A 115,343-nucleotide genomic window follows, 5' to 3' on the forward strand; every position below is an offset into this window, starting at 1 on the left:
ATTATTGCGTAATTTAAACAAAGACTAATGTTCTGACGAGTTGACTCGTTCGTATCAATGGTCAATCAGAGGTCGAGACAGAAGTGTTTAACCTCTAGAAATAAGGCACCACCCACGAAAATTGTTCTTCAAATTTTTGTGGGTGGCGCCTTATTTTTAGAAGAGGTTACTTCTGTTCTCCCCGTTTATTCGGTTTAAGGTGGTACGAGAGGGCTAATCCCCCACTCTCATCTAAAAACCAAAGAGTCGGTGTGCTAAAGTAACATCTGACCACAACACAGGATAGGAAAGACGCCATGAGTTGTCCTGTACCCACTGAATAAGCGGCAAATTTTTGGATTTTATCTCCTATTTCTCGGAGTTACTCACTAACAACCAATCCTCTCAGTGCAGAACGTTTCTTTCACACCGACTGTTCGCCTACGCTCTTTTCAATTTATTAAATTGATCGTACTCTACTTCAATATCTGTTATAGATAAGCGATTTGTTCGTAACAAATACTGATAATCATAGTAACTGGGTAAATATTTTAGTTCCAACAAGTTTTTTACAAACGAATTCGCTGCGATTTCGCTTGTCCTGCGAATATGAGCTTTTCGAGAGTAGCCAAAGATTCTTGCACTTTCGATCGGTGGAAATTGATCATAGATATGGTTACTTCCTTTTTCTTCTAAATAATGAAAGTACTCATGTGTCAAAATAATCTGTTTCATCTCTTTCAGGCTCAATTTGTTTACTTCTGCTAACTGAGCAATTGATTTTTCATATAAATAAACCAGATGATTCCCCTTCCGATCTGATTCGAACTGAGCGCGCATTTGTACTTTATAAAAAACTCCATCATGTTTTTCTTCTATAATCTTGATATTATTTTCTGAATATAAGTCAAAAATATCTTTCGATTTTATTTTTAAAGCAAAATCTTTACCGATAGCCAAAGACTTTTCAAGGTAGCTCAAGATATCTATTACCGGTATCTTATGAAAAAACATATCTTGTTTTAATTCCAAATACGCTAAAAATTCGTCTGTAAAATAATCCATTGTTACTCCTTCTTATTTATAAGCTACTGCAATGATTTCTTCTTTTTTATCTAAATTCTCTGTCTCAACATCCATGATCGACGTTAATTGTTCTAGAGTTTGCATACCAGTCAAGTCTAACATTTTTTCTCTAAAGAACAAGAAGACCTTAGGAATGGTTGCATTAGCATCCGAATAAATCGTATGTTCATCAATAAACGAAAGAAATTCTTCATTCGATTGGTTCTTAGAAAATTTGAAATAATGCGCATTGCTATGCTTGAAACGCACAACACCTTCACGATCAACGACACATACATTTGTACGTTTGCTCTTGAAAAAGAATTTCTTTTTAATGACTGTTGCATCCAGTAAATTCCAGCGTCCAACTTGTGCAGTAAGCATGATACTATTTGTGTCTAGTCCTAACGCTTCAGAAGTAATTGTTTTTAACTGGTCTTCAGTGACATCTGACGCCCCTAAGCTCTTTTGGCGTAGTTCTGTAGCGCCAGTCGCTACCGCACGAACGATATTACGTTGTGTATCAATTTCAATATTTACTTCAACAGTTTCTTCATTAGCACCAGATTGAACGATTTTTTCAATCACTTCCGCACGAATTTTTTTAATATCATTTTCACTTGGATTTGTGATGGAACGTTCGATTTGTTCGCGAACCATGGCTAATGCTACACCAATCGTTGAAATATAAGGCGCATTTTTTGCTAACTTCCACTTATAGTCAAAATGCTCCGCTAAGGCAGGTACCACGATTGCACCTGATCCACCACCGCCAACGAGTGTGATAAAGTTACGATCCATTTCGTATTCATCGATCAGATCATCGATAACTGGTTCTAATTTTTCCATCGCTAGCTTCATCACTACTTTGGCAGCTTCTTCAGCAGAGGTTCCTAAATACGAGCCTAACGCATCCCAAGCTTTTTTATTTGCTTCCGCATTTCCTTGCGCGTAATCATCTTCCGGTACATAACCTAGCAAATTGGCTGCTCCAGCTAAAGTATAAGAATAAGTATTTGTTCCTGTACCTTGAACAACTACGTATTCATTCGGATCTCCTTCTCTTGGAGAAACAAATTCGATCGACGGATCAGCTAAATTTTCTACGTCAGTAAAGCATTCATACTCTAAGCCAGCAATATGGGCACTCCGTGGACCTACATCAACGATTTTTTTGTCTTTCACACGGATCATGCTTCCCCCAGCAACTCCCAAAGTACGAACATCTAATGAGCGAAGGTATGTTTTATGTCCTCCAACATGGGCATATTTGATCATTACTTTCCCATTTTTTATGACAGAGATATCGACACTCGTTCCTCCAACTTCAAAAAAGATCCCATCACTAACTTTTTCATACATCAAAGCACCCGCAACTCCAGCGGCTAATCCTGATAGCATCGTTAAAATCGGACGTTGCCGGACTTCATTGATACTCATTACACCACCATCGCAACGCATGATCATTAACCCAGATTGGATTTTAGTATCTAATACTGCAGATTCAGTCATGTTAGCTGTTTGCATCATTTTTGGGATTAACGAAGCATTTACTACTGCAGTTCTTGTACGCATTTTCAGTCCATAGAGCTGAGAAATCTCATGTCCACCCGTAGCATACAATTTTTCTTCTTGAGCTTTTTGGATCACACGCATTTCATTCTCAGGATCATCCACAGAGTAGGCTTCACTAGCTACGATGACTTGGCAATCTTTACTGACTAACTCGTGGATATTCTTTTCAATCTCTTGCTCGGTTAATTTAGAGGAATCAACAAAGACATGTTCAGAATGCAAATACTTGTTTGGAGCTAATTCAATATGTTCGATGGCAGTCTCTTTTCTCGCAGTACGCGCATCCATACCGGTACCCATACCTACGATCCCAACTTTTGCTACATCCCCCTCAAGCAACGCATTCGTTGCTTGAGTCGTACCGTGGGCAATAAAAATGACATCTTCTGGTGCGATATTATTTTCAGCCAAAAGTTTTTGGATTATTTTTACGATCCCTCTGGCTACTCCTTCTTCATGTGTAGTTGGGATTTTTAATTTTGCAATCACTTCATATGTCTCATTATCGATTGCTACTGCATCCGTAAAAGTGCCACCTACATCAATTCCGATTCTTACTTTTTTCCCCATTTTCTCTACCTTCAATCTTTAATTAATATAGGAAGAACGAGGCGACAACTAAACCAACGAAAGTTGAAATTGCTACCCAGCCAATTGTTTTCTTCATTACTTCATTGACATCTGTTTTAATGAAATCTGAAACCCAGACATTGTGTGAATTCGTTGGATCACAAACAGATTGTACATTACTGTCCAAACGCAATGCGACCATCGCAGCAATCGGATTCATACCCCCAGCAACTAGCAGTGAAATGATCCCACTTCCTAACCCCCAAACATTTAGTGGACCACGATAAATTGCTAATGGTGAAAGAAGTCCAAAAATCAAAATAAACATCAATTGATTTTTAGGGATCATGATAGAGATCGCTGGTTGTAAAATAGTCGATACTTCAGAAGACATCACAGCATTCAGCAACATGCCAATACCGATCATCAAACCTGCAGCTCCTGCTACTTCTTGGATTCCTTCAACAAATGCGCTACTCACTACATGAATTGGATTTTTAGGTGTACTCAAAATCAAGGTTGCGATAATCCCCACAATAATCGCTGCAACTAATGGAACTTGGAAAGCAAAAACTAACACAACAGGAATGATTGGTGAAATCAAAGCAATGCTACGAATCTGACCATTCTTACCTTGCTTAGCAGGCATCGCCCATGCTTTACGGCGTTTCCCACTGAATTGAACATAATAAACGACCATGATCACAGCAATAATGATCAACGGTAGACCAACCATCCATGAATAAGAAGTAACTTCACTTAATTTCAAACCTAGTACATCAATATAGACAGCTAGCGTTGAAACAGAGAACGTTACACCAATACCATTTGCTAAAAGTAAAATGATCCCACTAACCATTGGTGATAGACCAGCCGAGATCATGATCGGTACAATAATCGTCCCAACTAAAATCACCATGCCTAGCCCATTACTTGCCGCAAAAATGATGGAACAAACTGCTAGAAAGGATAACGCAATCGGTAACGCCTTATCTCCAGCCATCTCTGCTGCTTTTTTAATGATCGTTTCAGTAACACCAACTTTAGATAGCACTTTTCCGAATAGCGATCCAAAAATCAATCCTGAAATTGCGGTAGACATCCGCATAGAACCGGCTTCCAAAACATCTTTAACAATTGTGAATTGCTCAGGATCTTTGGAGATGATAGTAATTCCTGCAATCAAAGAGATTGCAATTGCCATGATTGGTAATGCCAGAATGGTTGGTACCTTTCTCGTCATCATCAACCCAACTAAAACGAAGAATACTAAGAGTATCCCTACTAATTGTACTGTTGCCATTGTTTTCCTCCTAAATTTCGATGAAGCTTTTTTGCTCGATCAGTTTATTTTGTAGTTCTTTAATGTTGATTTCTCCAACTGTTTGTTCTTCTTTTGCTGCTATATAAGCTGCTGTTCCGGCAGCTTGTCCTAAGGCAGTCATCGTCGGTGTTGTCCGTATTGCTGCTTGGGCTTCAAAGGAAGCAGATACACACCTTCCAGTGACGATCAAATTATTGATCTCATTCGTGATCATGATTTCATAAGGAATGCGATAATAACTATCAAACACCGACTTATCGAATTTCTCATGAGCAACTTCTTCTGTTTGATTCGCATGTACGGAAACAGTTCCTTCACCTTTTGGGTTGTGGATATCGATTGGATAACCAGAATGGGCGATTGTTGATGCAAAAGGTTTATTCTCTAATACATCTTGATTTGTTAAAGTATATTTCCCTTTGATCTGTCTTGTTCCTCGTACACCAACACTTGGTCCGCTGTACGCAATTTTAGCATTTTCAAAACCTGGTACTGACTCTACTAAAAAATGATATAGTTCTTCACATTGCTTACGGCCAATCATTTCCGCCTTGGTCAGACCTTCAGCAGATACCCCACTCTCATTAATGATTCGTGAAGTATTCATAATGAATTCTCCTGGTACATTTGTTTCAAAGAAGAGGATATCTTCCCTTGGAATATTGATCCTACCTTCTTCCTTCGCTTGTTTAAATTCAGCATCAAAACCAACAAAAGATAAAATCTCGGTATTTTTCATGACGTTTAAGTCTCTATTTAATCGCGGAAATTTTTCTGGATCATCTAACACTGCAGCACGGAGTTTTTGTGTGTCAACGCCGTACACTTTTAGATTCATTGTCATCGGTTGCATGGCATTATCCGTTTCTCGTCCTAATTGGAATGGCACCTCAGACATTACCGCTAAATCTCCATCACCTGTTGCATCAATGAATACTTTACTTGAGATTTTGCTGATGCCATCTTTATTGACAACAGAGACATTTTTGATCTCGCCAGCTTCTTTCTCCAAGCCAATCAAATAAGTATGGAATAAAATAGAGGCACCTGACTCGCTGACCATCTCATCTAAAATGATTTTCAATCCTTCAGCTGAGAATGGCGTTACATAAGAGATATAATTCGTTGAATCTAGAACGTGTCCTGGAGAATAACCTCTCTCTACTAACCGTTCAACCATTTCTTGTCCTAATCCTAAAATTACTTGCTTATCTCCGGCAAAATAAGTCATCATGGGCCCAACACCGTTGGCTGTTAACGTTCCGCCAAAATAACCGTTTTGATCAATGATCAAAGTTTTTGCACCATTTCTGGCAGCAGCAATTGCTGCAAATGCTCCAGACATGCCTCCACCAACTACAACCACATCATAATTTTCTTTTAAACTAGATGAATCCAAAAAAACAACCCCTTTCTGTTTGCGCTTACAAAAATAATAATACACTATTTCCAAAAAGTGTCAATACTTATGGAAATTTTTTTCACTCAAATAAATGTGTAATATATTATTGGGATTATCTGATAATAACTCTTTTAAATTAGTATTTTATATCTTAAACGAATGAATAAAATCAGCAATTTAAAATAGTTGTAAAAATGGTTTTTTAACTTATTTTCATAAAAAGTCAATATAATAGAAAACTGCTAAGATACTTAACAAAGCTAATTTTATTCAGTAGTGTATGTTTATGTTTACTTGCTGTATTGTTTCGTCTTTGGTTGCTAAAAAATTGAGACGATTTTATAAAGCTTCTGGATAAACACAAAAAAACTACGGACACTTTCGCGTCCGTAGTTTCGTTTGCTAAGATTAAGACTGCAATAGTTCTTTTACGATAGCATTCACTTGATTTCCATCTGCTTTTCCTTTGACTTTAGGCATGATGACTCCCATGACTTTACCAAATTCTTTTGCAGATGAAGCACCTGTTTGCGTGATCGCATCTTGAACAAGTTGTCGAATTTCTTCTTCAGAAAGTTGTTCTGGCATATACTTTTCGACTATCACAATTTCACTTTTCACTTTTTCAGCTAAATCGTCACGTCCAGCTTCCTCGAATTCATGCAAAGAATCACGGCGTTGTTTCATTTCGCGAGACAACACTGTTAGTTCTTCTTCTTCTGTCAAGTCGTGACCTTCTTTAATTTGCTCGTTTTGTATAGATGACTTGATCATACGAATCACCTGTAAAGATTCTTTATCTTTAGCTTTCATCGCTGTCTTCATGTCATCGTTCAATCTACTTAGTAGTGACACACTACCAACTCCAATTCATCAAAGAACTAGAATTTTTTGCGTTTTCTAGCTGCTTCAGATTTTTTCTTACGCTTTACACTTGGTTTTTCGTAGAATTCACGTTTACGAGATTCTTGTAAAGTACCCGCTTTTGACACGGAACGTTTGAAGCGACGAAGAGCATCGTCAAGTGATTCGTTTTTGCGAACGACTGTTTTTGACATATTAATTCCCTCCCTCCGAGCTTAAAAAGTAACCGTAATTGTTATTGAAATGTTAATCTCAAGAAACAAGACTGTTCTATAAACATTATAGCTAAAGCAGTTTTGACCGTCAAGAGAATCTTATGATTTTTTTAAATAATCACCTGTTATTTTATTGAAAATTATTATTGACAGCTCTCACAGCGACCAAATATCTCAAAGCGATGTCCTTCAATGGTACACCCACTAAGTTGTTCTTCAAAATAATTCATTGGACACATATGGATTTCTTTTGTCGTCCCACAAACGGTACAAATAAAGTGGTGATGGTGCCCAATCTCGCCTTGACAACAATGAAAACGGAATTTCATTTCTCCATTTAGATCCGTTTCTTCCAAAAGATCTAATTCTGAAAAGTCATGTAAATTACGATAGATCGTATCATAGCTGACTCCTTTGAATTCCTGACTCATATAGTCAAAGACTTCTTTCGCAGAGACGTAACGATTACGTTTTATTAAATATGCCAGTAAGGCTTCACGCTTTTTGGTGTATTTGAACCCGTTATTTTTCAATGTTTCTAAAGATTGTTCGATCAATGTTTGTTTATTCATCATTATCCCCCAAATCAAAATGATTACGAAGTATGTACACTCGAGTATGGTATAATAAACCTAAAAAAAAAGCAAGTGAGGTTTTTTATTTATGACTGCCGAATCAAATGAAGTCGTCACCTTTTTTGTCATTTCAGACTCCGCAGGTGAAACAGCAACAAAACTAGCTCAAGCGACAATGGCGCAATATCCTTCAATTGAATTTAGCTTATTTCGACGAACCTTTGTAACAGATCCAGAGACGTTGCAGCGCGCACTAAATGATGCATTGTCAGAACAAGCATTAGTGCTCCATACCTTGATCAATCAAGAACTGGTCGATTTAACGAATGATTTTTGTCAAAAAAACAAGTTATACAGCTTTGATGTATTGACCCCGCCGATTGCAGAAATCGAGCGCTTGACTGGCATCAAACCGACACGTCAACCGGGCGCACTTCACTTATTGAATGAAAATTATTTCAAACGGATCAAAGCAATGGAGTTTGCAGTGAAATATGACGATGGAAAAGATCCTCGAGGTTTTTTGGAAGCCGATGTCGTTTTACTTGGTGTTTCTCGAACTTCTAAAACACCTTTAAGTTTGTTTCTAGCCAATAAAAATTTAAAAGTAGCGAATCTTCCACTGATACCACAAGCACACATCCCTAAACAGTTATGGGAAATCGACCCGAAAAAAATTGTTGGATTAACAAATAACCCAGATATTTTAAATAACATTCGTAAAGAACGCATGCGTTCATATGGTCTGAATCCAGATACTGCCTACTCAGATATCGAAAAAATTCGTGCAGAATTGGAATTTGCCAATGAACTTTATGAGAAATTAGGCTGTGTGGTCATCAATGTTGCTTCTCTTTCCATTGAAGAAACAGCTTCATTGATCTTGAATGAGCTAGAGCTGGAAGACCATAGCTATTATGGTACGGAAACTTCGGAAGAAAAATAGTTCTCTTTTCAAACGATAAAAACAGGATCTGATCGGCGCATCCTCGCCTTTCACATCCTGTTTTTAGTTACATTCGTTAATTCTTTTGATGTTCAACATGCTTGATCGTTTGTTCTAAAATATCCAATACATGGAAGTCATCCAAACTGTAAAGGATCGTTTTCCCTTCACGTCGTGATTTCACCACGTGGTTTTCACGTAACAGACGTAATTGATGGGACACAGCCGATTGTTCCATTTGAACAGATTGACTGATCGACGTCACATTTTTTTCACCATCTTTTAAATAAAGTAAAATATTCAAACGTGTCGGATCACTTAATACCTTGAATAATTGACTCACTTTTTCTACTTTAATGTTTTGATTCCCCGACAAACGATACACCTCCAAAAAAAGACTGACTACTAAAGTGTACCACTTTTTTCGTCAGTCTCAACTTTTTATTCTTCTGTCATTGATTTGATACTAGCTTCAAGCGCAGTGATTTTTTCTTGTGCTGCTTCATTCGAATCACCTTTGACACCAATATAAAATTTGATTTTTGGTTCCGTTCCAGAAGGACGGATCGCGATCCAACCGTCTTCTTCCAGTGTGTATTTCAATACATCTGAAGGTGGAGTCGTTAGTTTTTCTACATTTCCTTGGGCATCTGTTTTTGTTAGTGCCTTGAAATCTTCTGTTTGTAAAACTTTTTCGCCGGCAAATTCAGTTGGTGCATCTTTTCTGAATTTCTCCATCAGTGCAGCAATTTTCGCTGAACCTTCTTGACCACTCATTGTGACTGAAATTGTTTTTTCTGCATAATAGCCATACGTTTCAAAAATCGATTGCAAGCCGTCATAAAGGGTCTTATCTTGTTTTTTATAAAATGCAGCAACTTCTGCTAATAATAATAGTGCTTGGATCGCATCTTTATCGCGAACGAATGGTTTAACTAAATAACCGTAGCTTTCTTCAAAACCAAACATGAATGTATTCGCCTTTGTTTCTTCAAATTGTTGAATCTTTTCAGCAATAAATTTGAAGCCAGTCAAGACGTTCATCATTTCTACACCATAATGTCTAGCGATTGCTGTTGGTAGTTCACTTGAAACGATTGATTTCAAGACTGCCGCATTTTCTGGCAGTGTTCCTTTTTCTTGGTGCGCTTCCAGGATATATTGGACAAGCAAAGCGCCAATTTGATTTCCTGTCAATACTTTGTATGAACCGTCTGGCAAGCGTACAGCTGCACCTAGACGATCGGCATCTGGATCCGTAGCGATCAATAGATCTGCGCCTTCTTTTTCGCCTAAACGGATTGCATATTCAAAAGCAGAGTGCTCTTCTGGATTTGGTGATTTGACTGTGGTGAAGTCTGGGTCAGCGACTGCTTGCTCAGGAACCAAGACAAATTGTTCAAATCCAGCTTGAGTCAACGCACGCTCGCCTAACATTTTGCCTGTTCCGTGTAACGGCGTGAAGACTAGCTTCAATTCTTTCCCTAATGTTTCTACTAATTCATGATTGATCGTCACTGCTTTGATTTCTTCCAAGTACGCTTGGTCGATTTCTTCGCCGATGATCGTGATCAAATCACTATTTTTCGCATGTTCTTCTGCTAAAACTTCTACTTTTAATGGATTGCTTATGTTTCGTACATATTTTGTCAATGCATCTGCATCAGCAGGCGGCATTTGTCCACCATCTTCGCCATAAACTTTATAGCCATTATATGCCGCTGGATTATGAGAAGCTGTAACCATGATCCCAGCGAATGCGTTAAGATGACGAACCGCAAATGAAAGCTCTGGAGTTGGACGTAAGCTTTCAAATACAAAAGACGGAATACCATGTTGCGCTAAAGTTTTCGCCGCTTCCATCGCAAATTCCGGGGATTGATGACGGGAATCATAAGCAATTGCCACACCACGTTTTTTAGTTTCTGCTCCTTGTTCATCCATAAATTGCGCAAGCCCTTCTGTTGCTTGACGTACAGTATAGATGTTCATTCGATTGATTCCAGGTCCTAAGATCCCGCGCATTCCTGCTGTACCAAATTCCAAAGGTGCGTAGAACGCATCTTCTAATTTTTCAGGATTTTCACTTAATTCTTTTAATTGTTTTTTTAAATTTTCTTCTAATGATTCTTCAGTTGCCCATTGCTCGTAAACTTGTTTCCAAGACATGAAGCCGACACCTCTTTCTAAAAATATGTTCCTTTCTAAGTATAGCATTCTCTTTTTAGATAGCAAAGCATAAGAAAAAGGACGATGACATTCATCATCGTCCTTCTCGCTTTCTACATCATTAGTTATCCTTGAGCGTTTGATGTTTCTTCTAAAGCTTCCAAGTATTTATACACTTGTTGTCCAGCAATCCCGCCATCGCCTACTGCTGTAGTGATTTGGCGCAGATCTTTTTCTCGTACATCGCCAATGGCAAATACGCCAGGCATGTTCGTACGCATATCTTGATCTGTTGGTATCCAGCCAGCATCATTCGTGAGTCCGGCTTTGCGGAAAGGTTCAGTCAATGGATCTAGTCCAACGTAGATGAACACACCATCAGCTGCTAATTCGATTTCTTCCCCTGTTTTTGCGTTGTGCCCTTTGACACCAGTGACGACCATATCGTTCCCGACGATCTCATCAGTGATCGTATCCCAAACAAACGAGATTTTTTCATTTGCAAATGCACGATCTTGGATGATCTTTTGCGCTCTCAATTCATCACGACGATGAACGACAACGACTTCTGAAGCGAATTGAGTCAAATACACGGCTTCTTCTACCGCAGAATCGCCACCACCGATCACGACTAAGCGTTTGTTACGGAAAAATGCACCGTCACAAACTGCACAGTAAGAAACACCACGGCCAGCATATTCTTCTTCGCCTGGCACCCCTAGTTTACGATGGATACAGCCAGTCGCAATGATGACTGTTTTCGCTTCGTAGCTTTTATCTTCACAGATCACTTCTTTATAGTTGCCATGATCTTTGATATCTTGGACGATACCATAGACATTTTCAGTTCCAAATCGTGAAACACCTTCATACATTTTATACGCAAGGTCTGGACCCATGATCGAATCAAATCCAGGATAATTTTCTACTTCTGCGGTATTGTTCATTTGCCCGCCAGGTGCCCCTTGTTCGATCATCGCTACTGATAAGTTTGATCTTGAAGCATATAAAGCAGCGGTCATGCCAGCAGGCCCTGCGCCAATTACGATTACATCATACATATGTAGATTCCTCCGTTTTAAAATCAAGTAAGCCTACTTTACAGCCAATCACACAAAAAGTCTATTGTTCTGCCTACGAGTTTCGAATAGATATATTATACTCGAAATCGATAGACAAAAACAATAGACATTCTTATTCTATCCTATTCATTTTCTAGGTTTTCACCATTCGAAGCAATCACTTGTTTGTACCAATCAAATGATTTTTTCTTCGTTCGTTTCAATGTACCATTGCCTTCATTGTCACGATCAACATAGATAAAACCATAGCGTTTCTTCATTTCACCTGTCCCAGCAGAAACTAGATCGATACATCCCCAAGTCGTATAACCTAAAAGATCAACACCATCTAATTCAACTGCATCTTTCATCGCTTGGATGTGGGAAGCAAGATATGAAATGCGATAGTCATCTTCCACATAGCCATTCTCATTCGGAGTATCTACCGCGCCCAAACCATTTTCAACAATAAACAATGGCTTTTGATACCGATCATAAATATCATTCAATGTCACCCGTAAACCTAATGGGTCAATTTGCCAACCCCATTCACTTGCTTCTAGATAAGGGTTTTTCGTTGATTCAAAGATATTTCCTGCTGTTTGTTCTAATAATTTTGGATCGGTTGTTGAAACACGAGAAGAATAATAAGAGAATGAAATAAAATCAACGGTATGTTGTTTCAATAATTCTAAGTCTCCTGGTTCCATGTTGATCTCGATCCCTTGGCGTTCCATTTCTTTTAGCGCATATGCTGGGTATTCTCCTCTTGACTGTACATCGATAAAGAAATAATTTTCACGGTCTGCTTGGCGTGAAGCCCAGACATCTTCTGGTTTACATGAATAAGGATAGTAAGCTCCCGCAGCTAACATACAGCCGACTTTATTCTCAGGGTCCACTTCATGGGCGATTTTCGTGGCAATCGCACTCGCTAGTAACTCATGGTGGGCTGCTTGATATTTGACTTGCTCTACATTGTCGCCTTCTTCAAAATACAAGCCAGCGCCCATGAACGGTGCATGTAAAATCATGTTGATTTCATTAAAGGTCAACCAGTATTTTACTAATCCTTTGTAGCGGTTAAAAATCACGTGACAAAGGTTTTCATAAAATCCGACTAATTCACGAGAACGCCATGCCCCATATTCTTTGACTAGATGCATCGGGCAGTCAAAATGAGTGATCGTTACTAAGGGTTCGATCCCATACTTTTGACATTCTTTAAAGACATCTTCATAGAATTTCAACCCTTCTTCGTTTGGCTCTTTCTCATCACCTAATGGAAAAATACGGCTCCAGGCAATCGATAGACGGTAGGTTTTAAAGCCCATTTCTGCAAATAAGGCAATATCTTCTTTATAGTGATGGTACATATCGATCGCTTCTTTTGCTGGATAAAAATGTTCGTCATCAAACTCAAACATTTTTTGTTGACCGGTAATCACTGGAAAACGATCTGGACCAATCGGCACGACATCTACGTTGGCTAAGCCGCGCCCTCCTTCGTCGTATCCACCTTCACATTGATTGGCAGCTGTTGCGCCACCCCATAAAAAGTCTTTTCTAAATCCCATCGTTGTTATACTCCTTCCACTACACGTTTTTCTGACAATTCTCTTGCTAATTCATCTTGCACTTCGATGCCTTCTGCTGTTAAGCGATCGATGGCTTCTTTAAATTGTGGTAAATACTCTTGATGAGCAATAAATAATTCATCCATCATACGTTTTGCTGTTTTACCAGAACGAACTAATGGGTTGATCGTAAATGCTTGTAACGCCGTCCCGTAATCACCTGTGACAGCTGCTTCGATCGTCAACAACTCCATATTTTTCATCACTTGTAACCAGCCACGTTCTGCTGTAGGTAATGAACCAAAAGCAACACTTCTTGCTCCTTGCGCGCCTACATACGCTGTTACTTCAACGACACAGTCTGCTGGTAGATCAGGCACTGCCCCATTGTTTTTCGTTGAGACAACGATTTGAGTTTCTTTATTGCCATAGATCGAAGCAATCGTTTCACACGCAGCATCCGAATAATAGGCACCGCCTCGTTGTTGTAATTGTTCTGGTTTATGATCGAGTTGCGGATCTTTGTATAGCTCAAACAATTCCGCTTCTGTTTGTTTGACTTGTTGTGCTCGCGTTCCGATCGTGTGGTATTCTTCCAACGCATGCTCCAACATTTCTTCTTCACGATAGTAATAGCGGTGATAGCCACAAGGAATCATTTTCATCTGATCGAGTTGTTCTCTAAAGAATGGCACATCGAATATGTTTTTTGGCAACCCGTTATCTTCCGCATAAAGTTGTTCGATCAAATCTTCTGTACGATCATTTCCTTTTGCATCCGCTACTTTGTGCCAATGGAAATGGTTCAGCCCAGCAAATTTATAAATCAACTCTTCTTTCTTTTCACTGATCATGACTGGCTCTGTCATCATTGCCATTACTGGTACATTGCACAATCCAATCACTTTGTCCCATTTCCCATAACGAACGACTGCTTCAGTCACCATACCGCTTGGATTCGCGAAATTGATCAACCAAGCGTTCGGACAGAGGCGTTTCATGTCTTCAACTACTGCTAAAATGACTGGGATCGTACGAAATGCTTTGAACATTCCCCCAGCTCCATTGGTTTCTTGGCCTAACATGCCGTAGTACGCTGGAATGCGTTCGTCTTTAACACGAGCATCCAATTGACCGACCCGAAATTGTGTAGTGACAAAGTCCGCATCTTTCAATGCTTCTTCGCGATCTAAGGTGGCATAGATTTTCACGTCATATGGAGAAGCATCCCACATCCGTTGGGCCATTTCACTGACGATCGCTAGTTTTTCACGCCCAGCTTCGATATCGACTAACCAGATTTCACGAATCGGCAATTCATCGTAACGTTTGATGAATCCTTCCATTAGTTCCGGTGTGTAACTACTTCCGCCACCAATTGTCGCGATCTTGATTCCTTGATTCATACACTCACTCCTTCGTCTTTTTTACAACTCTATTATCATTTTTGTAAATAAAAGTCACAATACTTTTTGATCAATTTGAATAACCATTTACAAAATGATCGATATTCTTGCATTTTTTTGTAAATTTATTGCGCATAACAAAAAGAAAAATAATGAGAAAGTCCAAATAAAACCTAATTTTTTAATCAAAATAAACGAGTAAAGGTATTACTTCTCTTTTTTTTGTTTCATTGACACACTAAATAATACCGTTTACAATTATTTTACATATTTTTAACTAAAAACGTAAAAAAGAGGAGCGAATTATGCTACTAAAGGAAAAGCTTAAACAAATCAACTTTTCACCTTCAGAAAGCGAAGTCATCCGTTTTCTCCAAGCCAATGAAACAACTCTGGCCGATCGAACGATTCAACAAATTGCTGAAACTTGCTATGTCCATCCTTCTACTTTGATTCGGATCGCCAAAAAAATGGGTTTTCACGGATGGGTGGATTTTAGAGATGCGTTCATTGCTGAAACAGAATATCTACAAGGAAACTTTCAAGAAGTGGACGCCAATCTCCCTTTTTCCGAAAATGAAGGCATCATGACGATCGCTAATCGGATTGCGGCACTTGAACGTATGACGATCCAAGATACGTTATCCTTGTTGATGCACGACGATCTCCAACAAGCAAAGCAACTTCTGCTGCGATCCAATAAAATCGTATTATTTTCGAGTGATACCAACACATTGATTGCTCAATCATTCAAATTGAAAATGAATCGGATCAAACAAGAAGTGACCATCGTGCCCACATCTGGCGAGTCCTATTACGATGCCTACAATTGTCAGCCTGAAAACTGTGCGATCTTGATCTCTTATACGGGAGAAAATCAGATGATGCTTCGGACTGCTGAAATTTTAAAAGAAAAAAATGTTCCGATTTTATCGTTGACGAGCATCGGTGAGTCCAGTTTGTCCACAGCGAGCGATGTGGTATTGCGCCTGACAACACGTGAACGATTGTACTCAAAAATCAGTAGTTTCACGATCAATACGTCGATCTCCTATTTGTTGGATGTGTTATATAGTTGTGTCTTTGCTGAACATTATCGTGAGAACCTCGATTATTTGATCGAAGTCGGGCAAAAAGTCGATACACGGCAGATCAGTTCATCCATTATGAAAGAAGAACTATTTACCGATTCAATCGAAGATGGCGATTAGTCTACTTTTATAGCGGGAACGATCAGAAAGATTCGTTCAGAACAAAGTTGCTCCTTGAAATTCATTCTCTAATTAAATAGCTGAACTTCTAAGAAAATAAGCCGTAACATCCAAAATATGAGAGGAAACCCTCGGATGTTACGACTTTTTTTGGAATCAGGTACTTAGAAACATTCTCCTGTGGAAAAATACTTTTTAACACTAAGCTAACTTTCTAAAACCTTGATCTAAAAGGCTTTGAACTCATCAAGTCAACGCTGTGATCAACTCATCCCCATTCGTCACGATCTTCGATTGATTCTCGACGATATCGAGGTAATCTGCTGAATTGGTAATAATGACAGGGGTTTCTACACTATAGCCTTCACTTTCGATCGCATTGATATCAAATCGCAATAAGACGTCTCCTTGTTTCACTTTATCCCCTTGTTTCACAAAAGACTCAAAATGTTTCCCTTCCAATTGTACAGTGTCTAACCCAACATGAATCAACAGTTCTAATCCACTTTCAGAAACTAAACCAATCGCATGTTTTGAAGGAAATAACGTCATCACTGTCCCATCGAATGGTGCAACGACTTCCCCTTTTTCTGGATAGATCAAGATTCCTCGTCCTAACGCGCCTTTAGCAAATGCTTGGTCTTTTGCTTCGCTTAAAGATGCAATACCACCTTGGATCGGTGTTTTGACGATTTCTTTGATTTTACTTTCTTTTTTCTCAGGTACTACTTCTTCGGTATCTTTCCAGAACAAGAAAGTCAAAGTAAAACCAATCGTTGCTGCAATTGCAATACCGATAAAGGCATTGTACATGCCACTTGCATCGCTACCACTAATGAAATTGACAACACCAAAGATTCCCAAGCCACCCATTGTATAACCTGTCGTACCACTCATCATCAAATAGATACCAGAGAGCGAGCCACCAATCATTGAATAAATGAACGGGGTCTTTTTAGGTAAAGTGATCCCATAGATGGCTGGTTCTGTTACGCCAAAGATTCCTGAGATAAAGGCAGGCATACATAATGCTTTCATTTTCTTGTCTTTAAACTTGAAGTACATTGCTAACACAACAGCAGTTTGTGCAAAACTTGCCCCAAAAACACCTACCAGCATTTGACTTGAGCCATTTTGTGCTAGTTGCATGATCGCCAAAGGAATGATACTCCAATGTAGACCGAAAATAACTAATACTTGCCAGAAGAAACCTAGGACCCCACCATATAATGCTGGTGAAAAATCCATCAATGCTTGGAAACCTGCACTCAACCACTCTGTTAACAAGCTAACGATTGGACCAATCACCAAAAAGCCGATCGGTAGAGCAATCAATAAAACCATAAAAGGAACAACAAATGTTTGGACAACGGTTGGTACGATCTTCTTCGCAAATTTTTGGACTTGTGCCGCAAAAGCAATAATGAAGATGACTGGAACAACACTTGATGTATAGGAAGCTCCTACCCAGGGAATACCCAAGAAACTTTCATACGCGGGCAATCCTAAAAGGCTAAGCGGCGCAGCTGCACCTTGATTTGCTGCTTCAAAGCCACTTTGTAATGCCGGTCCTTGCACGGTCGGATAGACAAGGGCTGCACCGATCACGATGCCGACCATTGGATTCAATTTGAATTTTTTAGCTGCTGTATACCCTAAAATAACTGGCATGAAATAAAAGATCGAATCACCGATCCCATTTAACATGATATAAGTTCCAGAAGTCTGTTCATAGAATCCTAAAAAGATAAATAACGCATTCAATCCTTTGACCATCCCGGCAGCGGCTAGAGCACCTAAGAAAGGTTGGAAACAACCACTCAAAATATCGATCAAACGATTAAAAATATTGCCTTTCGCAGGAGCTAATTCAGCATCCTCTGAGATTCCTGCTACACTCAAGACATCTGCATATACGTCTGGGACATGATTACCGATGACTACTTGGTATTGCCCACCGCTTTTCATGACGGTCACGACACCATCCATATTCTTCAGTGTCTCATCAGCTGCTTTACTTTCGTCTTTTAACCGAAACCGCAAACGAGTCACACAGTGCGTCAAACTACTGATATTTTCTTTTCCGCCAACATATTTCACGATTTCTTTTGCTAAATCTTGGTATTTTCCCATGTTCTTTTCCTCCAATTGTTTGATTGAAGGTTTAGCCAACTCAATGTCACTATCCTTTGGTACCCATTCGTTGAACCCACGGCCCTCCTTTTAATGATTTTTTAAATGATTATTATCTGCCAAACGAGCCAGATGGATCGTTAAGTAGACAATTTCATCGTCTGACATATGATAATTAAATGTTTCCTGTAAGAATAAAGCGATTTTGTCCACGCAGCCAGAGGCCGTTTGGTACTTTCGCTGGATCATCTGGATCAATTCTTCTTCAACCTCACCCTCATAGGTGATAGACGTATTCATCACACGGCTAAGAAAAAAACGAAGATGCGTAACAAATCGGAAAAAATAAATCGATTCTTCATCGAAGGGTGTTTGATAATAATAGCGAACGATATTCAAGATATCCTGAATGGTTTTCGTAAACTGATACATATTATTCATACTATCTTGTTCTGATTGTGCATTGACTAAATGAAGGGCAATAAATCCAGCTTCATTTTCGGATAAATCGAATCCATATTTATGATGGACTCTTTCAATCGTTTTTTTGCCTATTTGGTATTCTCTCGGAAATAATTGCTTGATATCATATAATAAAACATTCGGTAACCCCACGCCGGTTTTATAACGTTTGATCGCATTGTACAAATGATCGGTCAAGGAAATATAAATGGATTCATTCAATGTCACATCCAATTTTTCTTTCGTATACTCGATGATCTCGTAGGAGAGTTCGAGGTATTCCATCGGGATATCCTCCGCTAATTTTTGAAAATGTTTAGACAGTCGATCATCCGTCAAGTGAAATTCCTTATCTACACCCGCTTCTAAAATGGCATCACCGATCTTTTTTTTGAACGCCAATCCTTTTCCCATAACGATCATTTCTCGATTTAATTTGTCCCTTGTGACAACGACATTATTATTTAGAATTTTTTCAATCCGCATAATATCCCCTTTCTATGATTGTCACTCCTAAAAAAACAAAAAAACCCAAAAAGTCAGCCATGGAATCGATTCATGGTGACTGATTAGGTTTAGCTTGCGTGATGCAATCACTATCCAACAGTATGTTCTTTTCTTCATATTAGCGAAACAATTTTAAAATATCAACGCTTTCTTTTGTGTTATTTCTATATTTACCAAAAAAATTCTTACAAGCTGCAGGGAAACTACCACTTCACTAGAACAACAATTAAATTGACAGTCAAACAGTTGATCGACTTCTTTAATTTTGAATAAAGTCGCTATCAATCAAGTCATTTAAAAATAAGCCTTGATACCCAAAGTTGGAACGATTTTGGGTACAAGGCTTATTTCTCTAACCTGAACGATTCTATCACAGGCTAGTATAAATAGTGTTTAAAAAGTAATCCTCTATTATTCACTTTGTAGTCTGTACATATCTGCATATAGTCCTTCTTCGGCTAACAGTGTTTCATGATTGCCACGCTCTACGATATGTCCTTTGTCCAGTACGAGGATCAACTCTGCATCGCGGATCGTCGAAAGTCGATGGGCGATGGCAATCGTTGTCCGACCTTGACGCATCTTCGCAAGTCCTTCTTGGATCAAGACTTCTGTTTCTGTATCGATATTCGCCGTTGCTTCGTCCAGAACTAAGATTTTAGGGTCAGTAACAATCGTTCTGGCAAACGTGATCAATTGGCGTTGCCCACTTGAATAGCTTGCCCCTCTTTCAATTACTTTTGAATGATACCCTTTCGGCAATTCTTCGATGAATTGATTCGCTTGGACAAACTCGGCGGCTTCACGTATTTGCTCGTCTGTGATCTCTGGATTCATCATCCGGATGTTTCCAGCGATATCCCCATAAAATAAGAACGCATCCTGTAATACTAAGCCCATTTTATTGCGTAATTCAGCAATCGGATATTCACGAATGTCATGGTCATCGATCAAGATCTGTCCTTCATAAAACTCATAAAAACGCATCAATACATTGATGATCGAACTTTTCCCACTTCCTGTATGCCCGACTAATGCCACCGTTTCTCCTGGATTAGCAACAAATGAAATATTGTTCAACACGTTGTTTTTTCCATCATAGGAAAAGCTAACATTGCGAAACTCGATTTTCCCAGCAGTGATCGTCCGATCCGCTGCTTCCTTTTGCTGTGGTGCATATTCTTCCGTATCCATGATTTTCAAGATACGGCTCCCTGCAACTGTTCCATCAGTAAAGACACTTAAGAAGTCCATCATTTGTGACATCGGATTAAAGAATCCTTGAACATAGGTGGTAAATGCAAAGATCAAGCCGACTTCAACTGGTGAATGTAAGGCATCGAGTCCGAATAACGTCAAAGTCAAGGCAATCGCTAAAGCATATAAAAAACTGATGATTGGACTCAAAAGAATCGAATTTGTCTTGATCATAGCATAACGAGTTGCTAGATACTCTTCATTGACTTCCTCAAATTCTTTTGCCAAGCGCGATTCTTGACGAAATTGTTGGATGATCCGCATCCCAGAAATCGATTCATTTAGTTTTGTGTTCAATTGACTCAAGCGTTCACGCATATTTCGATAGATCCTTGAACTGAATTTTTGATAATACCAAATCACTACTCCTAAAATCGGTAAAAAGATCAGACACCATAACGCGATTTTTTGATTGATTTGAAACATCGCAATAAATGAAGAGATCACGGCAAAAATCCCTGTTAAAACCATCAGAAAGACATACCAAAATTCAAACAGTGTTTCTGTGTCATTGGTCACACGAGAAACCGTCGATCCAGCTGGCGTTTGATCAAAGTACCGCATTCCTAATGTATGCAGTTTTTCAAACAGCTTTACACGGATATGTTGGTAGGTCTTCAATGACGCCATCGAATATAAATACCATTGGAAAAACCAAATGATACTTTTGACAATGACCCCAAAAAGATAAAGCCCTGCAAAGAAAAGAATGACTTGTGTGGTTGCTGACTGCTTCGCTAAATGTTCATCCATGAATGTTTGGATGATTCTTGGCAATAGCACATTGATGACTGATAAGACTAAAGCAAATAAAATCGCAATGATGAATGTCGAGCGAAAGGGTTTAGCAAAATGCATCAACCGTTTAATGATCGAAGCTTGTTCTTTATAGGTCATAGATTTTGACCATTCCGACTGATATTGATCTTCCATTATTCGCCACCGCCTTCAATTTTTGCTTCTAATTGTTGTTTCTGCCACATTTGTTCGTACCAACCACCAAGAGCTAACAACTCGTGATGCGTGCCACGTTCAACGATCCGACCATGATCGATGACGATGATTTCATTGGCGTGCATGACACTACTTAAACGATGGGCAGCAATGATCGTTGTTTTGTTTTTCCGTTCTGCTTTAAGGTTACGTAAGATTGCTTCTTCTGTTTTTGCGTCGACAGCGGACAATGCGTCGTCTAAAATCAATAATTCAGGACTTTGGATCAATGCACGAGCAATCGACAACCGTTGCTTCTGTCCACCAGACAAGGAGACGCCACGCTCTCCGACCATCGTCTGGTATCCTTCCGGCAATCCTTTGATCTCTTTGTTGATATACGCCAATTCCGCTGCTTCTTCCACTTCTTCTGGTGATTTCTGTGAATTGGAAAAGCGGATATTGTCTAGGATCGTCATCGAAAACAAGAAATGATCTTGCGGCACGTAACCGATCGAGCGCAATAAGGCATCCAATGAGTATTCCTTGATCGTTCGTCCGCCAAACTTGATTTCTCCTTGGTAATGGTCATACTCACGCATCAATAATTTGATGATCGTGGTCTTACCGGCACCTGTTTTACCAACGATGCCTAACGTATCACCTTCATTGATCGCAAATTTGATGTGTTCTAATGCTGGCTGTTCATCGTCTGGATAGGTGAATTGTGTGATTGCCACATTCAACTCACCTTTTGCTGGTGTCATTTCTGCTCCTACTTTTTCGACGATATGTGTTTTCTCATGCAATAGTTCATTGACACGATCATACGAAGCGTTCCCTCTTTCTAGTACATTGAACAGACGTCCAATCGCAAACATTGGCCAGACAAGCATGCCGATATAACTGATAAAGGAAACCATCTGCCCAATTGAGATCGTACCATCTAAGACATAACGGCCACCTAAAATAATTGTCGCTACATAGGATAAGCCAATGATCAATGTGATGAAGGGATCAAAAAGGGCATCTAAAAAGTTTACTCGCTTATTTTTCTCGATCGCGTCATCAATCTTTTCTTGGAAATCTTCCAAGTCTTGTTTTTCTTGACCAAATGTTTTGATGACTTTGATGCCTGTGATACTTTCTTGCGTTTTATCGTTGATACTTGAAAAGGCTTCTTGTGAATCACGAAACGCATCGTGTAATTTTGAACCTAAGATCCTTGAAGTGACCGCTAATAATGGCAATGGGATCAATGCAATCAATGTCAAGCGCCAATCAATGAATAAAACCATCGCAATGATCGTCGTGCCTCCAGTGATCACTGAATCTGCAAATGTTAAAATTCCTGCACCAGCCACATTTTGGATGGCGTTCAAATCATTCGTTGCATGCGCCATCAAATCACCCGTCCGGTATTTTTGATAGAACAAGCTATCCATTCGCGTAAAATGAGCAAATAGACGCTGACGTAATTCTTTTTCGAGCCTAGCTGCACTGCCCCAAATGTTCATTCGCCAAATATAGCGAAAAAGATATTGCAAAAAAGCTGCAATGATCAATACACCTATCCACAATGCAATGATTTGCATCGAGATGTTTTGATCGGCGATTTCATCGATAATGATCCCGATGACTTTAGGTGGGATCAACTGCACTAATGCCACCGCGAATAAAGAAAATACGCCAATCAAATAGTGCTTTTTCTCTTGTTTAAAAAACCAACCCAATTTTCTGAAAATCGACATATATTTCCTCCTTCTAACTCCTAAAAAATTCCATTTATTTCCGAGGTTGAATTGCATCCTCAGATATCGTTGATCACAATCGAAAAAATATGATCGTCATACAATTTGTAAAAATAATCGTTGATCGGCATGAATGAATGCGCTTTTCTCAAATTGAGAAAAAGAAAAAAGCGAGCTGAAATCAATCAGCCCGCTTTTTGATGTTGTCGAATAAGAACCTACTTCTTCCCTTGGTTCTTCATCTGTTGCATCATCTGACGAATTTTCTTTTCAGATGGTTTTTGCCCCATAGACATCATCATTGATCTTAACATTTCCTCATTAACGGGAGGATTTTTTTCTAAGTAATCTTTCATATATTTACGCGCAAGAAAGAATCCACCGACTGCGCCGATTAACAATGCAATAACTGCAATAAGTACAACGATTCCGTTTGATACCATGTAAATCTCTCCTTTCCTTTTCCTAATTGCTCTCAATGATTCATTTTACTAAAACTTACAAAAAAAAGAAAGGCGTTTTCTTAAGAATATGTAAAAAAAGTCATTTTTATTTCATGATTATACAAAAGAGCCTATTTAGAAAGTAAGCCACATTTAATTTTTAGGTAAGCCGAATTTTTTTCTTTTATTTTTTCGTCTCTGGGTGTAGAATGAATTCGAAAAAGAAATAGAAGGGTGGTTTTCATTTGAATAATCACGAGAATAAACATAAATGGATTGAACACACGAATGGGTTATCCCTTTCAGAAGTAAACGGTACGGTCAAAGTACCAAAAGGAAAAAGTTTTTTCCGCACCTTACTTGCCTATTCCGGACCTGGTGCACTCGTAGCAGTCGGCTATATGGACCCAGGTAATTGGTCAACATCGATCACCGGTGGCCAAAATTTCCAATACTTATTGATGTCAGTTATTCTGATGTCCAGCTTAATTGCTATGTTACTACAATATATGGCTGCCAAACTTGGGATCGTCAGCCAAATGGATCTGGCACAGGCGATTCGTGCTCGTACGAGTAAAACGCTAGGGGTCATTCTTTGGATCTTGACCGAATTAGCGATCATGGCGACAGATATCGCTGAAGTCATTGGTGCAGCGATCGCTCTATATTTATTATTTGATATTCCTTTAGCAATTGCTGTCTTTATTACTGTCTTAGATGTATTTGTTTTACTTCTTTTGACAAAGATCGGTTTTCGTAAAATCGAAGCGTTAGTCGTCTGTTTGATTTTCGTTATCCTATTTGTCTTTGTCTACCAAGTGGCGCTTTCAAATCCTGACTGGAGCAGTCTATTCAAAGGCTTTATCCCTAATAGCCAAACATTTGCTGAAGAACCAAAAATCGGCGGAGAAACACCATTGACTGGAGCTTTAGGGATCATTGGTGCAACTGTGATGCCCCATAATCTCTATTTGCACTCTGCCGTTTCCCAAACCCGCGAGATCGATCGAAAAGATCCAGAAGATATTGCAAGAGCGGTTCGTTTCTCGACGTGGGATTCCAATATCCAATTAACGATGGCTTTCGTTGTCAATGCACTTCTTTTGATCATGGGGGTTGCCGTCTTTAAAACTGGTGCAGTTCAAGATCCCTCTTTCTTTGGTTTGTATGAAGCACTTTCCGATCCTTCTGCTATGAGCAATGGCGTCTTGATCGCCGTAGCAAAATCAGGTATTCTTTCGACCTTGTTTGCAGTAGCACTGCTTGCTTCTGGTCAAAATTCAACGATTACCGGTACATTGACTGGACAAGTCATTATGGAAGGCTTTATCCATATGCGTATGCCGATCTGGTTACGCCGTTTAGTGACTCGACTATTGTCCGTCATTCCAGTACTACTTTGTGTCTTGTTCACTAGCTCCAAAGGCACGATCGAAGAACATACAGCGCTGAACAATCTAATGAATGAGTCCCAAGTATTCTTAGCTTTTGCCTTGCCTTTTTCAATGATTCCTTTATTGATGATGACCAACAGTCAAGCTGAAATGGGCGCCCGTTTCAAAAATTCACTGATCGTCAAAATACTTGGTTGGTTTTCTGTCATCAGTTTGACGTATTTAAACTTGCGCGGACTTCCAGGACAAATCGAAGCTTTCTTCGGCGATCAAGCTTCCAGCTCGACGATTGCCTTCGCCGATCAGATTGCCTACATCATCATTATCGCTGTACTAGCCTTACTCGCTTGGACGATCGTTGATCTTTATAAGGGAAATAAACGCTATGAACAACGATTACAAGAGTTGTCGTGATCAAAGTTTTTTAAACTAAATAAAAAAAGCTTAGATGAACAAAAATATTTTTACATATTTTTGTGACCTAGGCTTTTTTTATCTAATAACCTTTACAGATTAATCAGGCTTCTGCTAATAATTCCGGGAATACTTCTGGATCGAAGGTTTCAGCTTTGAACATCGCGATTTCTTTCCCATAAGGGGCATAAGCTAATTTTTTATCTTTCCCAACATATGGTGTCTCAAGAATCTTTGAAACATCTTTGAACATTGGTTCATGGACGATTTTATTCAACGCATCAAAACCGATCGTACCAAAGCCGATATTGGCGTGGCGGTCTTTATGTGAACCTTGTGGATTTTTTGAATCATTGATGTGTAGTACTTTCAAGCGATTTAAACCAATCACTTTATCAAACGTTTCAATGACACCATAAAAATCATTCGCTACATCATAACCGGCATCGTTCGTGTGGCAGGTATCAAAGGTCACTGATAATTTTTCATTCAACGTCACGCCATCAATGATCTGTGCCAACTCTTCAAACGTTCGACCGATCTCCGTGCCTTTTCCTGCCATGGTCTCCAAGGCGATTTGTGCGGTCTGCTCTTTCGTCAAGACTTCATTTAGCCCTTCAATGATCCTTGCGATCCCTGCCTCTGCTCCAGCACCGACATGTGCGCCTGGGTGCAATGTGATCTGAGTTGCTCCTAATGCTTCCGCTCGAACTATCTCTTCTCTTAAAAACTGAACAGCAAAAGGAAACATCTCTGGTTTCGTTGTATTTCCTAAATTAATGATATACGGTGCATGGACTACTATATTCTTCAGTCCATGTTCTTCCATATATTGTTTTCCAGCTTCAATATTCATTTCTTCAATTGGTTTTCTACGTGTATTTTGTGGTGCGCCCGTATAGATCATAAAAGTAGAAGCACCATAGCTGGCTGCTTCTTCTGCTGCACCTAGTAACATTTTTTTACCGCTCATGCTGACATGTGAACCTAATAACATCGTACTCCTCCTATAAAGCCCTCTCGGCTAGTCGCTCAGTGAATGGATTTGTTCACTCTCCTTTTATCTTAACTGAAACGGATTTGAAAGAAAAGTTTGAGATCTGTCTAATGATCCGAGCAGATGCAAAATAACTAGAGGTTTTTTTAATATTTTCTCAAAACTAACGGTCAAAAAAGATACAAAAAAAGCCATGTCTGTTTTTTTGTTCTATTATTTGCTATAATTAGCGAAATAAAACCATTAGTTGAGGTGAAACCTTTGCCACGTAATAATACACGAAGAAAACAAGCACGACGAACAAAAGAAAAATGGTTTGTTCCTAAGGTCATTTTTCGCGTTTTTCAATCATTAACCGTTTTTATCATGGTTCTTATCATTCTATTCGCTGCTTTAGGTGTGGGAGTCGGTGCCGGCTATTTTGCATATCTGGTTGAAGATACAAAGCTACCTTCCAAATCTGAGTTACAATCTGAGTTAGGCAATATAACCGAAACATCCAAACTTGTTTATGCTGATAATACAGAGATCTCGACGATCCAAACTGATTTGATGCGGACAACTGTCCCTTCAGATCAAATGTCACCTTATTTAAAATCTGCGATCATTAGCACAGAGGATGAATATTTTGAAGAGCATAAAGGCTATGTTCCTAAAGCGGTGATCCGGGCACTTTTCTCTGAAGCAACTGGAATCGGTTCATCTGGTGGATCAACGTTGACACAGCAATTAGTCAAGCAACAGATTTTGACCGATGAAACAACCTTTAAGCGTAAAGCAAATGAGATTTTATTGGCTGCTCAAGTCGAGAAACATTTTACCAAAGACGAAATCATCTCCACTTATTTGAATGTTTCACCTTTCGGAAGAAACAATAAAGGCCAAAATATTGCCGGTGTCCAAGAAGCTGCACAAGGGATCTTCGGCGTCAATGCGAGTGATTTATCCTTACCACAAGCTGCATTTATCGCAGGTTTGCCACAAAGTCCGATCACTTATAGCCCTTATACCAATACAGGTGCATTGAAAGAAGACCTTACTGCCGGCTTAGAAAGAAAAGACATCGTGCTATTTAGCATGTATCGTGAACACCAAATCACAAAAGAACAATATGAAGAAGCAAAAGCCTATGACTTAACGAAAGATTTCTTAGGTCAACAAGTAGCAGAACAGACTGACCGTGACTTCTTATATTACACGGTCATGAATGCCGCGACCGATATCATTGCTAGACAACTGGGAGAAAAAGACAAAGCGGATCTATCCGATACAGACGTCTACAATGCCTACTATCAACGAGCAGAACAAACGATCCAAAATCAAGGCTACACGATCCATTCAACGATCGACAAAGGCATCTATGATGCGATGCAAGCAGGTGTTGCCAATTATGGCTACTTACTTGATGACGGAAGAGGTTCACCAGTTGAGACCGGTAACGTTCTGATGGACAATAAAACAGGTCGTGTTTATGGATTTGTTGGTGGTCGTAATTATGCGCTGAACCAAAATAATCATGCCTTTGATACCCAAAGACAAGCGGGTTCATCGATCAAGCCGATGTTGGTCTATGGTCCTGCGATCGATATGGGCTTAGTTGGTTCAGAATCACGTGTTTCTGACTATGCAACTACTTGGCAAGAAGGCGCAAATGCCGGTGAAGACATCGTCAATGCGACGAATAAAGGCTCAAATACTTTCCAAACGATTCGTGAATCATTGGAATGGTCGAACAATATCCCTGCTTACCATTTATATCAAGATGTTTTGAACAATGGCGGATCAAAACAATACGCCTATGAGACATATCTAGCAAAAATGAACTATCCCGCGAATGCCAACTGGGGCGTTGAATCGGCACCACTGGGAACAGTCGATGTCACTACTCTTCAACAAACCAATGGTTTCCAGGCATTAGCAAATAATGGCGAATTCCAGCAAGCATATATCATTGATGCAATCACTGACAATGATGGAAATGTCATTTATCAACATGAATACAAACCAGTACGCGTCTTTTCTGAAGCCGCAGCTTCGATCGTCAATGATATGATGCGTAGCGTTATCAATGAAAAAATCACTACCCCATTCAAAGATGATATCACTAGTCTCAATGGCAGCTTAGGCCAAGCTGACTGGATCGGTAAAACTGGTTCAACGAATGATTACCGAGATTCATGGTTAGTTGTCTCCACACCGTCTGTCACGATCAGTAGTTGGGCAGGACACGATGATAATACCGGAATGGATGCCCAAGCAAGATTCCGTTCATCCAAATATCTAGCGAACTTGATCAATCAAGTGTATCAAGTAAACCCAACGATATTTGGTACCGATCAGAAATTCACACTCGCTTCTGATGTGAAGAAAGAAGACGTCTCTGCCTTTACAGGACAATTACCTGGAAAAGTAACCGTTGACCGAAGATCGATCAATACACCTAGCAAAACTGTCGAGTCACTTTGGGCAAAAAATGGTCCTGAGAAAAGCACCTTCAAATTTGGTGTAGGTGGAACGGATGAAAATTATAAAGATTACTGGAACACTGTCGGAACATTCGAACGTGAAAATCCACAGAACAAAGAGGATGATAAAGACGACGATTAACAAAACAATCTGAGTCCACTACTCTTTCTCATAATAAAATGAGCCTGATCTTGATAAATGATATCAAGGTCAGGCTCATTTTTTATACGTTTTTACTTATCTTTGGTGAAGCTTTGATCCTCCTATTCCCACAAAAAAGGAGCTGAAACGACTATTCTTTGTCATTTCAGCTCCTTTTAGCTATCGTTTTATTCGATCAATCGACTTATTTCGTTGAACCTTTTTCTTCAATTCCATAAGGTAAGATGATTGTTTTTTCTTCTACTTCTTCTTTGTTCATCATTTTTGTCAATAGACGCATAGATACCGCACCTAAGTCATATAATGGTTGCGTAATACTTGTTAAGCGTGGGCGAGCAACTTCAGTCAATAAAGAGTTATTACTTGTGATGATCTCAAATTCTTCTGGTACTTTCACACCACGGTCGATCAAGCCATCTAAAATACCGATTGCTAGTTCATCATCCGTTACATAAACAGCAGTTGCTCCACTATTGTGGATACGTTCTACTAATGATAAACCATCTCTGAAATTATAGCTTGATTCAAAGATCAATCCTTCACTATAAGTCAGTCCGTTTTCTTTCAACGCTTCTTTGTAGCCTTTCAAACGGTTTTGTCCATTGATCGGGTCAATCAATGCACCACTTACAAAGGCAATTTTTTTATTGCCGTTTTTAGCTAATTTAGTCACTGCATCTTTTGTCGCTGAAGTATAGTCGATGTTGACACTTCCAACTTGCTCGTCTGGATCGATCGAACCAGCTAAAACAACCGGAGTTTTTGAACGTGAGAATTCGCCACGGATCTCATCTGTGATATGATGCCCCATGAAAATCACGCCGTCGACTTGTTTGGCTAAAAGATTGTTCAGTACGTTGACTTCTTTTTGGTCATTTCCGTCTGAGTTTGCCAAAATGATATTATATTTGTACATCGTTGCCACATCATCGATCCCACGTGCTAATGAAGCAAAGAACATATTGCTGACATCTGGGATGATGACCCCAACTGTCGTTGTTTTTTTACTTGCAAGACCACGAGCTACAGCATTTGGGCGATAATCTAAGCGGTCAATGACTTCCAATACTTTTTTTCTTGTAGCAGGTTTTACATTTGGATTCCCATTGACAACACGTGAAACAGTAGCCATCGAAACATTTGCCTCTCTCGCTACGTCATAAATAGTGATAGTTTGTTTTTCCATCGTTGTTCTCCTATTCTGTTTTTATATCTTTTCTGAAAATACGATTTACATTTCTAAAACAGGATATCAAAGATTGACAGAAATTGCAACCGTTTTACTAGCGTTTTCATGAAAAAAAACACCTTTTTCACTTTTAGTCAATTGGTCTTTTTTTACAAGAGTGGTACAATGAATTATCGAAACATGCCATAAATGCGAAAGAAGGATGTCCAAATGAATCTTGAAAAAATCAATGAATTACGCCAATGGATGGCTCAAAAAGAAATCGATCTTGCTTATATCAGTGATCCAGGTCATATCGCCTATTTTGCTGGTTATGAAAGTGAACCTCACGAACGTGTACTAGCCCTCTTTCTTCCACTTGACCAAGATCCTTTCTTGTTTACACCAGCGTTGGAAGTAGAAGATGCACAAAATAGTCCTTGGGCCTATGATGTCCGGGGTTATCTTGATAGTGAAGATCCTTGGGTGTTGATCGGTCAAGAGATCCGCACACGCTATCCACAAGTAAAAACGATCGGGATCGAAAAAAATGCGTTGACGGTTGATCGCTTTGACGCCTTATCACAACAAATGACAAGCACTGTGCGATTTGCTGACCTGACTCCGGTCATCCAACGTCTGCAATTGATCAAAACAACAAAAGAAAAAGAGCAACTGATTGCGGCAGGAAAATGGGCTGATGTAGCTTTTGAGATCGGTTTTCGCTCGATCAAAGAAGGCGTAACGGAACAAGCGATTATTGCTGAAATCGAATATCAACTAAAAAAACAAGGGGTATCTCAAATGTCTTTTGACACGCTGGTTTTAGCGGGGACAAATGCAGCCAGCCCTCATGGAACACCTGGAAGTACTACGATCCAACCAAATGAACTTGTCTTATTCGATCTAGGCGTCGTATGGGATGGCTATTGTAGTGATGCGACACGGACAGTCGCCTACCAAAAACCAACGGAGTTCCAAGAAAAAATCTACCAGATCACACTTGAAGCCCAATTAGCAGCCCAAGAAGCCGTGCGTCCAGGCGTCACAGCCGCTGAACTTGATCAAGTCGCACGTAACGTCATTGAAAGCTATGGCTATGGAGAATACTTCAATCATCGTCTAGGTCACGGCATTGGTACAACGGTCCATGAATATCCCTCACTAGTCGCAGGCAATGATCTAGTCATCGAAGAAGGTATGTGCTTCTCATTAGAACCAGGTATTTATATCCCTGATCAAGTTGGCGTAAGAATTGAAGATTGTGTCTACGTCACAAGTGACGGTTGTGTTCCATTTACAACAACACCAAAAGAATTGTTAGTGGTGGAGTAAGGTTGTAAAAGAAGCGCTCAACACTGAATAATAAAGAAGCGTTTTGACCTGTAAATAAGCGATAACCCCAAAGTAGAGAACGATTTTCGGGTTATCGCTTTTTTTTGAGTTGCTTCTCTGGCATCAGTTAGTTGTCGATACCTATTCATTTGTTAATTGCTTCTTCAAATAGAATTTAGTCGTCCCAACAAAAGGCATGTTTTCCACCGAAGCAAATACTTCAAAACCATGTCTTTCATAGAATTTTCGAGCTTGATAGTCTTGAGTATTGACGGTCATATATAAGCACTGATTTTCCAATGCTGTTTGTTGAACCGCTTCTATTAATCGCGATCCGATGCCTTCGTGACGGTACGATTGATCTACGCCGAGCAATGATAGATGCAAGGTATTTCCAAATAAAGATGCTACTGCGCCACCGATCCACTTCTCATCCTTAGATGCACTGATTGAAATGGTTTGAGTTGTTAAGTGTTCATTTGTAGAAAATGATTGCATATATTGTTCGTTCAGCAGACCAATGATTTTCTTTTCTGTTTCTTCGGAATCGCTTTTCTTGATCTCAATCATTTACACTTTCCTCTCCTCGTAAGATTAGAGAAAAAAGGACACGAATCTGCAGCGACCCCCAAAAGTTAGACCAAAAAATCTAACTTTTGGGGGTCGCTATTTGTATGGCAAAATATCATTTTGAATTAAAGATAAAAATCGTTAAAGAATATCTTAGTGGCGGGGGTGGGTATCGGCATCTTGCCAACAAATATGGTATTTCAAGCAAGACACAAGTAAGTAGTTGGGTGAATACCTATCGTGAATACGGAGAAAAAGGTCTATTCAGAAAGCGTCAAAAGCAGAAATATTCTGTTCAATTTAAGTTAAATGCGATAGAGTTATATCAAACAAGTGAGATGTCCTATCGAGAAGTTGCCAACGCTTTAGAAATGAACAACCATGCGCTTATTGCCAATTGGATGCGCAATTTCAGAGAAGCGGGTATTGAGGGGCTCTCAAAAGAGAAAGGGCGACCACTTATTTTGACTAGAAAAAAAGAAAACAAAAAAGAAAATACAATAACTGAAGAACGCGATCGTATCAAGGCATTAGAAAAACAAGTCCGCTCCCTTCAAATTGAGAATGCTTTTTTAAAAGAGTTGAGGAAGCTGCGAAAACAAGAAGCCCAGCAAAGACGCAAGAATCAATCGCACGAATCATCGCCAGCCTCCGAGGATCATTCAAACTAGTTGAGCTTCTTGAAATATTGAAATTTCCTAAAGCAACCTATATGTATTGGCAGAAACGGTTTGACAGACCAAACCCAGACCAAGAAATTGAAGAAAAAATGCTTGAAATTCGCAAAGAACATAAAGACTATGGCTGTCTGCGACTAAAAAAAGCATTAGAGAATCAAGGGGTTCATGTCAATAAAAAGAAGATCCAACGTCTGATAAAAAAACTAGGTATCGAAGTAAAGTCTTACACTCGAAAATCTCGACGGTACAATTCTTATCGTGGGAAAGTTGGCACTGTCGCCAAAAATCGTATTCATCGTCGGTTTTATACAAGTATCTGTCACCAAAAAATTACAACTGATACCACAGAGTTTAAGTATTATGAAGTAGATACCACAGGTATCGTTCGTCAGAAAAAGCTGTATTTAGATCCTTTCATGGATCTCTACAATAGTGAAATTATATCTTATCGGATTTCTGAAAAGCCAAACGCACTAGCTATAATGGAAGGATTAGAAGAAGCAATCCAGATAACAAATGATTGCCCATTTCGTAGAACCTTCCATTCAGATCAAGGATGGGCCTATCAAATGAATGCTTATAAGAATAAATTGAAGCAGCATAAAATCTTCCAGAGTATGTCTCGTAAAGGAAATTGTTTAGATAACTCACCTATGGAAAACTTCTTTAGTCTATTGAAGCAAGAGATTTTTCATGGAGAAGTCTATCGGAGTTTTGATGAATTGAAAACAAAAATTGACCAATATATCTATTATTACAACCATAAACGCATCAAAAAGAAATTAAATTGGCGAAGTCCGGTTCAGTTTCGAGAAGCTGTAAAAACAGCTGTCTAACAGTTAATTTTATCGTACAAAAAAGGAGTGGATTTCTCCACTCCATAAAAGTCTAACTTTTTGGGGTCACTACAATCAGGTTGTTTCCTGATCGTGCCTTTTCTTGCTCACTTTTTAGTGTTGCTTATTTAAATGTATCCTTTAGATCTTCTTTCGCAGTAGCTGCATCTTCTTTTGCCATTTCAGACAAGATTTTTGCATCTTCAGCAACTGGTTTTGCCTCGTCGATGCCTTCTTTTACAGTGCTACCTGCTTGGTCTGCTGTATCTTTGATGTCGATCATGATGTCTTCTTTCGCAGCAGCTGCTGTGTCGCCTAAATCAGCAGCAGACTTTTTGAAACGATCAGATAAATCAGCTGATTGTTCTTTCAATGTCACTAAAATATCTTCTGATTCATCTCCTGCATCTGCTGTTGCGTCTGAGACTGTTTGTTTTACATTACCAGCTAAATCGCCTGCTTGTTGTGAAAGATCATGTGCTTTGTCTTTTGCGATACTTGTCAATTCAGTTGATTTTTCTTTTGCCATCTCTGTATAATCAGAAGCCATATCTAGAAAATCATCCGCTTGTGCTGCTAATTCATCACGTAATTCTTTACCTGATTTTGGTGCAAGTAGTAGAGCTGCTACTGCTGCTGCTGTACCACCAATCACTGCGCCTAGTAAAAATCCACCTTTTTTTGCCATGATTATTTTCCTCCTGTCGTATCTGTTGTTGGTTTTTTATGTTTAAAGAATTTCATTGCAGTCCCACCGACTTTTCCGGCAACAGTTGCTTTTGCTGTTGTTTTACCGATGCCACCGACTTTAGTAACGATGTGTTTGCTTGAAGAATTCAATTCTGATACACTCTCGCTTAAATCAGCGACAGCTGTAAATAAAGGATCGATCGTTGCTACTTTTCCGTTGATATCATTCAATAACTCGTTGCTTTTCACTAACAAGCCCTCGACTTGCCTCGATAAAAGATCAACATCTTTCGTAACGACTTCAATCGTTGTGTTTGCTTCTGTTACTGTTTGTTCCGCTTTTTCAATCGTCTTTGCTAATCGAATCAATACACGTACTAGAAAGACTACAAGTATTGCAAAAGCAATTGCTGCAATCAAGCCAGCAATTTCTCCAACTGTCATAATCAAGCCCCCTTCTCCTCTTCTTGCTATAAGGATAGCATTTTCATATTTTTTAAACAAATAAAAAACAGCAAAAAGCTTCAACTACCTACATTTTGATCAGCAGCTGAAGCATCTTGCTTGTTTACTTTTTGTTTGTTGGTTCAGAAGTTTCTGTTGATTGATTAAAAGCTGAAGGCGCCTCTGCTGCTAAAGACTTGCCTAATGATAGAATATATTCTCTTAATGGTCCACCCACTTCTGGATGCGTCAATCCATATTCGATGCTTGTTTTCATAAAACCAAATTTGTCGCCGACATCATAACGTTTCCCAGTAAATTTACGTGCGAATACGCGTTGTGTCTTATTCAATGTATCGATTGCATCGGTCAATTGGATCTCATTACCTGCACCTGGTTTTTGCTCTGCTAAGACATCAAAGATCTCGGGTGTCAATAAATAGCGTCCAATAATTGCTAAATCACTTGGTGCTTTGCTTGGTTCAGGTTTTTCAACAAAATCTTTGACATTGAATAAGCCGTCTTCTAATTCTTCCCCTGGATTGATGATTCCATATTTAGATGTATCTTTATGTGGTACTTGCATCACGGCGATCGTTGAAGCATGTGTACGCTCATAATCGTCGATCAGTTGTTGAGTCAATGGGATTTCATCTTCCATGATGTCATCGCCTAACATGACAACAAACGGTTCATTGCCGATAAATGCTCTTGCTTGTAAAACCGCGTGTCCTAACCCTTTAGGATGTGATTGACGAATAAAATGAAGGTTTACATCCGTTGTTTCTTCTACTAATTTCAGTAATTCAGTTTTTCCTTTTTCGCCTAAGTTCGTTTCTAATTCGATATTTGAGTCAAAGTGATCTTCAATTGGGCGTTTTGCTTTCCCTGTGACGATCAAAATGTCTTCGATCCCTGATTTTAACGCTTCTTCTACGATAAATTGAATCGTTGGTTTATCAACGATCGGCAACATTTCTTTTGCCATCGCTTTTGTTGCAGGTAAAAATCTTGTTCCTAAACCTGCTGCTGGAATCACTGCTTTTTTTACTTTCATTTTTTTCTCTCCCTTAAAAATGTTAGTGAAATTCATTCTCTTTTTTACCATCGCGCAACATGATCTCTGTCGCTGCTTCATTTATGTTCTTGTGCTCATATAGCACTTCATAAATCGTTTGAGTGATCGGCATCTCGATCCCCATGGTCTCAGCTAACTCTTTAGCTGCTCGTGTCGTCTGGACGCCTTCAACGACCATGCCCATATTGTCCAAGACTTCGCTTAACTCATGGCCTTGCCCAAGGAGATTACCGGTACGCCAGTTTCTCGAGTGGATACTTGTACAGGTAACAATCAAATCTCCGACACCACTCAGTCCGATGAAGGTCAACGGGTTTGCACCCATCGCCACACCTAAGCGACTGATTTCTGCTAATCCTCTTGTCATGATAGCTGCTTTTGCATTATCCCCAAAACCTAAGCCATGGATCGCACCTGCACCGATTGCAATGATATTTTTCAAAGCGGCACCCATCTCGACCCCGATAACATCAGGATTCGTATAAATCCGGAAATAATGATTCAAAAACAACGTTTGAACAAATTTAGCAGCATCTACCTCCGTACTTGCAGCAGTGATCGTCGTGATATCTTGACGAGCCACTTCTTCTGCATGACTTGGGCCTGATAAAACGGCGATTGCTTGTCTCTTTTCTGCTGGGATCTCTTCTGCCAAGACTTCTGAGATCCGCTTGTGTGTTCCTTGTTCTAAGCCTTTGCTTGCATGGATGATCACTGGTTTTGTTTGCAAGACCTCAACGAGTTCTTGACATACAGAACGAATCGCCTTCGTTGGTACAACGAACAAAACAGCATCTACTTCAGAAACAGCCTTAGCCATGTCTGTGTATGCGACGATCGTTTCGGGCAATTGGTGTTCTGGCAAATAACGCTCATTGGTGTGCTTTTGATTGATTTCATTAATCTGTGAAGCACGATGTCCCCATAGTCGAACGTCATGACCATTTTCAGCAAGCACTTGTGCCAATGCTGTTCCCCACGAGCCAGCACCTAAAACCGCTACCCTATATTTCATTTTACCACTCCTGCAAATTTTTTCATTTTTTTCGACTTGGACTTTAGATGATCAGTTGATTTTTCCCTAAAGATCGGTCGTAATCTGGTAAGTTTCCTTTTTTCCGACGCCAGATGAATAGAATGATCGCGCCAATGAATAGCACCGCAGATAAAAGCTGTGACACACGGATCGTATCTAAAAGGTAAAGACTATCCGTTCTCATTCCTTCGATGAAGAAACGACCGAAACTATACCATATCAAGTAAAGCAGTGCGATTTCTCCTTTTTTCAAAAGATGCGCTTTTTTCCTTAGTAATAAGAGAATGATCACACCAAGAAGGCTCCACATTGATTCATAAAGGAAGGTTGGCTGCCGATAGATCCCATCGATATACATATTATCAATGATAAAATTTGGTAAATATAGGCTTTCTAAGAAACTTCTTGTTGTATCTGGTCCAAATGCCTCATGGTTCATGAAATTCCCCCAGCGTCCAATTGCTTGTGCTAATAAAACGCTAGGTGCAGCAACATCCAAAAATGTCCAGACATCAATGAAGTGATATTTCGTGTAAAAATATAACGTGATACCTCCTGCAATCAGACCGCCATAAATCGCTAAGCCGCCTGAGCGGATATTGAATATTTGGATTGGATTTGCAATATACTGTGGCAAATCGAACAAGATGTAATACAAGCGTGCGCCAATGATCGATAAGGGTAATCCCCATAACATAAAGTCAGTGACATCTTCTGCTTTCATCCCTACTCTTACTGCTTCTCGACTACTTAACCACATGGCAATGATAATACCTGAAACAATGATCAATGCGTACCAGTAAATAGGGACTCCTAAAAGGTCAAAAGCGACCCGATTGATTTGTGCAATCATACTTTCACTCCTAGCTATTGTCCGTTTGAATTTTCTTCGATCAAACGGCTCAATCTTTCTTCAAATGTCTTCGTTGCATCAAATCCCATTGTTTTCGCACGGAAATTCATGGCAGCAACTTCAATGATGATCGCGACATTTCGTCCAGTTTTCACAGGTATTTTGATTTGAGGAATACCCACTTCCGCAATTTCAACAGAAGTATCCTCAGACCCTAAACGATCGTATTTTTTCTCTTTTGCCCAAGCTTCTAGATAGACAGCTAATTGGACTTGCATCGATCCTCTGACTGCACTGGCTCCAAAAAGATTCATTACATCAATGATCCCGATTCCGCGAATCTCAATCAGATGTTCAAGGATTTTTGGTGGCTCACCAATAACGGTTAGTTCATCTTGCTGATAAACGTCCACACGGTCATCAGCAATCAAGCGATGGCCTCTTTTGATCAACTCTAATGCTGTTTCACTTTTACCGATCCCACTATCTCCTTGTATCAGGACACCTAGTCCGTAGACATCGACTAAGACACCGTGAACACTTGTCCTAGGCGCTAATCGTCCATCTAAATAACTTGATAGCTCGCCAAGCAAACGTGAGGTTGAGATTGGTGATCTCAAGACAGCCATGCCATGTTCATTCGCTGCTTGAATCATCTCTTCCGGTGCAGCTAATCCTCTAGATATGATAAAGGCTGGCATGTCTTCACTACATAAACGACGCATGATCATCAAACGCTCTTCCGGCATCATCCGTTCTGCGAAGCTGATTTCTTTACTCCCAAATAACTGTAGTCGATCATGGGAATAATAATTAAAATAACCGGTCAATTCCAGTCCAGGTCTGGAGATATCACCAGTTACGATGACACGATTTAAACTTTGCTCGTCACCAGTGACGATTTCTAATGATAGTTTTTCTACTAATTGGCTAACTTTTACCATTTCTGCCATTCGTATACCTCATTTCTATTAAACTGTTCTCTTTTATTTTATCATTCTATCGGGAAAAGTACTACCAATAAAAAAAACAAGGGATATCCTTTTCATTACGCTAGTTTTTTATGATAGATGCCTGCTTTGAAATCGTTCTCATTTCTAAAAAAAGAAGAGGAAGCGACAGTTGCCACTTCCTCTTTTTACTCATTTGATTGTGCTTTGTTGTCCTTTGAATTGTTTTCTAACGACTCCGGTTTACATTACGATTGCTTACGACGATATTTACGAATGACATGATCACCGCGATCACCAACGCTGATCCAAATGACGAGAAGCTAAAATTAGCAGCTCCTACAAAGAAGGAGGTCATTTGTAAAATCAATGCGTTGATGACGAAAGTGAATAATCCAAACGTCAATAAGGTAAATGGAATCGAAAAAAACATAATGAACGGCTTGACGAATAGATTCAGCACAGAAAGAACAAAGCTAGCCACAACTGCGGTCCAAATACTATTTACAAATATCATATTTGGAAAAATAACTGCCAGAGAGATAAACGTCAGCGTACTAACAACAATACGTTGAAGATAAGACATTAAAAGTCACTCCATTCGTCATCGTTGATTTTCTCTGCCTCTTTTCGTTTATTCGTTTGTTCTCTGTAGTTGTTTTTTTGATAATAGTCGTTGTCATGTCCATAACGACGTTGATTATTCTTTCCTGAAGGCACAAGTAAAGCCAACAGAATGTATAAGATAATCGGGCTTCCGAATGCAACTAAACTTAAGAAGACGTAAATGACACGCACAACCGTTGGATCAATTCCAAGATATTCAGCAATTCCAGCTAAAGTACCAGTCAATACAATATTTTTATTTGATTTTGTCAACTTTTTTTTCATTTTCTTTCACCTCTGTTCTACTATTTTAATGGAAGAAAGGTGCTAAGACAATCTTTCTTCAGAAGATTTATTGAATAACAAACCGATTGTTTGTTTCTTATAAGTATGATTCTCGCTTCGCCTTCCTCTTTCAGAAAGTCGAAGCGAAAAAATTATTTATCTGTATCTTTTAAATAGATGCTACCTGTTGTAGTAGACAACTCGATTTTCGCCATTTCATTTTCAGAAACGCGACGGAATTCTAGCATTTGGTTCGTGCGCTCTTTCTTTTCACGGATCACTTCATAATCAGATAGGCGGCTATTGATACTACCTAGACTTGTTTTTGCGTGACCGTCCATACCGATAGTTGTTGGCAATGCAACTTTTACGTTACCGTTGACAGAGCTTGCTTCGATTTTCTTCAAACGATCTTCTTTGACTGTCAGACGAACATCACCATTGACTAATGAGATCGCTAAGTTTTCTGGTGTTGCGCCAAAAGTAACTGTCCCGTTGACTGTTTCAATGATGGAATCTAAAATGTCTCCATTACGGACATCGATATTCCCATTGACTCCACCAATCTCAAGCATCGTTGCAGCCATTTGCTCAACCATGATATTGCCGTTTGTTGATTTCATGTAGATGTCTTTTACATCTAAGTCTTCAACTACAATATTACCATTCAGTAATTTGATTGCTGTATGGTCATACGTACGTTTCGGTAAGTAGAAGACTAAATCGGCACGTACACGTTTGTTCGGGATTTGGAATGAAATGTGCTCTTCATTGACTTCGATCTGACTGCGTTCAGCAAAAGCTTCATAAGGCTCTGCACCCATTTTTCCATAAAGCTTGATTTTCGCTTCGACTTTTACGTCTTCGCTATCCCAAGTTTTCAAGGTTACATTCCCATTAGCCGCTTTGATGTCGATGATACTGGCTTGTGGCGCGCTATAGTAAAATTCGTGTTCAAATTTAGTTGTAGCGATACCAGGTACTCGTAAGCTGACATCTTTCCATTCCATATTGTCATTCACTGTTACGGAAACATTTTGGAAGGTTTTCTTTAAGAATTTACCTAATTGAGTCCCAGCTTCAGTCATTTTCTCGCCAACTTGGTTCAATGTGTCATTTGCTTGTTCTTTCCAATCTTCTGGTAAGTCAAACTTCTCAGCAAAAATGTCTTTTTTCTCAGACCATTGGTTTTTACGGATATCTTTTAGTTCAGCTTCAAGCTTGATGCGTTCTTCAGATAAGAGATCTCCAGCTGCTTCTAGTTCTTTGACTTCTTGCTCTAGTTGTTGGCGTTGTGTCAATTCTTCTTCTGTTAGTTGATCCAACTCTTCTTTTGTATTCAATTGCATCAATGTTTCCTGTTTTTCATTGCTTGCAATTTTATTTTCAAAAAGTTTTGCGTTGACTTCATCTAAGTGAGCAGAAGTTTTGTTTGCTTCAGTCGCCAATTCATCTAGGATTTTTTCTAGATTTTCTTGATCTTCTTGTTCTTTTTGTCTTGGGTCTGGTTCTACTGTTTCACGTTCAGTTCTGCCATTTTCAAGTTCATCGATCAAGCGACTTGCTTCATCTTTTTCTTTACGATCAGCATGTACACGATCTGCCTCTTTTGCGATTTGCTTTTCATCTTTTTCAGTTGCCATGCTCTCTAATAGGTCTAAACCTTCTTCTGTGGAAAGGATGCCTTTTTTAACTAATTCTAAAATACGTTCTCTTTCTTTCATGGAAATTGCCTCCTTATAGCAAAAATTGTTTGCAAGCTTTTCCTTACATACACATTATGCAATGATTTGAAGAAAAAGTCATAGGACTTAAGTTGTAACTTTCTCTCATTCTTAGGATGATTTTTCCTGACGAGTGAATAAAACTGAAGAAATGACTGATGTTATCGGTAAAACAAGGATTGCTGCACTTGTTGTGATCACTACAGTTACATACTCCAAAACGAAGGTTTTTTCGTTGATCAACTGAGCAAAAGACAATTCTAGATCGATAAACCATAAAATCAGTGCCAAACAATTTCCCATGAAAGCAAACACCAATGTTGTCACTGTAGTAGCTAAAATTTTTCTGCCGATCCGCATACTCGATTTTACTAATTCACGATACGTTTGTAATGGATCTGTAAGATATACTTCATACGTCGCACTAGCGATCGACACACTTGCATCTAACACGGCCCCACTGACACTGATCAATAAAATCGCTCGTGTCAATGCGAAAAAATCCAAAGGTACATGCAAATCAAACCCTGTCAGCTCATCTAATTCAATCCTTGTAAATCCTTGGACCGCTAGTTCAGAAAGAACCGGCGTCACTAATAAGAAAATAACTAGAAATAATAAAACACTTATAAAAGCTGCTTTCATCTTGAGATTATAACCATTGACAAAAAACAACGTCACACTAGTGATCAATAAAAAGATCACGATGGCACTTGGCAATATTGGCAAACGAAAATGATACAGGACCAATAGAAGGAAAAACAACAATACGTTGATGAACAGACCTAAGATCGTATACAGTCCATTTTTTCCACCAACCAATAAAATCAATAGCACTAAGAGAAGCGCTAAGAGCAAAAGTACATTCATCAAATCGCCCTCCGATACTTCAAATGACCTAAATAGCATAAAAGTGTAATAGGAATCGAAAGGACAATACCTAGACTTCCACTGATCACCCTTAGCAATTCCAACGAGAGATGTAACTCAACCGCATCTCTCAAAGGCCAACCATTGTTAAAGTAAACAAGTAACATCGGGATCGTCCCACTGACGTATACGAATAGTAAGATATTCGTCATGGAACCAATCACATCTTGTCCCACCATTTGACCAGACTGCCATAATCGTTTCATTGTTAGTTTCGGTTGTTTACTCACCAACTCATCCAAAGTAGTCGTGACTGTGACAACTGTATCCAACACGCCACCAGTCATCCCTACTAATAAACTAGCTAAAAAAACGGAACGATAGGGGCGAGTCAAGTAACTCATTTCTTCATAGCGTAATCCTTGATCATTCAAATAATCCATTGCCAACAAACAAATTAGAAAGGCTACCCCTACACTTGAAATAGTTGCAACGATTTTTACCAACCCACCTTGTTGCCACCCATCTAAGGCGACAACGCAAATGATCGTTCCTATTAACACAAAAAGGACACTCGTCATCACTAATGATATTCCTTGGGTCTGCGTGAATCCCTGAAGAAGTAAAATCAATAATAAGAGATTGAGTCCGACACTGATCAAAGTGAATATGCCTGCTTTACCGCCTACGAATAAGAGCGCACAGATAAATAAACTTGTAAAAAGGAATAACCAGCCGTCATTCTTTTTGCTGAGTATCTGCCATTCATCCCCGATTTTTCGTACGAGATAAAGTTGATTCGTCTTAGCTTTTGCATGTTCGATCTGATTTTCTTGGTGCGGAATAAACAGAATGAGTTCTGTTCCTTTCGCTTGCGTATTCATTAATTCTCCTTTGATTACTTGTTGTTCATTTTCTAGCGATACTTGCTGTACTTGCATGATCGGTTCTTCGTACCATTCTGTCGTATTTTGGATTACCCAAGCTACCACAAAACAACTACAAAGAATCAAACATTTGATCAATAACTGATTTTTTTTGTACATACGCCTTCCTTTCAGAGGTTGTGAAAGAAGCGGTCAGCACTAAGGCATAAGGCAGAAAAATCGAAAATGGCTTTTTCATTTTTGATTTTTTTAACTTATGTCCGAAGTGTTGCTTCTTGAACACCGTTTATCTAGGTTGTGAAAGAAGTGCTCAGCTCCAAGAAATAAGAGTGAAGAACCGAAAATTGATCTTCAAATTTTTGGGGGTTCACGCTTATTTCCGAAGGAGCTACTTCTTGAACACCGTTTATCTAGGTTGTAAAAGAAGCGACTTGACCTGAGCAGTAAGATAGAAAATTGAAAAATAGTTTTTCATATTTTACAATTTTTTAGCTTAGTGTTGAAGGTCAGCTTCTTGAACACCGTTTATTCATTTCAGAAGAAATCGAATGTCTAATGTACCTGAAAATGGATAACAACAAGCAACTAAACATCTCAACATTCCAAATAATTGTTTATTACTCAATTTAAAAGCCCACCTCCAAAAATATGGCTCTATTTTCGGAGGTGGGCTTTTATTTCTCGGAAAGCCTGATCAGTATTTGATAAAAACCAGCTTGAGATTTTTATCAATGATTAGGCTATTCGTTATGGTTTGTATTCAGCTCAGTGATTTTACCTGTAGCTAGATACACGATCCATTCACAGATATTCGTTACGTAGTCACCGATTCGTTCTAAATAGCTTGCTACGTTGACATAGTCCGTTCCACTGATAACAGTTTCGGGATTTGATTGCATGTTCTTGATCGTTGCATTGTAGATGCGGTTGAATGATTCGTTGACGCGATGATCCATGTTTGCAATGGTACGAGCATCTTTTTCATCTGTTTTTACGTAAGCAACTAAGACGTTGTCCACCATTTTCTTGACGTAATCAGACATATCAGAGATTTCTTTTTCGATTTCAGGAATTCTTGTTTCTCCTTTAAGACGAATCGTTGATTTGGCGATCGATACTGCATGATCAGCCATACGCTCTAAATCTGAACTAGCTTTCATTACGGTGATGATCGTCCGTAGATCGGTAGTCACCGGTTGCTGTAAAGCGATCATTTCAAAGCTCTTTTTCTCTAATCGTGTTTCCATATCATTGATCGTAATGTCATTTTCAATTACTTCTTTTGCAAGAACTTTGTCGTGTTTTGTATAAGAGCGCACTGATTTATGCACGGCATTACTGACCATCATTCCCATTTCGTAAAATTGATTATGAAGGTTCAATAATTCTTCTTCAAATTGTGTTCGTAACATCCTCTTTCCCCCTTATCCGAATCGTCCTGAGATATAATCTTCCGTTTCTTTTTTATCTGGATTCATAAATATTTTTTTCGTATTGTTGAACTCGATCAAATTGCCGTCTAAAAAGAAAGCTGTTTTGTCTGAAATACGTGATGCTTGTGACATATTGTGGGTCACGATGATCATTGTATAGCGTTCTCTTAACTCTAATAACATACTTTCTATTTTACCAGTAGAGACTGGATCTAAGGCACTTGTTGGCTCATCTAGCAAAATAATGTCTGGATTGACTGCCAAAACTCGGGCGATACACACCCGCTGCTGTTGTCCACCTGATAAAGACAACGCACTTTTATGCAACTTATCTTTGACATCTTCCCAAACGGATGCTGCTTTCAAGCTTTCTTCTACTACTTGGTCTAACACTTTTTTATCTTTTTCACCTTTGATTTTCAACCCATAAATGACATTCTCATAGATTGAAAATGGAAAAGGATTTGGTTGTTGGAACACCATGCCGATTTCTTTACGTAGTCCAACGATATCCGTTTTAGGACTGTAGATATCATTGCCTTTATAAACGACACTACCAGTGATCGTCACGCCAGGGATCAAATCATTCATACGGTTCAATGAACGTAAATAAGTAGATTTCCCGCAACCAGATGGTCCGATCATCGCAGTGATCTCGCCTTTGTTGAAACTTAGATCAATGCCTTTCAAGGCTTCTTTTTCCCCATAATACAGATGAAGATCTTTTGATGAGATAATTTCTTTTGTCATAGCAAGTCCTCCGTCTTAACCAAAATGACCGGACACATAGTCTTCAGTTGCCTGAATCTTAGGTCTAGTAAATATTTTATTCGTCTTGTCATACTCGATCACATTTCCAAGATAGAAGAAAGCAGTGTAATCACTGATTCGGGCAGCTTGTTGCATATTGTGAGTCACAATAATGATCGTATAATCTTCTTTTAAGTTGACTAACGTTTCTTCTACAGTCCCTGTTGAAATCGGGTCTAACGCACTCGCTGGTTCATCAAGCAATAAAATATCTGGTTTCATCGCGATTGCACGGGCGATACATAGACGTTGCTGTTGTCCACCGGATAGTGCCAAGGCACTTTTGTGTAGACTATCTTTTACTTGATCCCATAACGCCGCTTGTTTCAAACTAGTTTCTACGATCTCATCTAGTTTTTGTTTGTTTTTCTCACCATGTTGTTTCAAGGCAAACGTAATATTGTCATAGATCGATTTACTAAATGGATTTGGACGTTGGAACACCATTCCGATTCGTTTGCGCATTTCGTAAACGTCGATTTGTGGTGCATTGACATTGACGTCTTTATACATGATTTGACCTGTGATCTTCGTGTTTGCAATCCCATCGTTCATTCGATTCAATGAACGAAGATATGTGGATTTTCCACATCCTGAAGGGCCGATCAAAGCAGTGATCTTATTTTTCTCAAACTCAAGATCTACTCCTTTGATGGCTTCATTATCGCCATACCATACGTGTAAATCATCTGTATATAGAGCGACATCTTTCTCAGCGCCCATTTTGATGATATTGGTTTCATTCATATTATATTCTTTCATTCTGCTTCTTCTCCTTAAGCTGAAGTCATTTTACGGTGCAGACGTTTCCCAATTGCTCGAGCACCAAAGTTGAATAGTAACACAGCGATGATCAATACCGCAGAAGCTCCTGCTGAAACGGAAACGCCGTCTGGCATCGTTCCTTCTGTATTGATTTTCCAGATGTGGACAGCTAGTGTTTCAGCTTGTCGGAAGATACCGATCGGGCTGGAAATGCTAAATGGATTCCAGTTAGTAAAATCTAAGGCTGGCGCACTTTGACCAGCTGTATAGATCAATGCTGCGGCTTCCCCGAAAATACGACCAGAACTCAAGATGACCCCTGTCAATATACCCGGTGTCGCTTCAGGAACGACGACACGAAGCACTGTTTCCCAACGAGACAATCCTAAAGCTAAACCAGCTTCACGTTGTGTGTAATGAACAGCTTGTAAAGATTCTTCGACCGTTCGAGTCAATAAAGGTAGATTGAATACCGTTAATGCTAAGGCACCTGAAATGATCGAGAATCCATATTGGAATTGGATAACGAAAACCAAGAAACCAAATAGACCGACGACAACAGAAGGTAATGAGCTAAGGATCTCGATTGATGTGCGGATCACGTCTGTCAACCAGTTTTTACCTGCATATTCAGACAAGTAGATTCCTGCACCCAGTGAAATCGGAAAACTGATGATCATCGTGATGATCAGTAAATAGATGGAGTTGAATAATTGGATCCCGATCCCGCCACCTTCTTGATACGCTTTTGACGGTTCAGTCAAGAATGACCAAGAGATGTGTGGGATACCGCGAACTAAAATGTAAAGAAGCAACGCAGCGAGAATCAGGACGATAATGCCTGAAATCACATATAAGATACCTGTTGCTATTTTATCAGAACGTTTTGCATTCATTATTTCAATTCTCCCTTCTTACCGATCAAGCGGATAACGATATTAAAGAATAATGACATCAAGAGTAAGATCAAGGCTAGTGACCATAGAACATTATTTTCAACGGTACCCATGATCGTATTTCCGATACCCATCGTCAAGATCGATGTTAACGTAGCTGCCGGTGTGGTAAAGCCAGTTGGCATCAATGCCGCATTACCGATAACCATTTGGATCGCTAAGGCTTCACCAAAGGCACGAGCCATCCCGAAGACGATTGCTGTCAAGATTCCTGGGATTGCTGCGCGTAAAACGACTTTATACGTGGTTTGCCATCTCGTTGCTCCTAACGCAAGAGATGCTTCACGATAATGTCTTGGTACAGCTTTTAACGCATCGACTGTCATCGTCGTAACCGTTGGTAAGATCATTACGAACAACACAAATGTTCCGGCTAAAATACCAAAACCAGTTCCGCCAAAAATGCCACGAATAAACGGAACGATGACGGATAGACCGATAAAACCATAAACAACTGAAGGAATACCTACAAGCAGTTCAATGACTGGTTGTAAAATCTTTGTTCCGTTTTTCGGAGAGATTTCTGTCATAAAAACGGCTGCGCCGATCGCAAACGGCGTTGCAATGATCGCAGATAAAAAAGTGACGATAAATGATCCCGCAATCATTGGTAGAGCCCCAACCATTGGTTTTCCATCCGGTCCTAAGGCACTCGGATTCCAATTTGTTCCAAACAAGAAATCGAAAATATTGATTTTATCAACAAAAAAGGTCGCTAACCCTTTGCTGGCAACAAAATAAAATATTGCTAAAACAACCACTACAATCAATGCAATACACAAAAAGCTGATAAACTTTCCACGTTGTTCCATTTTCGAGCGCTTGGATTTAGTTACTAGTGCTTTTTTTACATCTTCCACAGATGATTCCTCCTTGGTCCTTTAACATACCTATACAGTCTACTAAGCGAATATCAATTTGATTTTAATAACATGTAAATTTTTTGCTAACTTTGTAAATTTTGTGTAAAGATGGTTAATTCACCACATTACCTTCCCAATCTCGTTCAACTTTCATACTTGATACTGGAATATAGCCTAAATCACCAACAATATTATTTTGTACTTCATCTGATAAGATATAAGCTAAAAAGTCTTTCGTTAATTGACTTGTCTCTTTTCGCGTGTACATATGTTCATATGCCCAAATCGTCCAGTCATTTGTTGTGACATTCTCATCTGTTGGTTCGACACCATCGATTTTCAATGTATCAACATCTTTTGATACATAAGAAAAAGCAACATAGCTGATTGCTCCCGGTGTATCTGCGACGATTTGACGGACCATTCCACTAGAATCCTGTTCTTGGGAACGGATCGCTGTTTCACCATCTAAGACCCATTTTTCAAAAGTAGCTCTAGTCCCACTTCCTGCTGCACGGTTCAAGATCACGATCGGTTGATCTTTCCCACCTAATTGTTTCCAGTTCGTTAGTTCGCCAGTAAATACTTTTTTCAAGTCTTCCATTGAAATGTTATCGATCCCAACTTCTTTGTTGACTATTGGTGTAATGCCGACTACTGCTACTCGGTGGTCGATCAGTGCGGAGGCATCGATCCCTGATTTCTCTTCTGCAAACAAGTCGGAATTACCGATCTCAACAGCTCCTGATTGGACTTGTGATAAACCTGTACCACTTCCGCCACCTTGTACGTTGATAAACTTGCCGGGATTTTCTGACTGATACGTCTCAGCAACCGTTTCAACTAAAGGTTGTAAAGCGGATGATCCTACCGCTGTGATCGATTCTCCTTGGTCGACCAGGTTTGAACACCCAGACATTGTTATAATTAGTGCGAACATTGGTATTAATAATCGTAATTTTTTCATTAGAAATCTCCTTCAATCCTAAAGTATATCCATTTTAACATTTTCACTATTACTTGAAAATCAATTGATTTTATTAAATAACATATAATCTAATTTAATTTAAAAAAATACTATCTCAATAAATTTTTCTATGCTATACTGGCATTGAAATGTGTCTCTATACCAAGCAAGCATTAACTTATTTCTTGCTTTCCCCAAAAAACAAGAAATACCCCAAAAGTTAATTCCCGCTCTTGCGAGACGCTTTCTCCATTTCTTGTAATAAGACTACAGAAATGGCCCCGATAGAAAAGGACATGAAAATCTACTCTTATGAGTGTATTTCATGTCCTTTTTTGTTCAGTTTTTTACAAGAGCGGTGAAACAAGCCGAGCTAATCCTTCTTTTAGCTTGATCAGCCAGCCCCTTCCCTCGTAACGTTCTTTTGTCAAACGTTCAGAAACTTTTGCATCTTCAAAAAAAGCACCGCGAACTTGAGTTGCGATTCGTTCATCATAGATCAAAGTATTGACCTCAAAATCCAAACGGAAAGAACGCACATCGATATTCGCTGACCCCACAGAAACGATTCCGCTATCAATGATCATTGTTTTGGCGTGGATGAAGCCATTCTCATATGTTTCGATGATAGCGCCATATTCGATCAATTCAGCAGCAAAAGAATACGTTGCCCAATAGACTAATGGATGATCTGGTTTATTTGGGATCTGCAAATGGACCTTCACACCGGATAATAGCGCCAATTTCAAAGCTTCATGGATGGATTCATCCGGAATGTAATAAGGCGTTTGGATCAAGATCTCCCTCTTAGCAAGTGAGATCATTTTAAGATAGGTCATCTTGATTTGTTCATGTTCTGAGTCTGGTCCACTCGTCACGACCTGTAAAGCAATCTCACCGGTGGATGCAATACTTGGGAAAAAACGGGCCGCATAGTGTACTTCTTTTGTATGTTGAGAATTCCAATCCATTAAGAAGCGATTTTGTAACGCATAGACGCCTTCACCATAGATACGCAAATGATTGTCCCGCCAATAACCAAATTTTTGCACGAGACCCAAATACTCATTACCAACATTGAAGCCACCCGTATAACCGATTTTCCCATCGATCACTACGATCTTTCGGTGATTCCGATAATTGATACGAGGGTTCAGATAAGGAACAAAAAGTGGGAAAAAGAAAGCAACTTCTCCACCAGCTTCTTTTAATTCATGGAAAAACTTGGTTGAGACTTCCGTTGATCCCCACGCATCCAGTAAAACTCTTACTTCCACTCCTCTGCGGGCGGCAGAAGTCAATGCTTCGCATACTTCGACCCCTGAGCTATCGCTACGATAAATGTAATACTGTAGATGGATGTGATCGGTTGCCCGTTCAATGTCCTCGATCAAGCGATCAAACTTCTCTCTTCCATCCGTGAACAACGTGACATCATTGCCTGTGGTATATAGTGTGCTTTCTCCAACTGTTAGCATATAAATCAGCTGTTTGACATCCACTTGTCCAGTCGGAGGATGTGGGTATAATCCCCGCATCAATGCCTGTCGATCCTCTTCGATCTCCAAGTTCTTACCGATCTTTCCTTGAATCTTCAAATCAAAAATCTTATCTTTTGAAATCCCACGTCCAAAGAAAATGTAAAGGAAAAAACCTAGGATCGGGATAAAAGTCAGTACAAGTAACCATGCCCATGTTTGAGCAGTTTCTTTTCTTTCGGTAAAAACGATCACTAAAGATAATAATGTATTCGTAAGCAGTAAGATCGTCGAAAAATTGTCAAAAATAATATCCATTGCCTCACCTCTTATCCGGCTATCCTCCTTAGGATAGCGAAGTTGTTTTTTAAAGTAAAGAAAAACCACTGATTTGTCTATTAGAAAAACAGACTTTCTAAGAATACTATAGATAGAGAGGAAAGAGTAAGTTTATTTTTCTATAAAATAGATTTTTCGAGAATAAAATTTTGTACAAAAAAACCAGCAGGGTTGCTCCCGCTGGTCTGCTTCATGTCTTTGATTAAAATTTCAAAAATCTTCTCATTGAAATAATCGAACCCAATGAACCAATGATGACACCAATACCTGCCATCAATACGTCGATTTTCCAAACGATATCCTGTGGCTGTATCAATGAGTAATTTGAGCGCAACAAGGTTGGATTGAGCAAGCTGTAGACTTCCCGATACCCAAATGTGAAGATCAATACAGGAATAATGGCTCCGATCAAACCGATCCAACCGCCTTCAAGGAAGAACGGCCAACGGATATAGCCATTTTTAGCACCTACTAAACGCATGATCTGGATTTCTCTTTGACGAGAAATGATCGTGATACGAATTGTATTTGAGATCAAGAACATAGCAACGAACAATAGTAAGGCAGCAGCTGCTAACCCCCATGTACGTACTGCCGCAGCAATATCGAAGATTCGGTCAGAGGAAGTGCCTCCATAATCTGAACGGAAAACATTTTTCAATTTCGCTGCTTCTTCAGAAACTTCTTTTGTATAAGAAGGTTGTGTCGTGGTTACAACGTATACATCGTATAACGGATTGCCGTCTCCCTCAAATAAACTCCAAGAATCACCCATTTGGTCTTGGATTTTCTTTAATTCCTGGTCTTTACTTGAGAATTCAACTTTGTTGACATGATCAAGCTCATTCAATTCTTTTTCGAGCGTTTCCATATCTTTTTCACTTGTTCCGATATCAACGAACACAGAAACATCTACGTTACCTTCGATATCTTCGGCTAATTTAGTTGCATTCATGATGATTGCCATAAATACACCGACCAAAGTCAATGTGATCGTTACCGCACTGATCGATGCGATGGTCATCCAACCGTTTCGTTTTAAACTTTTGATACTTTCTAATAAATGGCGGAAAAAGGTTCTAATCATCGTATCCATATTCCCCTTCCGCTTGGTCACGAATGATCCGGCCATTTTCAATGGCGATTACTCGGTGACGAATTGTGTTAACGATCGTACTGTTATGTGTAGCCATAACAACAGTCGTTCCTTGTGCATTGATCCGATCCAATAACTTCATGATCTCCCATGAATTTTCTGGGTCTAAGTTTCCTGTCGGTTCATCTGCAATCAATACTTTTGGTGTATTCACGATCGCTCGGGCAATCGAAACACGCTGTTGTTCCCCACCTGATAATTCACTTGGGAAAACACGCACTTTGTGTTTCAAGCCAACTAGATCTAGGACTTCCATGACACGTTTTTTTATGTCACGAGGTTTTCTACCGATGACTTGCATCGCATACGCGACATTTTCATATACTGTTTTTCGTGGTAACAATTTATAGTCTTGGAAAACTACTCCAATTTCTCTACGTAAATAAGGTACTTCACGATCCTTGATATTTATCAGATCATGGCCAGCAACATTCAACGTTCCTTTCGTTGCTTTTTCTTCTCGGTACATCAACTTGATGAATGTAGATTTACCAGCACCAGATGGTCCTACTACATAGACAAACTCTCCTTGGTCAATGACGATCGAGAGATTTCGGATAGCTGTGGTACCATTTGAGTACTTCTTCATTACATCCTTCATTTCAATCATGGCGTTCTCTCCATATCTTTTCAGTCTTTAGTCATTATAGCATGGGAATGTTTCAGCTTGCTTTCGAAATCTTACAATTTTATTTCAATTTCCTACTAATGTGAACATGCATTACATGTGCATTTTTAAATAGCCGTCAATGAATGGGTCTAACTCGCCATCCATCACTGCTTGGACGTTTCCTGTCTCCACATTGGTCCGGTGATCTTTGACCATTGAATAAGGATGGAAAACATAAGAACGGATCTGAGATCCCCAACCGATTTCCATTTGTTCCCCACGGAGTGCAGCTGCTTCTTGTTCTTTCTTTTCAACTTCCAATTGATAAAGTTTTGCTTTCAGCATACCCATCGCTTGTTCACGGTTTTTTAATTGTGAGCGTTGTGCCTGACTGGCAACGACTGTTCCTGTCGGCAAATGCGTGATCCTTACAGCAGACTCTGTTTTATTGATGTGCTGTCCACCTGCTCCACTTGCTCGGTAAGTATCGATCTTCAAATCATCTGGATTGACCTCGATGTCGATCATGTCGTCTAATTCCGGCATGACATCGACCGAACAAAATGACGTATGTCGGCGTTTTGCCGAGTCAAAAGGCGAGATCCGAACAAGACGATGAACGCCTTTTTCTGATTTCAAATAGCCATAGGCATTATGTCCTTTGATCAATAATGTCACACTTTTGATACCAGCTTCGTCACCAGCTTGATAGTCTAGCATTTCCACTTGATAATTGTGTTGTTCTGACCAACGGGTGTACATTCGTAACAACATACTTCCCCAATCTTGAGATTCTGTCCCACCAGCACCTGGATGAAGCTCGACGATGGCGTTATTGCGGTCATAAGGTCCATCTAGTAACATGGCTAATTCGTAAGTCGTCATCTTTTCTGCTAAAGCACTGATTCGCTCTTGTGCTTCTTCTTGCATTTGCGCATCTGGCTCTTCTTGTAACATTTCCACCATCAATTCTAATTCTTCTAGCTCTTGCGCGAGTTCATTGAACTGATCATAGGTTTCTTTGTTTGCATTATTTTCATTGATCACTTTTTGTGCAGTTTCACTATCATCCCAAAAACCTGGCTCAGCCATTTTTGCTTCTGCTTCAGCAATGTCTTCTTCCAGCTGATCTAAGTCAAAGAGACCCCCTAAAACTTGTGACTTTCTCTTGCATTTCGGTTAGGAGGTTTCGAATTTCAGAAATTTCCATTTCGATTTCCTTCTTTCTGTCTAATCTTCATTGTTTAGTCTACCAGAATCTTGAACGAACAGAAAGAATAAGATGCGACTACGCTCACTTCTTTACCTTTTTCATTCCGATCTTAATGGTAGTAATTTTCCTGTATGGCAAAAGGAACCTCTTCGGAAATAAGGTGGAATCCACAAAAATTAAAGAACGATTTTTGCGGATTCCACCTTATTTCTTGAGGCTCAGTACTTCTTGACCTCAGGGAAGTCATAAAACAAAAAATGTTTTCAAGATTCCCTATCTATTTTAGTTGGTGAAAAGGAACGATCGACCTCATGTGAGCCGGGTTCCTTTTCTGAATATATCAAGTATCATTGCTCGGTAGGAACGACTTCTTTCTATTTGAAAGATTACATGTCATTCTTGCCATGACAATTTTTGAATTTTTTGCCGCTGCCACATGGACATGGGTCATTCCGACCGACTTTGTTTACACTGACAGGCTGTGATTTCACATTCAATCGGCTGTTTTCTTTCGCGTCACCTTCTGTTGGTTGAACAGGTTGACCTTGAGATACTTGTTCACGTTGGACGTTTTGACGAATCTCAGCTTTCATGAAGATACGTGTTACTTCATATTCGATTGCACCGATCATGTCTTCAAACATTTTGTAGCCTTCTGTTTGGTATTCGACAAGCGGATTATTTTGTCCATAAGCACGTAGTCCGATCGATTGACGCAATTGATCCATTGCATCGATGTGGTCTGTCCATTTAGAATCGACAACACGTAAGATCACGACTTTTTCAAACTCAAGTAATTGCTCAGGGCCGTTTAGTTGAGCGGCTTTCGTATTAAAGATTTCTTGTGCTTTTTCATTTAAGTGTTCTTTGATTTGTTGTGGTGTCTTACCCTCTAGATCAGCAATCGAAATACTGTCTTCATGGACAAGTGTGCTACCAGCAAAGTCAACGATTCCTTCAAGGTTCCAGTTTTCTTTTTCAAGTTGCGTATGGGCATCCACTACTCGACTGATCGTGCGTTTGACCATATTCATCAATGGTTCAGACAAACTAGTTTCTTCCATGATCACATCTTGACGTTGTTTATAGATGACTTCACGTTGTTCACGCATCACATCATCGTATTGAAGAACGTTTTTACGTGTATCGTAGTTGTTTCCTTCTACACGTTTTTGCGCAGATTCAACTTGTTTCGACAACATTTTACTTTGGATCACTGCATCCTCTTCACCGATCTTCATACGTTCCAAGAAAGCTTTGATTCGTTCTGAACCGAATCGTTTCATCAAATCATCTTCAAGAGACAAGTAGAATTGTGACATCCCTGGATCTCCTTGACGACCTGCACGTCCACGTAACTGGTTATCGATACGTCTTGATTCGTGACGTTCTGTACCGATAACGGCTAATCCACCCAACTCACGAACACCTAGACCTAACTTGATATCCGTACCACGACCAGCCATGTTCGTTGCGATCGTGACTGCGCCTTTTTGACCAGCATTCATGATGATCTCGGCTTCTTTAAAGTGGTTTTTGGCATTCAGTACTTCATGTGGTACACGTTCTCGGTTCAATAAATCAGAAAGCAATTCAGACGTTTCAACAGCGACAGTACCTACAAGAACTGGTTGTCCTTTACGGTAACGATCTTTGATATCTTGAACGACTGCATTGAACTTGCTTGTCAATGTCGGATATAACAAATCTGGACGATCATCACGAATGACCGGACGATTTGTCGGGATTTGAATGACTTGGATGTTGTAGATTTCTCTAAACTCTTCTTCTTCTGTCTTCGCTGTCCCTGTCATACCAGATAATTTCTTGTACATACGGAAATAGTTTTGGAATGTGATCGATGCCATCGTTTTTGTTTCATCTTCGATCTCCACGCCTTCTTTGGCTTCGATCGCTTGGTGCAACCCATCAGAATAACGGCGTCCATCCATGATACGACCAGTAAATTGGTCGACGATCATTACTTTTCCGTCTTGGACCACATAGTCGATATCTAAAATCATGATATAGTTTGCGCGTAATGATTGATCGATATGATGCGTTAAAGCAGAGTTTTCGATATCATATAAGTTATCTAAACCGAAAGTTTCTTCTGCTTTTTCAATCCCTGCTTCAGTCAAGCTGATTGTTTTTGATTGGACATCGATTTTGTAATCTTCTTCTTCTTTCAATCGTTTAACGAAGTTATCTGCACGAGTATATAACGCAGTTGACTTTTCTGCTTGTCCAGAAATGATCAATGGCGTTCTTGCTTCATCGATCAAGATCGAATCGACTTCATCGACGATGGCATAGTTCAATGGACGTTGCACCATTTGATGACGATAAACGACCATGTTGTCTCTCAAATAGTCAAACCCTAGCTCATTGTTTGTACTATACGTAATATCACAATTGTAAGCTTCACGTTTTTCATCTGCTGATTTTGAATTGATATTCAAACCAACAGTCAAACCTAAGAAGTTGTATAACTCACCCATCTCATTGGAGTCACGAGTGGACAAGTATTCATTGACGGTAACAACGTGAACGCCTTCTCCTGTCAAAGCATTTAAATAAACAGGCATCGTAGCAGTCAAGGTTTTCCCTTCACCGGTACGCATCTCTGGAATATTCCCATCATGAAGGACGATCCCCCCCATCAACTGCACAGGGTAAGGGTACAATCCTAATACGCGTTTCGCTGCTTCACGAACCACTGCGAAAGCTTCTGGTAAAAGCTGATCTAATGTTTCCCCTTTTTTGTATCTTTCTTTGAATTCTGTTGTTTTTGCTTGTAATTGTTCATCTGTTAATGCTGCCATATCATCAGCATGAGCTTCGATTTTTTTTACAATACTTTCTAAACGTTTTAGTTCTTTCTTATCATTTTCGATAATCGAACGAATAAAATTGGCCATGCGTTGTTTAATCTCCTTTTATATAATATCCAAACTATGTAGACTCTGTTTCTTATTTTAGCATTAGTTGTGGATAAATGAAATAACTTAAGACAATTAAAGTGATATCTTCATAATTATTTCATATTCTTTTTTATCTACTCAATCCGAAAAAAAAGCTTGCAGTAGTCATTCGAGACCACTGCAAGTTTTTTTCATGTTATTATTTCGTTATTTATCAATCAGTTTCGATCAACCCATATTTGCCATCTTTACGACGGTAAACAATGCTTGTACCATTCGTTTCTGCATCTTCAAAGATGAAAAAGTTATGGCCTAACATATTCATTTGTAAAACAGCTTCTTCGCTGTCCATTGGTTTCAATGACAAACGTTTTGTGCGGACGATATCTAATTCAGACTCGTTTTCTTCTTCGTCTTCATTGTTGAACATAACCGCAGCATTTGCTGTATTCAAACCAGTTTCACGAGATTTACGATTGATTTTTGTTTTGAATTTGCGGATTTGACGTTCCAATTTATCAACAACCAAATCAATACTTGCATATAGATCTGGTGAAGTTTCTTCGGCACGTAATACGAGATAAGGTAATGGAATCGTAACTTCCACTTTTGCTGTTTTTTCAGTATAAACTTTTAAATTCACATGCGCCGTAGCATCGGGAGCATCGCTGAAATAACGTTCTAATTTTCCTACTTTTTTCTCAACGTAGTCACGAATCGCTTCAGTTACTTCGATATTTTCGCCGCGTACATTATATCTAAACATAAAAACTACCCCTTTCATCTACCACAATCAAGAAGGAGAAGGACCACTCTTTCCCTCTTCTTATTTCTATTATATCGAACTCGTAAGCATTTGCAAACTAAATCGCTGTCATTTTACTACTGTTTCTATAAAAAGCTTATCTGGCAAGTGAGAACGTCTGTACTTTATTAGGTGACTGTGGCAATAGGCATCTCGCTGCATGGAACATCGTTTGACCCGTCGTATAAACATCATCGATCAGCAAGATATTTTTCCCTTTGATTTTAGTGGTAGATGGCTGATAAACAAATGGTTGTGATGTAGACAAACGTTGCGTTCTTGTTTTCTTGGCTTGTGGTGTATGATGTTTTTCTCTGATCAGCAATTCTTGAAAAGGAAGCCCTGCAGCTCTCAATAGTTCACTCACTTGGTTGAATCCTCTTTCGTTGATCCTTTCTGTAGACAATGGGATTGGACAAAAAACAAACGATTTGTACTGTTTTCGCAATTCTTGCAACTCTACGCTAAAGGTATGCGCCAACTGGATATCACCCATGAATTTATACTGTTTGAGCCAAGTTTGGAACGCTTGATCATAATGGAAGAACGCACGATGACAAAAAGGATAGTCAGGGTAACGCGTTTGCCAACTCAAACAATCTCGGCAATAGTCATGCTGATCGACAGCCTGTTTATTCACTACTTTTTGGCATCCCTCGCACTGATAGCTACTCTCCTGTTGTATTCGTTGGAATAAACATTGACACTCCTGGCAACATCTCGCGATTTTTTTCAGTCCAAGCAATTCGCCAATTGTTATATTTCTACTAAATGTTTTCTTACAGTATACGCATTTCATCTCGTTGCTCTTTTCCTTTTTTATTCATTTGTTTGATTTCTTTACACGCTTTTGCGATGGCAGGTGTCTTTTCTTCATAGAAAAAATAGACCTGACTATTCGTGAATCCTCCCTTTCGATCGGCACGCCCTGCGATTTGGACTAGTGAAGATTTGCTGAAGACTGGATGGTCGGCGCCTAAAACAATGACGGAGATCCGTTCAAATGTTACCCCACGCTCTAAGATCATCGTGGTCAAAAAGACATCGTATTGTTGCTCTCTCATATTTTGGACTTTTCTACTACGTGCTTCATCTTTAGAAGAGGCGGATGTCATACGACAAGACAGTTGTTTTTTTAATTGTTTTTCCAATTGTTCCATTAAGGAGATACTCGGGCAAAATAATAGCACATGGTTTTCTTTGACTAACTCTTGGATCAAACAACGCAATCGTTGATTTTTTTGCGGGTGCAAAGAGCGAATTGCCCACTGATTCCAAAAAAGCAGTTTTGGTTCCGGCAATAATCGTTGATGAAAGCGTAAAGCCAATTGATGGACAGTCATTGTTGTTCGCTGTTTTTTCAATAGTTGGTCATTTGGTGTCGCGCTTAAATAAATCAATTTGCCATTTCTTTGTAGCGCTGTTTTCGCTGCATAAGCTAATCCTTGATCCCCCACAAATGGAAAAGCATCGACTTCATCTACTACTAAAAGAGCAAATGCGCGGTAAAAACGATACAACTGATGCGTCGTACAAATCACTAAAGGACCAGAACGATAAGGTTCTTCTGCTTTCCCATGAAGCAAGCGAATCGTTTCTTCTGGGAAGACCTTCCTTAGTCGCAGGTATAATTCCTGACAAACATCGATCCTTGGTGAGGCGATAGCAACTCTCCCACCTTTAGCTAAGGTAGCGCGGATACTGGCGTAAAGCATCTCCGTCTTGCCTGAACCTGTAACTGCCCAAACCAAATGCTCACCAGATCGTTCACATAGATCATCCGAAATTTGCTGTTGTAATGTTGTCAGCTGACCTTCCCAACAGTCATTTACATGACGTTTCTTCCCATTTGGTTGTTCGAATAAGTAGAGCTGTTGTTGTGTATCGCAACGCCCTAATAACAAACAGTGGGGACAGTAATAGCTAGCTTCATTGATTTTCGCTTCTTGCAATGGAGTTGTTTGACTGCAACGATTGCAGTAAAGCATCTTCTTTTTTATCGTGACTGCATCGACCACTTCATAGTTCAATTTTTTATAATACTGTTCATTCCCAGATACTTCTCTAGTTAACAAGCGTCTCCCATAAAAATCCTCTGCTTGCATGTGCGCTTCTCTCCCTTCGTAAAATAGATACGACAAAAAAGGAATATCACATGCAAAATAAATCGTATTTGATCAAATTAGAAAAATAGCCAGTATACGAACCAGCTAGCTCTAAGATGTTAATGGAAAACAAAAAAAGTATGAAACTGAATCAGCGTGCCATTTCTTTTACAGAAACTTCCGGACTCAGATCATACTGATATATGTAGCTAGAGCTAAATTTGGACTTGAATCGAGTGATCCAATCAACAGATGAAAAGTAGTTATTCGTCAAACAACCAACTGGATTTGACTAATTGATTGAATACAATAAATTCTTTTTCTAAATTGATGACCACTACTTCATAGCCAGCATTGATCCAGCCATAGGCTCCTTTTTCAGGATGTTTATAATCGTTCGCCCACCAATCCGTACTTTCTCGTGCAGAACGGGGCAAGGCACTACTTGGGAAAAGCAACTCATCGATTTGAGTAAATGTCAGCGTGATTTGAGAGCCACCATTTGTTTTTAAATAATGAGTGATGGCATCATATTTTTTGACTCGTTCTTTCATGTTACGCACCTCACTTTTCTTTATTATCCCACATTCCTTTCGTTAAGCAACTATTAACATAATTGTCATGCAGAAAAAAATTCTCTATACTTGAAAAGAGACGAGAACAAACAAATGAAAGTAGTGAAACAGATGTTAGAACGTTATTACACGATCAAAGAAGATGGTCAAAGTGAGCTTGAAATAAAAAAATCACGTTTTATCTGCTCACTAAAACGAGTAGACTCCGAAGAAGAAGCAAAACGATTTATCCAAGAAACAAAAAAAGAACATTGGAAAGCCAATCATAATTGTAGTGCCTTCGTGATTGGTGAAAAAAATGAGATCCAACGAAGCAGTGATGACGGTGAACCGAGTGGAACTGCTGGTGTACCGATGTTAGAAGTCATCAAAAAAAATGAACTGATCAATGTGGCTGCTGTTGTCACTCGCTATTTTGGCGGGATCAAATTAGGCGCGGGAGGCTTGATTCGTGCGTATGCGCACTCAGTTTCCCACGCATTACAAGAAATCGGCATCGTTGAAGGGACATTGCAACAAGAACTATCGATTCATATTACCTATCCCCAACTAGGAAAAATAGAAAACTTCTTGGCACTTCAACAGGTGAATGTGAAAGAAATCCGCTATACAGAGAAAGTTATTGTTGTTTGTATGATCAATGAAAAAGAAGTCAGCGCTTTTCAAGAGGCGATCATTGAACTTTTGAGCGGTCAAGTAACATTTACTGAAGGAGCTGTTTCTTATCATGAACAACTCATTCAAGCAAGAGAGTGAGTCGAATGGTATAGAAAAGACCAGAGAATAGAAAATGGCATAACTGCCTCCTATTCTCTGGTCTATTTGTTCCATACGAACGATCATCTTTCTAAATAAAACTCAAAACGATCACCAACGTATTGGGTACGTACATATTCAAAAGGTGTGCCATCTTCAAAATAAGAAATCTGTCTTAAACGTAAAACGGCATCTCCTCGCTTGACCTCCAAATATTCAGCAATTTTTTCTGATGCCAAGACTGCTGAAATTGTTTGTTTCGCCGCACCAATCTTGTTCCCTCTTTTTTCTTCAAGTGTTCGGTACAGTGACTCCGTGATTTCCGCCTTGCTGTATCCATCGATGATTTTTTGCGGAATACTCGCAATCTCAAAACAAATCGGGATATCATCGGCAAAACGAATACGTTCCATTCGTAAGATGGTGTCATCTTTTTTTAGTTGCAATTTCTCCATCTCACTTGAACTTGGTGAAGTGAGGAAATAAGAGATCGTTCGACTGGATGGCACACGATTTTGTGATTCCATGATTTCAGTAAAACTGGTAGCACCAGACATTTTTTCTTGGACCTTTTCTCGTGCAACGTAAGTGCCAGAACCGATTTTTCTTTCAAGGATTCCTTCATCTGCTAAATTTTGGATTGCTTGTCTTAAAGTCATTCGACTAACATTGAACTTGATGGCTAATTCTCTTTCTGAAGGAAGACGATCTCCGATTTTCCAGACGCCTTGTTCGATTTCACTTTTGATTTGATCGTGAATTTGTATATATACCGGTAATTGATTCGACATAACATCTACCCGTCCTTTCATTTCTATTTTATTATAACTGGTATATACCTAATTCTCAACAAAAAAGAGCCCACCATTCTTTTCGTGCCACTGTCTAGCCATCCGATACGATAGCATTTGGAAAGAGATCTGTGATCATTCACTCTTATTCAATGAGTACTTAAAGTAACAAGCCTTCACTATTCTTGCACATAAACGATAAAATCAAAAAGGCTTTCTTGTTCAATTTTATTCAACGAATCATTGATTCAATGTTTTCATTGCCGTTGCCATCATCAAACGGATTCGATTCAATTGATTGACTACGGAAGCCCCTGGATCATAATCGATTGCGGTAATATTGGCTTTTGGGTAACGATAACGCAGCTCTTTGAATACCCCTTTTCCTACGACATGATTCGGTAGACAGCCAAATGGTTGCATACAAACAATATTGGGCACATCATGTTTCAACAATTCAATCATCTCACCGGTTAAAAACCAGCCTTCGCCAGTCTGATTGCCAATCGATAAAATCTGGCTGGCTTCATCTGCTAATTGATTGATCGGTGTGATTCCATCAAATCTTTGTGATTTCCTTAGTGTTTTATCCATTGGCTTTACAACCTGTTCAATCAAACGAATAAGAAATTGCGCGACCCATTTGCTTTTTTTCGAATGACCTAAATGTTCATATTTCCAGATTTGGTTGTATATCGAATAATTCATAAAGCCCATGATATCAGGAACGACGACTTCGGCACCTTCCTCTTCTAATAAACGGACAATATCATTATTAGCTGTAGGTGAATACTTGACTAAAATCTCTCCAACAATACCTACTTTAGGTTTGGTTTGATTCGTTAGCGGGACCGTATCAAAATCATGGATGATTTTTGCCATATTTCGGTTGAAGTGTGTCAAAGATCCATTTTTGACATTGCGTTCCACTCGTTCAAGCCAGCGATGGTGCATTTCATCAATCATTCCTTTTTCTATCTCGTACGGTCGAGTGCGGTAAACGACTCGTTCAAAAAGATCGCCATATAAAAAAGCAACAGCTAAACGTTTCAACAAAGGCAATGTGAACGTAAAGCCAGGAGAAGATTCCACCCCTTGATTGCCGAAAGACACAGAAACTACGGGTATCTGTGGGAAGCCAGCTTCATCAAGCGCCTTGCGAAGTAGTGGGATATAATTGGTCGCTCGGCACCCCCCTCCCGTTTGGGTCATCATCACACTGGTATGATTCAAGTCATATGTTCCACTTTCCAACGCCTCGACTATTTGCCCAATCGAAATGATTGCCGGATAGCACGCGTCATTGTTGACGTACTTCAACCCAACATCAACGGCACTGCCACTTTCACTTGGCAAACAAACAACTTGATATCCTGAGGATTTTAGAGCAACATCAACTAAACCAGATTGATGGATAGGACTTAACATCGGCAACAACAAGGTATGTGTTTTCTTCATTTCTTTGGTAAAAATAATTTTATCTGGTTCAAGAAATTGTTTCGTTGGGCGAAAATGTTGTTTGGTTCGTGCATTGACCGCAGCTTTTAATGAGCGCAAGCGTATCCTGATGGCACCTAAATTTGCGCCTTCATCAATTTTCAAAACTGTGTATAACTTGCCATATTGCGCCATGATCTCTTCTACCTGATCCGTCGTCACTGCATCGATCCCACACCCGAAAGAGTTCAGTTGTACCAGCTCCAACTCCTTAGATTTGGCAATGACTCGGGCGGCGGCATATAACCTTGATTGATAGACCCATTGATTCACTACTCGTAATTGCCCAACATCTCCTAGATGAGCGATGCTATCTTCTGTCAAGACATGGAAACCCTCTTGTGTGATCAACTCTGCAATCCCATGGTTGATTTCCGGATCTAGATGGTAAGGGCGACCTGCGAGGACGATGCCACGTTCATTGTTCTGATGTAGCATCCTCAAGGTTTCTTCTCCTTTTTGCTGAATCTCTTTTTTAAAATCCGCTAATGCTTCATATCCTTGGTGTAAGGCTTCTTTTATTTGATCTTCGGAAAATCCATAGTCAGAAAATGTTTGGTGTAACGCCTTTGCGACGGATGCTTCGTTCGCTAGGTTCAAAAATGGCTGGCGGTAATCGATCCGTCCTTCTCGAATCGCATCGACATTATTTTTGATGACATCTGGATAACTTTGAACGATAGGGCAATTAAAATGATTGTCAGCTTGATTGTTCTCCTTCTGCTCAAAGATCACGCCAGGATAAAAGATACAGGAAACACCAGCATCGATCAGTGATTGGATATGGCCATGTACGAGCTTTGCTGGATAGCAGACGGTATCACTTGGAATCGTGTCGATTCCTTGTTCATAGATTTCCTTACTCGATCGAGGGGATAAGACTACTCGAAAGCCTAAAGTACGAAAGAAAGTCTGCCATAATGGAAAGTTTTCATACATATTCAACACTCTGGGAATGCCGATTTCACCGTTGACAGCTTCTGTTTTTCGTAATGAACGGTAACGGAATAATTGTCGAGTTTTTTCAGCCACTAAATTGATTTTCTTATCGGCTTTTTTGATTTTGATCTGCGCCCCGCGTTCACAACGGTTACCAGAAATCAGTTTCCGACCATCAGAAAATAAAGTGACTGTCAGCAGACAATTGTTCTCACACAACCCACAGTGGGTCAATTCTTTTTCTGTCGTCAACTGAGACAATTCTTCAAAGGAGAGTAGTTCACTTCGTTCCCCTTTTTGATATTCTTCCAAAGCAATCAAAGAAGCGCCATAGGCACCCATCAATCCTGAGATAGAGGGACGAACAACTTCTCGTCCACTGATTTTTTCAAATGCTCGCAAGACGGCATCGTTGTAAAAGGTCCCACCTTGACACACGATTTTATTGCCTAAATCTTCTGGTTTTCTGATTTTGATCACTTTGTAAATCGCATTTTTGATCACAGAATAAGACAAACCAGCCGAGATGTCCCCAACAGAAGCTCCTTCTTTTTGTACTTGCTTGACCTTTGAATTCATGAAGACCGTACATCTGGAACCTAAGTCCACTGGCTTGTTAGCTGAAATAGCAGCCACCGCAAAATCTTGGATTTCATAACCTAATGACTTGGCAAACGTTTCGATAAACGAACCACAACCTGAAGAACAGGCTTCGTTCAATTGGATCGAGGACAATGCACCGTCCTTGATCGTCATTGCCTTCATGTCTTGTCCGCCAATGTCTAAAATAAAATCGACACCTGGTTGAAAAAAATTCGCTGCTTTATAATGCGCCATCGTTTCAACTTCGCCAATATCGATTTTCAACGCACTCTTGATCAACGCTTCCCCATAGCCAGTCACTACCGCTTTACCGATAAAGCAGTCTTTAGGCATTTGCTGATACATATTTTTCAATACGTTGATGGTTGTTTCTAAAGGCTGTCCTTCATTGTTTCCATAAAATGAGAATAATAGCTCCCCTGATTGATTGATCAAAGTGACTTTCGTCGTCGTCGAACCAGCATCAATTCCTAGAAAAGCAACTCCTTGATGGGTAGCTAGAGCGCGTTCTTTCACCTTCGTTTTTTCGTGTCGGCTGCGAAAATCAGCTAACTCTTGATCGTTCTGAAAAAGCGGTGCTAAAGAACGAGAATGATGAAGCATCTCCTGATCTTGGTTTTTCAACTTCAGGATTAGTTCACTGAGTATCTTTTCCTCTGAATCTTTTGCGTGATACGCTGCCCCTAATGCCACGAATAGTTGCGGATTTTCTGGAAAAATCACTTCTTCTGCCGAAAGACCAAGGGTTTCAATAAAGCGCTGGCGCAATTCAGACATAAAGTAAAGTGGGCCCCCTAAAAAGGCGACCTTTCCTTTGATCTTTCTGCCTGCTGCTAAACCAGCGATTGTTTGGTTGACGACTGCTTGGAAAATACTAGCAGCGATATCGGCTTTAGCCGCTCCTTCATTGATCAGTGGCTGTACATCCGTTTTAGCGAATACACCACAGCGAGAAGCAATTGGATAAAGCTGTTGATAATCTTTGGCTAGTTCATTCAAACCATTGGCATCGGTTTTCAATAGTGCTGCCATCTGATCAATAAACGCGCCAGTCCCTCCCGCACAGCTACCATTCATCCGTTGTTCCAAAGAAGAACCAAAAAAGGTGATTTTAGCATCTTCCCCTCCTAATTCAATGGCTACATCTGTTTCGGGAATCCTTTCTTCGATTGTTTTTGTACATGCAATCACTTCTTGGATAAAAGGCAATTGTAGATGTTCCGCTAAGCCCATACCGCCAGAACCAGTGATCGCAAAAGCAATCGCCTGATCTTGTAAGGTTGTTTTTGCTTCTTCTAATATGTTGATGGTTGCTTTTCTGATATCTGCATAATGTCGTTCGTATTTAGCAAAAAGAGTTTCGCCATGTGTATCAAGAATCACTAATTTTACTGTCGTTGAACCTACATCGATACCTCCGTACATTTTCATCGTCTCGCCACCTTCTTAAAAAAGACGCTTTGTTGAACATTGAACAAACCGTCTGTTATACTACATATATCTATTCTAAAACGTTTTATAGCTATTGCAATAAGCAATCATCGCCAGTTTGTGAGATAAACAACAATATCGAACGATTTGTCGACCAAAAGTGAGGAGATTTTTTATGAAGAAGAAAAACGATCTTCGAGTGAAGCGTACCAACAAAATGATTATTGAAGCGTTCTTACGTTTACTAGAAACAAAAAGTATGGAGCAGATCACGATCCAAGAAATCGCCGATGAAGCAATGATCAATCGTGCGACTTTTTATGCTCATTTCAAAGATAAACAAGATCTCTATGAGCATTTATTCCACATCGCTATCCAGACATTTACCTCGATCTTAGATTTGGAACCATTGATGGAAGGCAATAAATTGAAGTTGAAACGGGTCAACCGTGCCTTAACTCAAATCTATCAATTGATTGCTGACAACAAAGCCATGTTTATAACGACCTTAGACGGTACTTCGATCGAATTTTTCAGGCAAAAGTTAAAAATTTTCTTATCTGAAAAATACGCAACTATCTTTGATCGTTTAAAAATCACAGAGAACGAACTAGAGGTACCGATCGACTTTATCACAGAATACATAACTGCCATTTTCACTGGTACTTTACATTGGTGGGTCACCAGTAATACCGAGATGACCCCAAAACAATTGGCCACTTTGGTCATTAAATTAGTGGGCAATGGTCACTTGACCGTCTTAGGGATCGAGATTGAAAAATAACAAAAGCTCTGAAGATCACAAGATTATGTGAACTTCAGAGCTTTTGTTATTCTTAACGATTTTTGGACAACCATTTTTTGGTATGGTTCGTTGGACGTTTCGCTTTGATTTGGACAAATTTTTCTGATTTTTTCGGTACATGGATCTCTACATTGTACTTCTCCGATTTGATCATATCGTAAATTTTTTCTGCTGTTTCATCTACTTTTTGTTTCCACTTCATCAGTGCCGCCTCCTTTTTTTCTTCTTACATCTACTCTAGCCTATAATAGGAAAATCAGCAAGAAACAAGGTGTTTTATACAAAAAAAAGAGTGATCTGCAACTGATCACTCTAGTAACTGGGGTAGCTGGATTCGAACCAACGCATGAGGGAGTCAAAGTCCCTTGCCTTACCGCTTGGCTATACCCCAATGAAATGGAGGAGAGTGGATTCGAACCACTGAACCCTAAGGAACGGATTTACAGTCCGTCGCGTTTAGCCACTTCGCTACTCCTCCGAAAGGTTTGTATCAACCTGACTTAGTTATAATACCTAATTTTCCAAGTGATTGCAACCCTTTATTGAAAATTTTTTTGATATTTTTTTATTCGTGTAAATTCCAATGACGAATCACTGTTTCTATCGCATTTTCAAGACTTTTTTCTTTGCCAAAGTCTTCTTCTCCCAAGAAAATCTCAAATTCTTTTGGTCCATACGCTAGAATTTCACCAATCATTTTTTTACCAATAAATAACTGTGTTACATCATATGTGTTCCCTTTGATCGTTTTTTTGATCTCTTCGGTACGCACTTCAATATCTTTATTCTTTTTTGACATTATTTCCCACCTCCCCAATAGTTTATCACATTTGACGGCAGAAAACATTCACTGTGTGCCTTCTAATTGATAATTTATTTTCCTGCTTCTTGTTGCGCTAGATAATTTGCTGCTGCCCCTATCAGGTTCGCATCATTGCGATACTCACACAGTGTGATCAACGGATCAAAATCATTCAACCCAAAATGACTCGTCAATTTTTTCATCCGTTGGTTGATTTCTGTCAATAATCCCTCTTTCGCAGAAATTCCGCCTCCTAATACGATCACTTCTGGATCAAATGAAAATTGGATACTAAATAAGCCTTTTGTTAAATAATCATAAAAAGATTCAACTTCTTCTTGTGCGATCGAGTCGCCATTTTCTGCAAATTCAAAGACTTCTTTTCCACTGAAGGTATTTTTATCTAGTCCTTTTCGCTCACAGTACCGCCACGCCATTTGGACTGCCGTTCCTAATGTACTGAATGTATGCTCCCCATTAAGAAACATCAAGCCAAATTCTCCGCCATAAAGATGCGCGCCTTTATTCAATTCACCATTAGTGAACATCGCGCCACCCACGCCTGTGCCAATCACCACAAAAGCAACATTTTGATAGCCACGAGCAGCACCTTCATAAAACTCAGCCATTCCCGCACAATTCGCATCATTTTCCATAGCGACTGGCAGACCAAACAATTCCTCTAATTCAGAATAAATATCGAAGCCATGGATATAAGGGATCGCGCTAATGCCTTCAATCACTTGTCGTTGACTATTCACCACACCCGGGGCACTAAAAGCAACCCCACTGATAGTTACTTCTTGCGATAATTGTTGGAATACCGATAATAATTGCGCTTTCATTTCTTCCCATGTAGTTGGTGTCGTGAATTGACCTTTATGTGATAGTGTTTCTTGCTCCCAATAACCATATTTGACAGCTGAACCGCCAAAGTCGAATGCTAAAATCCCCATGTTTATTTGTTCCTCCTCAATAGTAATTCATCATTTTTTATGAAACGCTTTCTTTTCGTTCTATATTTCTTTGGCTAAGGTTACTTGATCTCTAAGAAGTATCCCCTCTTCATAGATTGGTTCTGCGTAATTATTGATAAAGTAGTCCTTTTCTCTTGATACTTCTTGAAATCCTTTTTTCTGATAAAGATGTAACGCTGGATTCGTAATACTTCCTGTACGAATCAATATTTTTGTTGGTTGCTTGCATTCTTTGCTCAACCGTTCGAGTGCATGATCAATCAGCTTGCTACCGATTCCTTTCCCTTGATGGGCATCAGCAACAGAAACATTCATGATTTCACATTCTGTTTCTCTGATCTCATAAACAAGCACACCGATCACTTCATCCTGTTCTTTCCAAATAAAACCATCACCGTTCGTTACATAAGCAAGAACTTTCTCTCGGTCAGGATCTGCTTCTAATAGTAATTCCCACGGCAAGTCATTTTTGCTCAATTGTTGAAACATACTATGCTCCTATCTGATAAAATCAATGACTCTTTCTTATATATTTTTTATAGTCTGGCATCGTCTTATCTTCTTTGTTACGCGTCAAGCGAAAGTTCCGAGGAACATAATCGATACCGCCTTTCACAAATGGGTGGCAACGAAAGATACGTGCTGTTCCCATCAGTGTTCCTTTGAGCGCGCCATGCACTTGGATGGCTTGGATCATATAATTGGAACAAGTTGGATAATACCGACAACTTGGCGGAAACGCAGGTGAAATAAAACGTTGGTATCCACGGACTAAATAAATCAAAAATTTTTTCATGCTTTCATCTCCATAAAAAAGAGGATTGGTCATACATCCACTTGCCATCCCCTATAACCCGATAAACGGTGTTCTAAAAGCAACTCCTACAGAAATAAGCGCCAAAGTCCAAAAATATGAAAAGCTATTTTCGGATTTTGGCGCTTATTTCTCGGAGCTGTACGCTTTTGCCACAACCTCTTTTTATCTTATCTGTTACCTAGTGTACATACTTAACTAAAGAAATCGAAGATATGCAACCATAAGCTCGGTTGAAAGACCTTGAAGGGACTTCCACCGCCAATCAAACCATATCCGATCATTGTTCCGATGATGAATAATAGGAGTACAAGTAAAATGACAGCTAAAATTTTTACCAAACTTATCAAAATATAGCGTGGATTCGTCATCTCTCGTCACATCCTTAAGCGATTGTTTGTGGTGTTTTTTCGATTGGTGTTTCTTCTACGTTTACACGTTCCACATCTGCACCTAATTGTTGCAATTTAATATGGAAATTATAATAGCCACGATCTAAATATTTTAGGTTACGAACGCGTGTGATTCCATTTGCTTTCAAACCAGCTAATACGAGCGCTGCTGCTGCTCTTAGATCTGTTGCATAAACTTCGGCACCTTGTAATTCGTGATTACCATCCATGATCGCAATATTGCCATCGATTTTTACATGTGCATTCATTCTGCGCATTTCTTCTAGATGTTGGAAACGGTTCTCAAAGACTGTTTCAGTCACAACACTTGTACCTTCTGCAACCAACTGGATAGCAGTCATTTGTGCTTGCATATCCGTTGGGAAACCAGGGTGTGGCATTGTTTTTACATCTGTTGGTAAAATATGTTTTGGTCCGATGACACGAACGCCACCGTCTTCTTCAGTAATCTTTGCACCCATTTCGATCAATTTAGAGATCAATGGACGATTATGCTCAGAAATCGCATCAGCGATCAATAGATTGCCTTCAGTCATTGCTGCTGCTACCATGAAAGTACCAGCTTCAATACGGTCTTGGACGATTGAATGATTGACTGCATGCAAATGATCAACGCCTTCGATACGCATCGTTTCTGTACCAGCGCCATAAACATTCGCACCCATTTTATTTAAGATATTCGCTAAATCAACGATTTCAGGTTCACGTGCGACGTTTTCAATGATCGTCGTGCCTTTTGCTTTGACAGCAGCCATCATGATATTTTGTGTCGCACCAACACTTGGAAAATCTAAATAGATCGTATTTCCAATCAATTCATCGGCGATTGCTTCGATATAACCATTCTTTTGAATGATTTTTGCACCCAATGCTTGAAACCCTTTTAGATGTAGATCGATCGGACGTTTTCCAATCGCGCATCCACCGGGCATTGCAACTTTTGCATGACCATTTCTAGCCAATAATGGTCCCATCACAACGATTGAGGCACGCATTTGGCTTACGTATTCATAAGGTGCTTCAATTTCTAATTCTCTCGATGCATCAAGTGTCACACGATTATTCTCTTCGTCAAACGCTACATCTACGTTCAAATGACGGATCACTTGATTCATAGTGAACACGTCAGAAAGAATTGGCACATTATCTAAAACGGTCGTTCCTTCTTCAGCCAATAAACTTGCGGCTAAAATCGGCAATACCGCATTCTTTGCTCCTTCAATCTTTACTGTTCCTTTTAATTGATTGCCACCTTTTACGATGATCTCTTCCATGTTGTTCCCCCCAAAAAAATCCGTTGAGTATACATTCGCTCAAAATCTTTTTTATTATATCACTTCTTGTTTTAAAATAGTACCTTTTTTTAAAATTATAGGCTGACGAAAAGATTTCGACATAGCGCAATGATCTCTAAGAAAAAACTGCTCGCTGTATACCCTAAAAAAATTGAAAAAAGGACAATTGCCATTCTAATTTGTGTCGTATGCATTGAACGAAAAAAAGCGTCAACGCGTAAAGAACGCAAAGACCAAAAGGCTAAGTAAATAAATGCCAAATGACTAACGATCCGAATGATTGCATCAATACCATATACTTGCATCATTACGCCCTTTCTAACAAATGTTTTTGATAACTAACACACTGATGATACCATAAATTTTATAAAAGTAGAAATTATTGGTTGTAAAAATGATAAATCTCTGTAATTTTCTTGACAAACTCTGAAAAATGGATGAAAAATATCATTTCTTTACACCAAAAAAATAAATTTTATCCTGACATCGAATGAATGCTAACGAAGAGGTACTTCATTAATGGAAAAAAATCGCAACATTGTAATATGGTATACTAAATCTATGACCTTATTCGTTAAAGGATGTGATTTGTTGAAGAGTCTCATTTTAGCTTCACTTGGTTATACGCCCCTTGTTTATTCGAGGATCAATAAAAAATTAGCTATCAATTTGTCCAAAAAAGAGATTGAGACATTTATCTATTCTGCTATCTCGGCACCACATGCTACTATTGAGAAAAAAGGGAAAAATTTTTATATTTATAATATAGAAGTTTCTGTACGAATAACCGTTAACTCGACTACCTATCGTGTTATTACGGTGGATCGTTTATAAAAAAAGAAGGGATTGAGAAACACAGGAGGATGCATCAGCACCCATAAGTGTTTGGCTCAATCTCTTCTTTTTGGAGTTGTTCTCCTATTTGATCGTCAATTACTGGTCATTTACAGTAATTACTTATGCTTCGATACATTGATACGGTTCACTGCTCGGTGTAACGCAACAGTTGCCCGTTTCAGTTCATTCTTATCTTCTTTTTGTTTGGCTTCTTCGATTTGGCGTTCAGCACGTTGTTTTGCACGTTCTGCCCGAGTGACGTCGATATCTCGTTCACGTTCCGCACTATCTGCGACGATTGAAACTAAGTTATCGCGAACTTCCATGATGCCGCCGTTCACAGCGATCCAGTCAACGTGTGTATCTGAATCTGTCCGCTTCACACGAACTTCATCGATTGTTAAAGGCACGATGATGGGCGCATGTTGCGGTAAAATACCTAGTTCGCCGGCAGTAGTTCGTGCAACAACGATTGCCGCATGGTGATCATAAACTAAACCATCGGGAGTAACCACATTAACAGTTAAATATTGATCCATGGGGCACCCCTTTCTAGTAGCCTAGTTTTTTCGCTTTTTCGACAACGTCTTCGATTCGGCCGACACTGCGGAATGCTTCTTCAGGAAGGTCATCGTATTTACCTTCAAGAATCTCACGGAAGCCTTTGACAGTTTCTTCAACTGGTACATAAGAACCTGGAAGACCTGTGAATTGTTCAGCTACATTGAAGTTTTGTGATAAGAAGAATTGGATTCGACGAGCGCGTGAAACCAATATTTTTTCTTGATCTGATAATTCATCCATCCCTAAAATAGCGATGATGTCTTGCAATTCACGGTAACGTTGTAATACATGTTGTACTTCAGTCGCTACTTTGTAGTGTTCTTCTCCTACGATTTCAGGAGATAACGCACTTGATGAAGAAGCAAGTGGGTCAACGGCTGGATAGATCCCTTGTTCGGTCAATTTACGTTCCAAGTTTGTCGTTGCATCTAAATGGGCAAATGTCGTTGCTGGCGCTGGGTCAGTGTAGTCATCCGCTGGTACGTAGATTGCTTGGATCGAAGTGATCGAACCTTTTTTCGTTGAAGTGATCCGTTCTTGTAGTTGTCCCATTTCAGTCGCTAAGGTTGGTTGATAACCAACCGCTGATGGCATACGTCCTAGTAAGGCAGATACTTCTGAACCTGCTTGGGTGAAACGGAAAATATTATCAATAAATAAGAGCACGTCTTGTCCTTCAACATCACGGAAATATTCCGCAATCGTCAAACCAGTAAGTGCAACACGCATACGGGCACCTGGTGGCTCATTCATTTGTCCAAACACCATCGCTGTTTTTTCGATTACGCCTGAATCTTTCATTTCGTAATACAGATCGTTCCCCTCACGGGTACGTTCACCAACACCGGTAAACACTGAGATCCCACCATGTTCTTGGGCGATATTATGGATCAATTCTTGGATCAGTACGGTTTTACCAACACCGGCACCCCCAAACAATCCAACTTTCCCACCTTTTAAATAAGGTGCTAATAAGTCAATGACTTTGATCCCAGTTTCAAGAATCTCTGTACTTGTGCTTAATTCATCAAAATTTGGTGCTTTCTTGTGGATCTCGCTTCTTTGAGCATCCTCTGGAAATGGTGCTTCTAAATCAATTGTTTCACCTAACACGTTGAACACACGACCTAATGTTTCTGTTCCAACTGGTACAGAGATCGCTTTACTTGTGTCGATGACTTCCATTCCACGTTGTAGTCCATCCGTCGATTCCATTGCGATCGTACGGATGACACCATCACCTAATTCTAACGCTGCTTCAAGAACAACTTTTGATTTTTGCTCATCATTTTTATAAACAACTAATGCGTTGTTGATATCTGGTAAGGATTGGTCTAAAGAAAATTCCACGTCGACAACGGGACCGATTACTTGAACAATCTTGCCTGAACTCATCTTTTTTCCTCCAATCTCCTTGCTATTCTAGTGCCGATGCTCCGGCAACAATTTCGGTAATTTCTTGGGTGATCGCCCCTTGTCTTGCACGGTTATAAGAAACCGTCAGATCATCGATGATGTTCGCAGCATTATCTGTTGCGGTTTTCATTGCAGTCATACCCGCGGCATGTTCTGCCGTTTTCGCATCAACGATCGCGCCATAAATCAAACTTTCGGCATATTGCGGCAACAATTGAGTCAAGATTTCTTCTTTTGAAGGTTCAAAAATATATTCTTGCTCAAAGCTTTTCGCTTCTCCCGGGTCTAAATCTGAAATAGGCAACATTTTTTCTACACGAAATTGACTAGTCAATGAATTGATATGATGGTTATAACATACATACAATTCGTCAAATACTTCATTTTGATACATGGTCGTTGCCATGTTCACGATTTTACGAACCTCATCAAAGCTAGGTTGATCAGACAAATTGCGCAGTTCATACGCTAAGTTGATGTCACGAGCTTTAAAGAAATCCGCTCCGGTACCACCAATGGCGATCATGACATATTCATCTGGTGATTGATGGTCTTCTTCCAAGATGGACATGGTTTGTTTCAATATAGAACTATTGTAGCCACCGACTAACCCACCATCAGCTGTGATCACGATATAACCGGTTTTTTTAACAGGTCGACTGATCAGCATACTATTATAATTGACATCTCCTCTCGGATTAGCCGAAGCAATGTCAGTTAATTGTGTCGCTGTTAAATGCGTAACGATTTCTCTCACCTTATTGGCATAAATCTGGAACTTCTGTGAAGAAGCTTCAGATTTTGTCAATTTAGAGGCTGAGACCATTTGCATGGCACGAGTGATTTGGCTCGTTTTCTTCGTTGACGCGATTCGTGTCTTGATTTCATTTAATGAAGCGCCCATTCATCTCACCTCACTATGCATTTTGAATGGATTTCAATTTGTCTTCTGTTGAAGAATTATTTCCTTTTGTTGCCATAAAGATATCTTTGTACTCTTGAATTGCTTGGTTCAACGCTTCTTCTTCAGGAAGATCTTTCGTTGTACGGATCGTTTCAAAGAGATCTGCATGATTCGTCTCAAGATATTCAAATAACTCATGTTCAAAATCTAAGATGCTATCTACAGGGATACTGTCTAAGTAACCGTGTGTCAATGCATATAAGATGACTACTTGTTTTTCCACTGCAAGAGGTGCATGTAATTTTTGCTTCAAGATTTCTACTGTACGACGACCACGATTCAATTTCGCTTGTGTCGCCGCATCTAAATCAGAACCAAATTGCGTAAATGCTTCTAATTCACGGTAACTCGCTAAGTCTAGACGCAATGTTCCGGCAACTTTTTTCATTGCTTTGATCTGTGCTGAACCACCAACACGAGAAACTGATAACCCTGCATCTACGGCTGGACGAGTTCCTGCATAGAACAAATCACTTTCTAAGAAGATTTGTCCATCAGTGATCGAAATGACGTTTGTTGGAATATAAGCAGAGATATCTCCAGCTTGTGTTTCAACAAATGGTAAAGCAGTCATTGACCCTCCACCTAGATCATCACTTAATTTTGCTGCACGTTCTAACAAACGTGAGTGCAAGTAGAAAACATCCCCTGGATAGGCTTCGCGGCCTGGTGGTCGACGAAGTAATAAAGAAAGCTCACGATAGGCAACAGCTTGTTTTGATAGATCATCAAAAATGATCAATACATGTTTGCCGTTATACATGAATTCTTCACCCATAGCTGTTCCAGCATAAGGTGCGATGTATAGCAATGGTGCAGGTTGAGAAGCTCCCGCATTGACTACGATCGTATAATCCATTGCGCCATATTTTTTCAATGTTTCTACTTGTGTACGTACAGTTGAATCTTTTTGTCCAATGGCTACATAGATACAAATCATATCTTGACCTTTTTGGTTGATGATCGTATCGATTGCAATCGATGTTTTCCCTGTTTTACGGTCACCGATGACTAATTCACGTTGTCCACGTCCGATCGGTACTAACGCATCGATCGCTTTCAACCCTGTTTGCATTGGTTCATTGACTGATTTACGTTGCATAACACCAGGTGCCATCGCTTCGACTGGACGTGTTTTGTCCGTCACGATTTCTCCTAGTCCATCAATGGGTTGTCCTAAAGGATTGACGACACGTCCGATCATTGCGTCCCCTACTGGTACTTCCATGATCTTTCCTGTGCGTTTTACTTTATCCCCTTCACGAATGGATTCAAAATCACCTAAGATTATGATTCCGACATCATTTGATTCCAAGTTTTGTGCCATACCATATGAACCGTTTGAAAATTCAAGTAGTTCACCACTCATGGCATTTTCAAGTCCATGCGCACGTGCGATTCCGTCACCAACATAAGTGACTGTACCGATTTCTTCGACTGAAAGCACGTTTTCATAATGTTCAATTTGTTCTTTAATCAAGGCACTAATTTCTTCTGCTTTGATAGCCATTCGATTCACCTACCTCTTTGTACTATCTATTTAATTGATTACGCAATTTTTCCAACTGCGTCCGAATGCTTCCGTCAATCACTTGATGATCTGCTTCTACAATTGCTCCACCAATGATCGTAGAATCAACTTGTTGTTTCAATTCGACCGTTTGGTAGTTCATTGTTTTAGCGACATTTTCTTCAAGTCTAGTCAATTGTTCCGCTGAAAGTGGGACTGCTGTAGTCACACTTCCTAGTAACAAACCATTGTTTTCATTGTAACGATGTTCATACTCGTCGATCATCAAAGGTAGATCGTTCATCCGATTGTACATGAACACAACTTCTAAAAAGTTTTTCACGATTCCTTGATAACCACTGACTAATTTGTCCATGATCAATCGCTTTTCATGCGGTTCCAACCGAACATCACTAAGGATATTCCCTAATTCAGGAACATCAGTATAGATTTTACGTAGACTAAGAAGTTCTTGGTAAATTTCTTCCGTATTATTTGAATCGATCGCCAGTTCAAATAATGCTTTTCCGTAACGTCTACCTACGGTATATTTATCTAGTTTCATTTGACGAACCTAGACCTTCGATATATTGATTGATTAAAGATTCGTGCATTTCTGGAGATAATTCTTTGTTCAAGATTTTTTCCGCGATTTGAAGAGAAAGTTCAGCTACATCGTCTTTGACTGAGTTCAATGCAGTATCACGTTCCATCGTGATATCCGCTTGCGCTTTATTTTTTAGACGAGCAACTTCTTCTTGCGTCTCCTTCAAAATATTTTGGCGGCTTAATTCTCCACTTTCTTTCGCATGTTTGATGATATCCGCAGCATCAGAGCGAGAAGCCAACAATTGTTGTTCACGTTCTTGTTCTAATTTTGCTGATTTGATGCGAGATTGTTCTGCAGAATCTAAATCATTGGCGATCTTATCTTCACGTTTTTTCAAAATATCGCTGATCGGTCCCCACGCAAAGTGTTTTAATAGGACCATTAATATCAAAAATGAGCCGCTGACAACGATGATATTACCTAACATCGGATTGCCAACTTCTGCAATTGCCAATTGATTCAGCATAGGTTAGCCTTCCTTTCTCTGAGAATCCAGTTTTCTTAGGTCGCGTATCTAATAAATAGTTGATAGTTTTTTTGACTATCGCGCAACCTGAGCATTTTTATTACACACCAAAAACTAGGATCAAGGCGATAACAACACCTAGAATAGGAACGGCTTCGACTAAGGCTACCCCGATGAACATCGTTGTACGTAATTGACCTGACATTTCAGGTTGACGTGCCATTGATTCGATTGTTTTAGAAATTACTTGACCATTACCGTAACCAGCTCCGATAGCTGCCCCTAAGATTGCGATTGCTGCTGCGATATAATTCATAATTTACTTCCTCCTAAAATAGTTTAAATAGTGATTAAATATAGTTGTTTTACTCTTCTACTTCGATTTTGTGACTCATATATACCATTGATAAAGTGACAAAGACAAATGCTTGGATGCTTCCGATAAATAGTGAGAACGCGATCCAAACCATCTCTAACGGAATTGCTAAAGGCAATGAGAACCAGCCTAAGCTTGTCATCATTTTTGCGATCAAAGTTAGCAATACTTCTCCCGCATAAATATTCCCATAAAGACGTAAAGCAAGTGTTAACAAGTTTGTGAACTCTTCGATCACCTTCATTGGAAACATAAAACTATAAGGTTTTAGGAACGAGTTGACAAAGTAACCTTTGAAACCGAGCTTCTTCACCCCGAATAGATGAGTAAGTGTGATCATAATAAATGCCAATGTTAAAGTTACAAACGGGTCTGCTGTCGGACTTTTCCAAAGTGTCGTTTCGCTAGGTAAGACGATTTTTGTTACTAAACCGATATTGTTCGCAACAAAAACGAAGAGAAACAAGGTAAATGCCAATAAATGAAAATTATTCAATTCTTTTCTAGGCACATTATCTGTAACGATCCCTCGTGTAAAATCAATGACCCATTCAAGTGCATTTTGCTTTCCAGTTGGCTTCATCTTTAAATTTCTTGTAAAGAAGTAAACTAAAAAGAAAACGATCAAACAAGTTAACAACACCATCAAACAAACAGTCCCATCAAACCAAACCGGTCCAATGTGGAACGTTAGCGAGCGTTCATCCAATCCATTTCACCTCTTTTCCCCGAATTTCACATAAAATCAATTTCATGTGTGTATCTGGTTTTTCTTTATCGGTTTCTAACCAAACGGTATCATACCACCACGAAATAGAAATTTCAAAGTATTTTCATGAAAATTAGACACTTTTTTATTTCAGTCTAAAAATCAACAAAAATATGGATAGTATGATGCCATAAAACTCAGAAAAAACCTGTGATAATCATGTTTCATCAGATTAAATGCTAACAAATTTTATCATTAAGTAAATCTAAAAGCACCGAATATGCGAAAAAGGATAATGAAATTATCTAGAGAAATTTTTTAATGTACGATCAATTTGTCGATCCACATCTTTTCGCTTCAAATCTTCTCGCTTATCATACGATTTTTTCCCTTTAGCCAATCCGATCAAGACCTTCGCATAGCCGTCTCGGATATAGACTTTCAAAGGAACAATCGTGATTCCGGTATTTTTTGTTTCATTCAATAAACGCGCAATTTGCTTTTTATGCAATAACAATTTTCTAGTTCTTAGTGGATCATGATTAAAGATATTCCCTTGTTCATAAGGGCTGACATGGACATTATGCAAAAAAGCTTCGCCGTTTCTCACACGAACAAATCCATCTTTTAAGTTGATACGACTATTGCGAATAGATTTGATCTCTGTACCTTGTAAAACCATTCCTGCTTCCATTGTGTCGATGATCGAATAATCATGGCGAGCTTTTTTATTTTGCGCAATCAGTTTTCCCTCGCCTTTTGGCATTGGACATTCCCCCAATTCAGTTTCATTTTTTATTTATTTTTTCTTTTTCTTCTTGGTGACGCCTTTGTAAAAAGGTTTTTTCCCTTTTTTCCCTTTTTCTTTTTTTGGACCATATTTGCTATCGGCTTTTTTCGGACGTTTTTGCTTGTCCGTTTGCCGGCCATTTGAATGTTTTGAAGAGCCTCTATTGGCTTCTTTTCTTCTGCCCTTTGGCGCTTCCAGCGGCGCCAACTCCTCTGCGGAGACTAATTCAAAATCAACTGCTCGTTCAGTAGGATCGGCTTTGACTACTTTCACTCGTACTTTTTGCCCGATTTTGAAAGTTAATCCTGTTCGTTCACCAACAAGGGCTAGATGGTTTTCAATGTAATGGAAGTAATCTTGTTTCAATTCATTGATATGGATCAAACCTTCTACTGTATTTGGAAGTTCGATGAATAACCCGAATTTCACCACAGAGCTGATGATCCCATCAAATTCTTCTCCTACTTTATCCATCATAAACTCGGCTTTCTTCATTGAGTCCACTTCACGTTCTGTTTCAACTGCCCGTCGCTCCATTTTCGAGCTATGATCGGCAATATCAGGCAGTGCATTTTCCCAATGTGTTTGATTGCTTTCACTTGGATCTTGACCATATGACCGAATCAAGCGATGCACGATCAAATCTGGGTAACGACGGATCGGCGATGTAAAGTGTGTATAATATTCTGCTGCTAAGCCATAATGTCCAAAGTTGTCTTCAGAATAACGGGCTTGCTGCATACTTCTCAACAACATGGTATTGATCACTGCTGACTCAGGTTTTTCTTCAACGTCTTCGATCACTTTTTGTAAGTCCTTAGGTGTGATCGTGCCCTTCGTTCCTTTGACTAAAATCCCTAAAGCAGAGGCAAAATCAAAGAATCGTTGCATTTTCTCTTCTTTTGGTTGCTCATGGATACGATAAATAAAAGGGAAATTCGCACGTGAATAGTGTTCTGCCACCGTTTCATTGGCTGCCAACATAAAGGATTCGATCAACCGTTCTCCTACACCACGACTTCGCAAGAGGATATCTTGCGGGTGACCTTCTGGATCAACCAAGATCTTGGCTTCACGATCTTCGAAAGAGATTGCCCCACGACGAATACGCATCGTCTCTAAAATCTCGTGCAACTCACCCATTGCTTGGAACATAGGAACCAATGATTCATAGCGAGCCATGGTTTCTTCATCTTGCTCTTCTAAGATCTGATTGACTGCTGTATAAGTCATTCGCTCGGTTGTTTGGATCACACTTGGAAAAATCTCATGAGAAATGATTTTCCCTGTTGGGTCGATCTCCATTTCACAACTCATCGTTAACCGAGGAACTTTAGGATTCAACGAACAAATCCCATTTGATAAACGTTGCGGGATCATTGGAATCACACGATCAGTCAAATACACACTCGTTCCACGCTCATAGGCTTCACGATCTAATTGACTGCCTTCTGTCACATAGTATGAGACATCGGCAATGTGGACGCCTAAAAAGTAATTTCCATTATCTAACTTTCTAACTGTGACCGCATCATCTAAATCTTTAGCATCTTCGCCGTCGATCGTCACAATCAATTGGTCACGCAGATCTCTGCGGCCAATCAAATCTTTGTCACTGATACTATCCGGTACGGCATCTGCTTCGCTTAATACATCATCCGGAAACTTGGTCGGTATCCCATTGGCTACGACAATCGATAAAATATCCATGCCAGGGTCATTTTTGTGTCCAATGACTTGTTTGATGATTCCCTCTAAACTCGTTGCATAGCTTTTTTCAGGATAATGGGTCAATTCGATCAAGACGATACTGCCATCGACTGGACGAACGCCTTCTGCTGCGGCATACACTTTGAACTGATTCATTTTTTTATCTTTTGGAATAACTACTCCATAAAGATCCGTTTCTGCCATTTCATCTTCCGTATAGGCGATGAACTCTCCTGCGATTTGCGTGGTTGCTCGTTGACGAATCTCAACGACCTTTCCTTCAGCTCCCCGATCCGTAAAGGCATCCGCCGTCTTAACGATATCGATTGCGACAGTATCCCCGTCCATCGCATAACCAGTTGCTTCTTTCGGGATATACACATCATCTTCTTCGGGATCGATCGTAACAAACCCAAATCCTCGCTCATTTGCGCGGAACGTTCCTTCGATCAAAATGGGTTGGAGTGGCAGTTTGATTTTACCTTTTTTGGTAAAGACAATACTTTGTTCTCTTTCCATCTGTGCAATGGTTTGCACTAGTAATTTAAAATCTTCGCTTTTTTGAAAGCCAAGACCTTCAGCGATTTCTTCCATCGAAAAACTTTTCTTGCGACTGCTTTCAATAAAGAAAATGATTTTTTCTTTTAATGTTTCTTTTGTCATTTTTATTCCTCATTCCAAGGTAAGTTCTCTAGAAAATCCAACACATCTTTTTCAAATGCTTTTCTTGCCATTCCTACTGTGATCACATGCTTACTTTCCGGATACCAGTGTAAGGAAATATCAGTATGTGCAAGTTTTTTGGCTGTATCGTAGACACCATAAGGATCGATCATTTCATCTTGACCCGCTTGAGCCATGAATACTGGTTTTTGGATATCTGATAACTTACTTTCTGTTATTGCTGCTTGTTCTTGAATATTTGTCAATTGTTGCTGTATTCGTGGGCGGAAGCTTTCAACCTTTTGTTCGATCATCGACTCCGATTCATCGGCAATTTTCAAGACATGACGCACATAATTCTCAAAATTCTCCGGCACATGATTTTCTACTGGAGAAATTGGCGAACAAAAAAATCCGCCTCCTATCATTGGAAATTCTGATAATGCTCGAACCGCAAAAATCCCGCCCATTGATAATCCTAATACGGCGATGTCAGAAAATCCCTCATCGTAGAGAAACTGGATCGCTTGTTTCGTGTCTTGCCACCACGTCTCAGCGTCCTGTTCTAAGATCTCATTTGGCGCAAGTGTGCCATGACCTGTAAACATTGGGGCATAGACCGAATAGTCTGATTTCTCTAAAAAACGGGCTAACATCCGTACATCATTTGGACTACCTGAATACGCATGCAGTAAGAGGATTGCACGCTTCCCATGTTTTTCATAAATAGGTTGTGGTAGACTTTTCATTTTATTCACCTCATTAGCCTTATTTTACCATAGTTAGCAAATACCTTCTTATATAACGGTTCTTTTTCTATTCAACAAAAAAGGTCTGGGAGCATTTCGTTTCCCAGACCTTCTATTTTTTTGAAAAATCGATGAACCACCCGTGTATCCTCTAAATCTGAACGAAGCAATGGATCACTTCCGATCCTTGGTTTCGAACGACTTATTTAGAAGATAAAAATGCAAGTACGAATAACAGAATCATCCATACAGCGCCCATAACAGCTGTCGAGCGTTGCATTACTGCTTCAAATCCACGTGCTTTTTGCTTTCCGAATAATTGATCTGCGCCACCTGTAAATGCACTTGCTGCACTATTTTGTTTGCTTGGTTGCATCATGATCGCGATGACCATCATAATCGAGATGACAATGACGATCCCTAAAATAATATTATACATCAAACAGCCTCCTTTCTCAAAATATCGTCCTTCTAACTTTATCACATAACACGTCTTGTGACAACAGTGTTTCATAAGATGGCCGATGTTTTAAAGAACATTTCTAGGCTTTTTTACTTCGATTTTTTCTACACGTTCTGTGACAAACGATATCCCGCTATCTTCATCTGAAATCAATGCTTTTCTCGTAACCTTTGTCGCTTATTTACGCCAAACATCCTGATATTCTGCTTTTCTCTCAAACTCCGCTTTTGCATAAGGACATAACGGAATCACTTTCTTGCCAGTACGTCTGGCTACTTCCACTCCTGTAGCAACCAGTTTTTCTGCTAATTTCTGTCCGCGAAACGCAGGATCAACAAATGTATGGTCAATGATCATAATATCAGGACCAGCATCAGACCAAGTCATTTCTCCTATTTCGTTTTGTTCATCGTCCAATAACACTAAGCGATTCTTTTCTTCTTTGATTTCCATCATTTCACTCTCCCAACCCTAAAATAACGAACATTTTCTTTATTCAATTTGATTTTACCAGTCCTATTTTTTTCAGACAATCATTTGTACTTATAGACTGACTCTTTGCTCAATGAATGAAAAAATAACTGTCCAGTAGGTGTCTGGATCTTTACTGACTGCTTCTAAATGTTCTGCTCCAGGCACAAGCAATAATGCTTTATCTCCTGCCGTTGCATTTTGGATCGTATAAGCTGCTTCCATCGGGACAAAATGATCATGTTCACCATGGATGATCAGAACGGGTAAGTGGTTGCTACCTAACTGCCTTGTTGCTGATGCCTGTTTCAAAGAATAACCTGCATATTTTTGCGCATAACGATTCGCATGACGCATAATGATTTTTTTTGGAAAAACCGTCAACTTGCTTAACATATAACGAAATTCTGAATAAACGGATACAAAGCCACTATCAAGGATCAATCCTTTCACAGCACTTGGCAACTTCTCCCCACTAGCCATCATGATCGTAGAAGCGCCCATTGATCCTCCATGTAAGATGATCTTAGCTTCTGGCTCCCGCTGTAAGATCTCATTGATCCAGAGTATCAAATCTAACCGATCCAACCACCCCATTCCAATGATCTCCCCTTCACTTTCTCCATGGGCACGCAAGTCAGGGATCAAGACATTGAAGCCTTTTTCTGCATACTGCTTCCCGATGTAAGACATATCTTTCTTCCCTGTGCTGCGATAGTCATGGACACAGACTACCCAATTACCTTTGTTCGAATAAGTAGAGAACATCCTACCTTTCAATTTCAATCCTTCTTGACTTTTAGTCGTTATGGATTCTCCTTGTTGCCAAAAATCTTCTGCTAGATCTTCTAAACGTTGGCGTTGTTCTTCCACTGTCGTCAAAGAAGCAGGGTCCATGAGTTGATGACCTGTCTCTTCATACCATGCATAGCCACGTTGTAGTCCTGTTTTGATCAACTTCTTTGCGTACAAATAAGCAATAAAATGATAACTACCGATCATTAATAACATAATTAGTAAACTATAAAAAACAATCACTTGCATCCCACACTTTCTACTTGGTGATTGAAACTAAAAAATTAAGTATGTTAAATGGTGCTCTAGCTTTCGCACACGTATTTCACCGTTCATTTCTATTGTACCACTTTCTATCAAAGAGGACCGACGGTGAACCATTGATCTTCTGTAATTTTAAACACGTTATTCCATATAAACGATCTTCTCTTCTTGCTGTTAACACTCATAAGAAAAATGAATTGTTTGCATAACATTTACATTCTTCATAAAAATAAGTATACTAATGCCGTGCATTGGAATCAAGGGTTGACCCCTTGGACTGGTTCGGAAACTTCCCAGGATAAAAAACTAAGTGTCTCTACAGAAAGGAGATTGGAAATAATGCGAAAGGTTATTATTGATTGCGATCCCGGTATCGATGATACATTAGCACTATTGTTTGCATTAAAATCACCAGAAATCGAAGTTGTCGCAATCACCACCGTTTGTGGGAACGTCCCCGTACATTTGGGAACTGAAAATGTGATCCGTTGCTTGGAACGTTGTGATCGTCTAGACATCCCTGTCTATCAAGGTTCTGCAACGCCACTCAACACACCATTTATCAGCGCTCAAGATACTCACGGCATGGACGGTCTAGGGGAAACCAACTTTCCCTTAGCAACAGACAAACAAGCCGAAGCGATCCACGCTGTTGATTTTTTAGCGAGTTATTTTGCTGAAGAAAAAGATACTTCGCTGATCGCGTTAGGGCCGCTAACAAATGTCGCTTCTGCTTTACAGAAGAATCCACAACTAGGAAAACAGATGGATCGCTTTGTGTCGATGGGTGGCACGTACAAAAGCCACGGCAATTGTTCACCCGTAGCAGAATACAATTACTGGTGTGACCCTGATGCCGCAGCTTATGTATTTGAACATCTTGATCAAATGATCGAGATGGTCGGCTTAGACGTGACACGAGAAATCGTCTTTACACCAACGATCCTAGAATATTGTTGCCAACTTGCACCTCAAGAAGGAAACTATTTAAAAGCAATCACACGTTTTTACTTTGACTTTCACTGGCAGCAAGAACGTATCCTTGGTTGTGTCATCAATGATCCTTTAGCAGTTGCTTATTTCATCGATGAACAACTATGTCAAGGATTCACTAGCTATACTGCTGTTGAAACACAAGGCATCAGCCGCGGACAAACCTTGGTTGATCGTTATGACTTTTGGCAGAAAAAACCAAACAGTCTAATCATGACAGATGTCGACACCTCTCTTTTTTTCCGGAAGTTTTTAGCCGTTCTTTTACATGCACAAGAAGAATTGATAAAAAATGATCTGGAAAGATTAAAGATAGGATGAAAAAAGATGACACAAAAGAAAATCACGACAAGAATGATCACAATCATGGCACTAAGTATCGGAATCAACTTTCTCGGTGGAACGATTGCATTATGGCTCCGCTTACCGATTTATCTTGATTCGATCGGTACGATTTTTGCAGGAGCTTTACTCGGACCAATTCCTGGGGTTTTGACAGGATTAAGTAGTAGCTTACTTAGTGGCGTGACGATGGATATGTTCTCTTTGTATTATTCCCCGATACAAATCATCACTGGGCTATTAGCAGGGTTGATTTTACCACAGAAATTACAGGCGCACGGGTTGAAGAGTAGACTTTCATTATTGGCGTGGACGTTTGTCCTTTCAGCGCCTGGAACCATACTATCATCGATCATCACGATCCAATTATTTGGCGGTATCACTTCATCAGGTTCAAGTGCCATCGTCCAACTTCTTTACGGATTAGGACTAAACCAAGCAGCGAGTGTCACGATTGTTCAAGCAGCGACAGATTACTTAGATCGACTGCTATCGGTCCTTGTCGTTTCGCTCGTTGTGTTGAAATTACCAAACCAAGTAGTGGCAAAGACAAGAAATCGTTGATGAATATTTGTACTATAGCTAATCACTAAATGCAAAAACCCGAACGTCGAATCAGTTTCTCTCATCTCTATGAGAAGGAACTGATCCATCGTTCGGGTATTGTTTTTTATCCAAAAGTTTTTGTCTCTTGTTTGACTGAAAGAAACTTTCCTAAAGCCAGCATGCTATCGTTCCATCAATAAGGCACTATCCTGGACTTTAATATTTTTTTCTCGATCTTTATACGTAATCGGTCGGATCACTTTACACGGATTCCCTGCCGCGATCACATTTTCTGGTATATCTTTTGTTACGACACTTCCTGCCCCAATGATGCTATTTGCACCAATCGTCACCCCTTGAAGAACATGGACTCCCGCTCCTAACCAAACTTTATCGCCAATATGGATCGGCTTCGCATAAACGACATGATCAGCACGTTCAAATGGATCTTCTGCATGATTGGCTGCATACAAACCAACCCTCGGCCCTACATAAACATCATTTCCGATCGTCACCTCATGACAATCAAGAATGATCATATCATGGTTCAAATAAACATTATTTCCTATAGAAATGTTGAAACCAAACTCACATTGAAAATTCGACTCGATATAGACATTCTCACCCATTGAAGCGAATAGCGCCCGCAAAATGGGGTATTTATAATGATTTTCTGAATTCACGAGAAAATTGTATCTCCTGCATTGTCTCAATGCATGATTTCGTGCTTGTACTACTTTAGAGTCCATATCATCGTATGGCAACCCTGTATTGGTTATCTGTTTCACATCATCTTCGCTCATCTTTCTCCCCCTATTATCTTATTTGCTTACATGTATTATAACAGAGAGTCTATTTTCTATAAGGAAGAGGGATTTGTGAAAGATCGTGCCGGTGTTTTTTCTAGTAATTGGTTTCGTGAATTCGCTCTATCTCTTTTCGATAGGATCTTGTTAATTCTTGCTCTTTTTCTTCTAATTGTCGTGCATAGTTTTGAGCCGTATGTATCAGGTTACGATCTATTGCCTCCATTTGATGATAGAATTGTCGGTTATCCCAATGATCATTCTTCGTCAAATACATGATTTTTTGTACCAATTGACCTGTTTCTTTCCTAAAGTTTACTAACTGATGATCGATTTCTTCTTGTTGACGGTGTATCTGACGTTTGTTTTGATAGAATTGCTCCTCTAAATCTTGTAGTTTACGTTGTTTCTCTACTGTTCCCATTCTTTACCCCCTTTTCACAGGTGTGACCAATGTTGGTTGTTTCATTTGTTTGACATACTGTTCTGCTGCAACGGCACTTTCCCCTTCTAAAGCATCTTTTAAAGTAGACGGTAAGCTATTACTTGTTTGTTGATACATTCCTTCTGAGATCTCTTTTAGGGATTCGATTGAAGTTAACTTGGTCTGAGCGATGCGACTTTCCTTTGCCAGAATCAGCGCTTGTATTGCTACTCGTTCCCGTTCTTTTTGTTCTTGTCCAAGTCTTTCTAGAAATTCTTGTAATTCTCTATCTTCCATGGATAAACTCCTTTCACTTGTTTTTGAACAAATTATTTCCTGCTTGTCTGTCATACTCTGTGAGATTATTTGCTACTACCGCCAGTTTATTACTAAACTCCTCCAGCTTCTCTTTATATTGTTTCACTTGATTCGTATTTAATCCGGCTTGTCCGCTGTCCCATAAATTATTTTTTTCATAAGGGGAAACCATCTCTTGTACTTCCCAATAAGTCAAATAGTTTTTGATTGCTCCCGCACCAGCCAATATTTCTTTTGATATTGCCGTAATCTCATCTTCAAATTCTTTTTGGGCATTTTTAAAGATCATCTCGTACTCTTCGCCTACATTTTTCGCTTTTTGGATGATCGATTGAACTAACTCCGATTGTAAAGTGATTTTTTTAGAACCTGAAGCATTAGAAATTCTTTTATGTAATTCGTTGACCGTCTCGTTCCATTCACTAGCAACTTTTGCCTCTGCAATAATCTTGGCATATTCTTTTTCAAAATCTTTATATTCTCCAGATAGCAATAATTTTATGACTTCGGTAAAAGATAACCCACCTTCTGGTTTTTCTTTTACTACACGATTCAAATATTTATCTATCAATTGGGAAACCTTTACCCCCGCAGCAAAAATGTAGCCATGTTCCTTTAAATTAGCTTCCTGAAGTGTTCCATCAGGATTTATTTGAAACTGTCCAAAGTCGTGGCTAGAGCCGTTTTGATCTTCCATATCAAACGTCGTGTTAAAAGATTTAGGTAATAAATAACGAACATTCCCGATCTCATCTACCCCAGGCTTATTTCTATTCAACATGGAAACAATATCAAAAGCATTGACATAATAGTCGATTTTCCCATGCTCTTCCAACTTCTGGATATTTTTTTGTGCCTGTTCCGACATTCTATTGATACTTTCACGCGCATCAGGTCCTTGAAACAAAACCACTTTGTCGATTTTAGCAATATCTTTTTCAGGGAGATTCGCCACAGCCTGAATCGACACCATCGTTCCCAAAGAATGACCTGTGACAGACATTGTGGCATTAGGTGCTTGTGTGGTCATTTCCGTTATCTTCTGGTGCATGGCTTGATTTGCTAATTTTGCCTGCGGAATATAGGCATTTTTTGTTGTAAATGCCTGATTATTATGCCACCAGTCATTGAGATTCAAATTACTTGAAGAAATACCATCGCTGCCTCTAGTGACAAAATAAGTGTGTTTGGTTTCTATAGATAGCTTAGGCGTATCCGTCACATAATAAGCATTGAATCCAGCTTTTTCATCCGTTAATAGACCTTGCTTATATGTGTTTTTTACATAGCTCTGTATTTCATAGCCTCCGTTTACTTTCGGGACTCGGATGTTTCCTAACTCCTTGACTGTTTTTACGGTGGTGTCGGGTTGGAGGTAAACTGTGCTTAAATCATTTCCATGAGCATCTTTTGCATTTGGGAAGTTGATTTCAGCATATTTATTTATCAATAACCCTTCTTTTTGTGTATTTGTTAAGGTAGAGAGCATAAGTCCGGGGATTCCACTATTGTAGGCCCCATTTGACAAGCTAGCATAAATATTGCTATAATCTTTTAAATTTGCCATTGTATTGATCACCTTTCAGCTTATTCAAAATTTTTAATTTTAGTAGGATTTGAAATATTATCGGGATAAATATATATTTCAAATCCATCAATATTTTTATCTGTGTCATCAAAAAGATTGATATTAACAGCTATTGACTTGGGACTAAACGCCATGCCCTGTACAACTCGAACTGTCTCCCAATCATACTGAATATTTTTAATTTGATATTTTTTTAAAATTACGTAATTATTTCTTTCTTTAACATATTCTGTAATTTTTTTCTCGTGCTCTTTCAAAAAAGTTATTTGTCTTTCTTTTTCTGTTGGTTCGCTCACTTTATTCACTCCTATCGTTGTCAAAATGACTAATAATATACCTATACCTACTGAAATCAACCACTTTTTCTTCTTTCCCAATTGATTATCCCCTCTTTTCTTGTTCTTCTAATTTATGTCTATGTTCTGACAAACTCTCGAAACTTTACCTAAACAGGTTCTTAAAACAAAACAAGTTTGTCGATTTTAGCAATATCGTTTATTCGTGTACATTTATTGGTATGTACTTTATTTCCTCTGTTTACTTTTGGACCACGTATTTCCCTAACTCTTTAACTGTTTTACGGTAGCATCTTACCGTTAATGGGTAGCTTTGCTTCCTCATTAGTTGCATCTTTATATTAATCAATCTCTTTAATAGCATAATCAAATTCCACCTAATTCATACTATTTAAATATTTTTAAATTGAATTAGGCGAACCATTATAGTTGCTTCCGGCTAAATTGGCATAAGTATTGTTGAAATTCTCTACATTTCTCATAGAAGCAATCCCCCAATTCTAAAAGAATTAAAAGCAGTCATGCTTTCTATCACTGGCATTCTATTTGTTTTTTCAAGACTGAATTGTAAATAAAAACTGGAGTCAGGAATATGATTGAATTTTCCTTCAATTGTGATTGCTTCTCCTGCCCCAAAAGGAAGTCCATTTCCAATCGTAATAACTTCTACACTTTCCCAGATATATTGAACGCTTGTGATTTTATCATTTTGTGACTTTACATATATGGTCATTTCTTTTTCATGTTCTTTCAAAAAAGCGATTTGTCTTGCTTTCTCTGTTGGCTCATTTATCTTATTCACACCTATTGTTGTAAAAAGACCTAATAGTATGCCAATACTTACTGGAATCAGCCATTTTTTCTTTACCAATTCATTATCCTCTCATCCCTTGGTCGTCCAAGTTTTTGAAACCTTTTTAGGTATGGATTTTCACGTAAATTTATACTTCATATCTTCCTATTACTTTTGATACTGGTATTGCTCCAAATTCTTTAACTCCTTTCACACATTAGCAGCATCGGGTTAGAGGGAAACTGTGCTTACAGGTTTTTCATAAACATCTTTTGCATTTACAAAATTAGCATGAATGGTATATGAATTATCTAAGTTAGCCATCATTTAGTTCCTCCATCGCTTCTTCAAAATCATTGGTCGCTATCTCTTCTATCTTAGTAGGTTTTTTTAAGTTATTTGGTAAAACTTGAATTACTCCGCCATCTATTTCATTTTTATCACTACCATATAATTCAATATCAACTATGTACATTTTTGGGGTAAAAGCTCCGCTATCCTCTATCCTAAACGATTCCCAATTATATTTAACAATATTTATATTAGCTTTTGAATTTCTCTTTATAATGTACTTTGTTAATTCTTCTTCATGTTCTTTCAAAAAAGCAATTTGGTTCTCTTTTTCTGTTGGTTCACTTATTTTTTTTACTCCTATCGTTGCAACAAGCATTAAAAGTATACCTATACTTACTGGAATAAGCCATTTTTTCATGACCAATTGATTCTCCCCTCACTCCCTTTTTTATTGATTCATAGGCAAAACTATTTGTTCTTCTTTTGTACGAGCTTTGAAATAAATTTACATATATCCTTCAAGATTCGGATTCTAGAATAACGTTCGTCGTCCACATATCATTTATAGTAGAATATTCTTTATCTACGTCAATGATCAAAGTATTTCCTTTATAATAATAATTTTCTTCCCTACTTTTTTTCTTATCTATAACATCAAATTTGATTCCTAGGGTTGGTCTCGAAAACGCCATGCTTTGATAACATTCTACTGATTCCCAATCGTAGTTGATTTCGATTTCTGAATGACTTTCTTGTTTTATATATTTAGACATTTTCTCTTCTTGTTTTTTCAAAAAAGCTATCTGTTTTTCTTTTCCCGTCGTTTCCATTATGTTTGTCAATCCTGGCATTCCTAAAAGCACTAAGATAATAGTCAAGCTAACTACAGTAATTGTTTCCTTCTTTCTCACAGTGCGTTCTCCTTTCTGCTTTTATCTTTATGTCATCTACAGTTTAAACAATAGGTTATGTTCTGATCTCGGTTTTGTCTTCTTGACGATAGATTATGTATGCTGACTATACTGTTCTAAGCTTGTTACTCATTTACTTTTCAACTTATTCAAAAATCTTAATTCTAGAAGGATTTGAAATATTATCGGGATAAATATATTTCAAAACCATCAATATTTTTATCTTTTTTATCAAAAAGATTAATATTAACAGCTATTGACTTAGGACTAAACGCCATGCCCTGTACAACTCGAACTGTTTCCTTGGATAGGCTACACTAGAATGCCCCTCTTTCTTAATCTTGACTCACCTATCTACTTCTTTCATATTAAGAAGTAAGTCTCTCTTTCTTTATATGTACGCAAACAATGCAAAATATTTCATTCAGGTATCAAGTTGATCATCAATTATAGCGTTTTCAAAAACATTATAACAAATTAGAATCGACCTCTACATAAAAATCCAATTAGATAGATGATGTTACTTAATTTTGAGGTGCAATTCTAAAGGAATAATCAACTACATAGTATTTGTATAATGGTATTTTTTGTGACTTGAATGTTCCTCACTTCATCTAGCGCTTGCTCGAGGCATTGTATAATATAGTAAATCGAATATAGGTAGGCTATAATGAACTTGACCTTTTCTTGTGAAATTTAAAAGGTAGCTTTTCATATAAGATGGAGGTGACCTTTCATGAAAAACCAACTTGCTTTTAAATTTTTACCCAAGTTATGGACTTCTATTTTATATCTTGTCGTGATTGCCATTGGCTCATTCATGTATTTATCAAAGTATTGGAATGTTACGATTTTCACCTCTATCTATCCTGATTTTTATCTTCATATTTCAAACTTTTCAATTAGTTTGATTTTAGGTTTGATTCCGTATTTTTGGTTATTGATGGGTGTAAAATTCAATTATGTAGTCATCTTTTCTTTACTCTTACTTATAGCAAACGCGCTATGTGAGACTGTCCTCGGATTCATAAACACACCTGATCTTATTGATATGTATTTTGGCTTTGTTGGCACTGGAATTTCTTTCCTCACATTGTGGATCATTTATACATTTGGGCTTTTACCTAATAAAGAAACCACATAACTTTTTTAAAAATCATCTGACTAAAATGCAAAACGAGAATCGAAGCCTTAGCTGTCGATTCTCGTTTTCTTATATTTAAGATAAAGTATCACACTAGTGACGATCAACAGAGCAGAAAAAACAAGCAACAAACCGATCACCCAGTTATTGCTGCCTTGATTGACGATAATCTTGTTTGAACCACCTGTTTGTTCTATCAATCCTTCAAGCTCTTCTTTTGTATAATTAAATTTAGTTACTTTTTCTTTGCCATCCACAGTTAGGATAAACTGATATTCCCCAAACATCAATTCTGCATCACTAACTAACGGTAGATTTAGCTTTGTTTTAGTCATTGGAGTCAACGCAATTGTGTTCTCTTCAATCTCCCCTTCAGAAATGATCTCCCCGTTTGGATTGATTACTTTGTATGGCCCGCTTTCCGCAAAAGTTACTGTAGGATCATTATTGGCTATAAAGTAATCAAGCCTTATCGCGTCCTGTGAGCTCACAAACTCAAACCCATCATAAGTTTGTTCTTTTTCAACCTCTAATTCATCCATCTTGAGATGAAACAGGATTACTTTCTCATAGACATGAACGATATCTACAGCATCTTCATGACTTTCTTCACTTAATGTTTGAGAGAAATTCACCCCACCTAAAACTTCTCCATCAAGTTCCTCAGTCACATTGATCAAAATTGTTATCGTTTCACTTTGTTTCGCTTCAACTTTGATTTTCCCGTCTTCTAGTTCGCCATTGGCATTAGTTATCTTCACGTATTTACTAAAGTCATACTTTTCATCTAAAAGTTTTTCTGTATTTTCAACATAGGTGACACTTCCCATCGTTGATATAGCAACCGATGGATATACAGTAACATCTAAGTCCTTGTCCCCTATATTTGTAATCGTAGCAGTGAACTCATAGTTCTTATCAAGTTCTGGAGTAAACTGCATATAGCTATCTCTGATCTCATACTCTTTGGGTTGCACATCCACTAGGATCGATGCAGTATCTTCCTCGGACGCCTCTACTGGTTGTATGTAAAAAAAACTTCCCATTAATAAAACGAAAATAAGAGAACAGATATCAATAAATTTATATTCTTTGGTTTGACTACTTCTTTTCATCATTGCTCCTATTCATTTATCTATCAAGTATGATACATCTCTAAATTTTTACCCTTGATCACTCTTTCTCCTCTTATCCATTCACAATAGTATTTATCCTATTAGCATACTTTGTATTTTGACTCATCATAAAATGTTTTATCTTTTCTATGATCAAATTGAAAAAGAGTAAGTTTCCTTCGAGATTTTTTGATTATTTATTACTCTAACTTTAAGATAATTCTCGCTTGAACGATCGAGTTCAAGTTGTCCCAATGATCCTTATTGTGGATGTCTCTAAAAAAAGCAAAATCTTGTGACTCGTCATGAAATAAAATACCATCAGACACAAGAATATCGGCATCAGTAAAGTCAGAAGTAAAATGGATGATTTTTTTGTTGAATATCGTCAGTAATTTACTTTGAATAACTGGTACATATTCAGGGTGATGCAACATCGATATAGCAATAGTCACTCTTTCATTGTTTTGGATAGGCAAATAATACGAAAGGATATGTGCTAACTTGTTCGCAAATATTTGTCTATCACCAACTTGAAAATTCCTGTTTTTGACTATTTCCAATAGTAGCTGCTTCACTTCATGGATTCTACTATTGGGACTATTTTGATTAGCCACTCCCTTTAAATTCTCGAAATAAATATTTTTGTATGCCCAACTATTGATGACACTTTCATATAAAATCACATGTTCCACATCGGAATTTATCTTATATTTTTCTGATAATGTTTCGACGACATTCATAGAAAAATCAACAATTTCATTATGCCTATGCTCTTTGAATTTTTTGCCTAAGACTATCTTATCCTGCCTACTTGTCGTTTCAGGGATGAGAAGTTGTCTACAAAAATAAAAGAATGCAACTTCTTTTTCTCTATCTTCCATGTTTCGCGTTGGTATCAACTTTGTTAGCGAGTCCTCTTCATACAGTTCTTTCATATCAGCGAATAGTTCTATCGCTGTTTTGTCCAAATCTTGTATGATATACCCACGTGACACAGCATTTTCAAGTATCGAGAATAGAATGTCATGCTTTGCTTTTGTCGTCTTCAACCTCTCGTAGTGTCCACCTACTAGGTCAATATTCACTCTTGTTTGGCTATCTGCGAAAATATTATAGGCCATGATTTGTACCAAGTAATGGTACGTTCTGATAGACATCTCATTGCCTTCCAGAGAAATTGATTCAAAATTACTATTGATAGTTATTGGTATTTTTTGATAATGAAAGATATCTTTCAGCCGGTTGATCAATTTATAGCTATAAGACTTACTAAACATCAACTTTTCAGAAATATCGACTACACGAGTTTTTCGGTGTTTCAAAAGGTAGAGCAATAATTGAAAATAGGGTGATTCATTAAAGAACTTTTTCTTCAAATTAACAAATACTTGAAGCAGCAGTTCTTGATTAAAGCCTTCGATTAAACCAATCGTCCCCTTTTCTAGCAAAAAGAAAGATGAAAATGTGAAATTCAATTGTTCGAAGTTTTCTTCGAGTTCAAGCAGTAGTATTTTCGTTTGATACATCGTTAAGTTTAATCGCTCACTTAATTTATTCAATGACAAATATTTTTCTGTTACTAAAACTGTAAATAACTTTAACATTTCGTTTTGCTTTTTTGTTAAGTAACGGCTACTAAATGTATCCATTATATATTCCATTTCTTCTACCAGCCTTTATTTTAGAGGATTCTAGACTAAGAAGAATTCATTTAGTCAGAATGTTTCATTTTTTATTTTCAGTGAACGATACCGATGACAACTAGATAAACTTGCATTGAGGTTGTTCTTGTCTGTCATAGACATTTTTGACTTTATTGCTGAGGCAGTGAATCTTTGATCATGTATTCCTATCCTTTTCTACTAGATCCTTATCTAATAAATTTCTGTTGAATAAAATTCCGTACATTTACGTTACTGATCATAAAATATTAAGCTTGAATAAAAACTTACGGCTACACGAAAGAACAAAAGAAGGAACACTGATCAGGCAATCAACAAGAGTAGTTTTCATTGATTGAATCAGCATTTCTTCTTTGAATATTCTATAGGACAGACGGATAGATCTACGTATTCTATATTATGATCCATCATATTCTGTCAGTCTTCGCACACTTAACTCTTCTTATCTGGCAATCCTTTCACAACTGAAAATAACTATTTTTTAGTCGGGAGTATTATCCCCAAGGATTATTTACTTCTTGTGCTGTCAAGATGATTTTGGCGCTATCATCTCTGTTTGATCTCCATACGTAATCATTTGCATCTAAAATGACATCGAAATCTTTTTCGATCTGTACCGAACTCATTCGCATTACCTGTTGTGCTTGAAGATGTGGGTTTGAAGGTTGTATGTCTAGCCCATTTCCATATTGGTCAAGTTTTGCAAAAATATTCACAAAAACATCTTCTGATTTTGTATTATTTACTGTAGCTGTTGCCTTCAAGACCTTCGTTTGTTTACGCAGATCTGAATTTAAATCAAAATCAGATAATTTGAAATCGACTTTGTTCGTTGTTCCTTCATTGAAAGTGATATCTAGTTTTCCATCTTGGACTTCAATCGGAATTTGCTTTTCACTGGTTACTTCGGATGCATTTACTAAGAGTGGGTTACTACCTACTAACAACAAAGTTGATAGTAGAACAGTTGTGGATATATTTTTTTTCATTGTTTGGATAGCCTCCGGAATTTAATATTTTTTTCACAAAATCAGTTTACATTAAATTCCCTCGGAGAGTTTATCCGAACATTCAATCCTTTTTATAAAAACAGGATAATCCTTCACTTGTTTCTTTGTTACATGACAGAAAATCAATTAGTTTCTTGCTGATTTGATGTCTATATTTCAAAAAAATGACTCGTCTATAGTGGAATAGGATAATTCACATGTTTTTCTTAGTTTAAAACATGTGATGATGACGTCAATAATAACTGGCGCATTGGTTAAGGAAGTAAGAAAAGCAGATGTTGAGGAAAAAATATTGAAGAATTGTTCGTCGTTTATAATATCAGTAGACTATAACACAGTAGAAAACAAAAAGAAAGGACATATATTTATCGACTTTCGTTTTACATAAATGTTCAATTTTACCTATGAATGCAGGGTTCACATCAGTCAAAATTAAAAGTGAAGCCTTCAGACCTCTCTTTATCAAATGTGAAAATGATTTTGAATTTATTTTTCTATGCCTAAAAAATACCCCTCTCATGTCATTGACATAAGAAGGGCATTTTTACATTCATTTGATTATTTGTTTTTTAAGTTGTAGAAAGATTTCAAACCTTTGTACTCTGCAACTTCACCAAGTTGGTCTTCGATACGTAATAATTGGTTGTATTTCGCAACACGGTCAGTACGTGATAGAGAACCTGTTTTGATTTGGCCAGCGTTTGTTGCAACTGCGATATCAGAGATTGTTGAATCTTCTGTTTCACCAGAACGGTGAGAAACTACTGCAGTGTAACCAGCTTCTTTAGCCATTTCGATTGCTTCGAAAGTTTCTGTCAAAGTACCGATTTGGTTAACTTTGATAAGGATTGAGTTAGCAATGCCTTTTTCGATACCTTCAGCAAGTTTTTCAGTGTTTGTTACGAACAAGTCGTCACCCACTAATTGAACTTTGTCGCCTAGAACTTCTGTCAATTTCTTGAATCCGTCCCAGTCGTTTTCGTCTAATCCATCTTCGATTGAGATGATTGGGTATTTAGATACTAATTCTTCGTAGAATTTGATCATTTCGTCAGTTGTTTTTTCGCCTTCGCCTGAATCAGCTAATACGTAAACACCTTTTTCTTTGTCATAGAATTCTGAAGAAGCAGCGTCCATTGCAAGAACAACGTCTTTACCAGGAACATAGCCAGCTTTTTCGATTGCTTCGATGATTACTTCGAAACCTTCTTCGTTTGAACCAAGGTTAGGAGCGAATCCACCTTCGTCACCAACTGAAGTTGCTAATCCACGAGATTTCAAGATTGCAGCTAATGCATGGAATACTTCCGCACCCATACGTAGTGCTTCTTTGAATGTTGGCGCGCCAACAGGCATGATCATGAATTCTTGGAAGTCGATTGAGTTATCCGCATGTGATCCACCGTTGATGATGTTCATCATTGGAGTTGGTAATACTTTTGTGTTGAATCCGCCTAGGTAGTGGTATAAAGGTACTTCTAGGTAGTCAGCAGCTGCACGAGCAACAGCGATTGAAACACCAAGAATAGCGTTCGCACCTAATTTACCTTTGTTAGGAGTTCCGTCTAAAGCGATCATTGCTTTGTCGATAGCCATTTGGTCACGTACATCGTAGCCAATGATTGCTTCAGCAATGATGTTGTTTACGTTGTCAACAGCTTTGATTACACCTTTACCGCCATAACGAGATTTGTCTCCGTCACGTAATTCAACTGCTTCGTATTCACCAGTTGAAGCACCTGAAGGAACCATTCCACGGCCGAAAGCACCGCTTTCTGTGTATACTTCTACTTCGATTGTTGGGTTACCGCGTGAGTCTAGAATCTCGCGAGCGTAAACATCAGTAATAATTGACATGTTTTGTCTCTCCTTTGAGTTTGGTTTTTTCCTAAGGGATTTCCCTCATATACGATTTTAGTTAATTTTGTGTCTTTGTGCAAACATTTCTTGCATTTTTCACAAATTTTCAATAATTATTTTACAGCGTCAAGTAATGCTAAGAATGAATCCGCTTCTAAGCTAGCTCCGCCAACTAATGCGCCATCCACATTTTCTTTTGCCATATATTCAGCAATGTTCTCAGGTTTTACAGAACCACCGTATTGGATACGAACTGCTTCTGATACTTCTTTGCCGTAAAGTTTTTCAACTGTTTGACGTACCACGCCACAGATTTCGTCAGCGATTTGAGCATCTGCTGATTTACCTGTACCGATTGCCCAGATTGGTTCGTAAGCAATAACTAGATTACTTACTTGACCTTCTGTTAAGCCTTCAAGGCCAGCAGTGATTTGTCCTTCGATCCATTCAGCAGTTTTGCCTGCTTCATAAGTTTCTAATGACTCACCACAACAAAGAATTGGGATCATACCGTTTGCGAAGATTGCTTTCGCTTTTTTGTTGATGTCTTCGTCAGTTTCGTGGAAGTATTCACGACGCTCAGAGTGACCGATGATCACATATTGTACACCTAGATCAGCTAAAGCTGCAGGTGATGTTTCACCAGTGAAAGCGCCTGAGTTTTCCCAGTAAGAATTTTGTGCAGCGATTTTCAATTCTGTACCTTCAGCTGAAGCCATTAATTCTTGTAAGAATAATGCAGGAGATCCAATAACTGAATCTACTTTATCATTTGAAGGGATATTGTTTTTTACTGCTTCTGCAAAATCTTTTGCTTCAGATGCAGTTTTGTTCATTTTCCAGTTACCAGCGATAATTGGTTTACGCATGATATGCACTCCTATTCAGAATGAAAGAGGACCACAGATTTTAGCTATCTGAAGGTTATCCTCTCACCATTTTATTTATTCGTTGATTTTATGCTTATTTGTCGTTGATTGCAGCTAGTCCAGGTAATTCTTTCCCTTCAAGCAACTCTAAGCTTGCACCGCCACCTGTTGAGATGTGAGTGAATTTGTCTGCAAAACCTAATTGTTCCGCAGCAGCTGCAGAGTCACCGCCACCGATGATCGTTGTAGCATCTTCAAGGTTAGCGATTGCTTCACAAACACCGATCGTACCTTTAGCGAAGTTACTCATTTCGAATACGCCCATTGGTCCGTTCCATACAACTGTTTTCGCACCTTGCAATGTATCAGCAAATAGTTTAACTGATGCAGGGCCGATGTCTAATGCCATCAAACCTTCAGGAATATCTCCTTCGATCACTTGTGTTTCTACATCATTTGAAAATTCAGGGGCACAAACGTTGTCGATTGGTAAAACTAATTTGTCGCCAGCTTTTTCGATCAATTCTTTTGCTAAAGCTACTTTATCTGCTTCAACTAAAGAGTTACCGATCTTGATGCCTTTTGCTTCGTAGAATGTATAAGTCATTCCGCCGCCGATCAAGATTTTGTCTGCTTTAGGAATCAAGTTTTCGATGACGCCGATTTTGTCTGAAACTTTCGCTCCACCTAAGATCGCGATCATCGGACGTTTTGGTTCTTCAACAGCTTCACCGATGAATTTGATTTCTTTATCCATCAAGAATCCAGCAACTGTTGGGATACCTGTTGAAGCGATCCCTACGTTTGAAGCATGCGCACGGTGAGCCGTACCAAATGCATCATTGACGAATACATCGCCTAAAGAAGCCCAGTATTTACCTAGGTCAGCATCATTTTTGCTTTCTTTTTTACCGTCGATGTCTTCAAAACGAGTGTTTTCAAAAACAACTACGTCTCCGTCTTTCATGTCAGCGATTGCTGTTTCTAATTCTGAACCACGAGTTTCAGGAACGAAAGTTACTTCTTTACCTAGCAATTCGCCTAAACGTTTTGCAACTGGTGCCAAAGATTTTCCTTCTTTGTCTTCTTCTGTTTTCACACGTCCAAGGTGAGAGAAAAGAATCGCTTTTCCGCCTTGCTCCAACACATAATTGATTGTTGGTAACGCAGCTTTGATACGTGTATCATCAGTGATGACGCCGTCTTTCAAAGGAACGTTGAAGTCAACACGGACAAGGACTTTTTTATCTTTTAAATCAATATCTTTGACTGTTTTCTTAGCCATTTGATTTCCTCCTAAATAAACATCTTATCAAAAAAAGCGGAGAAGCGCGATTGCTTCCCCGCTTTTAAGTGTACATGGATATAGGTTACACTTGTACGATTTATCTTATAAGTTAGCGAAGTATTCTAAAGTACGTACTAATTGTGCAGTGTATGACATTTCGTTGTCGTACCAAGCAACAGTTTTAACTAATTGTTTGTCGCCAACAGTCATTACTTTTGTTTGAGTAGCATCAAATAATGAACCGTAAGTCATACCAACGATATCTGAAGAAACGATTTCGTCTGTGTTGTAACCGTAAGATTCGTTAGCTGCTTCTTCCATTGCTGCATTTACTTCATCAACTGTTACGTTTTTATCAAGAACTGTAACTAATTCTGTTAATGAACCAGTTGCGATTGGTACACGTTGAGCAGCTCCGTCTAATTTACCGTTCAATTCAGGGATTACTAAACCGATTGCTTTAGCAGCACCTGTTGAGTTAGGAACGATGTTTGCAGCAGCAGCGCGTGCACGGCGGAAGTCACCTTTAGGATGAGGTCCGTCAAGAGTCATTTGGTCACCTGTGTAAGCGTGGATAGTTGTCATTAATCCTTCAACAACACCAAATTTGTCGTTCAATGTTTTAGCCATAGGAGCTAAACAGTTAGTTGTACATGAAGCACCAGAGATAACTGTTTCTTTACCAGTTAATGTTTCATGGTTTGTGTTGTAAACGATTGTTGGTACATCGTCTCCACCAGGAGCTGAGATAACAACACGTTTAGCACCAGCTGTTAAATGTTTTTCAGCAGCTGATTTTGAAGTGAAGAAACCAGTACATTCTAGAACGATGTCTACGCCTAGTTCGCCCCAAGGTAATTCTTCAGGGTTACGGTTAGCTAATACTTTAACTTCTTTTCCGTTTACGTTGAATGAACCTTCGTGAACTTCAACTGTTCCGTTGAAACGTCCTTGAGTTGTATCGTATTTTAACAAGTGTGCCAACATTTTAGCATCTGTCAAATCGTTGATTGCTACTACTTCGATTCCATCTACATCTTGGATACGACGGAACGCTAGACGTCCAATACGTCCAAAACCATTAATACCTACTTTAACTGTCATTTAAGATTTCCTCCTTATGAAAATCAAAAAAATATTTATTTTAAAGGGATACCCCTTTTAAAATCTCATTAGCAGCGGCTTCATCTGTGATGAGCCACGTTTGTTTTGGTGCATTATTCATATACGCTCGAATTGCTTTGGCTTTGGCTTTCCCTCCTGCAACTGCAAGAATGATAGGGACCTTAGCTAAGTCTTTTAATTCGATGCCGATTCGTGGGACTTTATAAACGACTTCTCCTTTTTCATTGAAGAAATAGCCAAAAGATTCCGCAACGGCATTGGCTTGTTTCAACATCAGCAACTCTTCTTCATTCATCTTTCGTCGCGCTGCCATATGCAACGCCCGTCCAATACTATGAATAACACAATTCGCCTGACTTATCAAGTTTAAAACTTCTTGTATAGACGGCTCATTGAGTAATGAATTGTAAGTAGCCAAGCTTAATTGTTCCGGCACATATAATGCTCGGTGTTTTCCATTTGCCTTTGTAGCCATTCTAGCACTGACTGAGTTCGCTTGTACAGTAATCGCCTCGCCGATCCCACCTCTGGCAGGAACAAACAAATTGTGGCGCTTGCTATTTTCTAAGCTAGTCAGTTGCTCTGCAACGATCGCCATCGTCGTTCCTCCCATGACTGGGATAATATTATCGCCTTCCGGAAGTAGTAGATTCAGTGACTCGTCCAAGGCTTCGCCAAAAGCATCTGCTACTTTTGGTTGTTGTTCACTGTTTCCAGAAACAACGATACAGCGCTGGTTCCCAAAATACTCAGATAGTTTCATTTCGATCTGATGCATTCCTAAAAGTTGGTCCATAAAGCTTTCAAGGCTTTGATAGACTTCTTCTCCTTTTTTCGTCAGCGTCATACCACTTTTAGAGGCGTTGATCAGTTCAAGTTGTTTGAGCAGATCCGTTTCTGTTCGTAAAACACGTTCGGTCATGCCCATGCTTTCCGATAAACTACGACGACCAATTGGCTGCATCCAGTAAATATTGCGCAAAATCTTATAGCGTTCTTGCAAAACATCCATGATGTCTGGCGCAACAGCTTCAATCAGTTTCAATTCATCTAACATAGCGATCTCCTTAGTAGGACATTTTTCGTCCAATGTAGACTCAAAACGACCCATGTGATCTAAAAAAATAAATCGGACTTTCCAACTTGCACGCTTTCTTATAGGAAAATCTCAACCTCACATGACATAGTCTAACAGTTTTATCCGCATTTATCAACAAAAAAAGACTAGAAAAATGTTTAAGATTCTTCCAGTCTTTCTTTCTATTATTTATCATACCGTTTTCTTTTCGATGAACTAGGGATTCCTAACAAGTCACGATATTTGGCGACTGTTCGTCGAGAAATCGAAATTTTGTCATTTTTCAATAGTTCTACTAATTTCTGATCAGATAATGGCTTGCTTTTATCTTCAGCATCCACTAATTCTTGGACTTTTTTCTTCGCGGTATCTGCCGATAGATCTTCCGCACTTTCTGCATTTGTAGGTTGGAGTCTCGTCGTAAAGAATTTTTTCAATTCGAAGACACCAAAATCGGTTTCAAGATACTTGCCATTGACTGCTCGACTGACCGTTGATTCGTGGACGTCGATTTCTTCTGCGACTTCTTTTAAGGTCAACGGACGGATCGGGCGTGCGACATTTGTAAAGAATTCTTTTTGCCGAGAAACAATGATTTGCGCCACGCGCATGATCGTATCACCACGTTGCAAAATCGTTTTTTGCAGCCACTCGAATTCTTGTTTTCGTTCTTTCAAGTAAGCCTGTGTTTCTTTATCCGCTTTTTTTTGCATTTGTTGAAAATAAGCTTCTTGAAAACGTACATTCGGTTGGTTGCCTCGATTTGAGATGACTTGGACTTCTTCACCTGTTACGACAACTTTGACATCGGGGATGATATATAAACCGCTACTATGGTCAAAGACTCGTCCAGGACTTGGGCTAAGGGTTTGGATATAGTCAAAGATGCGTTGTACGTCGCTTAATGGAATCGAAAAATGTTGAGCAATCTCTTTCCATTTACGTTCAACTAATTGATCGAACCATTCTTCCAAGACGATGTAAGCCAATTCGGGGGCATAATCATCTCGTTCGGTTTGTAGCATCAAACATTCTTGTAAACTACGCGCTCCCACACCGGCTGGCTCTAACTGCTGGATCAGTGTCAATGCGTCAAGCATTTGGATCGGTGTCGCATTCGTTTGTTGGATGGCGTCTTCTAAAGAAATAGTCAAAAAACCATTCAGGTCGATATATTCGATCAAATATAAGATCAACTTACGTAAAAAAGTATCTCGGTAATTCAAATGGACTTGTTCGATCAATGATTCAAAAAGTGAGCCTGTTGTATCAGGGATCTGATTCAAGTAGCTCGTCTCTTCCCCTTCATAACTAGCGCTACGTTTTTGGTAATCGGGTTGCCAATCCGGTTCGATCACTTCTACTAAGGGGTTTTCCAACGCCTGGTTTTCAACAAAAGCCAATAGCTCTTCGCTGTTATACTGCAAGACTTGGATGGACTGTTGGAGTTGCTGTGTCATGGCAAGTTTTTGTGTTTGTTGTTGTTTTTGTGAAAAATTTTGTTCAAATTTCATTTTTTTGCCCATTCCCCTTGTAATTTATTTTTGATTTCGATACAATTGTTGCAGTGCTTGCGTCCTTAGTGTAGTGGATATCACGTAAGATTCCGGTTCTTGAGACGGGGGTTCGATTCCCTCAGGACGCGTCTACTGTTATCTTAGCATATTTGTAAGGATTTTGCTTTCAAATTTCTAAGAAAAAAAGCGGTTTTCCTAGATAGGAAACCGCTTTTTTTGATTTCTTCATGGGATTTCAAAAAGTAAACCGATCTTCTATGTAACTATAGTAAAAATGATTCGTTAAAGGTCCAGGATCATAGTGTTCTTTCAGACCATCACCTTGATGAAGCGTTAAACCGTTTCTTAAAGTGGCTGTTTTTTGATCATAAAAATCACCATTGATGATATAAAATATTCGGTTAGAGTCCTCTAAATAAGCAAATACATCCCCTGTAAAATGTTTTTCCAATCCTTGATCAGCTGATTTCAACTGAACGGATAAAATCGACTTGATGGCTCGGAAATTTCCACTTTCACTCGTTTCACAGTATAACAATAAAGTTGGTTGGTATACTCTGTTGACTGTTATGTTTTGAGAAAAGATACGGTAGATTGTACCATTATGTATTGCGCTTTGCGCCATTTGCTCAGTATAGCCTAGTTGTTTTTTGGTTTGTTCTTCGGTCAGTTGATATTCTCTTGAAATGACACGAAGCAATTGCTGAAAGTCCAACTTACTGGACATTGTGCGATATGTATTTCTTTCATTTTGCGTTGATAGATTCAAGGATGTTTGCTCTTTTGGTGATGAATGGACCAAGAGAAACAACCCAAATAAAATCACAAGAAAACCGATTACTTTTATTCGTATTGACTTTTTCATTGATTACTCCTATTTATTTGTTATTCTTCTGTCTATAATCATAATCGGAAATAGCCAATGAAGCAAAGAGTTTTTATAAAAAACAAACGTTTTTTATTTTCTCGCTTGATGATATAACCTATTTTCCCAAGAGGTCGGAACAGAATTGTTTAGCCTCAAAAAATAAGGAGCCATCCACGAAAATTATTTTTCAAATTTTGGTGGATGGCTCCTTATTTCCAAAGAAGTTACTTCTGTTTCCGCCGTTTATTCGATTTTAAGTGGTGCGAGAGGATGATTGTCCCACTCTCTTTCATTTTTTATCAATCATAAGGCACATAATCTTCGTAACTTTCTTCGGTATTCAATGCTTCATTTTCAATAAAATAGTTCATACCACCCATCAATTCCGAACCCATCGGTCCGTTTAAAGATAAATCATGACGTTCAATCATTTCTCGGTATTCATCTGCACTGATCACCGCACCGGTTTTCAAGCTCTTGTATTGCTTCGGTGTTTCCTCCACTTCCTGATCCAACTTTGAAAAATCTGTTTCTTTGTATGACACGAAATAGCCATGAGAAAGTTTCCGTTCGACTACTTCATTGCATTCAGGACAGCGGATCGGCATTTCTTTTTCTCGATGCTTCACGATGTGACGTACTTCATTATAATAGAATTTCGTCTGACAATTGGGACATTTTAGTTGATCATCTAACATATCGATCGTCTCCTTCTATTTTTGATTATCATGTCTCAGCTTCGATTTCATCATACTCCTTTTTACAGTAAATGAAAAAAGATTCGCTGACCTCAAATGATGTATTTTCCTAAATCAGTTCTATGCGCCGCAAAAATATAACTTCAACACTAAAACAGTACTTTAGGTTTTCTAGTTGACGTTCTGCCTTGCTCTATAGGACTTTTTACTTTTGTTCGAAGACAAAAAAACTGCAAGGCTACTTTTACAAGTAACTTGCAGTTTCATGTGATTTCTCTTACTTATTCTTCGGGGAAATCTTCGTCTTCAAATTCTTCGTCTTCTTCGTCATCGTCTTCGATGATGCTTAGATCTTCTTCGATGTTTCCTGGGATCTCTTCTTCGTCGTCTCCAGTATCTGCACCAATTTCTTGTAAGTCTGAATTGTATGCAGCGATTTCTTCATCATCGTCATCTTCATCTTCAAAAAGATCATCATCGTCTTCGTCAGACAGATCAGTATCTTCTGGGTCATCATCGTTATAATCGATAGCATCTTCGTCATCATTGATAAAGGCATTGACTTTTTTGCGTTTACGACGACGTGGTGTATCCTCGTCTTCTTCGTCGATTCCATGGTTGACTTCTTCATCGATCGAATCGATGGCATACCATGAACGCAAGCCCCAACGATTGTCCCCTAATGAAATAAAGCTACCGTCGATATTTAAGTCAGTATAAAATTGTGCGAGTGAATCACGAATGTCACTATCTGATTTGCCAAGATATGTTTGAATCTCATTTGCTAAATCAGAAAAGTCCATCACATCACCACGCTGCTCTAAGATCGCGTGTGCGACTTCGATCATTGATAATTCGTTTTTGTTTGCACCTTCAAATACACTAATTTCCAATCAGGACACGTCCTTTCACAGTCTACTCCTTATCATACAAAATCACAGGTAAAAAATCAAACGTTTCTTTGCTATTTATGCAGTAAAATCTAAGACCATCTCATATTCGCCTATTTTTTCTACACCCATGAACAAATCGTAATCGATCATGACCTTGCCAGCCGTTGGACGATCTTTTAGACTGACGTGTAGTTCTTTTGTGAATGTGTCGACTTGGATCATTCCATAAGGCGTGCGGTAATGGGTTTCTAGACGCTCCCGATAGGCAAATTTTAAACGCATACGCATTTCACCAGCACGGATCAATTGCACGTGACCATCCGGCATGATCTTGATTGTGACAGGAATTTCTTCTTGTCCTTCTTGGATCTCTTTATAGCGTATGTATAAGGTATCGCCGATTTTGACCATCTGTCCTTTCAGATCAAAATAAAAATCTTGATGCTCTCCTTGTTGTTTCACTTTTGTACGTAATTGTATCGAAATCGGTAATCCAGATCGTTCCATTTGACATTCTCCTTTTCTCATAGCTACATTGTTCCCACTTTCCACTGATTTGTCAACTGACAGGTATAGAGAACCAATAACTTTTTTCATTTCTTCTTTATTATTTTGGAGTATAATGAAGAAAGAAGGAGTGATACTCCTGTATATTAGAATGAGTTGCGGTTGTGATAATCGCTGCTCAAGCAGATTTAAATAGGAGTTGAGTACATGACGTCCATCATTTTGGATCAAGAAATCTACCAAACAAATGATTTTTCTCCCTTTGCTTTAACGGATATTTTAACAGAGTATGCTAAAAAAAATCAACAAACTTTTCTACATTTTTGGCAATATGAACAGACGATCATCCTCGGTATGAAAGATACCCGAACCCCTTTTTTATCTGAAGGGATCAAGGTCATCCAAGATGCGGGATTTACACCCGTGATTCGTAATGCTGGCGGATTAGGTATCGTTTCAGATGAAGGGATTTTGAATATCTCGTTGATTTTCCCACAAGAAGATGAAAACAAGATCTCGATCGATGAAGGATATGAAAAAATGCTCGCTCTTACACGTCAGGCTTTTCCTGTTTATGCAGACAAAATAGAAGCCTATGAAATCAAAGATTCATACTGTCCTGGTACGTACGATCTCAGTATCAATGGTAAAAAATTTGCTGGGATCGCACAGCGGCGGATCAAAAATGGTATCTCTGTGATGATGTATCTGAGCGTGAATGGGGATCAAGAAAAACGTGGCGGACTGATGCGACAGTTTTATCAACAAGCATTGAAAGAACAATTCGGTACAAACGGCTATCCTGCGGTGGCACCCATAAGCATGGCAACACTAGAACAGTTATTCGATACACCGTTTACCGTTGCTCAAGTAAAAGATTTATTTATCGACGCTTTCACTACATTCTATCCAACAAGTATTTCGATGGACTCTGACACTTGGCGTGAAGCCAATGTTTCACCAGATGAATGGCACGCACAAATTGAGCGTATGACCCAACGAAATGCACTAAAGGAGCTGGCTTATGACAACACCTTATAAATACAGACTGTTACCAATGGAAAAAGTTTTTAGAGATCCTGTGCATAACTACATCCACGTGCAACATCAAGTGATTTTAGACTTGATCAATTCGAAAGAAGTCCAGCGATTGCGACGGATCAAGCAACTCGGCACTTCGTCATTTACTTTCCATGGCGCAGAACATAGCCGTTTCACCCATTCACTTGGTGTATACGAAATCTCCCGACGCATCTGTGACATTTTTTCAAGAAATTTCTCCATTGAAAAAATCGGCCCTTCTGGTTGGGATGATCGGGAACGTCTCGTGACTTTATGTGCCGCCTTACTCCATGATATTGGCCACGGGCCTTATTCACATACCTTTGAACATATTTTCCAAACCAATCATGAAGCAATCACTGTAGAGATCATTACTTCGCCAGAAACGGAAGTCTATCAGATTTTGAATCGTGTCGAAGAAGGTTTTCCTGAGAAAGTGGCTAGTGTGATCCAAAAAACGTATCCAAATCCACAAGTCGTCCAAATGATCTCTAGCCAAATCGATGCCGACCGCATGGATTACCTTTTACGTGATGCCTACTTTACAGGTACTGAATATGGTACGTTCGATTTGACAAGGATTTTACGTGTGATCCGCCCCTATCAAGGTGGGATCGCCTTTTCCATGAATGGGATGCACGCCGTAGAGGATTATATCGTCAGTCGCTACCAGATGTATGTCCAAGTGTACTTTCATCCTGTTTCTCGGGGAATGGAAGTCGTCTTGGAGCATTTACTGCACCGTGCCCATGAACTTTATCATCAAGAAGATGATAGCTTTGCTCGACACTCACAGCTACTGTTGCCGTTTTTGGATGGTACATTTAGTTTAGATGAGTACTTAAAACTGGATGATGGCGTCTTGAATACGTGTTTCAGTCAATGGACGGATTCATCTGATCCAATCCTCAGTGATTTAGCTAAACGCTTTTTAAATCGTAAACCATTGAAATCTGCGATGTTTTCCGGGGATCGTCAGTCGCCATTAATTGCTGAATTGACCTCTTTAGTTGAAAAAGTTGGCTACAATCCCAACTATTATACAGCCATCAATTCCAGCTATGACTTGCCTTATGATTTTTACCGTCCAGAAGAAGGCAGACATCGCACACAAATCGAAATCTTGCGAAATGACGGAACTTTGGTAGAATTATCAGAGGTCAGTCAATTAGTTGCTGCACTCGCAGGGCAAGAACAAGGGGATGAGCGCTTCTTCTTTCCAAAAGAAATGGTCGATCCTTCCTTGCGTAATCACTATGATCTTTTTGATGAAACCTATCAAGAATTTGCGCGTCATATCCATAATGGCGCATTGATTGAAGAAATAAACTAACTAAGGAGAATATTATGTCTATCAAATTAGTCGCTATCGATATCGATGGCACCCTTTTAAATGAAAAAAGAGAAATCACTCAGGAAGTAAAAGAGGCAATCGCACGCGCGGTTGAAAAAAACGTGGCGATCGTTCTATGTACAGGTCGTCCGCTTCCAGGTGTCAAAAACCAATTGAATGAATTGGGATTATACCAAGACAACGATTATGTGATCACTTATAACGGAGCTTTAGTCCAACAAACAAAATCTGGTAAGATCATTGCTCGTCATGGCTTGACTTATGAAGATTTCTTGGAGATCGAAGTCATGGCAAGGCGTGTGGGAAGTCATTTGCATTCGATCGATGATCAAACGATCTATACAACGAATCGTGATATCAGTCCTTATACTGTCCATGAGGCATTTTTAGTCAACATGCCATTGAAATATCGGACAGCTGATGAAATGACACCTGATATGAGTATCGTGAAGATGATGATGATCGATGAACCAGCGATCCTAGATGCGGCCATCGCTCGTTTACCGCAAACCTTCCGCGAAAAATATACGACTGTCAAGAGTTCACCTTTCTACTTTGAGATCTTGAATAAAGAAGCAAGTAAAGGCGCTGCTGTTGCTAACTTAGCGCAACATCTTGGAATCGATCAAGATGAGATCATGGCGATTGGTGACAACGAAAATGATTTGTCGATGATCGAATACGCTGGATTGGGCGTGGCGATGGGAAATGCCGTTCCGTTGATAAAAGAAGCTGCTAATGTGGTGACTGCAACCAACGATGAACACGGGGTTGCCGAAGCAATCAAAAAATATGTCTTGTAAAAGTAATGAATAAAAAAAACAGCTCATTTCGAGGACCGAAGTATCGGCTCTTTCTTATGAGCTGTTTTTTTGTTCAATTTTGTTTCATTGCTAGCCATTTTTCCACTGCCCAACGATGACTTCCTCGTTTTAATTTTTCTAAAGCAGTTTCAGGAGTGACCCACCAGATCGATTGGTCTTTTTCGGTCGGTTCCCCTACCTTTTGCCAACTCTTTGCTACATAAAAATAGCCGGGATTGTGGAAGTAGGTTTTTCGATGGTTTGAGTAAAAATATTCCGCTGCTTCTCCTAAATAACAAGCAATCTCTGCGTTGATCCCCATTTCCTCCAGTAATTCACGAGAAATCGCTTCTTCGTTCGTTTCACTTCCCTCTTTTTCACCACCCGGCAAAAAAAAGGCACCATTTGGCGCTTCGATCATTGCGATTTTCCCATGGGTTTCGACAATGATATACGCTGCGTAACGGTCTTGGTAATTTGCAGACTCGTCTTTTTCGCCAAACATTGGGTTTTCCATAGGTATTGTCCCTTCATCTTTTTCTTTCTATTCTACATGAGAGTTTTCTCATAAACAAGCACAAACCCATAGTGTACTTGAAATTTTTGATATGATAATGAGGAAAAGGTAAAATAGAAAGGAAGATATATTTATGAAAATGGCTCACACTTGCGTCCGCGTAAAAGATCTTGACGCTTCTTTAGAATTCTATCAAAAAGCATTCGGCTTTGAAGAAAGCCGTCGTCGCGATTTTCCAGAAAACAAGTTCACACTGGTTTACTTGACTTTACCAGGAGATGACTATGAATTAGAGTTGACTTACAACTATGATCATGAAGGCTACGATTTAGGAAATGGCTACGGTCATATCGCTATTTCAGTTGAAGACTTAGAAGCACTTCACGAAAAACATCAAGCAGCAGGCTTCAACGTGACTGACTTGAAAGGACTGCCAGGAACAGCTCCGTCTTATTACTTCGTTGTCGATCCTGATGGTTACAAAATCGAAGTCATTCGTACAAAATAACTAGCGCAACACTAAAAAAACAGAGGATGTACACACCACCGTGTATACTTCCCCTGTTTTTTTCTGTTTTTAAATCCTCTTACTGCTAACCGATCAATACACTCTCTTCTGGATATTTGTACTTCATCCCTACTTGATTTCCTTTTACAAGGATAGAGAAAAAGACGGTTAAAATCCCTACACGTCCGATATACATCAATGACATGATGATCAGCTTTCCAACTTCTGTCAGATCTGGTGTCAAGCCCATTGTCAAACCAACTGTTCCAAATGCTGAAAATACTTCAAAGGCAATATATTCGATGCCTGAAGTTTCTGGGATCGTCTCGGTTACAGATAAGACCATGATCGCCAACATACATAAAGACAATGTAACGAAAAACAATGTTAACGCGCGAAGAACAGCTGCTGGACGGATCGTCCGCCCAAAGGCCTCAGCTCTGGTTTTTCCTTTAAATGTCGCGTGCATTTGAATCAATAGGATACCCAAAGTGGTGGTCTTTAACCCACCAGCTGTTGAACCTGATGTTCCACCGATATACATCAAGACCATTGTCAACATCAAACCGGCATGGCTCATTTGTAAATAGTCGATGGAGTAGTAACCAGCTGTTCTTGGTGTGACACTCATGAAGAACGTATTCGCTAAACGTTCCAGATAAGTTCCTTCAACTAGATGGATCGCATTTTGTTCGGTAAAGAAAAAGATGATAAAACCACCCACCAATAAGCCGCCAGTGACAATCAATGCAATTTTTGAGTGGAGAGTAATTTTCTTTACTTTATGATAACTAAGTAGATCCCGCCAAACAATGAAACCTAACCCACCAGCAATGATCAGCGCAGAGACCACCATTAAGAGATAGATGTTTGGCTGATCATTTGCTAAGCTATCCCCTAACAAATCAAACCCAGCATTACAAAAACTTGATACGGCATGGAAGATACTGTACCAAATCCCTTTTGTCCATCCGTAAGTCGGCACAAATGTAAAACTCAAGGCAAGTGCTCCCAGCCCTTGGATGACCATTGCGAATTTCAAGATATAGAGCATCAAACTCATAACACCTGACATGATCTCAAGATTCAATGCTTCTTTTAGTAAGATCCGCATACTAAAGCTGACTTTTTTCTTCGCTACTGCAAAGAAAATAATGGGGATCATCATAAAACCTAAACCACCGATCTCGATCAAAACCATGATCAGAAACTGACCGGCTTCATTCCAATGCGCCGCAGTGTTCAACGTAGTCAAACCAGTGACACAGACGGCTGAAGTTGCAGTAAATAATGCATCAATATAATTCGTCGGTTCGCCACTTTTACTAAAGAAAGGCAAAGTAAGTAAACTGCCACCAACTAAGATCAAAAGAAAAAAGCCAACAGCAATCAATTGAACTGGTGACAGTTGTTTTGTTATCCTCTGTTTCATTCGAATCACTCCTCTAAGACCGTTAGCTACCTTCGCAACGAACAAATGAAGTAGCTATTGCTCTCACGGATGTAAAAGTAAGTCCGCCAAACGCTCGCTCTCTTTTCATCCCTTATCTTACCCTGTTTTTCTTCTTCCAGCAAAGAATTTGAGTCTTTTTCCTCCCTTAGACCTGTTCGTTTGATACACAGGCTTTCGAACAAACAATAGGAATGCTCAAATGAGTTCTAAAAAAAAACTCCAGATAATAAGCCATAAACGTCCGAAATTAGTTAAAGATATTTTTCGACATTTACGGCCTATTCTTCGGAGCTTAGAACTGTAGCTCGGATGAACGAACAACGTTACTAATTTGCTCGGATGACTTAGCTAATCAGCATTCCCCATATTTTTCACTTTGATCAAGCGAGTAACTTCCGCACGTTCATTTTCTTCCAACTTCATCTTGATATAATAGATCGTTTCTTCTAGTTGTGGGATCGTCATGTACTCTAACGCATTCACTCTACGACGTGTTTTTTCGATCTCACCGGCCATCAGTTGACAAGTTTTCTCGATCTCTGTCAACTCAAGGAGCTTAGGAAGAAATGAGGTAAACCGATCGATCGAACGGTCTAATTCTGCATTGGAATTCAAATACCCATAATCCACTGGTGCTTCGCCTAGCTGTTCGTCATATTCAAAATTCATGATTGGTACTTTAACGCTCATGATGTTTTTTTCGATAACAGCTAACTCGACATTTTCAGCCGGTAGTACAAACAATTCATCAATGAAGGCTTCCGGCAATGAAGCTTTCGCAAGGACAAAATCGCTCATAGCCGCTGTCATTTCTTTTTCCACTATTTGGCGCAACTCATTGTTCTTACGGATCAGTAGGATGAATTGACGCATCAATTCATCCTGTTTATCCTTCAACAGTTTGTGTCCTCTTGTTGCAGTCGTCAATTGTTTTTTTAGTCGTGTCAATTCCATTCGTGTCGGATTAACATTTAATCGAACCATCTGACACTCACTCCCCTTCTGGCAGGTACTGGTCAAGCAGATCGTCTTTGATCCGTTTTAATTCCGTTCGTGGAAGCATGGCTAAAAGTTCCCATCCTAGATCCAGCGTTTCAGCGATCGAGCGATTGGTATAAAAACCTTGATTGACATATTCTTTTTCAAAACGCTCCGCAAATTTTGCGTAGATCTTGTCCACATCTGACAACGCCGATTCCCCTAAGACAACAGCTAATTCTTTGGCTTGTTTGCCTTGAGCATACGCCGCAAACAATTGGTTCATCGTTGCTGCATGATCTTTTCTAGTTTTCCCTTCACCTGTTCCTTTATCTTTCAAACGTGAAAGTGAAGGCAAGACATCGATCGGTGGTTGGATGCCGCTCTTATACAATTCCCTCGTCAAAATGATTTGTCCTTCTGTGATGTAGCCGGTCAAATCAGGGATCGGATGGGTCTTATCATCTTCTGGCATAGTCAAGATCGGGATCTGTGTCACAGAACCCTTCAACCCACGGATCCGACCCGCACGTTCATATAAAGTTGCTAAGTTCGTATAAAGATACCCTGGATAGCCACGACGACCTGGTACTTCACGACGGGCAGCAGAAATTTCTCGTAATGCTTCGGCGTAGTTAGTCATATCTGTCATGATGACTAACACGTGCATCCCTTTTTCATAAGCAAGATATTCAGCTGCAGTCAATGCCATGCGAGGTGTTGCGATCCGTTCGATAGCTGGATCATTCGCTAAGTTCATGAACATCACTGAACGATCGATTGCTCCCGTCTGGCGGAAGTCTTCCATAAAGAATTCTGCTTCTTCAAAGGTGATTCCAATGGCAGCAAAAACAACTGCAAAATCATCGGAAGAATCTAATACCGTCGCTTGTCTCGCAATTTGAGCAGCTAATTCTTTGTGTGGCAAACCAGAGCCGGAAAATACCGGCAATTTTTGTCCTCTGACCAAAGTGTTCAGGTGATCAATTGCTGAGATACCTGTTTGGATAAACTCATCGGGATAATCACGAGCCACCGGATTGATGACTTCTCCATTGATGTCCAAGTATTTTTCTGGTAGGATTTCTGGCCCATTGTCTTTTGGGCGACCCAATCCGTCGAATACGCGACCGATCATGTCTTCAGAAACCCCTAACTCTAATGGGTGTCCTAAAAAGCGGACCGTTGAATCTCTCAGATTGATCCCACTTGTTCCTTCAAAAATTTGGACCATCGCTTTGTCTTCTTGTACTTCAAGCACTTGTCCACGACGAATCTCGCCATTTTGCATTCGAACTTCGATCAATTCTTCATATTTCACACCAGCGACTTTTTCGACCGCCATCAAAGG

Annotated in this window: 111 protein-coding genes, 3 tRNA genes and 1 riboswitch (1 of these 115 running past the window's edge); of the genes, 17 read left to right on the top strand and 97 right to left on the bottom strand. The window is 39.1% G+C overall.

Annotation, left to right across the window (positions count from 1 at the left end):
• Positions 1 to 420: 420 nt before the first annotated feature.
• The 7 genes from CUS89_RS07885 to CUS89_RS07915 form a co-directional block, all read right to left on the bottom strand.
• Positions 421 to 1,044 carry a hypothetical protein gene (locus CUS89_RS07885; protein WP_104871702.1) on the bottom strand — a complete coding sequence of 208 codons (624 nt, stop codon included), beginning with the start codon at positions 1,042 to 1,044 and terminating at the stop codon, positions 421 to 423.
• 12 nt (positions 1,045 to 1,056) lie between these two features.
• A complete protein-coding gene (locus tag CUS89_RS07890; RefSeq protein WP_104871703.1) occupies positions 1,057 to 3,189 on the bottom strand; it encodes a hydantoinase/oxoprolinase family protein in 2,133 nt (710 codons plus the stop codon).
• 22 nt (positions 3,190 to 3,211) lie between these two features.
• The gene (locus tag CUS89_RS07895) at positions 3,212 to 4,492 is read right to left on the bottom strand and encodes a citrate transporter (RefSeq protein ID WP_104871704.1); all 1,281 of its coding nucleotides are present in this window, start codon (positions 4,490 to 4,492) and stop codon (positions 3,212 to 3,214) included.
• A gap of 10 nt (positions 4,493 to 4,502) precedes the next feature.
• Complete coding sequence (locus CUS89_RS07900; RefSeq protein ID WP_258082404.1) at positions 4,503 to 5,912, bottom strand: FAD-dependent oxidoreductase; 1,410 nt, start codon at positions 5,910 to 5,912, stop codon at positions 4,503 to 4,505.
• A gap of 411 nt (positions 5,913 to 6,323) precedes the next feature.
• Positions 6,324 to 6,770 (bottom strand): GatB/YqeY domain-containing protein, encoded by a 447-nt coding sequence (locus CUS89_RS07905; RefSeq protein WP_010734957.1) that lies wholly within the window; start codon positions 6,768 to 6,770, stop codon positions 6,324 to 6,326.
• A 26-nt stretch (positions 6,771 to 6,796) separates the two neighbouring features.
• Positions 6,797 to 6,973, bottom strand: a complete 177-nt coding sequence (gene rpsU / locus CUS89_RS07910) for a 30S ribosomal protein S21 (RefSeq protein ID WP_002356740.1) — start codon at positions 6,971 to 6,973, stop codon at positions 6,797 to 6,799.
• A gap of 164 nt (positions 6,974 to 7,137) precedes the next feature.
• Positions 7,138 to 7,566 (bottom strand): Fur family transcriptional regulator, encoded by a 429-nt coding sequence (locus CUS89_RS07915; RefSeq protein WP_010734956.1) that lies wholly within the window; start codon positions 7,564 to 7,566, stop codon positions 7,138 to 7,140.
• Positions 7,567 to 7,657: 91 nt separating this feature from the next.
• On the opposite strand from CUS89_RS07915, the gene CUS89_RS07920 reads away from it, so the two are divergent.
• A complete protein-coding gene (locus tag CUS89_RS07920; protein WP_065095734.1) occupies positions 7,658 to 8,515 on the top strand; it encodes a pyruvate, water dikinase regulatory protein in 858 nt (285 codons plus the stop codon).
• Positions 8,516 to 8,591: 76 nt separating this feature from the next.
• Here the strand turns inward: CUS89_RS07920 and CUS89_RS07925 are convergent, their stop codons facing one another.
• The 5 genes from CUS89_RS07925 to CUS89_RS07945 all read right to left on the bottom strand — a co-directional run bounded on the left by CUS89_RS07925 (position 8,592) and on the right by CUS89_RS07945 (position 14,728).
• Positions 8,592 to 8,891 (bottom strand): ArsR/SmtB family transcription factor, encoded by a 300-nt coding sequence (locus CUS89_RS07925; RefSeq protein ID WP_065095735.1) that lies wholly within the window; start codon positions 8,889 to 8,891, stop codon positions 8,592 to 8,594.
• Between the two features lie 65 nt (positions 8,892 to 8,956).
• Positions 8,957 to 10,684, bottom strand: coding sequence for a phospho-sugar mutase (locus CUS89_RS07930; RefSeq protein ID WP_104871705.1), 1,728 nt, complete (start codon positions 10,682 to 10,684; stop codon positions 8,957 to 8,959).
• Positions 10,685 to 10,809: 125 nt separating this feature from the next.
• Entirely contained in the window at positions 10,810 to 11,745 is a 936-nt protein-coding gene (gene trxB, locus CUS89_RS07935; protein WP_104871706.1) for a thioredoxin-disulfide reductase, read from the bottom strand.
• 143 nt (positions 11,746 to 11,888) lie between these two features.
• A complete protein-coding gene (locus CUS89_RS07940; RefSeq protein ID WP_104871707.1) occupies positions 11,889 to 13,322 on the bottom strand; it encodes a 6-phospho-beta-glucosidase in 1,434 nt (477 codons plus the stop codon).
• A 5-nt stretch (positions 13,323 to 13,327) separates the two neighbouring features.
• Complete coding sequence (locus CUS89_RS07945) at positions 13,328 to 14,728, bottom strand: 6-phospho-beta-glucosidase (protein WP_019724139.1); 1,401 nt, start codon at positions 14,726 to 14,728, stop codon at positions 13,328 to 13,330.
• A 305-nt stretch (positions 14,729 to 15,033) separates the two neighbouring features.
• On the opposite strand from CUS89_RS07945, the gene CUS89_RS07950 reads away from it, so the two are divergent.
• Positions 15,034 to 15,939: a MurR/RpiR family transcriptional regulator gene (locus CUS89_RS07950; RefSeq protein WP_023520007.1), complete on the top strand. Its 906-nt coding sequence runs from the start codon at positions 15,034 to 15,036 to the stop codon at positions 15,937 to 15,939.
• 246 nt (positions 15,940 to 16,185) lie between these two features.
• Here CUS89_RS07950 and CUS89_RS07955 read toward each other — a convergent pair whose 3' ends face one another.
• The 5 genes from CUS89_RS07955 to CUS89_RS07975 all read right to left on the bottom strand — a co-directional run bounded on the left by CUS89_RS07955 (position 16,186) and on the right by CUS89_RS07975 (position 23,425).
• Entirely contained in the window at positions 16,186 to 18,072 is a 1,887-nt protein-coding gene (locus CUS89_RS07955) for a beta-glucoside-specific PTS transporter subunit IIABC (protein ID WP_104871708.1), read from the bottom strand.
• A 90-nt stretch (positions 18,073 to 18,162) separates the two neighbouring features.
• Positions 18,163 to 19,020, bottom strand: a complete 858-nt coding sequence (licT, locus tag CUS89_RS07960) for a BglG family transcription antiterminator LicT (RefSeq protein ID WP_104871709.1) — start codon at positions 19,018 to 19,020, stop codon at positions 18,163 to 18,165.
• A gap of 432 nt (positions 19,021 to 19,452) precedes the next feature.
• Positions 19,453 to 21,231, bottom strand: coding sequence for an ABC transporter ATP-binding protein (locus CUS89_RS07965; RefSeq protein WP_104871710.1), 1,779 nt, complete (start codon positions 21,229 to 21,231; stop codon positions 19,453 to 19,455).
• On the bottom strand, positions 21,231 to 22,982 hold the full coding sequence (locus CUS89_RS07970; protein ID WP_104871711.1) for an ABC transporter ATP-binding protein: 1,752 nt from the start codon (positions 22,980 to 22,982) through the stop codon (positions 21,231 to 21,233). The genes CUS89_RS07965 and CUS89_RS07970 overlap by 1 nt, the downstream gene beginning before the upstream one ends.
• Positions 22,983 to 23,200: 218 nt before the next feature.
• Positions 23,201 to 23,425, bottom strand: coding sequence for a YneF family protein (locus CUS89_RS07975; RefSeq protein WP_010734944.1), 225 nt, complete (start codon positions 23,423 to 23,425; stop codon positions 23,201 to 23,203).
• A 245-nt stretch (positions 23,426 to 23,670) separates the two neighbouring features.
• Between CUS89_RS07975 and CUS89_RS07980 the strand changes: the two genes are divergently transcribed.
• The gene (locus tag CUS89_RS07980; protein ID WP_104871712.1) at positions 23,671 to 25,233 is read left to right on the top strand and encodes an Nramp family divalent metal transporter; all 1,563 of its coding nucleotides are present in this window, start codon (positions 23,671 to 23,673) and stop codon (positions 25,231 to 25,233) included.
• Between the two features lie 103 nt (positions 25,234 to 25,336).
• Here CUS89_RS07980 and CUS89_RS07985 read toward each other — a convergent pair whose 3' ends face one another.
• Positions 25,337 to 26,230, bottom strand: a complete 894-nt coding sequence (locus CUS89_RS07985) for a deoxyribonuclease IV (protein WP_104871713.1) — start codon at positions 26,228 to 26,230, stop codon at positions 25,337 to 25,339.
• Between the two features lie 261 nt (positions 26,231 to 26,491).
• On the opposite strand from CUS89_RS07985, the gene CUS89_RS07990 reads away from it, so the two are divergent.
• Complete coding sequence (locus CUS89_RS07990) at positions 26,492 to 28,837, top strand: transglycosylase domain-containing protein (protein ID WP_104871714.1); 2,346 nt, start codon at positions 26,492 to 26,494, stop codon at positions 28,835 to 28,837.
• A gap of 205 nt (positions 28,838 to 29,042) precedes the next feature.
• Here the strand turns inward: CUS89_RS07990 and ccpA are convergent, their stop codons facing one another.
• Complete coding sequence (gene ccpA / locus CUS89_RS07995) at positions 29,043 to 30,044, bottom strand: catabolite control protein A (RefSeq protein WP_023520019.1); 1,002 nt, start codon at positions 30,042 to 30,044, stop codon at positions 29,043 to 29,045.
• 213 nt (positions 30,045 to 30,257) lie between these two features.
• Here ccpA and CUS89_RS08000 point away from each other — a divergent pair, with 213 nt between their 5' ends.
• Complete coding sequence (locus tag CUS89_RS08000) at positions 30,258 to 31,361, top strand: aminopeptidase P family protein (protein WP_104871715.1); 1,104 nt, start codon at positions 30,258 to 30,260, stop codon at positions 31,359 to 31,361.
• Between the two features lie 141 nt (positions 31,362 to 31,502).
• On the opposite strand, the gene CUS89_RS08005 is transcribed toward CUS89_RS08000, so the two are convergent.
• A complete protein-coding gene (locus CUS89_RS08005) occupies positions 31,503 to 31,931 on the bottom strand; it encodes a GNAT family N-acetyltransferase (protein WP_071866769.1) in 429 nt (142 codons plus the stop codon).
• A gap of 104 nt (positions 31,932 to 32,035) precedes the next feature.
• Between CUS89_RS08005 and CUS89_RS08010 the strand changes: the two genes are divergently transcribed.
• Positions 32,036 to 33,447, top strand: a protein-coding gene (locus CUS89_RS08010) for an IS3 family transposase (protein ID WP_104871716.1) whose coding sequence is annotated in 2 segments (ribosomal slippage) — positions 32,036 to 32,591 and positions 32,591 to 33,447 — 1,413 coding nt in all. Because the reading frame shifts where the segments join, the coding sequence is not laid out codon by codon here.
• Between the two features lie 124 nt (positions 33,448 to 33,571).
• Here the strand turns inward: CUS89_RS08010 and CUS89_RS08015 are convergent.
• The 26 genes from CUS89_RS08015 to CUS89_RS08140 all read right to left on the bottom strand — a co-directional run bounded on the left by CUS89_RS08015 (position 33,572) and on the right by CUS89_RS08140 (position 59,848).
• Positions 33,572 to 34,135, bottom strand: a complete 564-nt coding sequence (locus CUS89_RS08015) for a YtxH domain-containing protein (RefSeq protein WP_019724317.1) — start codon at positions 34,133 to 34,135, stop codon at positions 33,572 to 33,574.
• 2 nt (positions 34,136 to 34,137) lie between these two features.
• On the bottom strand, positions 34,138 to 34,581 hold the full coding sequence (locus tag CUS89_RS08020; protein WP_104871717.1) for a DUF948 domain-containing protein: 444 nt from the start codon (positions 34,579 to 34,581) through the stop codon (positions 34,138 to 34,140).
• A 124-nt stretch (positions 34,582 to 34,705) separates the two neighbouring features.
• Positions 34,706 to 35,638 (bottom strand): UTP--glucose-1-phosphate uridylyltransferase GalU, encoded by a 933-nt coding sequence (gene galU / locus CUS89_RS08025; RefSeq protein WP_104871718.1) that lies wholly within the window; start codon positions 35,636 to 35,638, stop codon positions 34,706 to 34,708.
• Between the two features lie 22 nt (positions 35,639 to 35,660).
• On the bottom strand, positions 35,661 to 36,674 hold the full coding sequence (locus CUS89_RS08030; RefSeq protein WP_104871719.1) for an NAD(P)H-dependent glycerol-3-phosphate dehydrogenase: 1,014 nt from the start codon (positions 36,672 to 36,674) through the stop codon (positions 35,661 to 35,663).
• 43 nt (positions 36,675 to 36,717) lie between these two features.
• Complete coding sequence (gene lgt, locus CUS89_RS08035) at positions 36,718 to 37,548, bottom strand: prolipoprotein diacylglyceryl transferase (protein WP_104871720.1); 831 nt, start codon at positions 37,546 to 37,548, stop codon at positions 36,718 to 36,720.
• Positions 37,549 to 37,562: 14 nt separating this feature from the next.
• Positions 37,563 to 38,501, bottom strand: a complete 939-nt coding sequence (hprK, locus tag CUS89_RS08040; RefSeq protein ID WP_010734928.1) for an HPr(Ser) kinase/phosphatase — start codon at positions 38,499 to 38,501, stop codon at positions 37,563 to 37,565.
• A 226-nt stretch (positions 38,502 to 38,727) separates the two neighbouring features.
• A complete protein-coding gene (locus CUS89_RS08045) occupies positions 38,728 to 39,084 on the bottom strand; it encodes a phage holin family protein (protein ID WP_104871721.1) in 357 nt (118 codons plus the stop codon).
• Positions 39,084 to 39,389, bottom strand: a complete 306-nt coding sequence (locus CUS89_RS08050; RefSeq protein WP_010734926.1) for a PspC domain-containing protein — start codon at positions 39,387 to 39,389, stop codon at positions 39,084 to 39,086. The genes CUS89_RS08045 and CUS89_RS08050 overlap by 1 nt, the downstream gene beginning before the upstream one ends.
• Positions 39,390 to 39,541: 152 nt before the next feature.
• A complete protein-coding gene (liaX, locus tag CUS89_RS08055; protein ID WP_104871722.1) occupies positions 39,542 to 41,113 on the bottom strand; it encodes a daptomycin-sensing surface protein LiaX in 1,572 nt (523 codons plus the stop codon).
• Positions 41,114 to 41,224: 111 nt separating this feature from the next.
• Positions 41,225 to 41,983, bottom strand: coding sequence for a YibE/F family protein (locus CUS89_RS08060; RefSeq protein WP_104871723.1), 759 nt, complete (start codon positions 41,981 to 41,983; stop codon positions 41,225 to 41,227).
• Positions 41,983 to 43,029, bottom strand: a complete 1,047-nt coding sequence (locus CUS89_RS08065; protein ID WP_104871724.1) for a YibE/F family protein — start codon at positions 43,027 to 43,029, stop codon at positions 41,983 to 41,985. Before CUS89_RS08065 ends, CUS89_RS08060 begins: the two co-directional genes overlap by 1 nt.
• A 581-nt stretch (positions 43,030 to 43,610) precedes the next feature.
• Entirely contained in the window at positions 43,611 to 44,282 is a 672-nt protein-coding gene (gene phoU, locus CUS89_RS08070; protein WP_104871725.1) for a phosphate signaling complex protein PhoU, read from the bottom strand.
• A 12-nt stretch (positions 44,283 to 44,294) separates the two neighbouring features.
• Positions 44,295 to 45,053 carry a phosphate ABC transporter ATP-binding protein PstB gene (gene pstB, locus CUS89_RS08075; RefSeq protein WP_104871726.1) on the bottom strand — a complete coding sequence of 253 codons (759 nt, stop codon included), beginning with the start codon at positions 45,051 to 45,053 and terminating at the stop codon, positions 44,295 to 44,297.
• A gap of 15 nt (positions 45,054 to 45,068) precedes the next feature.
• Complete coding sequence (pstB, locus tag CUS89_RS08080; RefSeq protein WP_104871727.1) at positions 45,069 to 45,875, bottom strand: phosphate ABC transporter ATP-binding protein PstB; 807 nt, start codon at positions 45,873 to 45,875, stop codon at positions 45,069 to 45,071.
• 14 nt (positions 45,876 to 45,889) lie between these two features.
• Positions 45,890 to 46,774 carry a phosphate ABC transporter permease PstA gene (pstA, locus tag CUS89_RS08085; protein WP_104871728.1) on the bottom strand — a complete coding sequence of 295 codons (885 nt, stop codon included), beginning with the start codon at positions 46,772 to 46,774 and terminating at the stop codon, positions 45,890 to 45,892.
• Entirely contained in the window at positions 46,774 to 47,694 is a 921-nt protein-coding gene (gene pstC / locus CUS89_RS08090) for a phosphate ABC transporter permease subunit PstC (RefSeq protein ID WP_019722973.1), read from the bottom strand. Before pstC ends, pstA begins: the two co-directional genes overlap by 1 nt.
• A 115-nt stretch (positions 47,695 to 47,809) precedes the next feature.
• Complete coding sequence (locus tag CUS89_RS08095; RefSeq protein ID WP_019722974.1) at positions 47,810 to 48,664, bottom strand: phosphate ABC transporter substrate-binding protein PstS; 855 nt, start codon at positions 48,662 to 48,664, stop codon at positions 47,810 to 47,812.
• A gap of 347 nt (positions 48,665 to 49,011) precedes the next feature.
• Positions 49,012 to 50,460, bottom strand: a complete 1,449-nt coding sequence (gene cls / locus CUS89_RS08100) for a cardiolipin synthase (RefSeq protein WP_104871729.1) — start codon at positions 50,458 to 50,460, stop codon at positions 49,012 to 49,014.
• Between the two features lie 223 nt (positions 50,461 to 50,683).
• Entirely contained in the window at positions 50,684 to 51,568 is an 885-nt protein-coding gene (ftsX, locus tag CUS89_RS08105) for a permease-like cell division protein FtsX (protein ID WP_308726859.1), read from the bottom strand.
• The gene (gene ftsE / locus CUS89_RS08110) at positions 51,561 to 52,247 is read right to left on the bottom strand and encodes a cell division ATP-binding protein FtsE (protein ID WP_010734913.1); all 687 of its coding nucleotides are present in this window, start codon (positions 52,245 to 52,247) and stop codon (positions 51,561 to 51,563) included. Before ftsE ends, ftsX begins: the two co-directional genes overlap by 8 nt.
• Positions 52,248 to 52,358: 111 nt before the next feature.
• Positions 52,359 to 53,457, bottom strand: a protein-coding gene (gene prfB, locus CUS89_RS08115) for a peptide chain release factor 2 (RefSeq protein ID WP_181055336.1) whose coding sequence is annotated in 2 segments (ribosomal slippage) — positions 52,359 to 53,384 and positions 53,386 to 53,457 — 1,098 coding nt in all. Because the reading frame shifts where the segments join, the coding sequence is not laid out codon by codon here.
• A 389-nt stretch (positions 53,458 to 53,846) separates the two neighbouring features.
• Positions 53,847 to 56,381: a preprotein translocase subunit SecA gene (gene secA, locus CUS89_RS08120; RefSeq protein WP_104871731.1), complete on the bottom strand. Its 2,535-nt coding sequence runs from the start codon at positions 56,379 to 56,381 to the stop codon at positions 53,847 to 53,849.
• Between the two features lie 217 nt (positions 56,382 to 56,598).
• Positions 56,599 to 57,150 carry a ribosome hibernation-promoting factor, HPF/YfiA family gene (hpf, locus tag CUS89_RS08125; RefSeq protein WP_010734910.1) on the bottom strand — a complete coding sequence of 184 codons (552 nt, stop codon included), beginning with the start codon at positions 57,148 to 57,150 and terminating at the stop codon, positions 56,599 to 56,601.
• Between the two features lie 136 nt (positions 57,151 to 57,286).
• Entirely contained in the window at positions 57,287 to 57,829 is a 543-nt protein-coding gene (locus CUS89_RS08130) for a ComF family protein (RefSeq protein ID WP_258082405.1), read from the bottom strand.
• A gap of 139 nt (positions 57,830 to 57,968) precedes the next feature.
• Positions 57,969 to 59,294, bottom strand: a complete 1,326-nt coding sequence (locus CUS89_RS08135) for a DEAD/DEAH box helicase (protein WP_104871733.1) — start codon at positions 59,292 to 59,294, stop codon at positions 57,969 to 57,971.
• Positions 59,295 to 59,557: 263 nt separating this feature from the next.
• Positions 59,558 to 59,848: a DUF7662 domain-containing protein gene (locus CUS89_RS08140; protein WP_010734907.1), complete on the bottom strand. Its 291-nt coding sequence runs from the start codon at positions 59,846 to 59,848 to the stop codon at positions 59,558 to 59,560.
• 132 nt (positions 59,849 to 59,980) lie between these two features.
• On the opposite strand from CUS89_RS08140, the gene CUS89_RS08145 reads away from it, so the two are divergent.
• Complete coding sequence (locus CUS89_RS08145; RefSeq protein ID WP_104871798.1) at positions 59,981 to 60,625, top strand: YigZ family protein; 645 nt, start codon at positions 59,981 to 59,983, stop codon at positions 60,623 to 60,625.
• 83 nt (positions 60,626 to 60,708) lie between these two features.
• On the opposite strand, the gene CUS89_RS08150 is transcribed toward CUS89_RS08145, so the two are convergent.
• Together CUS89_RS08150 and CUS89_RS08155 are read right to left on the bottom strand one after the other, a co-directional pair.
• Positions 60,709 to 61,416, bottom strand: a complete 708-nt coding sequence (locus CUS89_RS08150) for a GntR family transcriptional regulator (RefSeq protein ID WP_010734905.1) — start codon at positions 61,414 to 61,416, stop codon at positions 60,709 to 60,711.
• A gap of 240 nt (positions 61,417 to 61,656) precedes the next feature.
• Positions 61,657 to 65,886 carry a 2-hydroxyacyl-CoA dehydratase gene (locus CUS89_RS08155; RefSeq protein ID WP_104871734.1) on the bottom strand — a complete coding sequence of 1,410 codons (4,230 nt, stop codon included), beginning with the start codon at positions 65,884 to 65,886 and terminating at the stop codon, positions 61,657 to 61,659.
• A 175-nt stretch (positions 65,887 to 66,061) separates the two neighbouring features.
• On the opposite strand from CUS89_RS08155, the gene CUS89_RS08160 reads away from it, so the two are divergent.
• Complete coding sequence (locus tag CUS89_RS08160) at positions 66,062 to 66,670, top strand: TetR/AcrR family transcriptional regulator (protein WP_104871735.1); 609 nt, start codon at positions 66,062 to 66,064, stop codon at positions 66,668 to 66,670.
• A gap of 52 nt (positions 66,671 to 66,722) precedes the next feature.
• On the opposite strand, the gene CUS89_RS16090 is transcribed toward CUS89_RS08160, so the two are convergent.
• The 10 genes from CUS89_RS16090 to CUS89_RS08205 all read right to left on the bottom strand — a co-directional run bounded on the left by CUS89_RS16090 (position 66,723) and on the right by CUS89_RS08205 (position 71,297).
• Positions 66,723 to 66,893 (bottom strand): hypothetical protein, encoded by a 171-nt coding sequence (locus tag CUS89_RS16090; protein WP_010734900.1) that lies wholly within the window; start codon positions 66,891 to 66,893, stop codon positions 66,723 to 66,725.
• 117 nt (positions 66,894 to 67,010) lie between these two features.
• A tRNA-Gln gene (locus CUS89_RS08165) sits at positions 67,011 to 67,082 on the bottom strand.
• Between the two features lie 6 nt (positions 67,083 to 67,088).
• Positions 67,089 to 67,169 (bottom strand) — tRNA-Tyr (locus CUS89_RS08170).
• A gap of 87 nt (positions 67,170 to 67,256) precedes the next feature.
• Positions 67,257 to 67,490, bottom strand: coding sequence for a DUF2969 domain-containing protein (locus tag CUS89_RS08175; RefSeq protein ID WP_071866749.1), 234 nt, complete (start codon positions 67,488 to 67,490; stop codon positions 67,257 to 67,259).
• Positions 67,491 to 67,564: 74 nt separating this feature from the next.
• Entirely contained in the window at positions 67,565 to 68,449 is an 885-nt protein-coding gene (locus CUS89_RS08180; RefSeq protein WP_104871736.1) for an ROK family protein, read from the bottom strand.
• A 60-nt stretch (positions 68,450 to 68,509) separates the two neighbouring features.
• Positions 68,510 to 68,959, bottom strand: coding sequence for a GNAT family N-acetyltransferase (locus CUS89_RS08185; RefSeq protein ID WP_104871737.1), 450 nt, complete (start codon positions 68,957 to 68,959; stop codon positions 68,510 to 68,512).
• 22 nt (positions 68,960 to 68,981) lie between these two features.
• Positions 68,982 to 69,266, bottom strand: coding sequence for a membrane protein insertion efficiency factor YidD (yidD, locus tag CUS89_RS08190; protein ID WP_074799562.1), 285 nt, complete (start codon positions 69,264 to 69,266; stop codon positions 68,982 to 68,984).
• Between the two features lie 212 nt (positions 69,267 to 69,478).
• Positions 69,479 to 69,655, bottom strand: a complete 177-nt coding sequence (locus CUS89_RS08195) for a DNA-directed RNA polymerase subunit beta (protein WP_080693132.1) — start codon at positions 69,653 to 69,655, stop codon at positions 69,479 to 69,481.
• A 14-nt stretch (positions 69,656 to 69,669) separates the two neighbouring features.
• Positions 69,670 to 70,971 (bottom strand): UDP-N-acetylglucosamine 1-carboxyvinyltransferase, encoded by a 1,302-nt coding sequence (gene murA, locus CUS89_RS08200; protein WP_104871738.1) that lies wholly within the window; start codon positions 70,969 to 70,971, stop codon positions 69,670 to 69,672.
• Positions 70,972 to 71,066: 95 nt separating this feature from the next.
• Positions 71,067 to 71,297, bottom strand: coding sequence for a DUF1146 family protein (locus CUS89_RS08205; RefSeq protein WP_029594144.1), 231 nt, complete (start codon positions 71,295 to 71,297; stop codon positions 71,067 to 71,069).
• Positions 71,298 to 71,583: 286 nt separating this feature from the next.
• Between CUS89_RS08205 and CUS89_RS08210 the strand changes: the two genes are divergently transcribed.
• Positions 71,584 to 71,826: a DUF3781 domain-containing protein gene (locus CUS89_RS08210; protein WP_104871799.1), complete on the top strand. Its 243-nt coding sequence runs from the start codon at positions 71,584 to 71,586 to the stop codon at positions 71,824 to 71,826.
• A 119-nt stretch (positions 71,827 to 71,945) separates the two neighbouring features.
• On the opposite strand, the gene CUS89_RS08215 is transcribed toward CUS89_RS08210, so the two are convergent.
• The 14 genes from CUS89_RS08215 to CUS89_RS08280 form a co-directional block, all read right to left on the bottom strand.
• Positions 71,946 to 72,368 (bottom strand): F0F1 ATP synthase subunit epsilon, encoded by a 423-nt coding sequence (locus tag CUS89_RS08215; RefSeq protein ID WP_010734892.1) that lies wholly within the window; start codon positions 72,366 to 72,368, stop codon positions 71,946 to 71,948.
• Between the two features lie 13 nt (positions 72,369 to 72,381).
• Positions 72,382 to 73,788 (bottom strand): F0F1 ATP synthase subunit beta, encoded by a 1,407-nt coding sequence (gene atpD, locus CUS89_RS08220; RefSeq protein WP_010734891.1) that lies wholly within the window; start codon positions 73,786 to 73,788, stop codon positions 72,382 to 72,384.
• Between the two features lie 22 nt (positions 73,789 to 73,810).
• A complete protein-coding gene (locus CUS89_RS08225) occupies positions 73,811 to 74,713 on the bottom strand; it encodes a F0F1 ATP synthase subunit gamma (protein ID WP_010734890.1) in 903 nt (300 codons plus the stop codon).
• Positions 74,714 to 74,726: 13 nt separating this feature from the next.
• Positions 74,727 to 76,283 carry a F0F1 ATP synthase subunit alpha gene (atpA, locus tag CUS89_RS08230; protein ID WP_010734889.1) on the bottom strand — a complete coding sequence of 519 codons (1,557 nt, stop codon included), beginning with the start codon at positions 76,281 to 76,283 and terminating at the stop codon, positions 74,727 to 74,729.
• 22 nt (positions 76,284 to 76,305) lie between these two features.
• Positions 76,306 to 76,848: an ATP synthase F1 subunit delta gene (atpH, locus tag CUS89_RS08235; protein WP_104871739.1), complete on the bottom strand. Its 543-nt coding sequence runs from the start codon at positions 76,846 to 76,848 to the stop codon at positions 76,306 to 76,308.
• Complete coding sequence (gene atpF, locus CUS89_RS08240) at positions 76,835 to 77,359, bottom strand: F0F1 ATP synthase subunit B (RefSeq protein ID WP_104871740.1); 525 nt, start codon at positions 77,357 to 77,359, stop codon at positions 76,835 to 76,837. Before atpF ends, atpH begins: the two co-directional genes overlap by 14 nt.
• A 100-nt stretch (positions 77,360 to 77,459) precedes the next feature.
• Positions 77,460 to 77,675, bottom strand: a complete 216-nt coding sequence (gene atpE, locus CUS89_RS08245; protein WP_010734886.1) for an ATP synthase F0 subunit C — start codon at positions 77,673 to 77,675, stop codon at positions 77,460 to 77,462.
• A gap of 49 nt (positions 77,676 to 77,724) precedes the next feature.
• Positions 77,725 to 78,444, bottom strand: coding sequence for a F0F1 ATP synthase subunit A (gene atpB, locus CUS89_RS08250; RefSeq protein WP_010734885.1), 720 nt, complete (start codon positions 78,442 to 78,444; stop codon positions 77,725 to 77,727).
• A 301-nt stretch (positions 78,445 to 78,745) separates the two neighbouring features.
• On the bottom strand, positions 78,746 to 79,210 hold the full coding sequence (smpB, locus tag CUS89_RS08255) for an SsrA-binding protein SmpB (RefSeq protein ID WP_010734884.1): 465 nt from the start codon (positions 79,208 to 79,210) through the stop codon (positions 78,746 to 78,748).
• Positions 79,211 to 79,243: 33 nt separating this feature from the next.
• Entirely contained in the window at positions 79,244 to 81,607 is a 2,364-nt protein-coding gene (gene rnr / locus CUS89_RS08260; RefSeq protein ID WP_104871741.1) for a ribonuclease R, read from the bottom strand.
• 2 nt (positions 81,608 to 81,609) lie between these two features.
• Positions 81,610 to 82,356 carry an alpha/beta hydrolase gene (locus tag CUS89_RS08265; RefSeq protein ID WP_104871742.1) on the bottom strand — a complete coding sequence of 249 codons (747 nt, stop codon included), beginning with the start codon at positions 82,354 to 82,356 and terminating at the stop codon, positions 81,610 to 81,612.
• 202 nt (positions 82,357 to 82,558) lie between these two features.
• Positions 82,559 to 82,795, bottom strand: a complete 237-nt coding sequence (secG, locus tag CUS89_RS08270; RefSeq protein ID WP_010734881.1) for a preprotein translocase subunit SecG — start codon at positions 82,793 to 82,795, stop codon at positions 82,559 to 82,561.
• A 201-nt stretch (positions 82,796 to 82,996) separates the two neighbouring features.
• Entirely contained in the window at positions 82,997 to 83,272 is a 276-nt protein-coding gene (locus CUS89_RS08275) for a GNAT family N-acetyltransferase (RefSeq protein ID WP_104871743.1), read from the bottom strand.
• Positions 83,273 to 83,362: 90 nt separating this feature from the next.
• Positions 83,363 to 84,328, bottom strand: coding sequence for an alpha/beta hydrolase (locus CUS89_RS08280; protein WP_181055339.1), 966 nt, complete (start codon positions 84,326 to 84,328; stop codon positions 83,363 to 83,365).
• 292 nt (positions 84,329 to 84,620) lie between these two features.
• Positions 84,621 to 84,665, top strand: a riboswitch (PreQ1 riboswitch).
• A 23-nt stretch (positions 84,666 to 84,688) separates the two neighbouring features.
• On the opposite strand from CUS89_RS08280, the gene CUS89_RS08285 reads away from it, so the two are divergent.
• The gene (locus CUS89_RS08285) at positions 84,689 to 85,663 is read left to right on the top strand and encodes a nucleoside hydrolase (RefSeq protein ID WP_104871745.1); all 975 of its coding nucleotides are present in this window, start codon (positions 84,689 to 84,691) and stop codon (positions 85,661 to 85,663) included.
• Positions 85,664 to 85,669: 6 nt separating this feature from the next.
• The gene (locus CUS89_RS08290; protein WP_104871746.1) at positions 85,670 to 86,248 is read left to right on the top strand and encodes an ECF transporter S component; all 579 of its coding nucleotides are present in this window, start codon (positions 85,670 to 85,672) and stop codon (positions 86,246 to 86,248) included.
• A gap of 164 nt (positions 86,249 to 86,412) precedes the next feature.
• Here the strand turns inward: CUS89_RS08290 and CUS89_RS08295 are convergent, their stop codons facing one another.
• The 8 genes from CUS89_RS08295 to CUS89_RS08330 all read right to left on the bottom strand — a co-directional run bounded on the left by CUS89_RS08295 (position 86,413) and on the right by CUS89_RS08330 (position 91,660).
• On the bottom strand, positions 86,413 to 87,033 hold the full coding sequence (locus tag CUS89_RS08295; RefSeq protein WP_104871747.1) for a sugar O-acetyltransferase: 621 nt from the start codon (positions 87,031 to 87,033) through the stop codon (positions 86,413 to 86,415).
• Between the two features lie 100 nt (positions 87,034 to 87,133).
• A complete protein-coding gene (locus tag CUS89_RS08300) occupies positions 87,134 to 87,460 on the bottom strand; it encodes a hypothetical protein (RefSeq protein WP_104871748.1) in 327 nt (108 codons plus the stop codon).
• 3 nt (positions 87,461 to 87,463) lie between these two features.
• Positions 87,464 to 87,757 (bottom strand): hypothetical protein, encoded by a 294-nt coding sequence (locus CUS89_RS08305; protein ID WP_104871749.1) that lies wholly within the window; start codon positions 87,755 to 87,757, stop codon positions 87,464 to 87,466.
• A gap of 13 nt (positions 87,758 to 87,770) precedes the next feature.
• Entirely contained in the window at positions 87,771 to 89,345 is a 1,575-nt protein-coding gene (locus tag CUS89_RS08310; protein ID WP_104871750.1) for a cutinase family protein, read from the bottom strand.
• A 20-nt stretch (positions 89,346 to 89,365) separates the two neighbouring features.
• Positions 89,366 to 89,743: a hypothetical protein gene (locus CUS89_RS08315; RefSeq protein WP_104871751.1), complete on the bottom strand. Its 378-nt coding sequence runs from the start codon at positions 89,741 to 89,743 to the stop codon at positions 89,366 to 89,368.
• Between the two features lie 397 nt (positions 89,744 to 90,140).
• Positions 90,141 to 90,533, bottom strand: a complete 393-nt coding sequence (locus tag CUS89_RS08320) for a hypothetical protein (protein WP_104871752.1) — start codon at positions 90,531 to 90,533, stop codon at positions 90,141 to 90,143.
• Positions 90,534 to 90,771: 238 nt separating this feature from the next.
• Positions 90,772 to 91,167 carry a hypothetical protein gene (locus CUS89_RS08325; RefSeq protein WP_104871800.1) on the bottom strand — a complete coding sequence of 132 codons (396 nt, stop codon included), beginning with the start codon at positions 91,165 to 91,167 and terminating at the stop codon, positions 90,772 to 90,774.
• Positions 91,168 to 91,267: 100 nt separating this feature from the next.
• The gene (locus CUS89_RS08330; protein ID WP_104871753.1) at positions 91,268 to 91,660 is read right to left on the bottom strand and encodes a hypothetical protein; all 393 of its coding nucleotides are present in this window, start codon (positions 91,658 to 91,660) and stop codon (positions 91,268 to 91,270) included.
• 736 nt (positions 91,661 to 92,396) lie between these two features.
• Here CUS89_RS08330 and CUS89_RS08335 point away from each other — a divergent pair.
• Entirely contained in the window at positions 92,397 to 92,804 is a 408-nt protein-coding gene (locus tag CUS89_RS08335) for a hypothetical protein (RefSeq protein ID WP_104871754.1), read from the top strand.
• A 47-nt stretch (positions 92,805 to 92,851) separates the two neighbouring features.
• Here the strand turns inward: CUS89_RS08335 and CUS89_RS08340 are convergent, their stop codons facing one another.
• The 9 genes from CUS89_RS08340 to rpoN form a co-directional block, all read right to left on the bottom strand.
• Positions 92,852 to 93,919, bottom strand: a complete 1,068-nt coding sequence (locus CUS89_RS08340) for a WxL protein peptidoglycan domain-containing protein (RefSeq protein WP_104871755.1) — start codon at positions 93,917 to 93,919, stop codon at positions 92,852 to 92,854.
• Positions 93,920 to 94,119: 200 nt separating this feature from the next.
• Positions 94,120 to 95,583, bottom strand: coding sequence for a helix-turn-helix domain-containing protein (locus tag CUS89_RS08345; protein ID WP_104871756.1), 1,464 nt, complete (start codon positions 95,581 to 95,583; stop codon positions 94,120 to 94,122).
• A 515-nt stretch (positions 95,584 to 96,098) separates the two neighbouring features.
• Positions 96,099 to 96,593, bottom strand: a complete 495-nt coding sequence (locus CUS89_RS08350) for a hypothetical protein (RefSeq protein WP_104871757.1) — start codon at positions 96,591 to 96,593, stop codon at positions 96,099 to 96,101.
• Between the two features lie 579 nt (positions 96,594 to 97,172).
• Complete coding sequence (gene eno, locus CUS89_RS08355) at positions 97,173 to 98,471, bottom strand: phosphopyruvate hydratase (RefSeq protein ID WP_010734865.1); 1,299 nt, start codon at positions 98,469 to 98,471, stop codon at positions 97,173 to 97,175.
• 116 nt (positions 98,472 to 98,587) lie between these two features.
• Positions 98,588 to 99,343: a triose-phosphate isomerase gene (gene tpiA, locus CUS89_RS08360; protein ID WP_065095696.1), complete on the bottom strand. Its 756-nt coding sequence runs from the start codon at positions 99,341 to 99,343 to the stop codon at positions 98,588 to 98,590.
• Positions 99,344 to 99,437: 94 nt separating this feature from the next.
• Positions 99,438 to 100,628: a phosphoglycerate kinase gene (locus tag CUS89_RS08365; protein ID WP_010734863.1), complete on the bottom strand. Its 1,191-nt coding sequence runs from the start codon at positions 100,626 to 100,628 to the stop codon at positions 99,438 to 99,440.
• A gap of 105 nt (positions 100,629 to 100,733) precedes the next feature.
• Complete coding sequence (gene gap / locus CUS89_RS08370) at positions 100,734 to 101,735, bottom strand: type I glyceraldehyde-3-phosphate dehydrogenase (protein WP_010734862.1); 1,002 nt, start codon at positions 101,733 to 101,735, stop codon at positions 100,734 to 100,736.
• A 40-nt stretch (positions 101,736 to 101,775) separates the two neighbouring features.
• On the bottom strand, positions 101,776 to 102,867 hold the full coding sequence (locus tag CUS89_RS08375) for a sugar-binding transcriptional regulator (protein ID WP_181055337.1): 1,092 nt from the start codon (positions 102,865 to 102,867) through the stop codon (positions 101,776 to 101,778).
• A gap of 152 nt (positions 102,868 to 103,019) precedes the next feature.
• Positions 103,020 to 104,348: an RNA polymerase factor sigma-54 gene (gene rpoN, locus CUS89_RS08380; protein WP_104871801.1), complete on the bottom strand. Its 1,329-nt coding sequence runs from the start codon at positions 104,346 to 104,348 to the stop codon at positions 103,020 to 103,022.
• A 59-nt stretch (positions 104,349 to 104,407) separates the two neighbouring features.
• On the opposite strand from rpoN, the gene CUS89_RS08385 reads away from it, so the two are divergent.
• Positions 104,408 to 104,479, top strand: a tRNA-Arg gene (locus CUS89_RS08385).
• Positions 104,480 to 104,586: 107 nt separating this feature from the next.
• On the opposite strand, the gene CUS89_RS08390 is transcribed toward CUS89_RS08385, so the two are convergent.
• The 4 genes from CUS89_RS08390 to CUS89_RS08405 form a co-directional block, all read right to left on the bottom strand.
• Positions 104,587 to 105,216, bottom strand: a complete 630-nt coding sequence (locus CUS89_RS08390) for a hypothetical protein (RefSeq protein WP_104871759.1) — start codon at positions 105,214 to 105,216, stop codon at positions 104,587 to 104,589.
• 302 nt (positions 105,217 to 105,518) lie between these two features.
• Entirely contained in the window at positions 105,519 to 105,917 is a 399-nt protein-coding gene (locus tag CUS89_RS08395) for a hypothetical protein (protein ID WP_104871760.1), read from the bottom strand.
• A 281-nt stretch (positions 105,918 to 106,198) separates the two neighbouring features.
• Complete coding sequence (gene rpoE / locus CUS89_RS08400) at positions 106,199 to 106,810, bottom strand: DNA-directed RNA polymerase subunit delta (RefSeq protein ID WP_019723160.1); 612 nt, start codon at positions 106,808 to 106,810, stop codon at positions 106,199 to 106,201.
• Positions 106,811 to 106,885: 75 nt separating this feature from the next.
• Positions 106,886 to 107,317, bottom strand: a complete 432-nt coding sequence (locus tag CUS89_RS08405; protein WP_104871761.1) for a DUF1934 domain-containing protein — start codon at positions 107,315 to 107,317, stop codon at positions 106,886 to 106,888.
• Between the two features lie 207 nt (positions 107,318 to 107,524).
• On the opposite strand from CUS89_RS08405, the gene CUS89_RS08410 reads away from it, so the two are divergent.
• The 3 genes from CUS89_RS08410 to yidA are packed head-to-tail and all read left to right on the top strand — an operon-like array spanning position 107,525 to position 110,536.
• Complete coding sequence (locus CUS89_RS08410) at positions 107,525 to 108,358, top strand: lipoate--protein ligase family protein (protein ID WP_104871762.1); 834 nt, start codon at positions 107,525 to 107,527, stop codon at positions 108,356 to 108,358.
• The gene (locus CUS89_RS08415) at positions 108,342 to 109,712 is read left to right on the top strand and encodes an HD domain-containing protein (protein WP_104871763.1); all 1,371 of its coding nucleotides are present in this window, start codon (positions 108,342 to 108,344) and stop codon (positions 109,710 to 109,712) included. Before CUS89_RS08410 ends, CUS89_RS08415 begins: the two co-directional genes overlap by 17 nt.
• A gap of 14 nt (positions 109,713 to 109,726) precedes the next feature.
• Positions 109,727 to 110,536 (top strand): sugar-phosphatase, encoded by an 810-nt coding sequence (gene yidA, locus CUS89_RS08420; protein WP_104871764.1) that lies wholly within the window; start codon positions 109,727 to 109,729, stop codon positions 110,534 to 110,536.
• Positions 110,537 to 110,609: 73 nt separating this feature from the next.
• Here the strand turns inward: yidA and CUS89_RS08425 are convergent, their stop codons facing one another.
• The gene (locus tag CUS89_RS08425) at positions 110,610 to 111,053 is read right to left on the bottom strand and encodes an NUDIX hydrolase (protein WP_104871765.1); all 444 of its coding nucleotides are present in this window, start codon (positions 111,051 to 111,053) and stop codon (positions 110,610 to 110,612) included.
• 133 nt (positions 111,054 to 111,186) lie between these two features.
• Here CUS89_RS08425 and gloA point away from each other — a divergent pair, with 133 nt between their 5' ends.
• On the top strand, positions 111,187 to 111,561 hold the full coding sequence (gloA, locus tag CUS89_RS08430) for a lactoylglutathione lyase (protein ID WP_104871766.1): 375 nt from the start codon (positions 111,187 to 111,189) through the stop codon (positions 111,559 to 111,561).
• An 85-nt stretch (positions 111,562 to 111,646) separates the two neighbouring features.
• Here the strand turns inward: gloA and CUS89_RS08435 are convergent, their stop codons facing one another.
• The 3 genes from CUS89_RS08435 to CUS89_RS08445 all read right to left on the bottom strand — a co-directional run.
• Positions 111,647 to 112,993, bottom strand: coding sequence for a TrkH family potassium uptake protein (locus CUS89_RS08435; RefSeq protein ID WP_104871767.1), 1,347 nt, complete (start codon positions 112,991 to 112,993; stop codon positions 111,647 to 111,649).
• Positions 112,994 to 113,362: 369 nt separating this feature from the next.
• Positions 113,363 to 113,998 carry a V-type ATP synthase subunit D gene (locus CUS89_RS08440; RefSeq protein WP_104871768.1) on the bottom strand — a complete coding sequence of 212 codons (636 nt, stop codon included), beginning with the start codon at positions 113,996 to 113,998 and terminating at the stop codon, positions 113,363 to 113,365.
• Positions 113,999 to 114,005: 7 nt separating this feature from the next.
• Positions 114,006 to 115,343, bottom strand: partial view of a V-type ATP synthase subunit B gene (locus CUS89_RS08445; protein ID WP_019723166.1) — the 3' portion only. 39 nt of this gene lie beyond the right edge of the window; 1,338 of the gene's 1,377 nt are visible here — the last part of the coding sequence; its start codon lies beyond the right edge, outside the window; the stop codon is at positions 114,006 to 114,008.

The organism is Enterococcus mundtii (genome assembly GCF_002947535.1).
GTDB classification, from domain to species: Bacteria; Bacillota; Bacilli; order Lactobacillales; family Enterococcaceae; genus Enterococcus_B; species Enterococcus_B mundtii_B.

What these genes read in the sequence shown, in the direction of transcription:
- hprK (WP_010734928.1), bottom strand. Translation starts at nt 38,501, where the DNA reads ATGGCAGAAATGGTAAAAGTTAGCCAATTAGTAGAAAAACTATCATTA.
- yidD (WP_074799562.1), bottom strand. Translation starts at nt 69,266, where the DNA reads ATGAAAAAATTTTTGATTTATTTAGTCCGTGGATACCAACGTTTTATT.
- CUS89_RS08295 (WP_104871747.1), bottom strand. Translation starts at nt 87,033, where the DNA reads ATGAGCGAAGATGATGTGAAACAGATAACCAATACAGGGTTGCCATAC.
- rpoN (WP_104871801.1), bottom strand. Translation starts at nt 104,348, where the DNA reads ATGAAATTTGAACAAAATTTTTCACAAAAACAACAACAAACACAAAAA.
- atpE (WP_010734886.1), bottom strand. Translation starts at nt 77,675, where the DNA reads ATGAATTATATCGCAGCAGCAATCGCAATCTTAGGGGCAGCTATCGGA.
- secG (WP_010734881.1), bottom strand. Translation starts at nt 82,795, where the DNA reads ATGTATAATATTATTTTAGGGATCGTCATTGTCATCTCGATTATGATG.
- CUS89_RS08285 (WP_104871745.1), top strand. Translation starts at nt 84,689, where the DNA reads ATGCGAAAGGTTATTATTGATTGCGATCCCGGTATCGATGATACATTA.
- CUS89_RS08050 (WP_010734926.1), bottom strand. Translation starts at nt 39,389, where the DNA reads ATGAAAAAAAAGTTGACAAAATCAAATAAAAATATTGTATTGACTGGT.
- rnr (WP_104871741.1), bottom strand. Translation starts at nt 81,607, where the DNA reads ATGACAAAAGAAACATTAAAAGAAAAAATCATTTTCTTTATTGAAAGC.
- CUS89_RS08145 (WP_104871798.1), top strand. Translation starts at nt 59,981, where the DNA reads ATGTTAGAACGTTATTACACGATCAAAGAAGATGGTCAAAGTGAGCTT.
- CUS89_RS08150 (WP_010734905.1), bottom strand. Translation starts at nt 61,416, where the DNA reads ATGTCGAATCAATTACCGGTATATATACAAATTCACGATCAAATCAAA.
- trxB (WP_104871706.1), bottom strand. Translation starts at nt 11,745, where the DNA reads ATGTATGATGTAATCGTAATTGGCGCAGGGCCTGCTGGCATGACCGCT.
- CUS89_RS08405 (WP_104871761.1), bottom strand. Translation starts at nt 107,317, where the DNA reads ATGGAACGATCTGGATTACCGATTTCGATACAATTACGTACAAAAGTG.
- CUS89_RS16090 (WP_010734900.1), bottom strand. Translation starts at nt 66,893, where the DNA reads ATGAAGTGGAAACAAAAAGTAGATGAAACAGCAGAAAAAATTTACGAT.
- CUS89_RS08365 (WP_010734863.1), bottom strand. Translation starts at nt 100,628, where the DNA reads ATGGCTAAGAAAACAGTCAAAGATATTGATTTAAAAGATAAAAAAGTC.
- CUS89_RS08005 (WP_071866769.1), bottom strand. Translation starts at nt 31,931, where the DNA reads ATGATTGAGATCAAGAAAAGCGATTCCGAAGAAACAGAAAAGAAAATC.
- hpf (WP_010734910.1), bottom strand. Translation starts at nt 57,150, where the DNA reads ATGTTTAGATATAATGTACGCGGCGAAAATATCGAAGTAACTGAAGCG.
- CUS89_RS08160 (WP_104871735.1), top strand. Translation starts at nt 66,062, where the DNA reads ATGAAGAAGAAAAACGATCTTCGAGTGAAGCGTACCAACAAAATGATT.
- lgt (WP_104871720.1), bottom strand. Translation starts at nt 37,548, where the DNA reads ATGATTGCACAAATCAATCGGGTCGCTTTTGACCTTTTAGGAGTCCCT.
- CUS89_RS08335 (WP_104871754.1), top strand. Translation starts at nt 92,397, where the DNA reads ATGAAAAACCAACTTGCTTTTAAATTTTTACCCAAGTTATGGACTTCT.
- pstB (WP_104871726.1), bottom strand. Translation starts at nt 45,053, where the DNA reads ATGACAAAAGAAATTATCTCATCAAAAGATCTTCATCTGTATTATGGG.
- CUS89_RS07890 (WP_104871703.1), bottom strand. Translation starts at nt 3,189, where the DNA reads ATGGGGAAAAAAGTAAGAATCGGAATTGATGTAGGTGGCACTTTTACG.
- CUS89_RS08310 (WP_104871750.1), bottom strand. Translation starts at nt 89,345, where the DNA reads ATGGCAAATTTAAAAGATTATAGCAATATTTATGCTAGCTTGTCAAAT.
- CUS89_RS08135 (WP_104871733.1), bottom strand. Translation starts at nt 59,294, where the DNA reads ATGCAAGCAGAGGATTTTTATGGGAGACGCTTGTTAACTAGAGAAGTA.
- CUS89_RS07895 (WP_104871704.1), bottom strand. Translation starts at nt 4,492, where the DNA reads ATGGCAACAGTACAATTAGTAGGGATACTCTTAGTATTCTTCGTTTTA.
- CUS89_RS08395 (WP_104871760.1), bottom strand. Translation starts at nt 105,917, where the DNA reads ATGTTAGATGATCAACTAAAATGTCCCAATTGTCAGACGAAATTCTAT.
- CUS89_RS08390 (WP_104871759.1), bottom strand. Translation starts at nt 105,216, where the DNA reads ATGAAAAAGTCAATACGAATAAAAGTAATCGGTTTTCTTGTGATTTTA.
- CUS89_RS08095 (WP_019722974.1), bottom strand. Translation starts at nt 48,664, where the DNA reads ATGAAAAAATTACGATTATTAATACCAATGTTCGCACTAATTATAACA.
- CUS89_RS08060 (WP_104871723.1), bottom strand. Translation starts at nt 41,983, where the DNA reads ATGAATGTACTTTTGCTCTTAGCGCTTCTCTTAGTGCTATTGATTTTA.
- cls (WP_104871729.1), bottom strand. Translation starts at nt 50,460, where the DNA reads ATGGATATTATTTTTGACAATTTTTCGACGATCTTACTGCTTACGAAT.
- pstA (WP_104871728.1), bottom strand. Translation starts at nt 46,774, where the DNA reads ATGAATGCAAAACGTTCTGATAAAATAGCAACAGGTATCTTATATGTG.
- CUS89_RS08225 (WP_010734890.1), bottom strand. Translation starts at nt 74,713, where the DNA reads ATGGGCGCTTCATTAAATGAAATCAAGACACGAATCGCGTCAACGAAG.
- CUS89_RS07915 (WP_010734956.1), bottom strand. Translation starts at nt 7,566, where the DNA reads ATGAATAAACAAACATTGATCGAACAATCTTTAGAAACATTGAAAAAT.
- ccpA (WP_023520019.1), bottom strand. Translation starts at nt 30,044, where the DNA reads ATGGAAAAACAAACTATCACTATTTATGACGTAGCGAGAGAGGCAAAT.
- CUS89_RS08350 (WP_104871757.1), bottom strand. Translation starts at nt 96,593, where the DNA reads ATGAAAAAAAATATATCCACAACTGTTCTACTATCAACTTTGTTGTTA.
- CUS89_RS08205 (WP_029594144.1), bottom strand. Translation starts at nt 71,297, where the DNA reads ATGCAAGTATATGGTATTGATGCAATCATTCGGATCGTTAGTCATTTG.
- CUS89_RS08340 (WP_104871755.1), bottom strand. Translation starts at nt 93,919, where the DNA reads ATGAAAAGAAGTAGTCAAACCAAAGAATATAAATTTATTGATATCTGT.
- atpA (WP_010734889.1), bottom strand. Translation starts at nt 76,283, where the DNA reads ATGGCTATCAAAGCAGAAGAAATTAGTGCCTTGATTAAAGAACAAATT.
- CUS89_RS08175 (WP_071866749.1), bottom strand. Translation starts at nt 67,490, where the DNA reads ATGTCAAAAAAGAATAAAGATATTGAAGTGCGTACCGAAGAGATCAAA.
- CUS89_RS08180 (WP_104871736.1), bottom strand. Translation starts at nt 68,449, where the DNA reads ATGGGGATTTTAGCATTCGACTTTGGCGGTTCAGCTGTCAAATATGGT.
- CUS89_RS08415 (WP_104871763.1), top strand. Translation starts at nt 108,342, where the DNA reads ATGACAACACCTTATAAATACAGACTGTTACCAATGGAAAAAGTTTTT.
- CUS89_RS07950 (WP_023520007.1), top strand. Translation starts at nt 15,034, where the DNA reads ATGCTACTAAAGGAAAAGCTTAAACAAATCAACTTTTCACCTTCAGAA.
- CUS89_RS08345 (WP_104871756.1), bottom strand. Translation starts at nt 95,583, where the DNA reads ATGGAATATATAATGGATACATTTAGTAGCCGTTACTTAACAAAAAAG.
- gap (WP_010734862.1), bottom strand. Translation starts at nt 101,735, where the DNA reads ATGACAGTTAAAGTAGGTATTAATGGTTTTGGACGTATTGGACGTCTA.
- CUS89_RS08440 (WP_104871768.1), bottom strand. Translation starts at nt 113,998, where the DNA reads ATGGTTCGATTAAATGTTAATCCGACACGAATGGAATTGACACGACTA.
- atpD (WP_010734891.1), bottom strand. Translation starts at nt 73,788, where the DNA reads ATGAGTTCAGGCAAGATTGTTCAAGTAATCGGTCCCGTTGTCGACGTG.
- CUS89_RS08265 (WP_104871742.1), bottom strand. Translation starts at nt 82,356, where the DNA reads ATGAAAAGTCTACCACAACCTATTTATGAAAAACATGGGAAGCGTGCA.
- CUS89_RS08325 (WP_104871800.1), bottom strand. Translation starts at nt 91,167, where the DNA reads ATGAAAAAATGGCTTATTCCAGTAAGTATAGGTATACTTTTAATGCTT.
- galU (WP_104871718.1), bottom strand. Translation starts at nt 35,638, where the DNA reads ATGAAAGTAAAAAAAGCAGTGATTCCAGCAGCAGGTTTAGGAACAAGA.
- CUS89_RS08020 (WP_104871717.1), bottom strand. Translation starts at nt 34,581, where the DNA reads ATGACAGTTGGAGAAATTGCTGGCTTGATTGCAGCAATTGCTTTTGCA.
- CUS89_RS08275 (WP_104871743.1), bottom strand. Translation starts at nt 83,272, where the DNA reads ATGGAAATCAAAGAAGAAAAGAATCGCTTAGTGTTATTGGACGATGAA.
- CUS89_RS08015 (WP_019724317.1), bottom strand. Translation starts at nt 34,135, where the DNA reads ATGGCAAAAAAAGGTGGATTTTTACTAGGCGCAGTGATTGGTGGTACA.
- CUS89_RS08030 (WP_104871719.1), bottom strand. Translation starts at nt 36,674, where the DNA reads ATGAAATATAGGGTAGCGGTTTTAGGTGCTGGCTCGTGGGGAACAGCA.
- CUS89_RS08290 (WP_104871746.1), top strand. Translation starts at nt 85,670, where the DNA reads ATGACACAAAAGAAAATCACGACAAGAATGATCACAATCATGGCACTA.
- CUS89_RS08410 (WP_104871762.1), top strand. Translation starts at nt 107,525, where the DNA reads ATGACGTCCATCATTTTGGATCAAGAAATCTACCAAACAAATGATTTT.
- licT (WP_104871709.1), bottom strand. Translation starts at nt 19,020, where the DNA reads ATGCGGATTGAAAAAATTCTAAATAATAATGTCGTTGTCACAAGGGAC.
- CUS89_RS08305 (WP_104871749.1), bottom strand. Translation starts at nt 87,757, where the DNA reads ATGGAAGATAGAGAATTACAAGAATTTCTAGAAAGACTTGGACAAGAA.
- CUS89_RS08065 (WP_104871724.1), bottom strand. Translation starts at nt 43,029, where the DNA reads ATGTACAAAAAAAATCAGTTATTGATCAAATGTTTGATTCTTTGTAGT.
- liaX (WP_104871722.1), bottom strand. Translation starts at nt 41,113, where the DNA reads ATGAAAGAAAGAGAACGTATTTTAGAATTAGTTAAAAAAGGCATCCTT.
- CUS89_RS07955 (WP_104871708.1), bottom strand. Translation starts at nt 18,072, where the DNA reads ATGGGAAAATACCAAGATTTAGCAAAAGAAATCGTGAAATATGTTGGC.
- CUS89_RS07940 (WP_104871707.1), bottom strand. Translation starts at nt 13,322, where the DNA reads ATGGGATTTAGAAAAGACTTTTTATGGGGTGGCGCAACAGCTGCCAAT.
- CUS89_RS07970 (WP_104871711.1), bottom strand. Translation starts at nt 22,982, where the DNA reads ATGTCGATTTTCAGAAAATTGGGTTGGTTTTTTAAACAAGAGAAAAAG.
- CUS89_RS08045 (WP_104871721.1), bottom strand. Translation starts at nt 39,084, where the DNA reads ATGTCTTATCTTCAACGTATTGTTGTTAGTACGCTGACGTTTATCTCT.
- CUS89_RS08185 (WP_104871737.1), bottom strand. Translation starts at nt 68,959, where the DNA reads ATGTTTCAACAATTGAGCAAAAATGACTTGCCGTGGGAATTACTATTA.
- tpiA (WP_065095696.1), bottom strand. Translation starts at nt 99,343, where the DNA reads ATGCGTAAACCAATTATCGCTGGTAACTGGAAAATGAACAAAACTGCA.
- yidA (WP_104871764.1), top strand. Translation starts at nt 109,727, where the DNA reads ATGTCTATCAAATTAGTCGCTATCGATATCGATGGCACCCTTTTAAAT.
- CUS89_RS08215 (WP_010734892.1), bottom strand. Translation starts at nt 72,368, where the DNA reads ATGGATCAATATTTAACTGTTAATGTGGTTACTCCCGATGGTTTAGTT.
- CUS89_RS08140 (WP_010734907.1), bottom strand. Translation starts at nt 59,848, where the DNA reads ATGAAAGAACGAGTCAAAAAATATGATGCCATCACTCATTATTTAAAA.
- CUS89_RS07920 (WP_065095734.1), top strand. Translation starts at nt 7,658, where the DNA reads ATGACTGCCGAATCAAATGAAGTCGTCACCTTTTTTGTCATTTCAGAC.
- pstB (WP_104871727.1), bottom strand. Translation starts at nt 45,875, where the DNA reads ATGAAAGAATATAATATGAATGAAACCAATATCATCAAAATGGGCGCT.
- ftsE (WP_010734913.1), bottom strand. Translation starts at nt 52,247, where the DNA reads ATGATTGAAATGAAGGATGTAATGAAGAAGTACTCAAATGGTACCACA.
- CUS89_RS07885 (WP_104871702.1), bottom strand. Translation starts at nt 1,044, where the DNA reads ATGGATTATTTTACAGACGAATTTTTAGCGTATTTGGAATTAAAACAA.
- atpH (WP_104871739.1), bottom strand. Translation starts at nt 76,848, where the DNA reads ATGAAACTAGATAAATATACCGTAGGTAGACGTTACGGAAAAGCATTA.
- secA (WP_104871731.1), bottom strand. Translation starts at nt 56,381, where the DNA reads ATGGCCAATTTTATTCGTTCGATTATCGAAAATGATAAGAAAGAACTA.
- ftsX (WP_308726859.1), bottom strand. Translation starts at nt 51,568, where the DNA reads ATGATTAGAACCTTTTTCCGCCATTTATTAGAAAGTATCAAAAGTTTA.
- smpB (WP_010734884.1), bottom strand. Translation starts at nt 79,210, where the DNA reads ATGCCAAAAGGCGAGGGAAAACTGATTGCGCAAAATAAAAAAGCTCGC.
- CUS89_RS08195 (WP_080693132.1), bottom strand. Translation starts at nt 69,655, where the DNA reads ATGACGAATCCACGCTATATTTTGATAAGTTTGGTAAAAATTTTAGCT.
- CUS89_RS07975 (WP_010734944.1), bottom strand. Translation starts at nt 23,425, where the DNA reads ATGGTATCAAACGGAATCGTTGTACTTATTGCAGTTATTGCATTGTTA.
- CUS89_RS08155 (WP_104871734.1), bottom strand. Translation starts at nt 65,886, where the DNA reads ATGAAAATGTACGGAGGTATCGATGTAGGTTCAACGACAGTAAAATTA.
- CUS89_RS08375 (WP_181055337.1), bottom strand. Translation starts at nt 102,867, where the DNA reads ATGGGTCGTTTTGAGTCTACATTGGACGAAAAATGTCCTACTAAGGAG.
- CUS89_RS07985 (WP_104871713.1), bottom strand. Translation starts at nt 26,230, where the DNA reads ATGTTATTAGGTTCACATGTCAGCATGAGCGGTAAAAAAATGTTACTA.
- CUS89_RS08000 (WP_104871715.1), top strand. Translation starts at nt 30,258, where the DNA reads ATGAATCTTGAAAAAATCAATGAATTACGCCAATGGATGGCTCAAAAA.
- rpsU (WP_002356740.1), bottom strand. Translation starts at nt 6,973, where the DNA reads ATGTCAAAAACAGTCGTTCGCAAAAACGAATCACTTGACGATGCTCTT.
- atpF (WP_104871740.1), bottom strand. Translation starts at nt 77,359, where the DNA reads ATGCTGAATCAATTGGCAATTGCAGAAGTTGGCAATCCGATGTTAGGT.
- CUS89_RS07965 (WP_104871710.1), bottom strand. Translation starts at nt 21,231, where the DNA reads ATGGAAGATCAATATCAGTCGGAATGGTCAAAATCTATGACCTATAAA.
- CUS89_RS08425 (WP_104871765.1), bottom strand. Translation starts at nt 111,053, where the DNA reads ATGGAAAACCCAATGTTTGGCGAAAAAGACGAGTCTGCAAATTACCAA.
- CUS89_RS07945 (WP_019724139.1), bottom strand. Translation starts at nt 14,728, where the DNA reads ATGAATCAAGGAATCAAGATCGCGACAATTGGTGGCGGAAGTAGTTAC.
- gloA (WP_104871766.1), top strand. Translation starts at nt 111,187, where the DNA reads ATGAAAATGGCTCACACTTGCGTCCGCGTAAAAGATCTTGACGCTTCT.
- CUS89_RS07930 (WP_104871705.1), bottom strand. Translation starts at nt 10,684, where the DNA reads ATGTCTTGGAAACAAGTTTACGAGCAATGGGCAACTGAAGAATCATTA.
- eno (WP_010734865.1), bottom strand. Translation starts at nt 98,471, where the DNA reads ATGTCAATTATTACTGATGTTTACGCTCGCGAGATTCTAGACTCACGC.
- CUS89_RS08300 (WP_104871748.1), bottom strand. Translation starts at nt 87,460, where the DNA reads ATGGGAACAGTAGAGAAACAACGTAAACTACAAGATTTAGAGGAGCAA.
- phoU (WP_104871725.1), bottom strand. Translation starts at nt 44,282, where the DNA reads ATGTTACGAACACAATTTGAAGAAGAATTATTGAACCTTCATAATCAA.
- CUS89_RS08435 (WP_104871767.1), bottom strand. Translation starts at nt 112,993, where the DNA reads ATGAAACAGAGGATAACAAAACAACTGTCACCAGTTCAATTGATTGCT.
- murA (WP_104871738.1), bottom strand. Translation starts at nt 70,971, where the DNA reads ATGGAAGAGATCATCGTAAAAGGTGGCAATCAATTAAAAGGAACAGTA.